Raw genomic sequence first — 115,343 nt, forward strand, 5'->3', positions numbered from 1 at the left:
GAATCACGGAACTGTTCCGCCAGGGTGAGGCCCGACAAAGCGATCCGCATACGTGCACCCGGAGGCTCGTTCATCTGGCCGTAAACCAGTGCGATTTTCGAGTCTTCCAGTTTATCGGGAACGATAACGCCGGATTCAATCATCTCGTGGTACAGGTCGTTACCTTCACGGGTCCGCTCGCCAACACCCGCGAACACGGACACACCCGAGTGCACTTTGGCGATGTTGTTGATCAGTTCCATGATCAGAACGGTTTTGCCGACGCCGGCACCGCCGAACAGGCCGATCTTACCGCCTTTGGCGTAAGGGGCCAGCAGGTCAACAACCTTAATGCCAGTGACCAGAACTTCGGATTCTGTTGCCTGATCCGCGAAATCCGGCGCATCCTGGTGGATGGAACGGGTTTCAGTGGTTTCCACGGGGCCTTTTTCGTCGATGGGCTCACCCACAACGTTCAGAATACGGCCCAAGGTCGCGTTTCCGACCGGAACCGCGATTGGTGCGCCGGTGTCGGTTACGGCTTCGCCGCGAACCAGACCTTCGGTCGCGTCCATCGCGATGGTGCGGACAGTGTTTTCGCCCAGGTGCTGTGCAACCTCCAAAACCAGCTTTTTGCCGTTGTTGGTGGTTTCCAGCGCGTTCAGAATTTCAGGCAGCTGATCTTCGAAGTGCACGTCGACGACGGCCCCGATGATCTGTGTGACTTTGCCTTTTGCATTCGCCATGTTTCGTCTCCGGTTTGTCTCTACAGCGCTTCGGCGCCGGAAATAATTTCAATCAGCTCGTTGGTGATCACGGCCTGACGCGAACGGTTGTACTGGATCGTCAGTTTGTCGATCATCTCACCCGCGTTTCGTGTCGCATTGTCCATCGCGGACATCCGTGCACCCTGTTCCGAGGCCCCGTTTTCGAGCAGAGCCGAGAAGATCGCAGTCGCAACCCCCTTGGGCAGCAGATCAGCCAGAATGGCCTCTTCGCTGGGCTCGTAATCGAAGACTGCACCGCTATCGTCACCCTCTGTGTCTTCAAACGAAGCAGGGATGACCTGCTGCGCCGTCGGAATTTGGGTCACAACATTCACGAACTTCGAGTAGAAGATCGTTGCAACGTCGAACTCACCCCCGTCGAAGCGGGACAGGACGTCCTTCGCGATGTCTTGCGCGTTGGTGTAACCCAGACGCTTGACCTCGCTCAGGTCGACATGTCCAACGAACAGATCGCCAAGATCACGCTTAAGTGCGTCGCGGCCCTTCTTGCCGACGGTCAGAACCTTAACCGTCTTGCCTTTCAGGCGCAGCTCTTCCGCTTTGACACGGGCCAGCTTGGCAATGCTCGAGTTGAAGCCGCCGCAGAGACCGCGTTCGGCCGTCAGTACAACCAGCAGATGGACATCATCACTGCCCGTACCACGGAGCAGCTTGGGGGCGCTGTCGCTGCCCCCGACCGATGCCGCCAGCCCAGCCATCACGGCATTGAACCGTTCAGCATAGGGACGCGAGGCTTCGGCAGATTCCTGGGCGCGGCGCAGTTTTGCAGCCGCGACCATCTGCATGGCCTTGGTGATCTTGCGGGTCGATTTGACCGACTCGATCCTGTTTTTTAGATCCTTAAGATTTGGCATGTGCCCGCCTCTCCCTTAAGCGAAGGTTGCGGCGTATTCGTCCAGCGCAGCCTTGATCTTGTCGGAAGCGTCGCCCTTGATCTTGGGATCTTCGTCGGTGATCCACTGAAGCAGGTCGGCGTGCTTGCCGCGCAGGTGCGCCAGCAGGCCAGCTTCGTAACGGCCAACATCGGAAACGTCGATCTTGTCGAGGTAACCGTTGGTGCCAGCGAAGATGACGCAGACGATTTCCGCGTTGGTCAGCGGCGAGTACTGCGGCTGCTTCATCAGCTCGGTCAGACGCGCACCACGGTTCAGCAACTGCTGGGTCGCGGCGTCAAGGTCGGAACCAAACTGCGCAAACGCAGCCATTTCGCGGTACTGAGCCAGTTCCAGCTTAACCGGACCGGCAACCGACTTCATCGAGTTGGTCTGAGCCGAAGAGCCCACACGCGAAACCGACAGACCGGTGTTCACAGCAGGACGGATGCCCTGATAGAACAGTTCGGTTTCCAGGAAGATCTGGCCGTCGGTGATCGAGATCACGTTGGTCGGAATAAACGCCGAAACGTCACCACCTTGCGTTTCGATAACCGGCAGAGCGGTCAGCGAGCCAGCACCGAAGTCTTCGTTCAGCTTCGCCGAACGCTCCAGCAGGCGGGAGTGGAGATAGAAAACGTCGCCAGGATAAGCTTCACGTCCGGGCGGACGACGCAGCAGCAGCGACATCTGACGATAAGACACAGCCTGTTTCGACAGGTCATCATAGATGATCAGTGCGTGGCGGCCATTGTCGCGGAAGAATTCGGCCATTGCGGTTGCGGCATAGGGTGCCAGGAACTGCATCGGCGCCGGGTCGGACGCGGTTGCGGCCACAACGATCGAGTAGTCAATCGCGCCGGACTCTTCCAGTTTCTTCACCAGCTGCGCAACGGTCGAACGCTTTTGGCCGATCGCGACGTAAACGCAGTACAGCTTCTTCGACTCGTCGTCGCCTGCTGCATCGTTGTAGGTTTTCTGGTTCAGGATGGCGTCCAGAGCAACAGCAGTTTTACCGGTCTGACGGTCACCAATGATCAGCTCACGCTGGCCACGACCAATCGGGATCATCGCGTCAACCGATTTCAGGCCGGTTGCCATCGGTTCATGAACCGATTTACGCGGGATGATGCCCGGTGCTTTGACGTCAGCAACGCCACGCTCGGTGGATTCGATGGGGCCTTTGCCGTCCAGCGGGTTGCCTAGACCGTCAACAACACGACCCAGCAGACCGTTACCAATCGGAACGTCCACGATCGAGTTGGTGCGCTTGACGATGTCACCTTCTTTGATGTCACGGTCGGAACCGAAGATAACAACACCAACGTTGTCGCTTTCCAGGTTCAGCGCCATGCCCATAATGCCACCGGGGAATTCGACCATCTCACCCGCTTGCACATTGTCCAGACCGTATACGCGGGCAATCCCGTCACCGACGCTCAGCACGCGACCGATTTCGGCCACTTCGGCTTCCTGACCAAAATTCTTGATCTGGTCCTTCAGGATTGCAGAAATCTCTGCAGCTTGGATTCCCATTTATCCGACCTCTTTCATTGCATTCTGTAGGGAGTTGAGCTTCGAACGGATCGAGCTATCGATCATCTTCGAGCCCACTTTAACGACAAGACCGCCAATGAGGCTTTCATCAACGGTCGCATTTATTGTCACGGTCTTGCCCACACGCTCGGACAGCGTCTTGGACAGTTTTTCCAGTTGTGTCTTGGTCAGCGCCTTGGTCGACGCAACATCAGCGGTCACTTCGCCACGTTCGTCCGCAAGCATGTCGCGCAGAACCTGCACCAACTCGGGAACGACGAACAGACGGCGCTTCTGAGCCATCAGAGCCAGCGTGTTACGCATGATGGCGTGCAGACCCATTTTGTCAGCGATTGCGGTAATGGCGCCTTCTTGTTCGGCACGCGAAACCAGAGGCGATGCGATCAGGTCGCGCAGTTCGGCGCTTTCGCCCAATGCTGCTGCCAGATCGTTGATTCCGGTTTCCAGACCTGCGAGGTCATTATTCTCTTTGGCGATCTCAAAGATCGCGGTGGCATAGCGCTTGGCAATGCCTGTGGAAATCGAAGCTGGTTCGGACACGTCCACCCTTCCGATATTTTGGGCCCCGAATTCGCGTTGCGGCAGCTACCCCGGGGGCGTGAAGAAACCCCGGCCAGACGGTCGGGGATCAAAATCACCGGGGATGTAGCAGAGCCGAACCCAGCTAGCAATATATTATCACGGCAACAGGTTTATCCACAAAATGTTCAATTTCAATTACTTAAGGAGGGTGCGACCCTTTTATCCGGCTGAAACAGACGAAAAATGTTACGAAAGTGTAGGTTTTTGCGATTCCTGTGTCCTTTTTCCCTCAATTTTTGCGAATTGAAGAGGGAAAATGGCTGGGCTGCTCAGGCTGGTTTCAGAAGGCCATCAAGCGCCTTTATCGGACGACGTTCGGCATCCTTTGCAACACTGCCGCTGGGCGGTCGGATGTGTTTTGTCACCTCAACCATAAGCACTCCACCTGCCATGACTGTCGGCAGCCTTTGGCCAGTCTTTTCGATCAGGCTCGCCGACTTCAGCCAGAAACGGCGGAATGACGGCGGCAGATACAGAGCCGAGCAATGGCTTTCCGGGATGAAGTGATGCGCCTTGAGCTGACTTTCCAGCTGCGAGGCTGTGTACGGTCGGCCAAAGCCAAACGGGGTCTTATCCGTCCGAGACCACAAACCAGCCCGATTGGGCACAACAAAGAATGCGCGCCCCCCTGGCCCCAACACGCGCCAGCACTCATTCAGCAATTGGCTGGGCCGCTGCGAGGTTTCAAGCCCGTGCATCACAATCAGCTTGTCGACATGACCTGTTTCAATCGGCCACAGGGTTTCTTCGGTCAGAACCGACACATTGGGCATTCCGGCGGGCCAGGGCATGACGCCTTGCGGGCCTGGCATCAAACCGATCACGCGGCGGGCGTCCGCAAGATAAGGACGCAGCAATGGAACCGCGAAGCCGAATCCTGCAACCGTTTGCCCCTTGGCCTCGGGCCATTGCTCGATCAGTCGCCCACGGATCGCCGCCTGCGCGGCACGACCCAGAGTGCTGCGATAGTAGAAGTTCCTCAAATCCTGCACATCAAGATGCATTGCAGACACCCGGTCAATCGGCTTAGCTGGGCGCAGTCTAGCAACGAAAGGGCAAAAGGCCATGCCTCTTGAGGTCGTTACCATCCCATGTCTCAGCGACAATTACGCATTTCTGGCGCATGACGCCGCAAGCGGCAATACCACACTGGTCGACGCGCCCGAAGCCGGACCCATTCTGGCCGAGTTGGACAGGCGCGGCTGGACATTGTCCCATGTTCTTCTAACCCATCACCATTGGGACCATGTGGATGGCCTGTCTGCCATTTTGGAAAGACATCCGGCCAAAGTTGTTGGCGCGGCCGCCGATGCGCACCGCCTGCCCCCACTGGATAAGCAGGTCAGCGACGGTGACACATTTGAATTCGGAAGCGAGCAGATTCGGGTGCTGGATGTGTCCGGACATACTGTTGGCCATGTCGCCTTTTACATGCCGAACAGCGCAGTTGTTTTCACCGCGGACAGCCTCATGGCATTGGGGTGTGGGCGCTTGTTCGAAGGCACGGCGCCACAGATGTGGGCCTCGCTCAGCAAGTTGGCCGCCCTTCCCGATGAGACAATCGTATGCTCCGGCCACGAATACACGCAATCAAACGCAAAATTCGCGTTAACCGTCGATCCAACCAATGCCGCACTGCAAAAACGCGCTGATGATATCAACCGCGCGCGCGCTGCCGGAGAACCCACGGTTCCTTCGACGATGGCGCTGGAAAAGGCCACAAACCCGTTCTTGCGGGCCGCTGAACCGGCGATTCAGGCGCATTTGGGAATGCAAAATTCGGACCCCGCAGAAGTTTTTGCTGAAATTCGGACTAGAAAAGACAGCTTCTAGTACCCAAATTGCCTTCCTCACGGCCACGGTCACGTGAAATGTGACTGTCAAGAGCAAGAAAACCCTTGAAGCCGGGCCACGATCAACCAAACTCTAATAGTATGAGGACATGGTTGGGATGGGGTTCCGGCCGAAGCCTGCCCCTTTCGACCCAAGACAGAGGAGCACCCGCGTGCCTTCATTCTCGAGCACATTAGAACAAGCCATCCACGCGGCCTTGGCGGCTGCGAATGAACGGCGTCACGAATTTGCCACGCTAGAGCATCTGCTTCTGGCGTTACTGGAAGAACCTGACGCCATCCGCGTCATGAAAGCCTGCAGCGTCGATCTGGAAGAACTGCGCAGCACTCTGGTCGAATTCATTGACGAAGACCTGTCCAATCTGGTCACGGATATCGACGGTTCCGAGGCCGTGCCAACCGCCGCTTTCCAGCGCGTCATACAACGCGCGGCGATCCACGTCCAAAGCTCGGGCCGGACCGAAGTGACAGGCGCAAACGTTCTGGTCGCCATCTTCGCCGAACGTGAAAGCAATGCGGCCTATTTCCTGCAAGAGCAGGACATGACGCGCTACGACGCGGTAAACTTCATTGCGCACGGCGTGGCCAAAGACCCTGCGTACGGCGAAAACCGCTCGGTTTCGGGTGCGGATCAGGTCGAGGAAGAGGCTCAGCCTGGCGTCACCGAAGGCGAACAGAAGGAAAGCGCGCTTGGGAAATACTGCATTGACCTGAACGCTAAATCGCGCGCAGGCGATGTCGACCCGCTGATCGGCCGTGCTGATGAGGTTGAGCGTTGTATTCAGGTCCTGTGCCGCCGCCGCAAGAACAACCCGCTGCTGGTGGGTGATCCGGGCGTGGGCAAGACTGCCATCGCCGAAGGCCTGGCACGCAAGATTGTTGGCGGCGAAGCGCCAGATGTGCTGTCGGAGACCACCATCTATTCTCTCGACATGGGCGCTCTGCTGGCTGGTACACGCTATCGCGGCGACTTCGAAGAACGCCTGAAGGCGGTTGTGACCGAGTTGGAGGACCACCCCGACGCGGTGCTGTTCATTGACGAGATCCACACCGTGATTGGTGCCGGTGCCACCTCGGGTGGCGCGATGGATGCGTCAAACCTGCTGAAACCTGCCCTGCAGGGCGGCAAGCTGCGCACCATGGGCTCGACCACATACAAGGAATTTCGTCAGCATTTTGAAAAAGACCGCGCGCTGAGCCGCCGGTTCCAGAAGATCGACGTGAGCGAGCCTTCGGTCGAAGACAGCGTGAAAATCCTGCGCGGTCTGAAGCCTTATTTCGAAGAGCATCATGAGATCAAATATACCGCCGATGCGATCAAGACCGCGGTGGAACTGTCGGCCCGCTACATCAACGACCGCAAACTGCCCGACAAGGCCATCGATGTAATCGATGAGGCCGGTGCGGCGCAGCATCTGGTGGCCGAAAGCAAACGGCGCAAGACCATCGGGGTCAAGGAAATCGAGGCGGTCGTCGCCAAGATCGCCCGCATTCCACCCAAGAACGTCACCAAAGACGATGCGGAGGTGCTGAAAGACCTCGAGGCCTCGTTGAAACGTGTTGTATTCGGCCAGGATCTCGCAATCGAGGCGCTGTCCAGTGCAATCAAACTGGCGCGTGCCGGTCTGCGTGAACCTGAAAAGCCCATCGGCAACTATCTGTTCGCCGGCCCGACCGGTGTGGGTAAGACCGAAGTTGCGAAACAGCTGGCGGATACGCTGGGTGTAGAACTGCTGCGCTTCGACATGTCTGAGTACATGGAGAAGCACGCCGTCAGCCGTCTGATCGGTGCGCCTCCGGGCTATGTTGGCTTTGATCAGGGCGGTCTGCTGACCGATGGCGTCGACCAGCATCCGCATTGCGTGCTGCTGCTGGATGAGATCGAAAAGGCCCATCCGGACGTGTTCAACATCCTGTTGCAGGTGATGGACCACGGTGAGCTGACCGATCACAACGGACGTACAGTGAACTTCCGCAACGTGGTGCTGATCATGACCTCTAACGCGGGTGCGCAGGAACAGGCCAAGGCTGCCATCGGCTTTGCACGTGATCGCCGCGAGGGCGAGGATACGGCCGCAATCGAACGTATGTTCACGCCCGAATTCCGCAACCGTCTTGATGCTGTGATCTCATTCGCGCCACTACCGAAAGAGGTCATCCTGCAGGTGGTCGAGAAGTTCGTTCTGCAGCTTGAGGCGCAATTGCTGGATCGCAATGTGACCATCGATCTGACCCCCAAAGCCGCCGCGTGGCTGGCGGAAAAAGGGTATGACGACAAGATGGGTGCACGTCCTCTGGGTCGTGTCATTCAGGAACACATCAAGAAACCACTGGCCGAGGAGTTGCTGTTCGGCAAACTGGCCAAGGGTGGATTGGTCCGCGTGTCTGTCAAGAAAGGCGATTTGAACCTCGATATCCTTGGCCCCGATCAGCCACGAATTCCGGGCGACAAACCTCCGCTTTTGACCGCGGATTAAGACGCCGCATTCGCCTAACAAGTCTAATCGCCCGGTTGCTCAGCAGCCGGGCGATTTCGTTTCGGCCACAAACTTTTTCGACGGAACAGCCAAACCTGCGCGTTTCATTATCACTGATGAATTGCAAAGGGGATTTTGATGACCAAAACCGCCGCCGTTTGGAGCGTAGCATTCGCCCTTTCCGCCGTTGCCGCAATTGCAACCGCCCAGCACAGATTTCGATATCACGACGAGACAAAAACGCAGCCACTGCGCCTGCAGGCCGCAACGGTTGATCCGGGCAACAGCCACTCTGAAATCTCTGAGACCCGCAAAAGTATACGCGTCTCGGCCAACGGGATCCCCGATCACCTTGTCGGGCGCTTTCCGAACCAAGGCAATCCGCACAGCATTTCCGAGCAGCGCGTCAACTTGAAAGTACCGACGAACCCGAAATCCAATCGATCCACCACCCCGCTTGAAATGGGATGGAACTTTGGTGTGTCTCTGAACGGTGTCGTGTTCGACCCGCTGGCGGCAGAGTTCTGGCAGGGCAATCCCCGCTCAGGCTGGTCCTACAATGCGCTTGGGGGCGCGGTTACTTTGGGGTTCGACGAAAACTATGCCCATGTGCAACCCAATGGAAAATATCATTACCACGGCATCCCCACGGGCTTTATTGAGCTGCTGAACTATACACCCAGCCGACATTCACCGCTGATCGGATACGCGGCAGACGGCTTCCCGATTTACGCAATGACCGGCGTTTTGGATGGGAAAGTGACGCAAATGAAGTCGTCGTACAGATTGAAAAGCGGCAACCGGCCCGGAGGAAGCGCGCCCGACGGAAAACATGATGGCACGTTCAATGAGGACTACGCTTATGTAGCAGGCGCAGGAAATCTGGATGAATGTAACGGAGCCTTTACGGTTTCGCCTGAATATCCATCTGGAACGTATGCCTATTTCCTGACTGAAAGTTACCCGGTCATCCCGCGCTGCTTTGCGGGTAAGCCAGATAACAGCTTTCGGTTTGGTCGTCGCTGACCCGTACCCTTAACGAGTGTCTCGGTTACCTTTCGGTGAGTTTCAGCTCGATCCGGCGGTTTTGCGCCCGGGCCTCCGGGGTGTCTGCCGGGTTTACGGGCTGGAACTCACCAAAACCGTTTGCGGCCAACCGGCTCGGCGGGATGCCCAGCGCATCGACCATGTAGCGCACCACGGACAAGGCGCGGCCCTGACTAAGTTCCCAATTGTCGCGATAGCGCCCGGAACCGGCCAGCGGCACGTTATCAGTGTGACCATCGACGCGGATCACCCAGTTCAGACCTTCGGGAATTTCAGCCGCCACACTGCGCAGGATATTGGCCACTTTGGCGATGTCCTGCTGCCCGGCTGGTGACAGAACGGCCGAACCCGTGTCAAACAGGACCTCGGACGAGAATACAAAACGGTCGCCTTCGATCCGAACGCCCTCCTCATCCCCAAGCACGTCGCGCAATCTTCCAAAGAACTCTGACCGATAGCGCTGCAGGTCTTCTGCCTGCGCCGCCAGTTCCTGATTCTGACCGGACAGCACTTCGGCCTCGGCTTCAAGCCGGACACGCTCAGCCTCTTCCAGCAGACGCCGGCGGCGTTCCTCCGAAGCCGCGCGGGCCAAAGCTGCGTTCAGGTCCTGACCCAGGGTCTGAATTCGAATGTCCGAAGCGACGTTGCGTTCTTCATAGTCGTCCAACAACGCCTGCAACCCGCCAAGTTGTTGGCGCAGCGCCGCCATCTGTTGATTCAACAACGCCGTCTCTCGCTGCGCTTTTGCGGAGATCGTTTTCTCAGCCGAGATCGCTTCACGGGCCACAGCCAATAGGTTTGCACGCTCTTCAGCCAATGAGCGTTGCGATTGTGCCTCAGCCTGCGCCGCGGTCTGCGCAGCCAAGGCGGCTTGTAATTGCGCCTGCAACTCGTCCGCATCCAGCGCACCAAACTGGCGCTCAAGCTCGGCCCTGGCGGCTTGTGCTGCGGCAAGCAGGGTCAGTGTATCCTCAGCTTCTTTGCGCTGCGCTTCCAATGCCAGTGTCATTGCCGTCAACTCGGCATCTGCATCCTGCAGACGGTTGCGCAGGTTCTCGGCAGCGGCAGCCTCGGCCAGCTTGGCGGCCTCTTCCGCGCTGATCTGTTCCTCCAATTCACTAATCTGGGTGGATTGCGCCGCGTCGCTTTGTTCGAGATCCGCAACCAACGCCTCCAGCGCCTCGCGTTGGGCGGCTGCCAACCGGGCGGCTTCGGCCTGTTCGTCGATCTCGGACCGGCTTTGCGCCAGCGCGAGGTTCAGCGCCTCTTGGTCCTCCAGCAACTTGGCGCGCTGGGATTCCAGTGTTGCAATGGCACCGCGCGCCCGCTCCTGATCCGTCAGAAGTGCGGCGACCTGCGCCTCAAAATCCGTGATACGCGCCTGCGACAAGGCCAGGTCCACTTCCGCCCGCGCCAGCGTATCTTCGGTTTGCGACAGGGTCGTGTTCAATGCCCCAAGACGGGCCTCCAGGCGGTTATTCTCACGCTCTTCCAAACCCAACGCCCCGACCAGCGCTGCAACTTCATCCGACAGGGCGGTCAGTTCGTCCTCTTGCCCGGAAATGGTTTCGCGCAACACGAACTGCACCACCATAAAGATGGTCAGAACGAAGGTCAGCACCATCAGCAACCCGGTGATCGCGTCAACAAAACCCGGCCAAACCGAGCCCTGAAAACGCTGACCTGTGCGACGGGACAGAGCCATGGATTACTGTCCTTCCGGAGTGGTGCGCACCGCGCCTCGGGGCAATGTCAGGGCTTTGACCAGCAATTCGATATCCTTGCGCAGTTCGCTCATGCTTTCCTGACGACCGGCCGAGATTTCTTCGAGGATGCGCAATAACTGGACGTCCATCGACCGCAGACGCATCCGGCTTTCGGCATCAATTCCATCCCCCATGCCCTGATCACGCATGTGATCCAGCAGGGCGTCCTGCCCAAGGGCCACACGTTCCAATGCGGCTGTCACCCCTTCGGATTCAGACTGTCGCACGTTCATCTCACCAATCGCATCAACCAATTGGCCCAATTTGACCGACACGGATGCACGATCAGCCTCTTGCCCCGAAAACAGGTCCTGCAGCGCATCCATCTGTTCGGACATAGCATCCAGAACTGGTGTCAGAACCGCAATCTCGGCCCCACCTTCCTCAGCGGCGGCAAAGCCAACACGAGTGATTGAGGACAACCATTCCTCAAGCTCGCGGTAGAACCGGTTCTGACCGTGACCCGTGAACAGTTCCAGCAGTCCGACGATCAAAGACCCAGCAAGGCCCAAAAGGGACGACCCGAATGCCACGCCCATTCCTTGTAGCTGGGCCTCAAGCCCCACCATCAGGCGATTGAACACGGCCAGCCCTTCTTCGCCCTCTTGCGGGTTCAGGCTGCGGATCGTGTCGACAATGGCTGGGACGGTGGTCGCCAGTCCAAAGAACGTGCCCAAAAGGCCCAGATAAATCAGAACATTGGTAATATAGCGTGTGATCTCACGCTCTTCCTCGACGCGTTCCGCGACCGAATCCAGGATCGACCGGGTCGAGCTGGAACTGATCTGTGACCGTGCACCGCGTTCGCGAAGCAATGAGGCCAAAGGTGCCAGCAATTGCGGCGTGCGCGCGTCCTCGCGGACAACGCCGCCAACAAAAGCCTCGATCCAGCGAACCGAGCCAATCAGCTGTGTCACCTGAAAGAAACAGGCGAAAACGCCGATTATGAAAACCAGAATGATAAATCCGTTCAGGTACGGGTTGGCCTGAAACACCGGCAGCACATAAGGCAGCGCCATGAAGACGCCCAACCCCGCCAGGCCAATTGCGACCAACATCATCACAATCTGACGGATGGGATGCGAGAAATGGGGTCTCGCGCCCTGATGTGCCTGCGCCATGCGCGTGTTTCCCGGTTTTTGCCTGCTCTGGCTTGAATCTAGCCAAAATCCGCCGGTGACGCCAAGGGTTTATGCTGTGATGCTGCGCACCCGTTGCGCTAACCACTCAAGATCGGGATCGCGCAGGTCAATCTCGGCCAGATGTTCCGCAGTATTATACAGATATTCCGTATTCGGTCCGCGCCCGCCAATCGCATGTGCAATGATCTGCGCCTGCTCCTCTAACGGCATGCCACCACAGTATTGGACATGTTCTGCGTCGATCACATAGGTCACGGCAGTGATAACCTCGCCAGTGTTCAGATGCACATCAAGGTTTTTCTCGACATAGGCCGATGAGATCAGCTCGCGTTCGCGCAGCTCTTGAAGGGTCCGTTCTTCATGGCCCGCTTCGACCGCAAGCGCCAAGCCCGTGCAATTGGCGTCGGTCTGTTCGTCCAACGCCAGCACAAGGCCGGGATGGTCCTCGGTTCCGCGGTGGTGGATCGAACTCATGCAAAAGGACCGCGCATACCCATGCAGCGTGGCGTGTTCGCTTCGGGCCACCGGAAAGCCCGGATTCCACAGCAGCGATCCATATCCGAAAACCCACATCGTCATAGCTCTGGTCCTTGCCCGTTTCGGCCTATAAACATCAAATTCAACGCGGGAAAAAGGGCCAACTGCCATGCGCGGTCTAATACGAGTAGTCATTTTCTTAACGGTTATCTGGAGCGCCTATTGGTTCGTCGCCGGATTCGGATTGCGCAATGCAATCACCGCCTGGTTCGACAAACAGCAGGAACAAGGTTGGCAGGCCGACTTTTCCGATGTTTCAACAGCGGGGTATCCGTTGCGCCACGTTACGCGCCTGAACAGTCCGGCGCTGGCTGATCCAGTCAACGGCACCGCATGGAGCGCCGATTGGATCGAGTTCCAAAGCCCTGCAATCTGGCCTGGGCGTCAGGTGCTGCGCTTTGCTGACACCCCTCAGCGCCTGTCCTATTATGATCAGACGGCGACCATCAAAGCCAGCGATCTGCAGGCCGAGCTGCAACTACAGCCCGGTGTCGCGCTGGTGCTGGAGAAAATGGCGCTGACTGCTGGTTCATGGCTGATCACCGACGATGCCGAAGCCCTGGCCGGGGGTGATACGCTGACGCTTGTCATGGAACAGACGTCTATTCCAGTGACCTATGCCATCGGTGCCCGTATTGACGGGTTCACCCCGGGTGACGGCCTGCGAGAATTGATGCGGTCGGCCAACACATTGCCGCAGGCGTTTGAGACGTTCGAACTGGACATGACCGCCACGTTCAACAAGCCGTGGGATCGCACGGCATTGGAACAGGGCAGACCGCAACCGGTAATGATTGACCTGAACCTCGCCGAGATGAAATGGGGCGCTTTGCGTCTGTTTGCGGCAGGCGAGCTTGATATCGATCACCAGGGCATCCCAACGGGCGAAATTGCGGTCAAAGCTGAAAACTGGCGCGACATGATTGCCATGGCCAACGCCGCAGGTGCCCTGCCCGATCAGGCGGTTGATCCGGTGACACGCGCGCTGAATTTCATGGCTGGGCTGGGCGGCAATCCAAATGCACTAGACCTGCAGCTTAACTTCCGCGACGGGTTCGTGGCGCTAGGACCTTTGCCGCTGGGGCCCGCCCCGCGCCTGATTTTGCGTTAACGGCAGTATGGCCCGCGACGGTGGCGGGCTGTATCCAGATGGAAATGATCCCGGTGATACCGGTCTGCGTTTGGCCCCAATACGGTGCCAAACGGCCCGCATGCATCGCGCCAGATCTTGACCAGTTGTTTTTGCGATGGGTTCTTGCGCCAGCCATTCAGGACCGTCACAACCTCTCCATCGGCCATCTTGAAAGCCGAGATATCAATTGCTCGGCCTTTGCCGTGCTCGGAAATACGAGCGCCTTTACGGTTGTTTCGCGTTCGACACGCATAATGAGCGGCGACCTGCAACTGGACCACCGGCCCGCGTCTCTTGAAGGTCGGCTTGACCGCTTTCTCAACCCATTTGTTCAGCGCAATTGCCGTTCCACAATCCATCGTGGAGGGACGGCTAAGCGTCACACCTGAGACCGAGGTGATCTGAACAGCGTCCTTGATCCCGCAAGCCTTGATCCTGCCCGATACCGTCCCGACAGGCTTACCCTGAATATCGATGTCGCCACACACCGATCCTTTGCGCAGTTTGCGCTTTTTGAACAGCGCCTCCTGCTCCAAGGCTTTGGGCCGCAGGTAAGGCATCAGCGACGTGTCCGGGCCAAGCAGAGGCAGCTCTGCAGGTCGTGCCGCGGCTGCTAAAACCTGCGGTGAATCCGGCCGCAATTCTGGTCGTATGGTGGCCGGAGGCAGCTGAGGCACTGCGCTGCTAAGGACCGCAAGTGTAGCCTGAGGTCGCGATATCGGTATTAACGAACGTTCCAGCGAACCAGCCTGAGTTGACATTGCGCAAAGCGCTGCAAATCCGGTCAGAATGGTTCTCAAGCCCTGCGTCATGGGTTCGTTTTTCCCCGTCCGAAATCAGGCGCATCCGTATCCTGGCCAGCATCAATGATGCCGCGGCGGATGGCGCGCGTACGGGTGAAATAGTCGAAAAGCTGCTCGCCGTCACCCGTTCTGATCGCGCGCTGCAGTGCAAACAGTTCTTCGGTGAACCGGCCAAGGATCTCCAGCGTCGCATCCTTGTTGGTCAGGAACACGTCCCGCCACATGGTCGGGTCAGAGGCCGCGATGCGGGTGAAGTCTCGGAATCCTGCGGCGGAATACTTGATGACCTCGGTATCGGTGACCCGGCGCAGATCATCCGCAACGCCCACCATCGTATAGGCGATTAGGTGCGGCGCGTGCGATGTGACGGCCAGAACCAGATCATGGTGATCCGCGTCCATCTCATCAACGTTTGACCCCATGCCTTCCCAAAGTGCCCGCAAACGGGCAATCGCATCCGGGTCCGAGCCTTCAACCGGGACCAAAAGACACCAGCGGTTGTCAAAGAGTTCTGCAAAACCCGATTCCGGGCCAGAATGCTCAGTTCCTGCCAGGGGGTGCGCGGGGATGAAATGCACACCATCCGGGATTACCGGCCCGACGGCCTGAATAACGTGACGCTTGACCGAGCCGACATCAGTCACCGTCGCCCCGGGTTTCAGGACAGGTGCAATATCTTTTGCCACAGCGCCCATCGCGCCAACAGGAACACAGAGAACGACCAGATCCGCGCCCTCGACCGCCTCTTGCGCAGTATCGCAGACGCGATCACACAAGCCGATGCGGCGGGCCGTGTCGCGGGTGGTCTCGGACCGGGCATAGCCAGTCACTTCGCCAGCAAGCCCGGCGCGTTTGATCGCCCAGAACATGGACGAGGCGATCAGGCCAAGCCCGATCAAGGCCACACGGTCGTAAACTTGGCTCATGCGACGCCCCCTTTGAACGCGGTGATGGCCGCAACAACGCGGCGACAGGCTTCTTCGTCGCCCACGGTGATCCGCAAAGCGTTTGGCAGGTTGTAGCCCGCCACACGGCGCACAATCAAACCTTGGGTCTTAAGATAGTCGTCACACGCCTCGGTCTCGGCCTGGTCGGCAAAGCGGGCGAGGATGAAATTGGTGCAGGACACATCCGAGGGCACGCCGATCTTGTCCAGTTCTTCCGACAACCACACCCGCAGGCGCGCATTTTCAGCCTGGCAGAAGGACAGGAATTCCGCGTCATTCACCGCTGCCTCTGCAGCAGCCAAAGCGGTCAGGGACAGGTTGAAGGGCTGGCGCACCCGGTTCAGTACGTCGGTAATCGATTGCGCGGCATAGCCCCAACCGACACGCATTCCGCCCAGACCGTACACCTTGGAAAAGGTCCGCGTCATGATCACGTTGTCAAACCGATCCACCAGCGATGCACCACCGTCGAACCCATCGACAAACTCGGCATAGGCCCCGTCGATCACCATCAGGCAGGTCTTGGGCAATGCCTCGGCCAGACGCAGCAATTCAGCCTCGGGGATCATGGTCGAGGTCGGGTTGCCCGGGTTGGTCACGAACACGATCCGGGTTTGGTCGTTCACGGCGGCCAGAATGCTGTCTACGTCCACATGGCGATTGCGCTCGGCCACCATCACCGGTGTCGCACCGGCCATGCGGGCGATGATCGGGTACATTGAAAACCCGTGCTCGGTATAGATGACCTCATCGCCCGGCCCGGTATAGGCCTGGGCAATGAATTGCAGCACTTCGTCACTGCCAACGCCGCAGATTAACCGCGCAGGGTCCAACCCGTGCCGTTCGCCAATCGCTGCGCGCAAGCTGGCGTGGTCGGTGCTGGGATAACGATGCAGCGTCACCGCACTATCGCGCACGGCCTCGATCGCCTTGGGGCTGGGACCAAACGGGTTTTCGTTGGAGCTGAGCTTGATCACGTGCTCCACCCCCGCCACATGCGACTGGCCGCCCTGATAGAGCGCGATGTCCATAATGCCGGGCTGCGGGGTGATCTTGTTCATAAGAGGCTCCGTTGTTGGAGCCTCTCATACCCGTCTCAACGCGTTGAGAAAAGCGGCAATTCCGTCACGCCGCTTTGAAGCGGGCGGTCGCCGGGTCGGCGTTGTAATAAGGGGCGAATTCCTCTGTCCTATGGGACAGATCATTAACGCTGTCGATGATGAACTGGACCGTCTCTTCGCTCATCAGATAAGAGAAGTTCAGCCGCACCCAACCGGGTTTCTTCATCTCTTCCCCCGCAGACAGGGCCGCATGCAATTCGGCGGACGTTTCGCGGTCGATATCCAACAGACGATGCGCATAAGGGCCGGCACAGGCGCACCCGCCGCGTGCCTGAATGCCGTAAATGTCGCTGAGCATCCGTGTAAACAGCTGCTGGTGCACCGGCTGGCCGGAGTTGTCCCGCACAAGGAAAGAGTAGATCGGCAGGCGATGTGGGTTGTCTGTGCCAAGCAGGGTCAGGTTTGGATTGTCGCCCCACCCTTTCATTGCCATTTCATTGTACCGGGCTTCACGCTTGGCGATCTCATCTGTACCGACAACGTCCTTGACGATGAAAGCCAACGCGGCGCGGATATCCCCAATCACATTGGGCGTGCCCGCTTCTTCCCGCGTGGCCAGATCATCGCTGTAGTCGTGCCGCCAAGGCGATACAAAGCTGACCGTGCCACCACCAGGCCAACTGGGACAGGTGCGGCGAACGGCGTTCTGGTTGACGATCAGCACGCCTGACGCGCCCGGTCCGCCCGGGAATTTATGAGGCGAGACGACGATGGCGTCCTTGCGCGCATCCTCTGGCCCCATGCCCATCGGTAGGTAGGGTCCGCCACCGGCATAGTCCCAGATCGACACGGCCCCATGTGCCTTAAGCAGCCGGGTGATCGGATCCGGGTCAGTGATGATGCCCGTCACGTTAGACGCCGCCGAGAAGGAACCGATGATCAGATCGGAGCCAGCATTATCCACCAATGCCTGCTCCAACGCACTCAGATCGACGCCGCCTTCGGGCGCTTCGGGAATTTCGATGACCTGCGCCTTGCTTTCCCGCCAAGGCAGGATGTTCGAATGATGCTCATACGGCCCGATCAAAACAACCGGCCGGTCAGCCCCTTCAACTCCCATCAAGCTGACCAGCCGGTTAAGACCCGCAGTGGCGCCAGACCCGGTGAAGATCACCGGGTCCTCTTCCCTTGCTCCAACAATACGGGCTATTTCCGCGCGCGCTTCGCGGCGCAGACGGGTCATGTAAGACCCGCAATAGGAGGCTTCGGTGTGGCTGTTGGCATAAAAAGGCAGCACCTCATGGGCGACAAAATCCTCTACCTGCTGCAGCGCACGACCCGAAGCGACGTAGTCCGCATAAACCAGCGGAACGTCCCCATTCAGACCGGGGATCAGAACATTCTCTCCGATCAGCCCATCGCGCAGGGTTGAATTGCGAGTGGTGGATTGGAGGTCTGCGCGAAATTTGGACAAGGTCATGATTGGTTCTCCGTATTGCACTATCAAATATGATTGAATGAGCATGCAGAAACTTCACCTTTCTTTTGGTAGATTTCTAAAATTTCGTGTCATATGCTTCGATATGGCGGAAAAACTAGATCAAATTGACAAGCGCATCCTTCGCGAACTTCAAACAGACGCAACACTGTCACAGCGTGAGTTGGCAGACCGAGTCGGATTGTCGCAAAATGCCTGTTGGCGGCGGCTGAAGGCGTTGAACGAAAATGGCGTCATTACCGGTTCGACCGCGCGGATCGCCCGCGAGAAATTGGGGCTGAGCCTTGTGGTCTTTGTTATGCTGCGCACTCGGCACCATTCGGCGGAATGGCTACAGGCCTTTCGAAGCCATGTCCTGACCATCCCCGAGGTGGTGGATTTTCACCGCATTGGTGGCGACTATGACTATCAGTTGAAAGTCGTCACACAAGATATGACGTCATATGACAAGGTGTATCAGCGATTGATCGACAAGGTCGAACTAGACAGTGTGACCTCGTACTTTGCGATGGAGGCCATCGCCGAAAGCAGGCCGCTGCCAATTTGACTCAGCGCCTTCGGCGGGCTTGATCAGTGATTTGGCTGCAAGGCTGTTCGTAGGTTGTTACGCGTTCAATTCGAAATGCAGCTTGTGCAAGCCGAGCGTGAATTCCAGCATTCCACCCAATGCGGGCGTTCTGCTGAGGAACTTCGGTTGATACTTTTTGAAAACCCGAGACGCAAATTTTGGACATGCCGTCAAACCCAATACGCGTCGTCACATGGCCAAACAAAAAAGGGCCGCGCAAACTGCGCGGCCCTGAAATTCTGGATGTCGGCGAAAATTAGTTCTTCGCGTAGAATTCGACGACCAGGTTCGGTTCCATGACGACCGGGTAAGGCACATCGCCCAGGCCTGGTGCGCGAACGAAGGTCGCGGTCATTTTCGAGTGGTCGGCGTCGATGTAGTCAGGCACGTCACGCTCGGCCAGAGCAGCGGCTTCCAGAACAACAGCCAGTTGCTTGGACTTGTCGCGTACTTCGATCACGTCGCCTTCTTTGACACGGTAGCTGGGGATGTTGACCCGCTGGCCGTTCACTTTGACGTGGCCGTGGTTCACGAACTGACGTGCAGCAAAGACGGTTGCAACGAACTTGGCGCGGTAGACAACAGCGTCCAGACGACGCTCCAGCAGACCGATCAGGTTTTCACCGGTGTCGCCGTTCACACGTACGGCTTCGGCGTAGATGCGGCGGAACTGCTTCTCGGTCAGGTCGCCATAGTAGCCTTTCAGCTTCTGCTTGGCGCGCAGCTGCAGACCGAAGTCCGACAGTTTGCCCTTGCGGCGCTGGCCGTGCTGGCCGGGGCCATATTCGCGACGGTTAACCGGGGATTTCGGGCGACCCCAGATGTTTTCACCCATCCGGCGGTCAATTTTGTACTTGGCAGACGTGCGTTTGGTCACGGCTGATCTCCTTCTTTAGGTCGAGGCCCGTACAGGCCACTATGAAGGGCGTTGTCCTCTTGAGGTTTCCCCCATGACAGGAATCCCCTTACGGGGCCCACCAACACCAATGAAGCCGCGCTTATATCCGCAGAACTGGCGGAGTCAACACGGCTGTGGATTTTTTGCTATTTACGAATGCCGTCGGCCTGCTTGGCTTATTAGTCTGCTACGCTTCGGACGTCCGCAACTGCGCTTTCCCAACCATTATCCATCGGCGACCGCGTCGGGAAAGCGACAACAGTTTGGTCCGTGAGGCTGGAATTGCTTTCGCTTTCAAACTCGGTATACGCACTGACCCAGAATTCCTGATCGCGCGCGGGATACCCGTTTTCGAAAACCAGCGTCGGGCGTGTGTCTCCGGCAACCGAAAACAATAGCGCCGTGTACTTTTGCGCGCCATTGGTCAGAACGATACGACCCAGTGCTCCGTCTGCCAGATTCGGCGATGGCGCTATGCTGCTTAGCACTTTTGATGCGAATGCTTCGGCCTGACCCGACAACACAAGGCCCTGCTCGGCCGGACTGGCCAATGAAAGAGCCTGCCCACGCCACGACCATGCGGCTCCTACTTTCAAAAAAGACTGAGGCGCCGCCTCAAGTCCGTTTAACTCTGTCTGCGTCCACGAAATGGATATGCGACCGCTGTCCCCGGCTGTCATTGTATCCGCCTGTACCTTTCAACAAATCACTGCTTACTACACCTACTTATCAGGACAGAATCTGGCGGAAAAGAGACCGAAGTGCAGCAATCACGTAAATGTTTCCGGTGTGTCAAGTCAAACTGATACTAAAAGTGAAAATAATTCAACCTTAGATTGTTTTTGTCAAATAGCGACGCACCAGTCTCAAGAAATCTCAAAGCGATTCTCTACTCAAACTTTTGTTTTTAAATTCAAATTAATCCTAGGGTATTCGCTCTTCATGTACCATCAATTCCAAGCGGTGTTTTGGAAACCATGATATTCCGGTTCATCCAATCCAGTCTGGGCATCCGATTTGAGCCGTCCGATCGTTGCATTACAGCAACTAAATTGGGCAGCGGTACCAATTTGGGCCTGCCCCTGCTTCAACTCATCAATGGATGCCATTCGACCGCTTCAGCTTTTCCAAGTACGCGCGTTTCGCGGCCGCTACCTCTTCATCGCTCAAATTCGACCGGTTCAGGTCCAGAAAATAGTCTGCGCCTCCAGCTGGCTGGACGTTCCGATTTTCACTTGTGATGAGCCTGTCAGATCTCACGTTCAGAATGGAAAGTGCCTTGATCAACGGGAAATCGTGATCGCCCAGACCAGAAACGTTGACAGATTCGACCTCGGCACGCGGTGAAACCGCTTCATTCACCCGGCGCACCACCGCCCCAAGATCTGCACCTTGCTGCAACGCCTTCCCGTATTGTGACAGATCCTCGCGGATTCTGTGGCTGCGAAGGTTTTGCCAATACGCACTTCTGATCCAATCGGCCGCGTTTCTGGTCGTAAACAGAAAGATAATGCGATCCCCGGCATCAGTCAGGCGCGAAACCTCATCCAACAGAGTTTTGGAAAGAACGTGCGTTTGCTCATATGTCCAAACCCCTTTGCGACCGGGGATCAAACCAGCGAATTCTTCATTGCTGATCAGCAGGGGTTTGCCACTTCGGTCTGCAAACGGCTTAAGCGCCTCGCGAACGGTTGCTCCGAAATTGCGAAGGGTGCGATCCTTGGGGGCGACCGCATACCGCCGCGCAGCCAGGCTGGCTTCTTGCAAGTCATCAGGCAATAGAACATTCACGCGATCTTTCAGGTATTCCCGATTTTTCGAGAGCGTCTTTTGCAGCGTCGTTGTGCCGGTTTTATGGAAACCTTGATGAATTACGACCTTCAATACACTACGTCCCGTTCGTCCATGGCCTGCGTGCTGTTGGGCTTTCAAAAATAATGCCAAACCTGCTCATCACAGGCTTGGCACTTATTTGGTCAGACCAATTTGAAACCGACGCTGGATTTCACGACATCAGCCACATTTTGAATGACCGCAGCTGCGGCAGGTCATGCAGCCCTCGATCATCACCATGTCGTACTGGCCGCAGGATGGGCAGGCTTTGCCGCGTGGCGCGTCCATGTTGACGACCTGCGCCTGGGGGTCGGATTTGAGCGCCATGCCCTCGCCCTCAAGAAAGCCGATATTGATCATGTGCTGTTCGATCACGCCACCAATTGCGGCCAAGATCGACGGGATATACTTGCCCTGAACCCAAGCACCACCGCGCGGGTCGAATACCGCTTTTAGTTCTTCCACCACAAAAGACACATCCCCACCCCGGCGGAATACGGCCGAGATCATGCGGGTCAGCGCCAGCGTCCAGGCGTAATGCTCCATGTTCTTCGAGTTGATGAACACTTCGAAGGGACGACGACGGCCACCAATGACAATATCATTGATCGTCAGATAGATCGCGTGCTCGCTGTCGGGCCACTTCAGTTTGTAGGTCGAACCTTCCAGAGACTGTGGGCGATCCAGCGGTTCGGACATGTAGATCACGTCGCCACCATCAATTTCATGCGGTGCGCTTGCACTTTCACCCGGCGCTTTGTCTTCGCTTTCTGACACCGTCAGGACGGATCCTGTTACGTCGTTCGGGCGATAAGTCGTGCATCCTTTACATCCCTGATCCCAGGCCTGCATGTAGACATCCTTGAAAGCATCAAAGCCGATGTCCTCGGGGCAGTTGATCGTCTTCGAGATCGAGCTGTCGATCCACTTCTGCGCCGCCGCTTGCATCTTGACGTGATCGGAGGGGGACAGCGTCTGCGCGTTGACGAAATAGTCTGGCAGCTCTTTGTCGCCAAACTTGTCGCGCCACATCTGCACGGCGTAGTCCACGACCTCTTCTTCAGTGCGCGAGCCATCCTTTTGTAGGACCTTCCGCGTATAGGCATAGGCAAAGACAGGCTCGATCCCGGACGACACATTCCCCGCATAGAGAGAAATCGTACCGGTCGGCGCAATCGACGTCAGCAAAGCGTTACGGATACCATGTTCGCGGATCGCATCGCGAACATCATCGTCCATCTGCTGCATCGTGCCGCTTTCCAGGTATTTCTCGGCATCAAACAAGGGGAACGCCCCTTTTTCCTTCGCCAAGTCCACCGACGCCAGATACGCGGCGCGCGCAATCGCTTTCAACCAGCGTTCGGTCTGACGCGCGCCCTCGTCCGAGCCATAGCGCAGACCCAGCATCAGCAGAGCATCGGCCAGTCCGGTCACACCCAGTCCGATACGGCGTTTGGCCTGCGCTTCGGCGGCCTGTTCGGGCAGCGGGAACTTCGACGCGTCCACAACATTGTCCATCATGCGAACGGCTGTCGCGACCAGCTCTTGCAGAGCAGCCTCATTCAAATGGGCCGCATCTTCGAACGGCTCTGCCACAAGACGGGCCAGATTGATCGAACCCAGCAGGCACGCGCCATAAGGCGGCAACGGCTGCTCGCCACACGGGTTCGTCGCCGCAATGGTTTCGGCGTAGCTGAGGTTGTTGGCCTTGTTGATCCGGTCGATGAAAATCACACCCGGTTCGGCATAGTCATAGGTGGCCTGCATGATCTTGTTCCACAGATCACGCGCTTGAACTGTGTGATAGACCTTGTCATCGAACACCAGCTCCCACGGGCCATCGGCTTTGACAGCTTCCATAAAGGGATCGGTGACAAGCACCGACATATTGAACATGCGCAGGCGTGCGGGATCAGATTTGGCGGTGATGAACTGTTCGATATCCGGGTGATCACAGCGCATGGTCGCCATCATCGCGCCACGGCGTGAACCTGCGGACATGATCGTCCGACACATGGCATCCCATACATCCATGAACGACAGTGGCCCCGACGCGTCCGCCGCTACACCATGCACATCCGCGCCACGTGGGCGGATGGTCGAGAAATCATAGCCGATCCCCCCACCCTGCTGCATGGTCAGCGCGGCCTCTTTCAGCATGTCAAAGATACCGCCCATGCTGTCCGGCACCGTGCCCATGACAAAGCAGTTAAACAGCGTCACACGTCGCGCAGTGCCTGCACCTGCGGTGATACGGCCAGCGGGCAGATATTTGAAATCTTCCAGCGCTTCGAAGAACTTCTGCTCCCAATGTGCGGGGTCTTTTTCGACCTGCGCAAGATCGCGAGCGATACGCCGCCAGCTGTCCTCGACCGTCTGGTCAATGGGCGTGCCATCAGCCTGTTTGAAACGATATTTCATGTCCCAGATCTGCTCGGCGATGGGGGCGGCAAAGCGGCTCATTGGTGATTCCCTATTCTGAAAGAGGTATCCAGACTATCACCCACTATACCTTGATGACAATCGCACATGGGCTACAATGGATAGATAGTCGATGGACGACTCTGTGGGAAAGCTGTGGATAAATTCGTAAACCTCATAAAACTTTCGGTCGGATCGGAAAGCGTCGACACGCTGATGGAGTGGCAGGACAGCCGCAAGCCGCTTTATGAAGACGGCTTGCCGCGCCACGTCACCCGCATGTGGCCCAAACGCGAGGCCGAGATTCTGAACGGCGGATCAATCTATTGGGTCATCAAGGGTGTGATCCAATGCCGTCAACGCATCGTTCGGATGGACGAAGTGCGCGGCGAGGACGGTATCCGCCGCTGCGCCATCGTGCTGGATCCTGAGGTGCACCGCACACAGAACGCTCTGAAACGCCCGTTCCAAGGGTGGCGATACCTTAAACCCGAAGATACGCCTGCCGATCTTCCCAAAGGACGGGCCGAGGATGATTCTCTGCCCGACGATCTGAATCGCGCGTTGGCGGATATTGGCGTGCTGTAATCAGTTCAGCCGGTCAAGCAATTCGGAAAGAACCTCTTTTTCACCCACACCATAGCTGGCAACCCGACTACGCCACAGCGTGGCCTGTGATTGCAGGATCAGGCCGTCCGACAGGATTTTTAGGTGGTTTGCGCGCAATGTCTCACCTGTTGAGGTGATATCGGCAATCGCCTCGGCGGTTTCGTTCATCACGGTGCCTTCGGTTGCGCCCTGGCTGTCGACCAGAGTGTAATCTGCAACCCCCGCGTCCGTCAGAAACTCGCGCACCAATCGGTGGTATTTGGTCGCAATCCGCAACCGGTGCCCGTGGGTTTTGCGGAACGCAGCAGCGACAGCATCGAGATCGTCCAGGGTTTCGACATCGACCCAACAGGCAGGGGTCGCAATGATCAGATCTGCTTTGCCGAAACCAAGCGGCGAGATCTCTTCAATCTGTTGCTCCCAGCGTGGTAGTTTCTCATGCACCAGATCGGTTCCGGTAACGCCCAGATGAATGCGCCCCGCTGCCAGTTCGCGGGGGATTTCCCCGGCGGACAGCAGGATCAGCGAGACCCCGTCGATCCCTTCAACCTTACCGGCATACTCCCGGTCTGATCCGCTGCGCGACAATGTGATACCGCGCTTTTCGAACCACGAAAAGGTCTTGTCCATCAATCGGCCCTTCGAGGGCACGCCCAGTTTCAGGGTCATTGCGCGGCCTCCTCGATTTCGAGCATCAGGTCGGGACGCAGTACGCCGCCCACAGCTGGAATTTCCGCCCCGTTGCCCAATTGTCGCGTCAGCGCATCGTAACGCCCGCCGGTGGCAATCGGAGGCAAATCGGGGCGACCTTCAGCATAAAACCCAAAGACAAACCCGTCGTAATACTCCATCGACGTACGCCCATAGGCTGCCTCGAAATCCAACCGGCTCACATCAACACCACGCGCCTGCAGAGCGGCAATTCTTGCCTCAAGCCTGTCCAGCGCCGGGGTGATCTGAGGTAGGTCGACGGCCACATCCCGCAACTGCTCCAAAGCGAAGGGCATGGTTTCCCGAACGGTCAGCAGAGATTCCAAGCCTGCAAGCTCGTTGTCAGAAATCGGTGGCGTGTCGCGATCTTCACGCAGCGCGTCGATGCGGGCCTCAATCTCGGCAGCGCGGCGTTTTCCGATCATAGGAACGTCAAACCCCATCGGGTCTGCGGCCTCCAAAAGCATTGTGCGGTGCTCCGGCTCGGGCTTTCGCCCGGCGAACCGGTCCAGCAGGACGCGGAACCGACGTGGACGCCACAGATGGCGCATCAGCGCGGCCTTGCGTCGATCCGTGGTGCGCAACCCCTGAACCGCTGCCGTCAGGATGCCGATGTCACCGGTCGCCGCGCGCAGGGGCAGCCCCCGCAATTGCAGGGCAAACAGCGAAAACACCTCGGCATCCGCCCCAGCGGGATCGTTGCGGTCAAAAACTTCATAACCGACCTGAATGTATTCGTTGGACCGATCCGGGTCATGCTCTTGCCGACGAAACACTTCACCTGAATAGGTATAGCGCGCGGGTTCAGCCCCTTCGGTCATGTGCATCTGCACCACCGGAAGGGTGAAATCCGGGCGCAGCATCTGTTCGCCACGCAACGCATCCGAAGTCACGTAAGCACGCGCGCGGATGTCTTCGCCATAAAGGTCCAGCAACGTTTCAGCCGGTTGCAGCAGGGGCGTATCCACAACCTGCGCCCCGGCGGCTTCGAACCGGACACGCATCATCGCGGCGCGGGCCTGTATCTGGGAACGATTGGGCATCGGTCAGTCCTGACTGTCCAGAATCTCGCGCACTTTGGCGACCAGATCACCACGTGACACTTCGAACTGGCTGGGGCGTTCTTTCCATTCCTCGAGCGTGGCGCTTTCGGCAATCTTCGCGCCCAGGATCAAATCCTTGATCTGCACGATCCCATTGGCTTTCTCGTCACCGCCCTCGATCACTGCAATCGGAGAGTTCCGTTTATCCGCATATTTCAGCTGATTGCCGAAGTTCTTGGGATTACCCAGATAGACCTCTGCCCGGATACCAGCGTTGCGCAGTTCTGCCACCATCGCCTGATAATCGGCCATCCGGTCGCGATCCATAACGGTCACGACTACAGGACCCGTAGCCTGCGCAGCGATCCTGCCTTTTTCACGCAGGGCAGCCAGCAGACGGTCGACACCGATGGAGACGCCGGTCGCCGGAACTTCCTGCCCGGTGAAGCGTTTGACCAGATCGTCATAGCGACCACCACCTGAAACCGATCCGAATTGTCGCTTGCGGCCTTTCTCATCAAAAATCTCAAAGGTCAGCTCGGCCTCATAAACCGGCCCGGTATAGTAACCCAGACCGCGCACGACCGAAGGGTCAATCTCGATCCGATCCGCGCCATACCCGCCCGCATCCAACAAGGTGCCGATTTGTTCCAACTCGGCGATCCCGTCCGCGCCGATCTTGCTGTCGCCAACAGCAGCACGCAGGTTGGCCAGCGTTCCGGCGGTTTCGGCGGCCTTGGAGGTCAGAAACGCGATCACTGGCTCAGCCTGATCATCGCTCAGGCCAACACCGTCGATAAACGCGCCCGAGGCATCCAGACGGCCTTTGGTCAGCAGCTCGCGCACACCGGCCTCGCCCACCTTATCGAACTTGTCGATCGTGCGCAGCACGTTGTCGCGGGCCGCGGCGTCTTCGCCAAGGCCCATCGCCTCAAGCACACCATTCAGAACCTTGCGGTTATTGACCCGCACCAGATAGTCGCCGCGCGGAATGCCGACGGTCTCAAGCGTGTCCGACAGCATCGCGCAAATCTCAGCATCAGCGGCCATCGAGGCCGTGCCCACCGTATCCGCATCGCATTGATAAAACTGGCGATAGCGCCCCGGCCCCGGCTTTTCGTTCCGCCAGACTGGTCCCATCGCATAACGACGATAAGGCGTCGGCAGATCGTTGCGGTGCTGCGCGTAAACCCGGGCCAAAGGCGCGGTCAGGTCATAGCGCAGGGCCATCCAGTCGCCCTTGTCATTCTCGTCGACTTCCTGCCACGCGAACACACCCTCGTTCGGGCGATCTACGTCAGGCAGGAATTTGCCCAGCGCCTCGACGGTTTCAACCGCGCTGCTTTCCAGGGCGTCAAACCCGTACCGATGATAGACGTCCGCAATAGCCCGCAGCATCTCGGTGCGCTGCGTGACTTCCTGGCCGAAATAGTCGCGGAACCCTTTTGGCGTTACGGCCTTGGGGCGGGGCTGTTTCTTGGGCTTGGCCATGTGGGACGTCCTTGGGAGTTGCCTTGTTCCGCGCGCGGTCTATCCCATGGCCTGCATCGGGGCAAGGCGCGCTTTCGCTGGCCATGCGCTGTCCGGGTCGCTATGACCGGCCTAAGACACAGGAGTCCCCCATGCAGCATCTGGAAGAGCAGATCGCCCATCTTGCCCGTACGGTCGAAGACCTCAACTCGGTCGTCACCCGCCAACAGGACGAGATTGATCGTTTGACACGCCGTGTCGAAATGCTGATGCGTCGCGAAGGCGAACGGTCGCAGGAAGGCTCGGGCGGGATCGTTCTGGGCGACGAACGCCCGCCGCATTATTGAGGTATAACTGATGGCGAAAGATGTGAACGGTGACCTCTGCGTCTGGATTTCCACAACAGTAAACAACATCAACGCAATACAAGCGGTTCTCCGAAAGGAGTTTGGCGATACTTGGTTGAGGGGGCGATCTCCGGAAGAACAGGAATGGTCCAGCAGAATGATTGATGAATCTGGTGGCTGGAAGCGTGGGGAAATCCTGACCAAAGAACAGGTTGGCGATATCTGGTACTACAATACACATCCAGAATATGAAGAACCGCCATTTATTTCCGGGGGTGGATATCCTCTGGTTTCTGAATCCGCCAAAGCTGTTCTTGAACAGTATGATTTTGGGGAGACCGTCTTTCACGCCTTAACTTTGATGGATTCAGCTGAAACGCGCCTTTCAACGCTCGAACCGTATTATTTGTTGAATGTGGGCAACATGCGGTCGATGGGTAACTACGAAGCGCTTGGGCCGGAGGATGGGGTAAACACACCTCTTGTCAGTATCGCGAATGGTGCTGTCTATCTGCCAAGCCACCACCACGAAGACGAACTCGTCGTTGTTCCGGGCGCCTTGGATGGCCCAGATATCTGGCTGGACCCCAAAGTCCCGTCTCTGTTGTTTCTATCCGACCGTCTTGTCACCGGCCTCAAGGAGGCTGGGATGGACAAGGGCTGGGGGCTTGTGCGCTGTGCTGTGGGCACGCTCTAACGTGCCTAAAACGAACGTGGGTCACAAACCCAGCGACGTTTTCACCGCGTTGTCGACCACGCCGCCCAAAAGGGCATCCTTGTCCGAGGCGCAACCTTCCGACAGCGCGGCTATGAAGGCTTCGCGCAGCTGGGCTTTCTCCTCATCCGTGGCGGCATGATCTTCGATATTGATCTGGCGATTGTGGAGAGATAGGGCCGTCATCTTTCCAACAACAGTCACAACAAAGGCTTCGTCGCCATCCGCTTCTTCTGCAATCGAGGCGCAAGTATAGTGCATGACAGGCAATGCATCCTGAACCATCTGCTCAGCCGCCTCATCAGCCGCAGCCACACACGGAGCCGCCAGGATTGCGGCACAAACTGACATTTTGAGTTTGAAAAAACGCATCACCATCACTTCCAGTTATGTCCAATAATAGCTCCGGCCACACCGCCGATCGCTGCGCCTTTTCCGTCACCGACAATCGCACCAACACCTGCGCCGATCAGCGCGCCCTCAAGGGTCTTCTTTTTCTTCTTGTCGTCCGCCGACGCGACCGAGGCTGCAACCAAGGCCAGCGATGCTGCAGCCCCGAACAAAACTCTTCTGAAATTGAGACCTGCAATTGTCATATCAACACCCTCCTGCGGCATGACCCAAAGACATCTCTGTTGGGTCAGCCTAGCGGGGTGCTAACTGTCTGGCAACAAAGAGAGGTCAGATCTCTTCGACGGACAAAATGCCTTCCAGCGATTTTATCGCGCCTTTGATCTGCGGGTTGATCGGAAACTCAACGCCCAGATCCATTTCGACATCACCCGGCAGACTTGGGTCGAGCAACAGCAATTGGATCGGACCGCGCGCTGCGCCTTTGGTGGCAGTTGCGGCATCCTCAAGAACTTTTGCTACGGTTGGCACCGCTTGCGCTTCGTCAACAAAAATACGCAGCCCCGTCGCCCCGGCTTCTGCCACCACGGAATCCGCAGGGCCGACCGAGCGCCCCAGCAGCTTGAGCTGATCCGCCTCCATCGTCGCTTCGGCGGTCAGCACCACCTGCGCTCCGGTTTCCAGATACTCGCGTGACTTTTCGAGCGTTTCTGAAAACAGCGTGACCTCGTACGCGCCCGTCGGATCCGACAATTGCGCAAAGGCGAACCGGTTTCCACGCGCGGATTTACGCTCTTGCCGTCCGGCAACAACACCAGCCATTTTGGCGATAAAGGGGCCAGAGCGTGCTTTTTCGGTCACCTCATCCAGCGTGAGAACCTGCTTGCGCTTCAGCGCCGGCATATAGTCGTCCAACGGATGGCCCGACAGGTAAAAACCGATGGCTTTGAATTCTTCGCTCAGTCGTTCAGCCGGCAGCCAATCAGGCGAAGGCGACAAGCGCGGTTCGGGCAGGTCATCGCCCGCCTCGCCAAACAGCGACACCTGGTTCGAGTTCTTCTGGTCATGGATGGCGGCCGAATACTGCACCAGCGGATCGAGGCTTTCGAAAACGCGACGGCGGTTCTTGTCGAGCTGATCGAAGGCCCCTGCCCGCGCCATCATCTCAAGCGGGCGCTTGCCGACCCTCTTCAGATCAACCTTGCGGGCAAAGTCGAACAGGTTCACGAACGGCTTGCCTTCGCGACCAGCGACCACAAGGTTCATCGCTTCGACACCCACATTCTTTAGCGCGCCCAGCGCATAGACCAGATGCCCGTCCACCACGTCGAATGTCGAAAGCGACCGGTTCACGCAAGGCGGTACATAAGGCAGTTCCAGCCCCTTACGGACCTCTTCGAAGTATACGGCCAGCTTGTCGGTCAGGTGGATATCGCAGTTCATGACACCCGCCATGAACTCGACCGGGTGGTTCGCCTTCAGCCAGCCTGTCTGATAGCTGACAACCGCATAGGCGGCCGCGTGGGATTTGTTGAACCCGTAGTTGGCGAATTTATCCAGCAGGTTCCAAACCTCGGTCGCCTTGGCCTCATCCACATCGTTCTCAGCAGCACCCTTGAGGAACTTGGGCCGCTCTGCGTCCATCGCCTCCTGGATTTTCTTACCCATCGCGCGGCGCAGCAAATCCGCACCGCCAAGGCTGTAGCCCGCCATTTCCTGGGCGATCTGCATCACCTGTTCCTGGTAGACGATGATGCCTTGCGTCTCGTCCAGGATATGATCGATGGACGGGTGCAGCGTGTCCCGTTCGCTCAGCTTGTTCTTGACCTCACAGAACTTGGGGATGTTCTCCATGGGGCCAGGTCGATAGAGCGCGACGAGGGCAATGATATCTTCGATACAGTCAGGCTTCATCCGCTTGAGCGCATCCATCATTCCCGAGGATTCCACCTGGAACACCGCCACTGTCTTGGCTGCCGAATAAAGTTTGTACGTCGCCTCATCATCCAGCGGGATGGCGTTGATCTGGTTCTCGGCCCCGTCTGCGGGTTCATAAAGCTCGGTTCCGTCGGCGGCGACGTGCAATGGACGGTTGGATTTGAAGATCAGATCCATCGCATTCTGGATCACAGTCAGCGTCTTCAGACCAAGAAAGTCGAACTTAACCAGCCCGGCCTGTTCCACCCATTTCATGTTGAACTGAGTGGCCGGCATGTCGGATCGCGGGTCCTGATACAGCGGCACCAGCGCATCCAGCGGGCGGTCTCCGATCACCACGCCTGCCGCGTGGGTCGACGCGTTTCGCAGCAACCCCTCGACCTGCTGGCCATAAGTCAGCAGGCGGTCCACAACCTCTTCGTTGCGCGCCTCTTCCCGTAGCCGGGGTTCGTCTTTCAACGCCTTTTCGATGGAAACGGGTTTGACGCCTTCGACCGGTATCATCTTGGACAGGCGATCCACCTGCCCGTATGGCATCTGCAGAACGCGACCAATGTCGCGCACCGCAGCTTTCGACAGCAATGCACCAAAGGTGATGATCTGCCCCACCTTGTCGCGGCCGTATTTCTGCTGCACGTAACGGATCACCTCTTCGCGGCGGTCCATGCAGAAGTCGATATCGAAGTCCGGCATCGAAACCCGTTCCGGGTTCAGGAACCGTTCGAAAAGCAGCGAATAGCGCAGCGGATCAAGGTCAGTAATCGTCAGCGCATAGGCCACCAGAGATCCCGCGCCCGAGCCACGCCCTGGCCCCACCGGGATGTCCTGATCCTTGGACCACTGAATAAAATCGGCAACAATCAGGAAGTAGCCGGGGAACCCCATGCCTTCGATGATGTCGAGCTCGAAATCCAGACGCTCTTGATATTCTTCGGGCGTCACTGCGTGCGGGATAACAGCCAGACGATTGTGCAAACCATCATTCGCAATACGGCGCAGTTCGGCAACCTCGTCATCAGCGAATTTCGGCAGGATCGGATCGCGACGATAGGCCATGAACGCGCAGCGCTTGGCAATCTCAACGGTATTCTCGATAGCCTCGGGCAAGTCGGCGAACAAGGTCGCCATCTCGTGCTGCGACTTGAAATAGTGCTGCGCGGTCAGGCGGCGGCGACCTTCTTGCTGATCGACATAGGCCCCTTCCGAGATACAAATCAGCGCATCGTGCGCTTCGTACATATCTGTGGTCGGGAAATAAACGTCATTGGTGGCCACAAGTGGCAGGTTTTTGGCATAGGCCATTTCCACATGGCCACGCTCGGTCAGACGTTCTGACTCTGGCTGGCCGCCCTCACCCGGATGACGCTGGAGTTCGATGTAGAGGCGGTCGGGGAACATCGCTGACAACCGATCCACCAAGGCCTCAGCCGCGGAGCGTTGACCCTGCTGCAACAACATCCCAACCGGTCCAACCGGTCCACCGGACAGGCAGATCAACCCGTCAGATCGGTCCGCAAGCTCTTCCAAAGTCACCTGCGGCAACTGCCCGCCCTTGTCCACATAAAGGCACGAGCTGAGCTTCATCAGGTTCTCATACCCGACCTCGGACTGGGCAAGCAAAACCACCGGCGCAGGTGTTTTGGGCTTTTCGCCCGGTTGCGCCTGCACATAGGTCAGATCAACCTGACAACCCATGATCGGCTGCACCCCGGCCCCGCTGGCGGTGACCGAAAACTCCAAGGCCGAGAACATGCTGTTAGTATCCGTCACAGCGACGGCGGGCATATCCATCTTCTCACACAGACCGGGCAGCTTTTTCAGCCGCACGGCGCCTTCCAGCAGGGAATATTCGGTGTGAACACGGAGGTGAATGAATCGAGGAATACTGCTCATGACCACCACGCTATCCCAGCCGCGCGCCCGGCAAAAGCAGGAACCTTGGCTTTGGATTGCCAAAAAGATGGGCTTTGATTATTCGGCTTTTCCAGAAGGTGCTTCGGAGACCGGCATTAGCCAAAGATAAAAAACGCTTTAGTTTCAATCAGGTGATCTCTAAACGAAGATAACAATCACGCAGCGTAAGTGCTCAATGGTGTATCACATAGGTAGTTTTTCTTGCCAGACAACCTGCGCTGTTTCTAACATCAGATGGCAAGCTATCCGCCCGCTACTCTTTCTACGTCGCATCGAAGGGGGGCACGCAAGGGCGCAACCGGGTAAGGCGACGGGTTTCTCGAATGAATATCACGTTTCTTCTGAACGGAGAGACAGTGGAACTGGCGGATGTCGATCCGACAGCGACCCTGCTGGATTGGCTGCGTGAGGATCGCGGCCTGATCGGCACCAAAGAAGGCTGCAACGAAGGCGATTGCGGGGCATGCACTGTCATGGTGACGGATGAAGGTGGCCACAAGGCGCTGAATTCCTGCATCCTGTTTCTGCCTCAACTGCATGGTAAGGCGGTTCGCACGGTCGAAGGCGCCAGTGGCCCCAACGGCGAGGCGCACCCAGCCCAGCAGGCGATGGTGGATCTGCACGGCTCGCAATGTGGCTTCTGTACCCCCGGTTTCGTTATGTCGATGGTGGCAAGTCATGCAAATGGCGCGACGGATCACGACACCCAGCTTGCTGGCAACCTGTGCCGATGCACCGGCTACGCGCCGATCATTCGCGCCGCCAAGGCTGCCGAAGAAGTTCCCGTGCCAGTTTGGGTGAAAGACAAGCCAGTCGCCACGAGGGTCACATCGCAGATGTTGCCGGAGTCTTCGGATGAATTGGCAGAAGTTTATACCAAATATCCGGACGCCACTCTGGTCGCGGGTGCCACGGATGTTGGGCTTTGGGTGACCAAGCAACTGCGTGACCTCGACCCAGTAATTTTTCTGAACCGCTGCGATGATCTGAAAGAGATCACGATCACGGATGACGAGGTTCGGTTCGGCGCGATGGTCGATATGAACCGGATGGGCGAAGCACTGGCGGACCTGCACCCGTCTTACGCCGAAATGATCCGGCGCTACGCCAGCGTTCAGGTGCGGCACGCGGCCACCGTGGGCGGAAATATCGCCAACGGCTCGCCCATCGGAGACAACCCGCCCGCACTGATCGCCCTGGGCGCAACGCTACATCTGCGCAAGGGCGACGAACGTCGCTCGGTCGCATTGGAGGACTTCTTTATCGACTACGGCAAACAAGACCGGACACCTGGCGAGTTTGTCGAATCCGTAAGTTTTCCGCGTCAGGCCGATCGTTTGAAGGCCTACAAACTCAGCAAACGGTTCGATCAGGATATCTCAGCCGTGTGTGGGTGTTTCAACATCACTGTATCGGACGGTATGGTTGCTGATGCCCGTATTGCCTTTGGTGGTATGGCCGGCACTCCAAAACGGGCTTCAAATGTCGAAGCCGCGCTGGTTGGCAAGCCATGGACGCATGAGACCGTTCAGTCCGCCATTCCGGCCTTCGACAGTGATTTCACGCCAATGACGGACATGCGCGCATCGGCCAACTATCGGCTGCAGACCGCCAAAGCGCTGCTCGAACGATATTTCCTTGAGGATCAAGGCGAAGTGACAAATGTATTGGAGGTGTCCGCATGAGCGTGACCAAACCCCTCCCCCATGACGCGGCGCCACTGCATGTCGCGGGAACCGCACGGTATGTGGATGACATTCCGACGCCCAAAGGGTCGTTGCATCTGGCCTTTGGCATTAGCCCGATTGCCAAGGGTAAGATCACCACGATGGACCTGTCGGCGGTGAAGGCAGCTGAAGGTGTCGTCATGGTTATGACAGCCGACGATCTGCCATTTGCCAATGACGTCTCACCGTCGATCCATGATGAACCTCTGCTGTCTGATGGCACGGTGCACTATATCGGGCAGCCCGTTTTCCTCGTCATTGCGACCAGCCACCTTGCCGCGCGGAAAGCGGCGCGTTTGGGCCAGATCGATTATGCCGAAGAGACCCCGATCCTGACGGTTGAAGAGGCGCTTGCCGCGGACAGCCGGTTCGAGGACGGCCCGCGCATTTATGCCAAGGGCGATGCGGATGCGGCCATTGCGGGTTCCGCGCATGTGATCGAAGGTGGATTCGAGCTTGGCGGTCAGGAGCATTTCTATCTGGAAGGTCAGGCTGCACTGGCCGTGCCCAATGAGGGCGCGGATATGTTGGTGCATTCTTCGACCCAACACCCGACCGAGATTCAGCACAAAGTAGCGGACGCTCTGGGTGTTCCGATGCACGCGGTTCGCGTTGAAACGCGCCGTATGGGCGGTGGTTTTGGCGGCAAGGAAAGTCAGGGCAACGCTTTGGCTGTTTCCTGCGCTATCGCGGCACGTGCAACCGGCAAAGCCTGCAAGATGCGCTATGACCGCGATGATGACATGATCATCACCGGCAAGCGCCACGCGTTCCGGATTGCATATAAGGCCGGGTTTGATGAGAATGGCCACATCCAAGGCGTTTCCTTCCTGCATCATGCGATTTGTGGTTGGGCACAGGACCTGTCCCTGCCTGTCGCGGACCGTGCGATGCTGCATTCGGACAATGCCTATTTGCTGCCGAATGCCCGGATCGAAAGCCACCGGCTGAAGACCAACACTCAATCCGCCACCGCCTATCGCGGGTTCGGCGGACCTCAGGGTATGGTCGGGATCGAACGCGTGATGGATCACGCCGCGTATGAACTGGGCATGGATCCGGTCGAGTTGCGTCGCCGGAACTATTATGAACCGGCGCATGTTGTTGCAGATCCCGTGGTCGCTGAAAAACCGCTGGGCCATCCTGACCCGCACGAAGACCTGACCAGCCGAGGCGCGGTTGAGATGGGCGACGCCCCGGTGCGCCCCCTGCCCGCTGGCGGCAATACCACGCCGTACGGGATGGAGGTCAGTGACTTCGAACTGCACGGCATGACTGCAAAGTTGCTACAATCCAGCGACTACACCGCACGCAAGGCCGCCATTGAGAAGTGGAACGCCGAAAACAACGTGATCAAGAAAGGCATCGGCTTTTCTCCGGTCAAGTTCGGCATTTCGTTTACGTTGACCCACCTGAACCAGGCGGGGGCGCTGGTGCATGTGTATCAGGACGGCTCGGTCCACCTGAACCACGGCGGTACCGAGATGGGGCAAGGTCTGTTCCAAAAGGTAGCTCAGGTGGCTGCCTCTCGCTTTGGCATTCCGTTAGAGATGGTGAAAATCACCGCAACAGACACAGCCAAAGTGCCCAACACTTCCGCCACGGCCGCGTCCTCGGGCAGTGATCTGAACGGCATGGCGGTCAAAGCAGCCTGCGACACGATCCGCGACCGAATGGCTGACTATCTGGCGCACAGACATCAGGCCGACCCTTCGACAGTGACGTTTTCGGATGGCTACGTCTCAGTTGGCGAAGAACGCTATACGTTCTCAGAAGCAGCTGCGCTGGTTTATCAGGGCCGTGTCAGTCTGTCTGCGACCGGGTTCTATAAGACACCCAAGATCGAATGGGACCGGATCAAAGGCCGGGGCCGCCCGTTCTTTTACTTTGCCTACGGCGCATCGATTACCGAAGTCGCGATCGATACACTGACAGGCGAGAACCGCATTTTGCGGACGGATATCCTGCATGATGCAGGCGCGTCGCTGAACCCGGCGCTAGATATTGGGCAGGTCGAAGGTGCATACGTACAGGGTGCCGGTTGGCTAACAACCGAAGAGCTGGTTTGGGATGGCAAAGGGAACCTGCGCACGCATGCGCCGTCGACCTACAAAATCCCAGCTTGCTCGGACCGGCCTGACGTTTTCAACGTCGCGCTCTGGAGCGGTGAAAACCGCGAGGACACGATCTATCGCTCAAAAGCGGTCGGAGAGCCGCCGTTCATGCTGGGTATTTCCGCGTGGCTTGCCCTGTCGAATGCGGTGGCGGCCTGCGGGGACAGCTATCCGGCACTGGATGCACCCGCCACGGCTGAAGAAGTCTGGAAGGGTGTCCAGCGGGTAAAGGGAGAAACCTGATGGGATTTGATCGAGAGGCTTTGAGGGAGGCGGTCAAAACCCACGGCAAGGTGACCCGGGTGGTTATCGCCGGGATCAAGGGGTCATCCCCCCGTGAAGTTGGCGCTGCAATGCTTGTTTGGGAGAACGGGCAGTCGGGCACCATCGGCGGTGGCACGTTGGAGTATCAGGCGGCTGAAGCAGCCCGATCCCAAGCAGCGCCCATGCGCCAAACACACCACGCGCTCGGCCCGGATATGGGCCAGTGTTGTGGCGGTGCTGTAACCCTGCTGAGTGAAATCTACGATCTTGCGGCCGTCGACCGGCTGGATGATGCAGTCATTGCGCGCTCGGCTTCGGGTGGTGAGATGCCGCTTTCGGTCAAGCGGCTGTTGTCGCAGGCCCGCGGTCAGGGTGTTGCGCCCGAACCGCAGCTGATTGACGGCTGGATAGTCGAGCCCGTTCACGAACCGGCGCGCAATCTGTGGATATGGGGTGCCGGTCACGTTGGCCGGGCTCTGGTTGACGTTCTATCCCCATTGCCTGATCTGTCGATCACCTGGGTCGATACCGGGCCTGAGCGTTTTCCCGAAGCGGTGCCCGCAGGCGTAACCGTCGTTCCGGCAGCGAAACCGGCTGAACTGGTGCGCCATGCGCCGCGCGATGCTGAGCATCTTGTGCTGACTTATTCACACAATCTGGACCTGGAACTGTGCAACAGGTTGCTTTTGCACGATTTCCGCTTTGCGGGCCTGATTGGCTCGGCTACGAAATGGGCGCGATTCCGATCCCGGCTGGCCGCTTTGGGACATGCGCCCGAGCGGATTGGCCGGATCACCTGCCCAATCGGAGATCCAGCCTTGGGCAAACACCCGCAGATGATCGCAGTTGGTGTCGCGGCGCAGATCCTGCGCCCTGCCCGGCAAAACGAAATAAAGAAGGACCTGAGCGCGTGACCACTCCACTTCTAAGCTTACAAGGGCTGACCAAAGCCTATCCCGGCGTCGTGGCCAATGATCAGGTGTCCTTTGACATCGGTGAGGGCGAGGTTCACGCCTTGCTGGGCGAAAATGGTGCCGGTAAATCAACGCTGGTCAAAATGATCTACGGTCTGGTGAAGCCCGACAGCGGCACCATGCTGCTGCGCGGACAAGCCTTCGCGCCACCCGAACCCCGCGCCGCACGGGCGGACGGGATCGCGATGGTGTTCCAACACTTCTCGCTGTTCGACGCACTGAACGTAGCCGAGAACATCGCGTTGGGGATGGAGAATCCACCAGCCATGGGCGATCTGGCGGCGCGAATTCGCGAAGTTTCGGAAACTTACGGTCTGCCACTGGATCCTTATCGCACTGTCGGTGATCTGTCCGCGGGTGAGCGCCAGCGGGTCGAAATCATCCGCTGCCTGTTACAGGATCCGAAGCTGCTGATCATGGATGAGCCGACATCGGTTCTGACCCCTCAGGAAGTCGACATTCTGTTTGAGACACTGAACAAATTGCGGTCCGAGGGCACCTCGATCCTGTATATCTCGCACAAGCTGGAAGAAATTCGCACGCTTTGCGACCACGCCACGATCCTGCGATTGGGGAAGAATGTCGGCGAATGTGTTCCCGCTGAGACCTCGGCACGGGATATGGCCGAGATGATGGTGGGTTCGACCCTGCAAACACCGGAGCGTTCGGGGCGTGAGTTCGGTGAGGTCGCCCTGGATGTCAGCGGTTTGTCAGTTCCATCACCATCCGAGTTCGGTACCGCATTGAAGAATGTCCACATGACCGTCCGTAAGGGCGAAGTTCTGGGCGTCGGCGGTGTCGCGGGCAACGGCCAGGACGAATTGTTGGGCGTTCTGTCGGGCGAGATCACCACAGCACCCGACGCGGTTAAGTTCAACGGCCAGCCGATCGGAAAACTGGGGCCGACCGCGCGCCGCAAGCTGGGCGTTCTGACCGCTCCGGAAGAGCGGTTGGGACATGCGGCCGCCCCTGACATGAGCCTGACCGAAAACGCTTTGCTGACTGGATCGGTCCGGGAAGGACTTGAGAACAACGGCTTCCTCAAATGGGCAGAAACCAAGAGTTTTGCCGAAAAGATCATCAGTGCCTTTGACGTCCGCACACCGGGGCCAGAAAACGCAGCACGATCTCTGTCAGGGGGCAACCTACAGAAATTCGTCATTGGGCGCGAAGTCCTGCAAAACCCGGACGTTCTGGTTGTGAACCAACCGACATGGGGCGTTGATGCGGCCGCCGCGGCCTCGATCCGTCAGGCCATTCTGGATTTGGCCGCCAAAGGCACCGCAGTCATCTGCATATCGCAAGATCTGGATGAGCTGATGGAGATATCGGACAGCTTTGCAGCGCTCAATGAAGGGCGGCTCAGCGCTCCGCGTACGACCACGGGTCTGACGGTCGACGAAATCGGCCTGATGATGGGCGGCGCGCATGGCATGGAGGTGGCCCATGTTTAATCCGTCGGACCGCCTTCGGCGGGAAAATTTACAAAAAGATGAAGAAACTGGGGGAATGAGCAGATGATTGTGTTGGAGAAACGGCCGCAGCCGTCCAAAGCGTGGTCTTACGCGACCCCTTTGGTGGCCGTGCTGGCAACCATGGTTTTCGGCGGCATCCTGTTCGCCATTCTGGGCAAGAACCCGATCCAAGCCATTGGCACCATTTTCTGGGAGCCGCTGTTTGGCGAGTTCGCTTTCTACTATCGTCCACAATTGCTGGTCAAAGGCGCGCCGCTGGTTCTGATCGCCATTGGCCTGTCCTTAGGTTTCCGTGCAGGTATCTGGAATATCGGCGCCGAAGGGCAATACATCATGGGCGCCATCTTTGGTGCCGGAGCAGGTCTGGCCTTTTACCCGCTGGATGCGTTCTACGTTTTCCCCATCATGGTGATCGCCGGCGCATTTGGCGGTTGGCTTTGGGCGGCGATACCGGCCTTCCTGAAGGTGCGTTTTGGCACCAACGAAATTCTCGTATCACTGATGCTGGTCTACGTGGCCGAGCAGATGCTGGCTTCGGTTTCCCTTGGTCTGTTGAAGAACCCCGAAGGGTTCGGCTTTCCAGGATCGCGCAACCTGCAATCCTATGAAAGCGCGCATAACGCTGAGTTGATCGCCGGATCGGGAATGCACTGGGGTGTGGTGACCGCGCTGATCGCAGTGATCTTTGCCTATGTCCTGCTGAACCGTCACATGCTGGGCTTCCACATTCGCCTGACGGGTGAAGCGCCTCGGGCGGCGAAGTTCGCGGGTGTAAACCCGGCACGTCTGATCCTGTTCTGTCTGGGCATGTCCGGTGCCCTGGCCGGGTTGGCAGGGATGTTCGAGGTCGCAGGCCCATCAGGTCAGGTCAGCATCGACTTTAATGTGGGCTACGGCTTTACCGCGATCATCGTGGCCTTCCTGGGCCGTTTGCATCCGGTGGGTATCCTGCTGGCAGGTGGCTTGATGGCGTTGACCTATATTGGCGGCGAAATCGCGCAATCCCAGTTGGGCCTGCCTGCTGCTGCCATTCAGGTCTTTCAGGGCATGCTCCTGTTCTTCCTGCTGGCTTTCGATCTTTTGACCAACTACCGCATCCGTGCGGCCCGTAATGAGGTGGCGTGACCCATGGACCTAGGTGAAATCAATCCCGTACTTCTGGTCGCCTCGCTTATGGTGGCCGCAACCCCCCTGCTGCTGGCGGCGATCGGAGAGCTTGTCGTCGAAAAAGCAGGTGTTCTGAACCTTGGCGTAGAGGGCATGATGATCGTCGGCGCAATCAGCGGATTTGCGATCTCTGTGGAAACAGGATCACCCTGGCTGGGGTTCATCGCTGCGGCCATTGGTGGCGCGGTACTGTCCCTGCTGTTTGTCCTGCTGACGCAGTTTGCGCTGGCGAACCAGGTGGCCAGTGGTCTTGCGCTTACCCTGTTCGGTCTCGGCTTCAGCGCGCTGATGGGTCAAAGCTATGTAGGTGTCAAACCGCCCAGCATGGGAGATATCCATATCCCGTTACTAAGCGATATTCCGGTGATCGGCCCCATCCTGTTCCAGCATGATCCGATCCTGTATCTGGGCATCGCGCTGGTTGCAGCCGTCTGGGCCACGCTGAAATACACCCGCGTCGGTCTGATCCTGCGCGCAGTGGGTGAAAACCACGACGCCGCACACGCCCTGGGCTACAAGGTCATCAAGATCCGCATCCTGGCGATCCTGTTTGGCGGCGCCTGCGCGGGTCTCGGTGGAGCCTATATCAGCCTGATCCGCGTTCCGCAGTGGACCGAGGGCATGACTGCCGGTGTTGGCTGGATTGCTCTTGCGCTGGTGGTCTTTGCCAGCTGGAAACCATGGCGTGCTTTGCTGGGTGCTTATTTGTTTGGCGGAATCACGGTGTTGCAGCTTAATCTGCAGGCCGCAGGCGTTGCCATCCCAGTCGAGTATCTGGCAATGTCGCCCTACATCATCACGATCCTTGTGCTTGTGATCCTTTCGGCCGACAAGAGCAGCGCACCTGCCTCACTGGGCCGGACCTTCCACGCCTCGCACTAGACGGGGCCAATTGAACCAACTTGGGGAGTAACCACATGAAATTCACATCACTTCTTGCCAGTGCCGCCATGGTGCTGGGTCTTGCGACCGGCGCGGTCGCACAGGACAAAACAAAAGTAGGCTTTGTCTATGTCGGCCCGGTGGGCGACGGCGGCTGGACCTATGAACACGACAAAGGCCGTCTGGCGGTTGAGAAAGAATTCGGTGACAAGGTCGAGACCGTGTTTGTTGAATCCGTTCCCGAAGGCCCGGATGCCGAGCGTGTGATGACCCAGATGGCGTTGGAAGGCGCTGACCTGATCTTTACCACCTCGTTCGGGTACATGGACCCGACCATCAACGTGGCCAAGAAATTCCCGAACGTGAAATTCGAGCACGCGACCGGTTATAAGACCGCCCCGAACGTGTCCGTCTATTCGGCCCGTTTCTACGAAGGCCGCGCCGTTCAGGGCCACATCGCGGGTAAAATGACCGAGTCGAACATCATCGGATACATTGGCTCCTACCCAATCCCCGAAGTGATCCGCGGCATCAACTCGGCCTACATCCACGCCAAAAAGGTGAACCCTGATGTCGAGTTCAAAATCATCTGGGCCTACACTTGGTTCGACCCGGCGAAAGAGGCTGATGCCGCAACCGTTCTGATCGAACAAGGTGCAGACGTGATCCTGCAGCACACCGACTCGACCGCGCCGCAGGCGGCTGCGCAAGAGGCGGGCAACGTGATCACTTTCGGTCAGGCCTCAGACATGAGCGAATATGCCCCCAAGCCGCGCGTATCCTCGATCATCGACAACTGGGCGCCCTACTACATCGCACGTACCCAAGCGGTCATGGATGGGTCGTGGGAAACCGTAAACACCTGGGATGGCATCAAGGAAGGCATGGTTGAGATCGGTGAGATTTCGGACGCCGTTCCGGCCGACATCAAAGAAGAAGCACTGGCGATGAAGGCCGCCATGGCCGCGGGTGAATACCACCCCTTCACCGGCCCGCTTAAAAAGCAGGACGGTAGCGACTGGCTCGCTGAAGGCGAAACCGCCGATGACGGCACGCTAGCGGGTATGAACTTCTACGTCGAAGGTCTGGAAGGCGAAATTCCTCAGTAAGAACTGATCCGGAAATCAACACCAAGGCCCGCATATTTTTGCGGGCCTTTTTTGTATTGCTTTGAGCCCAGAACGGTCATTACCGTGCCAATTGTGCGCTGCGGAGGTAGTTCGTAGCTCGCGGCCCAAAGCAGATATCTATAAACTGCAGAGGGCGGAAAGCAGACTTTCGCCGCGTAGTCGAATTTCAAAAACCACGACGGTCAAAGTGGCCACTCGCTTGTATCGTTTCCTTGGCAGCTGGGCATGTTCGAGAGACGACTGCTGCCAGGATCAGGCGTTTAGGATGTAGTGGTTTTTGCGATAACGAAGCGTTTTGCTCGTGGGCTTCGTTTTTCGATCTGGCGAAGGGTGTGTAACGGAAACCAAGCCCTTCTGATCAGGGGCGGCATGCCATTTGGGATAGAGGGTGCTGCGGGAAAACTAGAAACTGAAAATGTCTTCAAGTTGTTTCCATATTTGCTCTGCATGATCTGGCTGAGATTCTGCCAAGCGGACTACCCTGATTGCCAGAAGCTGTGTGGGCAGTACATCGTCAATGCACACAAGCGTGCCCTCTGAAAGGTGGGTCGCCACTAGAGAGTGGGGCAACCACGCGATGCCGATTTCATTCAAGGCGTATTGTAATATGGCCAACGTAAGTGCGGTTTCAGCTCTGGGCACTGCGGTTTTACCTTCAGGTAATCGCGGCGCAATCATCCTGGAATAGACCTGCCCGAGAAAGACTTCGGGCGGGTAGCTGATTGTAGGAATTACGGCTTCCGTCACTTGGGTGCGCACAGTAGGCGCACAGACCGGAATCAAAGTATCCATCCCGAGCGTTTTGGTTTCAAACGCGTTAGCGGGTTCTTGAATACTGTCATCGGGCACCGCATACATGATGGCAAAATCAACTTCTTTTGAAATCAGATGCATCAGGCACTCGTCTTGATTTCCTGAACGCACGCGAACCGAGATTTCGCCACCTTCAGTTAAAACACGAACAATTTCGGGCGAAATTGTCGTGGTGAGCGCGTGTTGGCAAACAAAAGACAGCGATTTTCCTGTCTGATCACTCGCTGTTTTTAAGGTGTGTCGAAGCCTATGCAGCCGGGTGCTGAGCTCACGTAATTCAAATTCCAGATCCCGCACACCAGGCATCAAAGAGACTGGCTTGCGGCGGCGATCAAACAGCGTTGCGCCGATGTTGTCTTCGATAAGCCGCACCCGCCGAGTAAAGGCGGATTGCGTCAGCAATCGCTTTTCAGCGGCGCGGGCGAGAGAGCCGCTATCTAGCACGGCCAATATATCATCGATCCACTCAAGACGCATGGCGGATCGATAGTGCAGTTCGTGACAACATGCAATTCCTGCAATTTATGTACCGAAATTCGAATTAGGAATGTGCTTCAGCGCGCAGTAAGTTGACAAAAGCAAATATTAGGAACCACGACATGCACCTTGCCCGTTTTCCCCGCCTGCATCTTGCACATCTTCCAACACCGCTTGAACCCATGACTCGATTGTCAAAGGAGCTTGGGGTCGAAATATGGATCAAACGCGATGATTGCACCGGTATGTCGACCGGTGGCAACAAGACCCGCAAGCTTGAATTCCTAATGGCTGAGGCCGAGGCGCAGGGCGCCGACATGGTGATGACCCAAGGGGCCACGCAAACCAACCACGGTCGGCAGACGGCTGCATTTGCCGCCAAGCTGGGGCTTGATTGTCACATCCTTTTGGAGGATCGCACCGGTTACCAAAATGGAAACTACAATACGAACGGCAACGTCCTGCTAGATCATTTGCATGGTGCAACCACCGAGAAGTTTCCCGGCGGCCACGACATGCCGGGTGAGATGGCAAAAGCAGCGGAAAAGAAGCGCGCGGAAGGGCACAATGTCTATGTCATTCCTGGCGGCGGATCGAACCCGACCGGCGCGCTTGGCTATGTTAACGCGGCCTTTGAACTGTTGGCACAAGCAAATAACAGTGGTTTGCAAATTGACAGATTGGTGCATGCAACCGGTTCTTCAGGAACGCAGGCCGGGTTGGTGACGGGCATGTGTGCCATGAATGCGCAGGTGCCCGTGCTGGGCATCGGCACAAGGGCGCCTCAGCCCAAGCAAGAACAGATGGTTTTTGACCTCGCCTGCAAAACCGCTGAAAAACTAGGCTGCGCAGGCGTGGTCAAGCGCGAAGACGTGAAGGCCAATACTGACTATGTCGGCGAGGGCTATGGCCTGCCAACGACAAGTGGCATAGAGGCGATCCAGATGTTTGCAGAGCTCGAAGGCATCCTTCTCGATCCGTGCTATTCAGCCAAGGGCGCAGCCGGTTTGATTGATCTTGCCCGCAAAGGTGAGTTCAACGGCCAACGGATTGTGTTCCTGCACACCGGGGGTGCCGCAGCCCTTGGGGGGTATGATTTTGCCTTTGATCATCAAAACCGTTGGGTGACTGTCTGAGCCATGACACTGCGCCCGGTTGGAATTCTTGGCGGTATGGGCCCCGAAGCGACTATCCTCCTCCAGCGCAAGCTGGTGGCGGCAATACCCGCAACTGATGACCAAGATCACATACCTTTGTTGATCGACATGAACCCGCAGGTGCCGTCGCGGGTTCGTCATCTGCTCGAGGGCGTCGGCGAGGATCCGGGGCCGACACTTGCCGCTATGGCGCGTCGGCTTGAAGATGGTGGAGCCTTGGCGCTGGCGATGCCGTGCAACACCGCCCATCACTATGCCAAGGCGATTACGGATTCCGTGGACATCCCCTTGCTGAACTTGATCGAACTGGCAGCTGAATATGCGGCTCGGACGCTTGGGTCAGGGGGATGTATCGGAATGCTTGCCTCGCCAGCCGTACAACGTACTTATCTATTCGAGACAAAGCTGCAAACGCGCGGGCTTTCGGTTGTTTGGCCGGCAGACGAGGAAAAAATGCTTGCGGCGATCCGAAAAATTAAGACTGACGGCCCGTGCAAGGAAGGGCGCGAAACACTAAGAGTTGCCTCGAAAGAACTTGTCGCCGCAGGGGCCGACCTGCAGCTTGTAGCTTGCTCAGAATTCTCGCTCATCGCTGATAGTGTTGCGGCCGAAGTCAATGCAATCGATACGATTGACCTGCTTGTTCAGGCGATTGTCGAATTTTCCTACGCAGGGCAAGTTTAGACGATTGAGTAAGTGCGCCACAGCGTTCGGAGGCAATCTGTAAGTCAACAGATACCATTGTTCATAATTGATCCCAAAGCTGTTGCGCTGTCTGATCAAAGGTCGCCGGATTGGCAAAAGCGGAAATCGTCAAGGTGGCACACCACGCGTCATCACCGATTGGCACCAGCAATCCTGCGTCCAACTCTGGCGAAATCGCGGTTTCGGGCATCCAGGCAAATCCGCTTCCGGTAATCAGGCGTCTCTTGATTGTCTCAACCAGACTATCAACATAAATCGTCTCGGCGTTCAGGGGTTTGCGGTCTATGGTATTTTCTACAACCATGCCCAAAAACGAAGATCGGTCATATGCCAGATAGGGGATGGGTGGGCCATCCTGCTCTGCGAGGCTCCAACCCATGGCACGCGCTGAATCGGCAGTAGCCACAGGCACCAGACGATCCTTTAACAGGTCTTTTCGCTCAAATGCGGTTTCATCAATCATCGGTGAAACCGAGTGGTGATTGTAACACAAGAGAATGTCCACTGCGCCCTCGACCAACAGGTCACAGCAGGTGCTTAGGGAATCGGAGAGTACACGAGTGCGCAGATCGGGAATTTGCATCTGCAACTCTTCGATGCGACTTGCCAAAAAATTAACCGCGATCGTGTGGAGGACCGAAAACCGGATAAAACGGCTATCCCCACGGTCGGCATCCCGCAGCGATTGACGCGATTCTGATAGTTGTGAGATCGCCGCCAGAGCAACCGGCAGGAATTGTTGACCTGCTTCTGTCAATTGAACAGGATAGGTGGCGCGATTGACCAGAGGCAACCCGACCCAACTCTCCAACGCTTTGATTCTACGACTGAATGCGGATTGTGTGATGTTACGTTCATCGGACGCTCGGGTGAAGTTCAGTGTCCGGGCGAGGCATTCAAAATCGCGCAGCCAGTTCAAATCCAAAGTGTGTACCTGTATTTCCAAGGAAGCATTGGTTGAGCATACCCAAAACTATGCATTGCAGGAATAGTTTGATGAAATGTTCGAATTGGCGCTCAGAAAACCTCATGCTCTAGACTTTAGGCTAGGGCCTGGCGGTTTGTCCCCCTTTTACCCTTCCGTCCGAAGTCGCAGCCCGAGACGACTTGGTACGACACCGCCGAGCGATAGGAAAGAAACAGACTAAAAAACACGACGCCAAAATACGGCGCAAATCAACAGAGGAGAATATTATGAGAAGGAAGCTGAAGGCATTTGGCATGGCAGCGGCGGTGGGTATCTATGCAATACCCGCTTTCGCTGCTGAAGAGGTAAAAATCGGTGTGCCGTCATGGACCGGGGCGCAGGCAATTGCTCATCTTCTGGGTGCAGTTGTCGAAACGCGCATCGGAGGGACGGTTGAATATGTGCCCGGAAACAATGCCACCATCTTTCAGGCCATGGATCAGGGCAAAGGCGACATAGACGTGCATCCTGATGTGTGGCTGCCCAATCAGGAAAGCTTTACCAAGAAGTATGTCGACGAGGCTGGTACGGTAACATTGTCCTCGAACCCCTATGAAGGCAATCAGGGCTTTTGCGTTAGCAAAGACTTTGGTGAGGCCAACAGTATCACCGACATAGCTGATCTGGGCCGCCCTGACGTCGCCGCCCTGATGGATAGCGACGGCAACGGTAAGGGTGAGATGTGGATTGGAGCCCCGGGCTGGGCCTCGGCCAATGTGAACGAGGTCAAAACGCGGGACTATGGGCTACTGGACTTCATTGAGCCCGTGCGAGCTGAAGAAAGTGTGAAGACCGCGCGTATCAAGGACAGCATCGCCAAAGGTGAAGGTTATGCCTTCTATTGTTACAAGCCGCATGCGGTCTGGTACATGTTCGACGTTCAAATGCTGAGCGAGCCGACTTTCGACCCGGCAAAATATGTGATGGTTCAGCCATCGGACGATCCGGATTGGTACAATAAATCCAGTGTTGCCACCAAAGACGCCCTGAAGAACGTCCAGATTGCATGGTCCAATACCTTGCCAGAACGTTCTCCTGCAATTGCAGATTTCTTCGCGAACTTCGCGCTGACAGCGGATGATGTCAGTGGCTTCGCCTATGAGATCAGCGGTAAAGGCCGTGATCCGGCAGACGTTGCCCGCGAATGGGTCGAAGCGAACCCGGATCGCGTGGACGCTTGGTTGGGCCTCTGATCCCACTTCCAGAAACAGGGTGGCGGCATCTGTTGGCGTCACCCAATTGCGGATCTCTGGAGGGCATATGAGCGACGACACCGTTATCGAAATTTCGAATGTTTGGAAGATTTTCGGAGGCAGGCCCGAAGTGGCGTTGCAAGCGATCCGGGATCGCGGGCTGACCAAGGCCCAGGTGCTGGCGGAATACAATTGTGTAGTCGGTGTTGCTGATGTCAGCCTATCGGTCAATCGGGGCGAGATTTTCTGCATTATGGGCCTGTCGGGCAGTGGTAAATCCACTCTGGTTCGTCATTTTAACAGGTTGCTTGAACCCACTGACGGCAAGATCGAGATTGAAGGCACCGATGTGATGGCGCTGGGGCCAAAAGAGCTTCAGCAGTTTCGCAACAACAAGATCGGTATGGTGTTTCAGAACTTCGCGCTCCTGCCGCACCGATCGGTGCTGGACAACGTCGCGATGCCGTTGGAAATCCGCCAGGTCAGCAAGAATGAGCGGATGCGTCAGGCCGCGGCTATACTGGATATAGTCGAACTTGGTGCCTGGGGGGCGAAATTCGCACACGAGCTGTCCGGTGGCATGCAACAACGTGTGGGCCTGGCCCGCGCCTTGGCCGCCAACCCCGACGTGCTTTTGATGGATGAACCGTTTTCGGCCCTTGATCCGCTGATCCGGCGGCAATTGCAGGATGAATTTATCCGGCTGAGCAAGATTCTGAAAAAGACCACGATCTTCATCACACACGACCTGGATGAGGCGGTCCGCATCGGAAATCGGATCGCGATCATGCGCGATGGAAAGGTGGTTCAGATCGGAACAGCCGAAGACATCGTCATGAACCCCGCTGATGACTATGTGGCTGATTTCGTTGCGGGTATTTCACGCCTCAAAGTGGTGCGCGCCCATGCGGTCATGCGGCCAATTCCAGAACATATTGCGGCCCATGGGCCGCTATCGGCGGATGCCCCGCGCGTGAATGAAGGCGAAAATCTGAGCACGCTGATAAATCTGGCAATCGACAACAGCAGCGCAATCCTTGTGGAGGACGGCGGCGTGGATGTTGGCGTCATAACCCGTGCCGATCTGTTGCGCACCGTGATCGAAGGGACCGAAGTGTCATGAGCATTTCTGAGTTGAACCCGCTGGAAGATACCGAAAGCGAAGCGGCTCTTGCCTATGCCGAAGAGCGGCGTGAAAACATTCGCACCTTTGTGCGCACCAGCCCTGACTACTACATCCGCAATTTCGACAAGATTGGTGCGTCGTCCCGCTTTACGCCAACTTTCAATCTGATGGCCGGATTGTTTGGTCCGGTCTGGTTCGGCGCGCGGGGTCTGTGGTCATGGGCGTTACCATTTCTGATCCTCGAAACAATAGCCCTTGTGCAGATAGCGCGAGGATTGTTTGGCGATCTGGCCGCCGAGGCAATGGAGCGCATCGCATCGATAGAAGGGACCCTTGAACTGCGCCGTCAGCAATTGGCGGCGGCTATCGAAAACAACTCGGACAAGATCGATGTCTATCAGCGAACGGTGGACTCGCTTGAGGAAAACATAGGGGGTATCCGCGCCGAAGCCGACGCGATGGCCGCTGAAGGTCCTTACATCGTTCTGACCGGTCTGGTCATCCTGATCATCGTCAAATTCATACAGTCACAGGTGGCGAACTGGGCGCTTGAGGCGCGTTTCTCGGAATGGTTATCAGACCGTTCGATACGCTCGGCCATGCCGGTGTCGCAGATCGTGTTCAGCGCAATCTTCATGGCGTTGATCGTCGCTGCGGCAATGTTGCATTACAGCTTCCCTGGGCGCTTTTCACTGCTTAGCCATTTTCCGACAGACCCAAACATCCGCCTGACCAGTATCACTTGGGTAGAAGATTTCATCGCCTGGTGCGTACGCAACAGCGAGGCGTTTTTTGATGGGTTGACATTCGGCATTCGCACTCTGTTGGATGCGCTAGAGGTCATACTGGTTCAGACGCCATGGATCGTGATTGCGAGCTTGATAATTCTGCTGACCTGGCTGACAGCGGGCATCAGCACGGCCATCTATTCGGGCGCATTTCTGGCCTATATGGGCCTCTTGGGGTTCTGGGAAGGTGCCATGACCACGCTGGCCTTGTTGGGGACAGCGGCGTGCCTGTCGATTGTTATCGGAATTCCGCTCGGCATGTTTGCTGCCCGTCGCCCACGGTTCTATGCGTTTATCCAGCCGATCATGGATTTCATGCAAACCATGCCAGCCTTCGTGTTCATGGTGCCTGTGATTGCGTTCTTCGGCGTTGGAAAGCCAGCGGCGGTTGTGGTCACGATGATATTTGGCGGCACACCGGTCGTACGATTGACCGTTCTTGGTCTGCGTGGTGTGCCAGAAAGCGTGCGCGAAGCAGCTATTAGTTTCGGTGCCAATAAGTGGTACTTGCTCACCAAGGTAGATCTTCCATTAGCAAGCCCATCGATCCGCGCGGGGATCAACCAGACGATTATGTTGTCGCTGGCGATGGTCGTCGTGGCCTCGCTGATTGGCGCCAAGGGGCTTGGTGAGGATGTGCTGGAAGCGTTGCAATATGCCAATGTGGGTCAGGGTATCCTCGCCGGGTTTGCAATCCTTTTCTGCGCCATGATCCTTGATCGCATTGTACAGGGTGGGCGCAAATGACACCTGTCGTATTCGTCCATGGATTTTTGGGCGGCAGTCGACAATGGTTAGGGCAAGTCGAAGCCCTGGTCGGTTTCAACGTCGTGGCCCTGGACTTACCGGGATTTGGAGAGAATGCGCATCTCAATGCCCCCACCAGTATTGCTGGCTTCGCCGAGTGGGCGCTGAGCGAATTAAGCGCGCGGGGAATTGAGCGGTTTATCCTGATCGGCCATTCAATGGGCGGGATGATTGTTCAGGAAATGGTTGCCCGTGCGCCCGGACGTATCGACCGGTTGGTGCTTTACGGCACCGGAACAATAGGCATTCTACCCGGCCGGTTTGAGACAATCGGCACTTCGAAGCACAGGGCGAATATAGAAGGACCAAGAGCTACGGCCAGACGCATTGCGGCAACCTGGTTTCTTGATCGGGGGAAAGCTGCGGCCTATGAGGACTGTGCTATGATTGCAGAACAATGCAGCCTGCAAACTATGCTAACTGGGCTCGACGCGATGGAGGGTTGGAGCGGCGCCAAACATTTGGCGGATATCATGACCCGTACGTTGGTGATTTGGGGTGACCGGGATCGGACCTATCCATGGAGCCAAACCGAACAATTGTGGCAATCAATTCCTGACGCCAACCTCGCCGTGATACCTGGATGTGCTCACGCGACGCATTTAGAGAAGCCGGGGCTCTTTAATTCGATTCTGCGAGATTTTTGTACCGCCTGACAGCTTGTCTGCAGCCAAAATGTTGGAACCGCCGCTGTCGTGACCAATACCGGTCTTTCCCGGATAAGGTATGTTTTGCTTAGAGTAAGTATGCACGGGCAGCAAACGCCGGTTTGCAACGCTGGATTCCAGTAACCCGCTCGGGTGTAGAATGTCTCTTATGGGCCGCAACCTATTAAACACCACGGATTGTAGTAGCCTTCTGCTACAGCATAATCGGGTTTGAATTAGACAATGGAAAAAGTGCTGGGATTTGGAGGGTTTTTCTTTAGGGCAGAAGATCCTGCCGCTTTAGCGGTATGGTATCGCGATAACTTGGGGATTGATCTTGTGCCCAATGACTATGAAACGCCGTGTTGGACGCAGGAAGCAGGTGAGACCGTATTCGCCCCGTTCGAAAAGGTGACAGAATATTTCGGGAATCAAGAAAAGGCATTCATGCTGAATTTTCGTGTTCGCGACATCGAGAAAATGATCGCACAGCTCGAGTCCAAGGGTGTTGAAGTCCGCCGAGATCCGGATTCTCCTTATCCGAATGGCAAGTTCGCGTAGCTCAACGATCCAGAAGGAAATCCAATAGAGCTTTGGGAACCTGCCTAGCCTGTGGTTGGAAGCTTGCTTGAATCGCCTCGACGTTTGAAATTTCGATTTTGCGGACTGGCCTTCACTGCCGTCACTCTGACAACAACTTGCCTGGCAATGTGATGAGCACGCGCTCGTACATTCTTAGGTGGATGGACTGACCTCAGAGCCACTATGGTCTGACGTCGGTTGTGCTTTCGTCCAACTCTTTCGGGTATTCCCTCAGAACAACCAAACTTTCAAAACCGGTCATCGGTGGATCAAACAGGTGTTGCTCGGTGAAAGCGGCATAATCTTCCATAGAGGCGCAGTTGACGATGAGCGCCAGATCGGCGTCGCCTGTGACATAAAACAGTCGTTCGACCTCTGTCAGGCGACGAAGCTTTTGCTTCAAGATATCGATGCGCTGGGGATTGTCGCGCGCTATGTGCAATAGAACGATTACGCGCGTAGACGCACCTTGGAACCGGGCGGAAACGACCGCCACCTCGCGCTCAATCGCACCAATTTTTCGCAGCCGCTGGGCGCGCCGCAGACAGGCCGCAGCCGACAACCCGACTTTCTCGGACAGCTCACGACCGGTTTGGCGGCTGTCTATTTGCAGTTGCTCCAGCAACCGACGATCAAATGAGTCGAGATCTTCCATCGTTCCCTCCCGGGATCAACATAATCTCATAGAATGCGAAATCTTCGCACAATTGCTGAAAGAATGCGAAACACGCGCAAATTGACCGCACTCTTTGCGAATAACTTGAAGGCGGGCAATTTACATTCTTGGGCATCGCCAACTGCGGAGTTCGCAATGCTCAACTCGATGCAAAACCCCCAAAGAAGCCGAATGTGGTGCCTGACGAATTGGTTAGCTATGAGCCGCCGACGGTACAAAGACGCCCGACATCTACGAGCGTTGCCTGATTATTTGTTGTCTGATGTCGGCCTGTCGCGCCCGGACATCGACCCGGCTCTTCGCGGGCATCTGGGATTGTACCCCCCGCGTCTGGAACCGCACCAGACTACCTATCCGCGAGTCTCAATCACGCATATTTAGAATACGGAGACACACAATGTTCAGATTGACTTCAACGACTGCGTTGCTTGCATTCTGTGTAAGCACGGCTGCCGCATCGGAGAAACCTGTTCGGATTGGGTTGCTGTTTGGTTTCACCGGGCCAATCGATTCCATGGCACCGGAAATCGCTGCATCCGCTGAACTGGCGTTGGAAAAAGCCAACAAGACAGGGCTGTTTCTGGACGGACGTCAAATTGAAACCATTCGCGCGGACAGCACCTGTGTGGATGCATCTCGCGCGGTTGCCGCAGCCGAGCGGCTGGTAACTGCAGACCGAATTGACGCTCTGATCGGCGCTGATTGTTCAGGGGTCGCGGCTGCTGTAGCCAGTGGCGTCATTGTTCCGAATGGCATCCTATCGATCTCGCCCACAGCCACGTCACCTAACCTCACAACGCTCAGAGATAATGGGTTATTTTTCCGCACAGCACCATCTGACACGCGTCAGGGGGAAGTACTTGCCGATGTTCTGATTGCCAAAGGGATTCGATCGATCGCGGTAACCTATACTGCGAACGACTATGGCAAGGGTCTGGCGGTTTCGTTTTTCAAGGCCTTTACCAAGAAAGGCGGCGAAGTACTGGTGGAGGTACCTCATGTTGATGGAACCGGAGACTATTCGGCCGAAGTTGCAACACTTGCTGCGAGCGGAGCCGAAGTTCTGCTTGTGGCGGGTTATGCGGATCAGGGCGGACAGGCAATCGTGCGCTCAGCACTTGATTTGGGTGCATTTAACCAATTCGTCTTTCCTGATGGAATGGTGGCGGCCTCACTGATAGACACCTTCGGCGATGCCTTGGTCGGCTCAATCGGGACTCTGCCCGGAGCTGAAGGCGAAGATGCCGTTGCATTTGATGCCATGCTTTTGGAAAACGGGATTCCAGGGCAAGCACCGTACCGCGCCGAGGCCTACGATGCGGCTGCCCTCTTGGCCTTTGCCTTTCAGGCGGCGCATCATTCCGAAGATACCTCTCTTTCAAGTGCTTTGATGCGCGTTGCAAATGCACCAGGTGTAGAAATCGGTCATAGCGAAATCGCGACGGGTTTGAAGATTTTGTCAGAAGGCGGCGAAATTAACTACGTCGGCGCGAGTTCCGTGGAGTTTACGCCAGATGGTGACGCAACCGGAACTTATCGAGAAGTTGTCTTTGCAGCAGATGGAATCAAAACCGTTGCAATACGCTAGTTCAGGTGACTTGCGAGTTGGTTTGGTTGTGCCCACAATACGCCCGGCGACCGAGGCAGATTTGCCAGCACTCGACAAACTCGCAACTTCCGCCACACACGATCTCTTGGGACCGTTTCTAAGCGCTGAGCAGCGAGCAAGTTGCTTCGCTTTTACGCCCTTCGACCCTTGGCTGATAACCGACGGTACATATTTTGTGGCTGAGCTGGACGGCGTTGTCCGAGCATCTGGTGGATGGAGCAGACGCATGGCTATGATTCATCAGCCGACTGACCAAACCACCTGCCCCGATCCATCGGGACCCGCGCGAATTCGCGCCATGTACATTGACCCTGAATACGCGCGGCTGGGCTTGGGCCGTACAATACTGGCTGTTTGCGAAGTTTCTGCCCGGCTCTCGGGTCATTTTGAACTCGAACTGCTCGCAACGCCGATTGGCAGGCTTCTCTATCTTTCCTGCGGGTTTGACACGCTTGAAAGCGTTGAAATTCAATCCGAAGACAATGTGCTCTTTGAAGTCTTTAGAATGCAAAAACGCTTTTCCGCGGTAATGGCCACATGATCCAGCGACATAGCGGCATGCACGACGATCATTCAGCAACTTGGCGACACCCATCAAACGGCTGTTACTCTGATAGAAGCTCAGTCGATTGTCCGGGAACGACTTTGAGATAGGCCGCAATTGCCAAACGGTCGTCATCTGTGAGCTGAGATGTATTCTCGATCACCTCAACCATCTCGCCGCCAGCGCTGTCATAATCCGGAGTGAAGCCAGATTTCAAATACTCTGCAATGTCAGCCTCGGACCAATCAAGCTGGTCAGATGTCAGGCCTGGTATGCGCCCTTTGCCATTGGGATTTGGCGCACCTGTCAGCCAAAGATCCCGTTTCAAACCACCCAAACCGTTTCGTGGCGTATGGCATTCAGCACAGTGCCCAAGCGCTTCCACCAAATATCGGCCTCGGATTTGTTGGTCGGTCAAATCGCCTTCTACCACCCAACCTGGCGCCATGAACAACAGCTTCCACCCTCCCAAACCCCGCCTAACGCTAAAGGGGAAACCAACCTCATGCGCTTTACTTTCGGTCGCGGCCGCAGGAAGCGTGCCGAGGAATGCATGGAGCGATACAATATCCTCTGCGGTCATGTTGGCGTAGGTCGTATATGGAAACGCCGGGTAATAGTGTTGCCCTTTGGGTCCGGTTCCATGGATCAGGGCATTGGCCAATTCCAACGTGGACCACGAACCAATACCGGCTGCCGGATCACTGGATATATTTGGGGCAATGAAGGTGCCAAAATCCGTCTCGAACCGACGACCGCCAGCGAGAATAAGCTTTTCCTCCCCAACGGCGTCCGGTGCAGAGTGGCAAGAGGCACATCCAGCTGCATAGAAAACGATCTCGCCTCTCGAAAGATCAGAAAAGACCCCATGCAGAATAGCCTGGTCGACGCTTTTTGGCCGGGTCAGAACCAACCCAGCCAATCCGACCAAAAATGCAGAGACAGCAGCGAAGAGGAAAAGCCGCCGCACAGCTATATACCAGTCAGTCTTTCGGTGCTCTGTAAGCTTTGTGACATGCCGAGCAAGCTCCACCCAGATTACCCATTGCCCCCTTCAGGGCATCAACATCTTGCCCTGCCGCAGCCTGCATCGCAACAGCGGCGTCAGCCATGGCCTGCCCCTTAGCAGCTACGTCCGGGAAGTTTTCCCAGATTGCGGGCAGAGCACGTGTGGAAGGGTCAGATACGTTATCTGATCCAGCCGGCCACATTGCAGATTGATCAATCTGCGTCAGAACGACCAGGTTATTCGCGGCCCGTGTTGCCGCCTCCGCATCGTATTCTGTCTCTCCTTTGGCCATGCCGCCAAGCGTACCAAGATTGAATGCATAGAGCTGCATGATTGAGGTCCGAGCTTTCACAGCCGGGTTTTCGCTTTCATGGGCGATGGCTGCGCCAATAGCGGCAACTGACAATAGACCTGCCGCGAAGATTGAGAACTTCTTCATCATGATGTGTCTCCCTGTTCAATAAGCCGAATGTTAGCTTGAACGAAATTTATTGTAATTGTTTGTTATTCGTCGTCACTTGTTAAATTATGAACAACGAGAATTGGGATAACATTCGCTACGCGCTTGCCGTTAGTAAACACGGTTCATTGAATGCAGCTGCCGCGGCATTGGGTGTCACGCATGCCACGGTCCTTCGCAGAGTTGCTGCATTCGAAGAGCAAAATGGCTGCATGGTTTTTCAGAAGGGCCCATCAGGATATTCCGTTCTCCCTGAAGCCGGTACTATCTTATCGGCTATGGAAAGTGTCGAAGACGCGGTACTTTCGGTGGAGCGGGCTATTGTGGGCGCAAATCGATCCCCTGTGGGCCACGTTCGCATTACTTCCACAGATAGTCTTTGTCAGATTGTTCTCCCAACAATACTAAACGAGATCTCACGGCTTTACCCCGGCCTGAAACTGACTTTGCTAAGCGGAAATAGTCACCATGATTTATCCCGGTTGAGCGCAGACATCGCAGTGCGCCCATCGGTAAAGCTGGGTGAAGGGTTAATTGGGCAGCATGCAGGAACACTGTCGTTCGGAGTCTTTGACGACGGCTCTCCCAATCGCAAATGGATGAGGCTTGATGGGTCGTTAGGCCGTTCACTTCCTGCCAAATGGCTGGAGGAGAATGTCGGTGCCGACGAAATGACCAACGGTGCAGATAGCTTTTTGGTGCTACAGCAGATGGCCGCTTCGGGAGTCGGCAAAACGATCTTGCCTTCATTTTTTGGCGACGCGGATCCTCGACTTCACAGGTCGCATGACGTGATCCCCGAATTCGAGGTTCCGCTCTGGGTCGCGACGTTGGACGAGATAGCAAACACGCCGAGGTTTGCAGTTGTACAACGAGCGTTGGTTGAACGCTTGGCCAATGTTCTGGCTGGATAATGTTTTTTAGTCGTGATCACCGAACAGCCAACCTACCTTTGGTGGGCTGACGAGCAGCACCCATACACCTAGAAGAAGTATATAATGCCAAAGTATGGGCCATGTTGGTCGACGTCATATGCGAATTCACCGGAACTTAGCGTGTCGCTGTAGTCGACACTGAAATAGCGGTATCCAAATGTGAGTGCCGTTTTCTCCCAGGGTTGGTAATCGAATCCGATATTCACACCGATCTAAAGGTCATTCCCACTGGCGCCGAAACCGCCAAGCTCCAAAGAAGCAATCCCGGTCCATTGCTCATTCTGACGCCACATACCGCGCGCGCCGATTACGGGCTCGATCCAATTCTGATCACCACCCAAAACGGGCGGATTTCCCGGACCCGGTGTGGTTACGTCGATTTCCTGACGAATGGAGTTGTATCTAACGCCACCTTGGAGATCGATCGTATAGCGCAGACCATCGGCAACGTATACAGAATCTACAATGCGGTAAGCTCCTAGAATACCAAACCATTTTTGACGCACATCGACATTGAGATCGGCCCCCATTGGGCCAGGCAGCGAGGTATCCTGTTCGATGCCAACATAGTTCGCGTCGACGATTATTCCCAAATCCCCATTCCATGCCTCATACCGACCGGCCGCTGCAAAATCGAGCACGTCCAGCACGTCACCGAGATTCAGGTCCAGGTCAGCGGATTGTCCAGCCACAGTCGATGTCCCTGTGGTTCTTAAGGGTGTGAACAGATAGAACACGGCACCACGACGCCAGCCAGTTTCGTCCTGATCCAGCACAGGCAGAGATTGAGCACAGGCAAGTGTCGGTAGAGTTAGAAGGCCTGTCGCAAGCGTCATTGCGCCGAGTGGTGAGAGGTGAGACATAGGTTTGTCCTTGGGGTTCATGAAACTTAGTAGTTGAATCTGAGACCAATTCCGGCGCCCTGGTCGTAAGGGCGATCAGCGCCGATCCCGATCAGCACATCTGCATAAAGGGCAATTCCGGGGCCAAGATTTTTGCCAATCTGAAGCTCAGCGGTCGCGGGCCAGGTGTCGTTTTCCCAATCATAGGGCGCTTTGATATCTGCTTTGGCCCAATACCCATCGCCAAACGGTTGAAGCGCAATCAGGCGCATTGCAGTTTGGCTGACATCGGTCGGTCCCTTGTACGACGCGAAATGCTGGACCAGAGGGATCAGCGTCAATCCGGTGTTATTGTTTGCAAAGGCGAAACCGCCAAACGGGGCGATCTGATCAGATCCAGTGCCGATACCTTCATCGGGGTCGCCAAAATCAAGGATCCACTCCAGCCCAAGTGCGGATTTGACGGCCCAGGTGTCATTCAGCGGTTTCTGTGAAGGGAAGTAGATCAGCTTGAAACTGGTCTTTTCAAACCCGTTGAACCTGTCCCCGGTCGCATTCGTAGAGTTGTAGTGCAGCTCGTATTTCAGCTTCAGGTCGGGGCGCAGCATATATGCGCCGTCGATGAACGCATCCTGACGGTCTGCCCCGCCTTCCAGATCAAAATATTGATAGCGAATGTCCGTGTTATTGACTGCAGCCAATGGGTTTGACGCGTTTTCCTCTGCTCCGGCAGCGCTACCCGCCATCAGCAACGCGGACGTCAGGATAGAATGAATGAAAAAATGGCTGGCCATCATGTGCCTTAAGAGTTCTCGTGCGATTGATGAGACGGTGGCTTTGCCACCACCGCCCCAAGTTCGTTATTGCCAGCTGGAAAAGACTTCCCTGGTTAGTTCACTTTCAGGGCGAAGGTTCTCGATTCCTTCATAGGGAACGCCCTTTCCAAGCGGCAGATGCGGGTGTTTGGCAATGGTTTTCTGATGGCGCTTGACCATGTCCTGAAAAGACGCCCCAGACCATAGAGAGTACCCGATAAGGGGATGTTCCTCGCGTGGATCCCGGTAGACATTGAACACAGGAGCTGCTGCGCCCGGCTGGCCGGGAGCAGGCAGATGCATCTTGAATTCCTGTTTGACCACCGAGCGCAAGACCGGTCCTTCGTACACATACACGTAGTCGCGGCGCGAGTTGCCTTCGCCTTCAAGCAGCAGCGCGGTCTGGTCGATCCCGTCAATTACACGGTCGCGCGGAATGCGGTCGGTTGCCCCTGCGATCCGGGCAAAAGTGGTGAACAGGTCTGAGACATGCACGATGTCACCCGCCGCGCTGCCGGGTTCGATTGCGCCAGGCCACCGGATGAAGGCATCGGTACGCACGCCGCCTTCCAGGTGCTGGGTTTTGCCGCCGCGATAAATCAGCTGGTTCAGGCCAGATGTCCCCTCGTAGTGATACATCAAGCCATTGTCAGCCATGATCATGACGATGGTATTGTCTGCCTTGCCGGTTTCATCGAGCTTGGCCAGCACCTCGCCGATCCAACCGTCCAGGATCTGCAACTTGTCGGCATGGAAGCCGCCATTGCGGGAAACGGCCTCATCAGGGTAGGCAAAGTTCAGCGGGTAGAGCGGCCAGTACTGCATGAAAAACGGGTCGTCCTGAGACGCCAGCTTCTCCAGCTGCTCCAATGCCTGACGCTGATAGCGCAGGTTCATTTCCTCGTATTTCGCCTGCGTCCATTCCTCGCCCGGTGCCATATCGACTTCGCGGGCAAGACCACCAGCTTCACCTTCAACGCCAGTTACCAGACCGTAGGGTTTGAACCGCTGGTCCAATTGAAACTGGTTGGACTGCCCCGACGCATGGTAGCCAAGCATGTTGTTGGCGACCATTGCGTCCCGTATCATCAAACTCAGTTGAACTTGCTGGTGCAAGGGAAAGGCCGCCCAGTCAAATCCCTGATTGTGCGGGTAGGATTGTTCAATATCGCCCTGATGCCATTTCCCGACATGGGCGGTGTTGTACCCTTCTTCCTTCAGGATTTCGGCAATCGTGACTTCTTCAGCCGCAAGACCTTCACCGACCAGTGCAACCTTGACCTCTTCCACACCCGCGCGCGCCGGGTGACGACCGGTTAACATCGCTGTTCGTGTTGGTGTGCAGGATGGCTCGGTATACATCCTCATCAAGGACATGCCTTCGGTGGCAAAATCGTTGATGTTGGGCGTATCGAAACCGGTGACATAGTTCATCGTCCGATTGCCCATCTGACCAAAACTGACATCGTCGATCAGAATGTAGAGAATATTGGGTGGCTTGCCGCCATTGGCGCCACGGATCTCGGAAAGCTTTGCGTCGATTTCCGTATCCTGGGCGTCCCATTGTTCGCCAAATTGTGCGCGGAGAAACTGGAACTCTCCGTCATGAATGATGGGCGCATCCTGAGCAAAGCTCGCGCCAGCCATCAGCACCATGGCCGAGGCATGTTTCCATATTGATCTCATCAGTATCCCTTCCCCATTTTCGAATTACATCTTTCCTGCGCGCCGCAGCGACTGGGCGATTTCGTCCCTAAGGCCATCCAGGGTCTCGCGGATGTCGCATTCAATCTGGTGCGATTGGCTTCCCGGCTCAGCATTCATGGAGAGATACTCGTCGCTGAGAAGCTGGTAGTCCCGGCAGATCTCATCGAACACCGTGTCCGCGCGCCGTAAGTCCGCAATTGCGGCCTGGTGGTCGGGAAACAGGGTATCAAGTTCGAGGCCTTTCAATTTCGATGTCTCGTTCGATGGATCAGAAGATATACCGGAGCGTTGGACGAATTCACTTTTAACAATAGGTATATCGGGGCATAATACGGTGTAATCATGGATGTAACTCGCTGAAAATATGGAAGTATTCAGAGATAAGTCACCTCCTCTGAATGAGGGTGCTGCGCCTGAAACTGAGGATGTGAGGGCCGCACTCCAGCGGCTTGTCAGATCCTCGACTTTCGCGGGTTCACAGCGATTGCAGGACTTTCTTGTGTATGTGGTCGAAGAATCGCTCGACGGCCGGGCCGATGAAATTCGCGCCAAGACCATCGCCATGGATGTCTATGGTGGGACAGTGGCCGAGATGGCGCGTCGCGAAAACGTGGTGCGGGTGGACGCTGGTCGCCTGCGTCGCAAGCTGGCCGAATATTATGCCGAAGATGGCCGTGACGAGGGCACCGTTTTCGATTTGCCGAAGGGCGGGTATGCACCGCAGATATCGATCAGGCCGCTCGAGAGGTCTCAGACCGAGTTACGTGAACGCCAAAAAAAGTCGCGTACTTGGCCTCGCCTTTTCATCGGGATTGCGGGGATTTTCGTACTTGTCTGCTTTGCGACCGTATTCGCCTTGGTGTCGACGAAGGAAAAGGTTCCGGCCAGTTTGCCAATCGACGGCCTGAGCCGCGATGAGCGCGGTGCCATTTTCGATGCTTCGCCGATGCGGCTCCAGGCTGTAAATCTGGCCAATTCGGGTCGCGATCTGATCTTTCCGGCGCTGGAACTCGCGAGGCTGAATGCGGCCCTGACCATATTCAAAGCAGCAATCGAAAGCGACAACAGCTATTTTGGAGGTCATGCAGGGGCCGCCCAGGTTGCATCAACTATTTCCTTGTTAACTTCAGATACCGATCTGTCCCGTGACATGTTGAGTTATGCTGACACGCAGGCCAGCAGAGCGATTGAACTGGCACCTGAATCGGGGTGGAGCCAATCCGCAAAGGCCTGGGTTGAGTTTACCAAAGGAAACTGGCCAGAAGCTGTGGAGTTTTCCCACAGAGCACGGCGGTTGGCACCAAACGACGTACATGTGTTAGAATTCGTGTCGTTGATCCTGCTCTATTCGGGTTCGTTCGAACAAGTTGTAGAAATCAGTGAAGAGACGCTGTCGCAAGTCGTTCTGGACCGGGGTTATGTGTTTCAAAACGCCATGGGGTCTGCAAAATTCCATCTGAAGGATTTCGAAGGCGCAGTTTCTGCCTTTGAACAGGTGACTGAAAAAGGCGGACCTGTCGGCCCGGTTTCTGTTGCTTACCTGATGGCGGCACATCAGATGTTGGGGAACGAAAGCAAAGCTAAATCCCTTTCGGAAAAACTCTCACGTGAGTGGCCCGACAGTCGCGTGGATCTATTGTTTCAAAGATTGTTCGAAAATCCAAAATACGGTGAAGAACTTGGCGACGCTATGAAACGAGCCGGTTGGAAGCCAAACGGATGAAGATAAGATTTTTCTTAGGCTTTCGGGGCCGTTCTAGATCGGGCAGAGATCTACGGCTGCGGTCAGGATAATTTGATTTTCGCGAGTTGGGCATTCCTGTTCCGAACATGTTGCACAAGGCAAGAACGGCAGGATGGGGCCGGGAACAACGGCATGATACCTAAAAATAGAGAGCTATCGCTGCACCACCGATTGGCAGCAACGAGCCCAGTGCTGCCAATTCTAAACCCGCAGATCTGTCACCTCATATCAATGATTTCGGGACATAGTTTACGTTTTGATAGCGCTTCACTCATTCACCCAACCTTGTGGTAAGTTCTTTATCAGACGTTTGTGAAAATCCTTACGAACGGCGAGCATCTCAGGGCTTATTGTCCAAATCTCACCGAAAACATGGGTACCAATGTCCACGGTTCGTCTTCCATTTTTGATCCGCGTTATGGTTGACCAAAGCGGGCCATTTTCCAAATCGCTGAGAAATTCGAAACGAAAAAAAGGAGAGTTTCCAACGGTGCCAGTTTCAGTGGAAAGTAGTCTAACGTGGTCAGTTGGAACTTTGTATCCTGAAGACAATTCCCCGGCAAACCTTCTTGCAATTTCAATATGGTTGCCCGAGCTTGCTCCCCAAGTTCGTCCGGCAAAGACACCCGCATCTGCAAATGCATGTCCTCTTAGGTCAACGTCTATTGGCGCAAGTTTTTCTACTTCCGAGAAGTTCGTTGCTTGCTCAATGCAAACGTAAAGGTGTGGCATGTCTCCGCATTCAATTTCACCCTCATCAACGACGCCTCAGCGACCATCGAATAGAAGAGAGATACTCACTCCCTCTTTTTCGAAAGACCCTACCACTGATTGCGTCGAAGATGATGAAGCGCAAACCATCATTACGAACACAAACACTAACCTGTGCATTACGGCTTCCCTCAATCTCGCAGCCTGTCTCAAACTGCTTTGAGTTTGTACAAATCTTTCCGCCAGAATTGTGTCAACCATTGACCGCTTCGGCCGTAAATCGTGAATTCGCTGACGCCGCGATTTTGTACCAGATGCGAATGTCCAAAAAGCGGGTTGCGCCCTCTGCGCTTCGGTTGGCTGCCGGATGTCAGCGTGGGGCCGGGTCTGCAATATTTTGCGTTTACTCGACAGGTGCTATGTTGCGGTCCTGTCGCGGCGATTTGCCGAATTTGCGAGAGTATTCCCGGGAAAACTGCGCCGAACTTTCATACCCAACCCGCAATGCAATCTCTGATACTTTCGCCTTTGTCGTCCGAAGCGCATCCCGCGCCCGAAGCAAACGCAAGTCTTTCTGGTATTGCAAAGGTGACGTCCCGGTTATTGCCTTGAACTGTTCGAAAAAAGCTGAGCTACTCATGCCGATACGCTGTGCCAGATCGCCGACTACAATTGTCTCCGACAAGTTGCTTTGAATTTCACGGGTCGCCTCGTTAATACGACTGGCTGCGCTGTCGTGCCAAAGAAGCCTTAGAAGGACATCAGCGTGACGTCCGATTAATAGTCGGGCATGGATCTCGCGGGCCGTGATCGGGGCCAACAAATGACGCGTGTTCTTTGCTTTGCACTGCACAAAGTATCGCAACAGCGCATCTTCCAAGCCTTCATCCATGTCGCGTCGGAAAATGGAAAACGGGTCTGATGCAGCTTTATCAAAGGTTGGCATCACGGCGGGTGCCAAAGACCGCAGCAGATCAAGGTCTAGCGGGAAGACCAGCGCGATATAAGGCCGATCAGGCGATGCCTCCGTAATCCGGGAAACAACCGGCAAGGCATGGCTCACGATCAGGGACTGACCGGCGCGCACTTTAAGCAATTTAGCACTGGTTCCAACTTCCTTCGCGCCTTGCAGGATCAGGCAAAAAAGCGGGCGATAGACTGTTGCATCCAGATTGGTTGTCACTTCATGCCGCAACAAGTGTGTGTTGGTGTGCTCATCGTGAATTGCGCCCCGCTTCACGCCAGCAGCGTCCAGGATTGAGCCCACATGTGACAATAACGTCTGACTGGTCATGTTCGTTGCCTGTGCCATGTGGCGACGGATACCACAGTCGGATATTCAGTTATATCTAAAAACCAAAAATTCTGGAGGATCGTGCAAGAAATATGGACAATTCAGAAAGATTAACGCGTTCTTTTTAAGTATTGTGTTTCGATCAGGTCGAAAAGGGCTATGACATGAATACAATTCTGATCACCGGTGCCTCGTCTGGCATCGGGGCGGCAACAGCCAGGCAATTTCAGGCAAACGGTTGGAATGTTGTCGCCACAATGCGCGATCCTTCTGGCAGCGCCGAACTTGGCAAGCTCGACAATGTTCACCTGACACGCCTCGACGTGACAGATGCGGGGTCAATTGCTGCATCTGTTGCAGAAAGCATTGACCGTTTCGGTAAGATCGATGTCCTTCTCAACAACGCGGGCTACGGTGCCTACGGCCCGCTTGAGGCGTTCCCGATGGATCGCATCCGGCGGCAGTTCGACACCAATGTAATCGGCCTTTTGGAAGTCACAAAAGCCGTTTTGCCTCATATGCGCGCAATCCGCGCAGGCACTATTATCAATATCTCATCCATCGGGGGGCAGATCGCGTTCCCGCTTGGCACACTTTATCATGGCACAAAGTTCGCCGTCGAAGGCTTGTCCGAAGCGCTTCACTACGAGCTTGAGCCGCTCGGCATCTGTGTTCGTATTGTCGAACCGGGCATGATCAATACAAACTTCGGAGGCAGTTCGTTTGATTTTGCTATGGACGACAGCCTTAAGGACTATACGCCGACGGCCGAAGCCATGGATCGCCTGTTTGGTAAACTGGCGTCAAAGCCGTCCGCACCCGAAGCCGTGGCCGACGTGATTTGGAAAGCAGCCAATGAAACGGGAAATCGCCTGCGTTTCCGAGCTGGCCCGGATGCTGAAATGCTTCTCGATAGACGAAAGGCCCAGGACGATACGATGTTCATAGACGGCATTAAGGACTTGATGGCACCGTAACCGCGCCAAGCACAACAGGAGGCTCAGATGATGTATAGAAGAGCAATTGAACAAGGTGGTTTGGCCGTTGTTACCGGTGCCGCAAGCGGTGTCGGAAAGGCAGCAGCACAGAAGTTTATGGAAGATGGTTTGGGCGTTGTGCTCGTTGATCTACCCGGCGAGGCGCTGGAAACCGCTGCTGCGGACCTGAATGCGATATCACGTGCATCTGTCAGCGTGACGGCGATACCAACTGATGTTAGCGACGCCACCGCCGTGCGCGATTTGGCAGATCAGGTATTTGCGCTTGGTGAGGTTGCGGTCCTGATGAACAATGCCGGGATCGCAATTCCCACCGGCAGTTGGGAAAATTCGGAAAACTGGCGCAAACTGCTGGAGGTGAACCTTTTTGGCGTCATGAACGGCACCCATGCCTTCCTGCCGCGGATGATAGCGGCAAACCACCCTGCTGTCGTCATCAACACCGGCTCAAAGCAGGGGATCACCACACCACCCGGTAACCCGGCATACAATGTCAGCAAAGCTGCGGTTAAGGTGATGACAGAGATGCTGACCCATGACCTGCGTGAAGCAGATGCACCCATCTCTGCGCATCTCTTCGTGCCGGGATTCACCTATACCGGTATGATACAACGGTTCATGCCCGAGAAGCCTGATAGCGCCTGGACCAGCGAACAGGCGGTCGAATATCTTGTGCAGCGCATGTCTGCCGGAGATTTTTACATCCTTTGTCCGGATAACGATGTCTCTGCGGAGCGCGACATCAAACGCATAGAGTGGGCCTTGGGAGACATCACAAACAATCGCCCGGCCCTGTCCCGCTGGCATCCTGAATTTTCGGATGCATTTGCCCAGCACGAAGCCTCAGGCTAAATGTCCCAACGGCGGTGCTAACCAGAATATCAAGTGATCGCTTGTATCACTGTTTTGGAGTTCAGATTCCATGAAGGACACAGTCTCTGCAGACTTTTAGATTGCCGGGCATCCGATTTTATGATTGCAGCGAAAGCCCGGCCTGAAGGACCGCACCGCCGAGTCGAAGTTGGTCGTTGGATGGCGGGTTTGGACCGTCCTTTGAACTTTTCAAAGTACGGGTTCTGCGCATTGCTGCAAACGCCGCGAACGACGGTTCTGAGGCATTCTTTCCCGGCACCTCGAAAGCCTGCGTTCGCGGGCAATCAAGCCTACGGGCGTTTCGATCCCCTTTTGCCCCAGCGTCAACTCAAAAGGCGATCGACCCCCCGAAGCGGCAACAAATTCATTGTGTCAAATTCAATGTCCGGTCAGCACCAGCGTATTCACCGGCATCAGGATCAGACGCAGGCGCAAGCCCGCCGCGTGGACAACACCGATCGTGTCAATCACATGCAAGGCAGCGGCGTGCCAGAATCCCAGGTCTTCATGTTCCAGCCGTTCGTGGTTGTCGGTGTAGACATTCGCCAGGCAATTGCTGCCCGGAGGAATATCGTCCGCCATACCTTTGTACAATGGTTCCATATAGACCAAAATTGAGCCGGGCACCTTGTTGGCCTGTACATCGCGCAGCTCATCTGATGGACGTATCTGGCCGGACGGGATGACATCCTGCACCTCAACCACAACCATCGGGATCACGGTGAACGGCTTGGTCATGCAGCCCAGCTCTCCAATCATGCCCGGTTTGATAACCTGAGCGGCCATCTGGTTGAAGGCGGCCTGGAACCGGTTATGGCCTGAACTTGACGGAACCAGAATGCCCGCTGGACGCAGCAAGGGGCTGACATAGTCGCCCACCTGAAGACCGAATTGTTCAACCCGACCGGTCACACCTGCGCTTACCACTGTTTTGTCCAGCTCGGTCAGCGCGGCGTCCAACTGGGCGTTGGCGCTGGCCAGTTGGGCGGGGATCAGTTCCTCGATCTGCTGCACCACGGCGGCACGGCGGGATTGCGATGCGGTCAGCTGCGCCTCACGCTCGGCAACAAGGTTTTCCAACCGGTCGATCTCGGCCAATCGCACAGCGCTGGAGCCTTCGTCCCGCAATGTCGTGTTACGCTCAAGATCTTCAAGTGACTGATCCAATGCAGCACGTGCGCCTGCTATGCCTGCGTCGGCCTCGGCGAGATCGGTTTCTGCCACTTTCAGTGATGCCTGAACCTGCGCGATCTGCGCATGCGCGGCCTCAACCTGTGCGGTTTGAGTGAAATCTTCGATCCGGAAAATCGGCTGACCGGCAGTGACCTGCTGGTTATTAGTGACATAGACCTCGGACACGCGACCGCCGAGCTGTGGAAGGATCGTAACCGTGCGGAAATAGGACGCCGCTGTTTTACTTGCGGGGTGGAAATAGAACAGCGTGGTTATCACCGTCAGCGCAAGAATGGCACAGGTGGTCAGGCCCCAGCGCAGTTCATACCACATGGTGAACAATGTGATTTCATGGCCTATGCGTTTGCCCTGTACGTAACGACGAAACAGGTAATCAGGCAACACGGTGACCAGCGCGCACATCAGTGTTTCAAGCATCTCTTACTGCTCCTGCTGCGCGGTAGGTTGCGATGGGGCCGCGGGGGCGGGAACGTCGTTACCTTGATTGCCCAAGGATCGGATCGCGTCAGCAATGGCGCGCAAGGGGGCGGCGACATCCGGGAACTGGAACCCGGCCACCAGAATGGCGGCCACCCAGAACAAACCATTGTGGGTAAACAGTGCCAACAGCGCCAGTATCCCTACAAGCTGAAACTGCGGGTGGTTGGATTCATGCGCGATTTTTTCCGGGATGGAGTGCAGTGTAAAGTAGCCAACCCCGATCAGAACGATCACCAAAACGGTAAAAACAAACATGAAGGTCAGCAAAAAGTCACTGCCGTCTGCCTGCGTGACGTATGAGGGGATATGCCCCGTGGCCATTGAATGTATCTCTGCCGGTGTCACGTCTATCTCCGATTCCGATGTTGACCGCACTAAAAACAGGCCAGTCTCTTTGGTTCAAGTTTACATTGCGGAAATTACGCCTCTTTTCCAATAGTGTTACGCATGCGAAGCTTTGCGCATGAACAAAAGTAAATCTCAAATCCACCCGTTTTGGGGTGATCCCAGGGCGGAGTTTCTGACATGATCGATTTCCTGGTCATCGGTGGCGGCATCGCCGGATTAAGCGCGGGCGCGCGTCTGTCCGAACGGGGGCATGTCGTCGTGCTCGAAGGCGAAGACGCGCTGGGATATCACACCTCTGGCCGGTCGGCGGCGTTGTTCGAAAAGGGCTATGGACCGCCTTCCGTGAAGACACTGAATGCAGCGAGCGAAGCCTATCTGAGATCGAACGACTATCTGTCGCCACGCGGGTTGATGCTGATCGCCGGGCATGATCAACGAGATGAGTTTATTCAGGATCAGGCTGACCTTCGTCTGTCAGAAATCTCGGTTGAGGAGGCCATTTCGCGGGTTCCGATACTTAACCCTCAGACTGTTGGATTTGCCGCCGCCAGCAGCGTTGCCTTTGACATTGATACCGACCGGATGATGCAAGATTTCGCACGTGTGATCCGGGCCAACGGTGGCTTGGTTCTGACCCGCCAAAAGGTCAAAAGCATCACCAAATCCGGGCACTGGTTTGTTGAGGCGGCAGAAACTTTCGAGGCCAGAGCCCTTGTAAATGCCGCAGGCGCGTGGGTGGATGAGATCGCCATGATGGCCGGCGTTGCACCGATCGGCATAGAACCGCGCCGAAGATCAGTGGCCCGTATTCCCGCCCCCGCCGGTCATGACGTGACGGGTTGGCCTTTGATGTTGGGCGCTGGCGAAGGCTGGTATGCAAAACCGGATGCCGGAAAGCTGATTGTCTCACCTTGCGAGGCTGATCCGACCTTTCCCCATGATGCCTATGCGGACGATATGGTGTTGGCCGAAGGGCTGGCGCGGTACGAAGAGAAGGTGACCGAGCCCGTCATCCGGGTCGAGGCAAACTGGGCCGGGCTGCGCAGCTTTGCGCCGGATGGTACGCTGGTCTTAGGCCCCGACCCTGCTGAGCCTACGTTTATTTGGTCGGCCGCCCAAGGCGGGTATGGCTTTCAAACGGCACCGGCCGCATCGCAACTGGTGGCAGATTTGGCGACTGGATCCCATTCAGAATTGGAGGCGGCCAGCATTTCCGCCCTAAAGCCGGAAAGGTTACGTGGATGACGAAACGCAAACTCCCTGCAAATGCCAGCGTCGCGACGGTATCCGAAGGGCAAAAGATGATCGCTCCGGCTGCCAGCAGGAATGCCAACGCGCTGTGTGATCTGCTGGCGCGGTTCGCCCCCATGTCCGGTCGCGCACTGGAACTAGCCAGTGGTACAGGGCAGCACGTTGTGGCTTTTGCAAATCGACTGCCCAGTCTGAATTGGCAACCCAGCGAGATTGACACAGAACGGCGCGCATCAATCAACGCTTATGCAGAGGGCGTCCAAAACATAGCCCCGGCGATCAAACTGAATGCAATCCAATCTGGTTGGCATGCTCATCACGACACTCAGGACCTGATCGTCCTGATCAACCTGCTGCATCTGATAAGCTGGTCTGAGGTTGAAGTTCTGGTGGCGGAATCTGCTTTGGCACTGAACCCCGGCGGCTGCCTTGTCCTTTACGGTCCCTTCATGCGTGCGGGCGAGTTGACCAGTACCGGAGATCAGAACTTTCACACAGCGCTGAACCAGCAAGACCCTGAGATCGGATACAAAGATGATGCTGATATCCTGGATCTTTTGCGCCGAGATCAACTGCGCTTGGTTGAAGTCGTTGAGATGCCAGCAAACAACCTTGCGTTCATTGCGGAAAAACCTGTGACCTGATCGAGATCAAGGCCCATCAGAGGCTCGCCTCATATTCATAATTGAATATGTTTAAAGGACCCTGACAGATGAACTGGCAAAACAAACTCTCGGATACGCGGAACAACCTGCGCAACCTTAACTCCGCGATTCCAAACACGGCCCGAGCCTTCGGCGCACTGGGTAAATCCGTCAAGGAAGGCGGCGCGCTGGATTACAAGACAAAGGAATTCATCGCGTTGGGGATGTCCATCGCGGCCCGATGCGAGCCTTGCATAACGCTTCACACCGAAGCACTGATCAATGCCGGAGCAAGCCGCGAAGAAGTGTCAGACGTTCTGGCCATGGCTATTCAAATGGGCGGAGGACCGTCGATGATGTATGCCGCCAAGGCGTTGGAGTGCTTTGACGAGCTATCTGTATGAAGAAAGGCCCCGGAAATCTCCGGGGCCTTTGCTTGATCAACCGTCCTTGCGGATGGTTTCGTTTTTCGGATCATAGGGGCTGTCGCAGGTGACGACCGCATCCCACAATTTGTCCTGAAGCTTGACCTTCAGCTTGGTGCCTTCCACCGCCAGATCGGGCTTCACATAGCCCATGCCGATGGACTTCTCGAACGCCACCGAATAACCGCCCGAGGTCAGACGACCGACGCGTTCACCTTCCGGCGTATACAGCACTTCACGGCCCCAAGGATCGGCATCCTCCGGTCCGTCAATCAGCAGGGTGCAGCATTTCACGCGCACGCCAGTCTCTTCCAGCTTGGCCTTGCCATAGAAGTCCTTGGACAGATCGACAAAGCGCGGCAAGTCGGCTTCCAGCGGAGTCGCGTCGCGGCCCAGTTCGGTGCCGAAGGCGCGATAGGACTTCTCCTGACGCAGCCAGTTCTGGGCGCGTGCGCCGACCAGCTTCATGCCATGCTTCTCACCGGCTTTTTCCAGCAGGTCGAACAGGTAGTTCTGCATCTCAATCGGGTGGTGAAGTTCCCAACCCAGCTCACCGGTATAGGCTACGCGGATCGCGTTGACCGGGCACATGCCCAGTTCGATCTGACGGGCCGACAGCCATGGGAAGCGCTTGTTGGACAGTGCGGTTTCCGGATCGGCGTCTTTGATGACCTCTTTCAGAACGTCCCGCGACTTGGGTCCGGCGATGGCAAAAACGCCCCACTGAGTGGTCACATCCTGGATCTCGATGTAACCGAACTCCTCCATCTTGTCCTCGGCCGCCTTGCGCAGGTAATCGGCGTCGTACTCAGTCCATGCCCCGGCAGAGACGATATAGTAGTTGTTCTCGCCGTTACGGACGATGGTGTATTCGGTGCGGGTGGTACCGTGCGAGGTCAGCGCGTAGGTCAGGTTGATACGACCGACCTTGGGCAGCTTGTTGCAGGTGAACCAATCCAGGAACTGGGTCGCACCGGGGCCTTTGACGACATGCTTTGTGAAGGCCGATGCGTCGATCAGGCCAACGCCTTCGCGGATCGCCTTTGCTTCGTCAACGGCATGCTGCCACCAGCCACCGCGGCGGAACGAGCGGGCATCATGGTCGAAGTTTTCGGGTGCATCCAGCGGACCAAAGTAGTTCGGGCGCTCCCAGCCGTTAACCCAGCCAAACTGTGCGCCACGCGCTTTCTGACGGTCATAGGCCGGAACAGTCCGCAGCGGGCGGCAGGCAGCACGTTCTTCATCGGGGTGGTGCAGGATATAGACGTGCTCATAGCACTCTTCATTCTTGCGTGCCGCAAACTCGGTGGTCATCCAGTTCGACGAGTAACGTTTGGGGTCCAGCGAAGCCATGTCGATCTCGGCTTCGCCGTCGACCATCATCTGCGCCAGATAATAGCCGGTGCCGCCTGCGGCGGTGATACCGAACGAGAACCCCTCGGCCAGCCACATGTTGCGCAAGCCCGGAGCGGGCCCAACCAGCGGATTGCCGTCGGGTGTGTAGCAGATCGGGCCGTTGAAGTCGTCCTTCAGGCCGGATTCGGCACACGAAGGAACGCGCTCGGCCATCGCCATGTACTGATCCGCAATCCGGTCCAGATCCAGCGGGAACAGATCGGCACGGAAGCTGTCCGGCACGCCGTGTTCAAACTGTGCAGGTGCGCCGTGTTCGTAGATGCCCAGAATCCAGCCGCCGCGTTCCTCACGTGCGTAGGATTCGTTGTCGGCATCCCGGACAACGGGGTGTTCCGGATTGCCCGCTTCACGCCATTTGACCAGCTCGGGGTCTTTGTCCATGACGATGAAGGTATGCTCAACCGGGATCGCGGGCATTTTGATGCCCAGCATCTTGGCGGTACGTTGCGCATGGTTGCCCGATGCGGTCACGACGTGCTCGGCGGTGATAACAACCTGCTCATCTGACGGGATGAGGTTGCCGCCCTTCTCGACCATCTTGGTGCAGGTGACTTCCCAGTGGGTGCCATTCCAGTGGAAGGCGTCAGCCTGCATCTTGCGCACAATATCGACACCGCGTTGACGGGCACCTTTGGCCATCGCCTGTGTCACGTCGGCGGGGTTAATATAGCCATCCTCGGTGTGATAGATCGCGCCCTTCAGGTCCGAGGTTTCGATCAGCGGCCAGCGTTCCTTGATCTGGTCCGGGGAAAGCCATTCGTAAGCCACATCGCAGGTTTCTGCAGTGGACGCATAAAGCATGTATTCGTCCATACGCTCTTGCGTCTGCGCCATACGCAGGTTGCCAACGACAGCAAAACCCGCGTTCAGACCGGTCTCTTCTTCAAGTTGCTTGTAGAAGTCGACCGAGTACTTGTGGATGTGTGTCGTCGCATAGGACATGTTGAACAGCGGCAACAGCCCTGCTGCGTGCCATGTGGACCCTGACGTCAGCTCATCCCGTTCGACTAGCATCACATCGTCCCAGCCGGCCTTGGCCAGGTGATATGCAATCGAAGTGCCGACGGCACCGCCGCCAACAACCAGTGCTTTGACTTGGGTTTTCATTACCGGGCGTCTCCCCTTGAATTCAGTTGACACCATATGGCGCATTTGAATGCCCCGGCGCGACATTCATCCGACCAGTGATATAAAGAAAACGACCCGTGCATGGCGCAGAGCGTCGATTTTTCATGTGAAAGGTTTCAGTTGCCCCCGACAGAGCACCGTTTGCTACTGCCCAACGTTGCACAGGATGACTTACCCAAACCGCCCTTCCTGACCTTGACCTCACCCGATGGGACAACCTGAGGTTCGCGTTCATCCGCGTTGGCGTTGGCGTGGGACACTTTGCTCATCAATCCCTGAATGAAGCCGCCGATACCGCCTGTGCTGGCCACTTCGGTTTCCGCCTCGCTCAACGCGGAGGCAAGCAGCATGTTCTGTGTGCGAATGTACGATAGCTGCGACAGCTCCTGGTTTTCGAAGACTTCGCCGTTGGTGATGTCCATGACGCCTTCGGAATTAAAGCCCGAACTGCTTAACGTGTTCGCCACCAAAGCCGCCGCATCCAGATTTTCCAGTTTTTCCTGACCCAGTTTGAGCTGAGCCAGCTGCATCGTTTCGTATAGTTCGTGCATTTCATCTGCTATTTCGGGCTGCCGGATCAGGGGAACTTCGATTTCGTTGCCGACAACCAGGGCCGGATGCGGCAGCAATGCGTTCAGGCCTGCGTAATCGACGAGGCCAAGAAACTCTCGGATCGTCGCATCACTGGCATCTGCATGAAGGCGGATAACCACCTCTTGATCAAAGCCGATACGACCTGTGAACGCACGATGGGCGGTCTTTTTGGTATCATCCAGCAGATTTCCGGTTGTTTCGATGAAAGCGACGCCGTCAATCACCGCATACCCTTGCTCGGCTTTCATCCCATCCAGAAACGCATCCTGCGCGCTCAGCGCCAATCCGGCCAAAGTGTTTCGTGCCGCTTGTGGTTTGAGCGTGATATCAAGCCAGACCAGTTCACCTTCTTTTGCGTAAACAGTGCCTGTCTCATCCAGCTTTCGAAGCGCGCCGTCTTTACCGGCAGCGTTGAGCTGTAGCAATTCGGCTGGCCCGCTGATCGAACTGACAAGGGGCACTGGCCGCAACTCTGAAAGAACTCTGGAAACTGCCTTGGTGTCAGGCTCGGTCAGGGCATATTGCGTCCAACCCTCTGGGGGGTTCGGAAGAAAGGACTTTGCACCGGCATCCCATAGCTTTTGGCGTTCTCGCGCCGTTTGTTTCACTTCCCGCTCTTTTTGGCTTTGATCGAACCGAGCCGAGATGGTTTCAACATATCCACTAAGCGAAAGCGTACCGTCAGATTTTTTGTCCTGTTGAAAATAATCTAAGCCCGCAACGACCAGACCTACTATCAACGCAAACCCAATGAACCTTAGCGCGCCCATTATGACCTCAAATTCAATTGCTGCTCATTTTCGCAATTGATAGCCGCAGAATTGGGCACCCTTGTGGCTTTGAGGCGGAATTCCCAAGGTTGCGCCGTTTCTATGTGTTCGACAGGATCTTTCCGGGGTTCATGATGTTATCGGGGTCCAGTGCCTTTTTGATGGCAGTCATATACGTGACGGCTGGTCCAAGCTCTTTGACCAGATAGGGCTGTTTGCCCTGCCCGATCCCATGTTCGCCCGTGCACGTGCCTTCCATCGAAATAGCCAAATCATTCAGCCAACCGACGAATTGGTCAGCTTTGCTGACTTCGTCCGCGTTTTCCATGTCGATCAGCAGCAAGGAATGAAAGTTGCCATCCCCGACATGCCCAACCACTGGGGCCATAAGTCCTAGCTCACGCGCTTTGTCCTGAGTCGCTGTGACGCACTCTGCCAAACGCGAGATCGGGACGCAGACATCCGTGGAAATTCCCCGCGCGCCCGGACGCAGTTGCAAGGAAGCCCAGTACATATCATGCCGGGCCTGCCAGAGTTTATTGCGTTCCTCAGTCGTTGAGGTCGCCGCAAAATCGGTGCCACCGAACTCTTCCGCGATCTGGTTGAAGGTTTCGGACTGTTCGACCGCACCGTTCTCCGATCCGTGGAACTCGAGCAGGAGCAATGGCGTTTCCGGCAGGCTAAGACTGGAATAGGCGTTGGCGGCCTGGACCGACATCTCATCCAGCAGCTCAATCCGCGCCACTGGAACACCATATTGGATCGTCATCATGACGGCCTGACAGGCCGCATCCACCGACGGAAATGAACAACGGGCAGAAGTGATCGCCTCGGGGATGCCCTGCAGGCGCAACGTAAGCTCGGTGATGATGCCCAACGTCCCTTCGGCCCCGATCAGCAGTCGGGTCAGGTCATAACCGGCCGAGGATTTCTTGGCCCGGTGCCCGGTTCGGATGATTTGCCCATCCGGCATGACCGCCTCAAGACTAAGGACATTGTCCTTCATCGTGCCATAGCGAACCGCATTGGTCCCAGACGCCCGCGTCGCCGCCATTCCGCCCAACGACGCATTCGCGCCGGGGTCAATCGGAAAGAACAAGCCCTGATCCCGCAAAAGGGTGTTCAGGTCTTCGCGCGTCACACCCGGCTGTACGACGCAATCCAGATCACCCGGGTTCACAGCCAGCACCTTATTCATCTGGGTCAGGTCAACCGAGATACCACCAGCAGGGGCGTTCACGTGACCCTCCAACGATGTACCCGTACCAAATGCAATCACCGGTACCTTGTGCGTGGCGCAGGTTTTGACGATCTCGGAGACCTCTTCCGTGGAATGCGGAAAAACCACAGCATCCGGGGATTGGTTTTCGATCCAGGTGGTCGTGTGACCATGTTGTTCGCGGATTGCCTGACCGGTTTGCAACCGGTCACCAAACTTTTGTTTCAGGATGCCGACAGCTGCCTCGATCCCCACTTCATTTCGCGGCAAAGCAACTGCCTGCACCATGGTCTTCCCCTTTGAAACGCCGGGCTATTCGCCCAGCGCAATACCTTCACGACGTGGATCGGCACCGCCGACCAGCACATCCCCGATTTCAATCGCATGTAGGCCCGATGTCAGGTCGCGCGGGTTCACTTCAAAACCCAGCTCAATCAACGCGTCCGAGAACCCTTCGGCCGCGGTTCCTTCTTCCACGTCATAGGTGCCAAAACGGTTGACGAGGTGCGGTAGCGACAAGGCCTGCTGCACATCCATGTCCCAATCCGCCCAGGCGATGATCGACTTGGCAACATAGCCGATGATACGGCTGCCGCCCGGCGATCCGATGGCCAGAACAGGCGCGCCGTCCTGCATAACAATTGTCGGGCTCATCGACGAACGTGGCCGTTTGCCCGGCTCCAACCGGTTGGCAATTGGAACACCGTCACTGTGCGTTTTGAACGAGAAGTCCGTCAATTCGTTGTTTAGCAGAAACCCGTTTGTCATCAGTCGTGAACCGAACCCGTTCTCAATCGTCGTCGTCATCGACAGGACGTTTCCGTACTGATCAACGATCGAGATATGCGAGGTTGAGGGTAACTCGATCGAGACATCGTTGGCCCAATTCGACGCATGATCGAACTCGGGGTTACCCGGTGCGACCTCTGTCAGGGCGGCTTCTCCGCCTAACAGAGCGCCACGGTCGGACAGATAAGATGGATCAACCAAGCCCTGTGTGGGCATGGGAACAAAATCATGATCGGCCATATAGCGACCGCGATCTGCGAAAGCCAGACGAGAGGCATCACCGATCAGGCGCCATGCATTGGTGTCTTCGGGGCCCATTTCAGCCAGATCATAACCGTCCAGCATGCCCAGAATCTGACCGACGGTCAGCGCGCCTGACGATGGCGGGCCCATGCCGCAGACCTCATAGGCGCGATAGGTTGCGCACACTGGTTCACGCTCGATCACCTGATACAGCGCCAGATCAATTCCCGACAGAACGCCCGGGTTGCCTTCGGCGTTGCGTACGGTGCTGACGATGCCAGCGGCAATCTCACCACCGTAGAAATCGGCCGAGCCTTCCTCGGCCAAGATCCGCAGAGTTTCAGCATATGCCGGGTTGGTCAGGCGTTGCCCCTGCTCAAGTGGCTTACCGTCGGGCAGGAAATATTCTGCGGTTGCTGGAAAGCGCGACAGGCGTTCGGCATCCTTTTCGACCAGGCCAGCAAGGCGCGGAGATACCAGAAAACCGTCGTCCGCCAACGCGATGCCATCGGTAAACAGGCTTGGCCACGGACTGCGGCCCCAGCGCCGGTGTGCCTCTTCAAGCAAAGCCGGTGTCCCGGGTGTGCCCACCGACAATCCCCCGACAACTGCATCAAAGAACTTCAGCGGTTCGCCGTTTTCGTCATGGAACAGCCTGTGGTTCGCCTCAAGCGGGGCCGTTTCACGCCCATCCAATGTCGTCAGCTTGCCCGATGCAGCGTCATACCAAACCAAAAATGCACCGCCACCAAGGCCCGACGATTGCGGTTCGACCAACCCCAGCACAACCTGAACGGCGACCATTGCATCAGCCGCCGACCCGCCAGCGCGCAAAACCTTTGCGCCTGCTTCAACCGCCAATGGATTCGCAGCAGCGACCATCCAGTTTTCAGATGTGACCGGCTGCCCTGCCATCTTGGCCTCAAGCGCAGCGATCACCTCTTCGGTCAGGCCTTGCACCTGCCCCTCGGACGCGCCTTCGGGCGCAACGGCATCCGCCGTCTCCTGAGCAGTCAATGGTCCTGCCAGCACCACCGCCGACAGCAACACTCCCGAAATCAGACTTCGTTTCATCGTATCCTCCTGAAAATATGCGTGTGTAAATTGGCACCGCCCGCATCAAAACGCGGGAAACACCTGATCAAAGCATTGCGGGGACCACCTGATCCGGCGGGCGGTGACCGTCTTCGAAAGTCTTGATATTTATAATAACTTTCTCGCCCATTTCGATCCGGCCCTCTAACGTGGCCGACCCCATGTGGGGCAGCAGAACAACGTTTGGTAACTGTCGCAATCTTGGGTTCACATCCGTCCCATGCTCATAGACATCCAGGCCCGCGCCGGCGATTTCGCCCGAGCGTATCCGGCGTGTCAGAGCGTTTTCGTCGATCACCTCACCCCTTGAGGTATTCACGATAACGGCTGTCGGCTTCATCAATTTCAGCCGCCGTGCATTCATCAAATGGAAGGTAGACGGTGTCGACGGGCAATGGACCGAAATCACATCCATTCGCGCCACCATCTGATCCAGGCTTTCCCAGTAGGTCGCTTCCATCTCTTGTTCGATCTCCGGGCGAAGCCTGCGACGGTTGTGGTAATGTACTTGCATTCCAAATGCGCTGGCACGGCGGGCCACGGCCTGGCCGATACGCCCCATGCCGAGAACGCCCAAACGCCGCCCGCCGATACGCCCGCCCAACAAGGCATTCGGCGCCCACCCCGTCCAATCGCCTTTTTGCATGACAGACAAACCCTCGGGAATTCGGCGGGTCACAGCGAGAATCAGCGCCATGGTCATATCAGCGGTATCGTCGGTCAGAACCCCCGGGGTGTTCGACACCAGAATGCCCCTCTGACGCGCGGTCGAGACATCGATATTGTCGACCCCTGCCCCGTAATTCGCGATCAAGCGCAGGTTTTCACCCGCCTGCCCCAATAGGCCACCGTCGATCGTATCCGTCACGGTTGGCACCAGAACATCGGCGGTTTTCACGGCCTCCACCAGTTCTTCGCGGGTCATCGGGTTGTCATCGTCGCGCAACTGCACATCGAACAATTCGCTTAACCGGGTTTCAACCGCCTCGGGCAACCGTCGCGTAACGACAACACTCAGACGTTCTCTTGACACCTCTGCACTCCCACTGCTTTGCAAACCTTCGCGCGCCATGTCATCGTGGCGCAGGATAAGGCGGGGCACAAGAACCCCATAGGCATTCAGTCGACCTTTTTTCGAAGCAAGATCAACAAGCACATGAGCAGACAGTAAGTGAGTGGTTTTCTACCCGTAAAACGCCTTGTTTCGGCGGCATTCGCTGTTTTCCTAACCGTGCTTGGCACCCTGCCCGCTAGCGCGCAGGACAAGCGTGGCCAAGTCACCAATCTGCCCCTTCCACGGTTTGTCTCGATGAAAGCCGCCGAGGGCAATGTGCGCCGAGGCCCATCCCTGACTCACCGAATCGATTGGGTTTTCAAACGGCGCGGCATGCCACTGCAGATAACGGCAGAATACGGAAACTGGCGCAGGGTACAGGACCGAGACGGAGCCGGAGGATGGGTGCACTATGCCCTGTTGTCCGGTGTTCGAACGGTGTTAGTCGATGCCGAATTACTGCCCGTTTACACCAGTCCGGACCCAAAGGCCCCGGTCAGCGCCCAATTTGAAACGGGCGTCGTGGCGCGCCTTGGCAGCTGTTCGCTGGACTGGTGTCAGATTTCTGCAGGCGGGTATCGCGGTTGGGCACAGAAAACGAACCTTTGGGGCGTCGACCCAGCCGAAATCCGAGAATAACCAAGTCGGATCAGGATGTGCGCGCGACGAAATCGCAGGTCAGCTTGACCAGTTCCGGACCAACGTCTTCTTGCAAGAAATGCCCCGCATTCGGCAAGATGACGTGGGGCTGCCCTACGGCCCCCGGGCACAGTTTCTGGAACACCGCATCAATCCCCGCCATGACCTGATCATCGGCCCCGAAAGCAGTGAGGATAGGTGTCTGAAGCCCTCGGATCACGTCCCACGCCTGCCGGTTCGGACCCGAGGACGGATCATCAGGCGTCGCTGGCACCAGCATGGGAAACTGCCGCGCCCCGGCCTTGTAACTTTCATCTGGAAAAGGCGCGTCATAGGCCGCGATAACGTCTTCTGACAGGGGTGCTACAGTTCCGCCTTTCAGAATTCCCCCAGCCGGAAATACCGGAACCTCCTGGCTGAACCTGCGCCAGTTCTCGAACGCTTCGCCCATTGGCTGATCGCCAGTCGGCAGCGCAGTGTTGGCAATGACGATACGCGCGAACCTGTCGGGCATCTCTGCCCATAACCGCAACCCGATCAGCCCGCCCCAGTCCTGGCAAACCAGAGTGATGTTGCGCAGGTCCACCTTGCGCAGCCACTCACCCATCCAAGCCACGTGGCGTTCATAAGTGTAGTCGCTTCGTTCGGTTGGTTTGTCGGATCGTCCGAATCCAATCAGGTCGGGCGCAACCGCGCGATGTCCCTGCGCGACGAATCCCGCAATCATGTGGCGGTAAAGGTAGGACCAGCTTGGCTCGCCGTGCATCATCAATACGGGATCAGCCTCGGCTGGCCCTTCATCCACATAATGCATCCGCAACTGGCCGCCTTTGGTGTCATCCACCTGCGCGTAATTCGGTGCAAACGGATAATCTGAGAGCCCCACAAACCGGGTATCTGGCGTACGAAGAAACTTCATCCTCTTCCCTTTCAGAGTTTCCGGCCTGAACGCTCTGCCGGAAATGTGCTTATCCAACCCTTCACGAAACATTAGATTTAAAAAAACGCGGCACGGGATCAGGCTCTATGGGCTACCTACTCCGCCTAAACTCAGCGGCCCTGTCAAACGACCAGATCACAGGAGGATTGAACACCTTTCCCAGGAAAACAAGCCACTCTCAGATCTTCAATTAGCACCTTCAGATTTTTTTTAATCCGCACTCATTTTTTTGCCTGAAAGGTCTTGAACCCACCGATCAACAATCGTAGACAGCGCCTCATCGTTGGGGTGTAGCCAAGTGGTAAGGCAACTGTTTTTGGTACAGTGTACCGTAGGTTCGAATCCTACCACCCCAGCCACAAATTTCCTTTTACCGTCTGATGTAAATCGCAGCTTGTCCGGCTAGAAATCCATCTCTTGTCAGGTGGGATCACGATTTCGTTCGTCGCAGGCCGTTTTGTGCGGCCAGTCACGGCGGAAAACCCTGACCTCGGGTGGCAGATGGTTGGACAGCCGAGCACGGATAAAAAGGATGCCGCGTTTTAAGGCGGCAAAGCTCCGCCGTATTAGGCCTGCTCCGTACAACCAATTAACTAACATCGTCAGGTTAAGCTACCGTGGGTTGTGCTGAGGCGAGTCGCATATCGACCCGCCATCCATTCACCAGATCAAAAAGCGAGGCTCACATGGTTACTACATTGGCTGCGGGTGATATTGCGTTTACCGGGTTCAATTCCGACAATCCCGACGAGTTCACATTTGTTGCTTTGACCGACATCGAGGCAGGAACCGAGATCAAATTCACTGACAACGGTTGGTTCGCAGCCGGCGGTTTCCGCAGCAGTGAGGGGATATTCGTCTGGACGGCACCCGCAAACATTGCTGCGGGTACGGTGATCAATCCCGAATTTACCGGCCCAAACTTCTCGGCCAGCGGCGATCAGATCCACGCGTATCAGGGTGACGACGACACGCCCAGTTTTGTCGCATCGGTTCATTTCAATGGCGACGGATATGAACCTGACGCAACATCGTCAAATACGTCTGCACTGCCCTCGGGGCTGACAGTCGGCACCAGCGCAATCGCCCTCACCGAAACCGACAACGGTGTTTATAATGGCCCTCTCACCGGTACAAAGGCCGAATTGCAGGCCGCCATTAACGATCCCGCCAACTGGACGACCAGCAATACCAGGATTGAAGATGTCGAGCCTGCAGGTTTTACAGTCACGGATGCCGCGCCCTCACCAACGGTCATCGTTAATGATTTGGATCTTGCTGCCGATGAAGGGAGCATGGCGGATACATATGAAGTCACGTTGTCTGTCGCGCCCGAGCAACCCGTCACGATCACCATAGCCGCAGGAGCTGATCTTGACGTTGCACCAACCGAATTGGTGTTTGACGCGACCAATTTTGATCAGCCACAACAAGTCGCCGTCACCGCCGTTGACGACGATCTGCCCGAAGGGGCCGAGGTCGTGGACATTCAGCACACTGTCACCTCGGACGATCCCGCCTTCGACGGTATTCTGGCCCCTGTTGTCGAGGTGTCCATCTCGGCCAGCGACATTGAAATCGTGTCAATCTATGAAATCCAGGGCGCAGGTCATGTGTCGGAATTTGTTTTGGCAGATGGGCAAACGGTTGCCGAATTCTTCGAGGACTTGCCTGCCGGCCCATCAAACGTTCTCGGCGATATGGTTTCAACCAGCGGCATCGTCACTGCGGTAGATTCCAACGGGTTCTATTTGCAAGACCCGGATGGCGACGGCAACGATGCAACTTCGGATGCGATTTTCGTCTTCACCGGTTCAAGCCCAACCGTTGCCGTGGGTGATGCCATTTCTGTGGGTGGGACCGTTGCCGAGTTCTTTCCGGGCGGCACAGGCAGTGGTAACCTGCCGACCACCCAACTGACCAATGTTTTTAACCTTGAGGTGCAGTCATCGGGCAATGCGCTGCCCGAAGCGGTTCTGATTGGCAATGATCCGGGTGAGCGGGCGGTGCCCAACCAAAGCATCGACGATGATGCGTTTGCCTCATTCGATCCAACCCAGGATGGCATCGACTTCTTCGAAAGCCTGGAAGGGATGCGCGTGACCGCCACGGATCTGCAAGCTGTCAGCGGAACCAGCCGGTTTGGCGAAATCTTTGCGGTTGCCGATCAGGGCAGTGGCGCAACCGGCCTTTCAGAGCGCGGAACGCTCAATATCTCACCAGACGACTTCAATCCTGAGAAAATCCAGATCGACGAAGATAGCGGGATTTTCGATTTCGAATTTCCCACGGTGAATGTCGGCGATCACCTTGGCGACGTCACGGGTGTGGTGGGCTATAGTTTCGGAAATTACGAAATCCTGCCGACCGAGGATTTCACACCGAATATCCAGTCAGCCGGGTTGGAGCAGGAAACGACCACACTTGCCAGTTCAGGCAACGAGCTGACGATTGCGACATACAATGTTCTTAACCTCGACCCCAATGATGGCGACGGCGACCAAGACGTTGCCGACGGTCGGTTTGCAGCCATAGCCGAGCAGATCACCAAAAACCTCAACAGCCCGGATATCATTGGTCTGCAAGAGGTGCAGGACAATTCGGGCTCGGACGATGACGGGACCGTTTCGGCGTCGGAAACCCTGGCGGAACTTGCCGCGGCTATCCTGGCGGCGGGTGGTCCGGCTTATGAGGTGATCGACAACACCTTTATCGGGGACGGAACATCCGGGGGTCAGCCCGGCGGCAACATCCGCACCGCCTTTCTCTACAATCCTGATCGTGTCTCGTTAGTGGAAGGATCCGTGCAGACCATCAGTGGGCAAGGTGAAGGCGAGGCCTTTGAGGGCGCACGTTTGCCGTTGGTCGCAGATTTTGTTTTCAACGGTGAAACCGTCACGGTGGTCAACAATCACTTTTCATCCAAAGGTGGTTCTGCGCCTATTCTGGGAACCGAACAGGACTTTGCCGCTCGCCAAGAAGACGTTGATGTGAACGGCAGTCTGGATGAGCGCCAGGCCCAGAGCCAGGCCGTTCAGGATTTTGTCAACGGGCTGGGTGATGGCGCCAATGCGGTAGTGTTGGGTGACTTCAACGAATTTGAATTTGTCTCACCCGTAGCTGACCTTGAGGCCAATACCGACCTCGTCAACCTGACAAACGATATCCCGGAAGACGAACGCTATAGCTTTGAGTTTCAGGGCAATAGCCAGTCGTTGGACCATATTCTGGTGTCCGAGGATCTGCATTCCGGGGCACTGGTTGACATCGTTCACGTCAATTCGGAGTTCGCCGCAACCAGCGGGCGGGCCTCGGATCACGATCCCATGGTGGCAAGCCTGTTCATTCCAGAAACCCAGAGTTTGGCGGTTGAGTTCGAAGCGGGCCGCTGGTTCAAAACCAAGGCCTTTGAAAGCATTGACGGCGAAGTTGTGGATGTGGACAGGCTTGGTCCGGTTCGGAACAGCCTGACGTTTTCGGATGTGGGTATAAAAGTGGATGCGGTCGATCCGACCGATTTTGAACTGGTCGCGATCAAGCATGGGGCGATTGGCGTGTTCTCATTCGACGACTCGTTGTTTAGCCGCGATGCTGCATCGGTTGACGGTGACGAAAGCCTCAGAATTGCGTTGGAGGACACGGACCTGGAAGCGGTGGAGTTCATCTTTAGCTTTGGCGACAGTCACGGCAGCGGTGAAGTCGAGGTTGCCTTCTACGATGACGGTGTTCTTGTCGGCACCATGGTGGCGGATGCTGACGACGGTGATTTCTCGGGCTCACTCGGGCGCACAACCTTTGATGCGGTAGAGCTGTCAGCGATCGACGACACCATGTTTACAGTCGACGAATTCTCGTTCGAGGTGATCGACCAAAACCTGATTGCGTAAGACAATGCCACACGGGGTCACCCCAGTACCACCGTGTGGCATACCACTGACGGATCTAACCGCATCGCGAACACCAAAGAACTCGAACAGAGAATTTTAGCCTAAATGATTTAGTGAATGTGGTGGGTTGCAAAAAAAGCCTGGCTGCTGAACCGTGCAGGTTTGATTCCATCTGACGACCTGTAAGAACTCCATCCGCAGCTTTGTTATGGCTACCGGCCATTCATGCCCTGCACAGCATTGATCAAAATGGGCTCAAAACGGCCCCATGCTGTGTTGATCAATGTTCCCGTGGCGGCGAAACGAACCGTCGTCAACTTGATGACTTTTCTCAAAACCTTGACGTGCAATCGCAATAAACCTGAGCCGTAAATTGCCAAATTGAATGCACACAAAGCGTTTCAAGCACGCTCAACCGAAAGGGACCAAGAAATGAAAAAAGTAGTAATTGCATCCGCTACCGTGTTCGCGCTGATCGTAAGTGCTGGAATGTCCTCGGCGCACCCGTTGGGTGGCCTCAACCAACAAACCGTAAATCTGCCTGGCCCCGACTACCAAGTGACACCAGAGCTATCGAATTCCGATCCTTGTGACTCATGCAGTGATGCCTACTCATAAAGGCGCTGACACATAAAAAGTGGATGCCTGAGGCTGCGTTTCAGCAGATCAGCATCCGCTTTTTTGCCCGAGATCACTGTACCAACCGAGTTGCATGCCCTGAGATCAACCTAAACTGTTCGAACACTACCCGGAGATTGGCCCGTCCAGGTCTTGTAGGCATTGGTAAACGCAGCTTGATCAGAATAACCCAGTGCAAAAGCAATCTCTGAAAGACTTAGCTTGGGGTCATCAAGATACTGTTCTGCCAACCTTGCGCGAATGTCTTTGAGCAGTTGCTTGTAGGTTGTGCCTTCTTTGGCAAGTTTGCGTCCAAGTGTACTGATACTCATCCCCAGCGTCTTCGCGATTTCATCTTGTGTAGGAGCGTTAAAAGACAGTCGCGACGTAATCTCGCTTTGCACCAAAGAACTTGTTTCGCCGATTGCAGGCGGCAAATCCTTCATCAAAGTTTGCACGTGTTTTTCAAGATGCAGAAGCAATGCGGGGTCTGTATCTTTGATCGGAATATCCATCACTGTCTGGTCAAACAGGATACCCGGAACCCTTTGACTCTGTTTGACATTGACCGATAGAGCACCGGAGATTTCGGATTGCCTTTCTTCGGTCAATTCATGCGGAAAACGTATCTCAAGGACTGGCAAGGGCGCTTCAGCTGCGATCTGAATACTGGTCAAGAAAGCGGATATTCGAAACTCATTATGAGCTCCGTCAGAACGCATTAGTTCAGCGATGGAATCTATCTCCAAGAACATGCCACGCTCTTCTTCATAAAATGACAGTTTGGCGAAACCCCGCGCCAGGCGCGCGTAGATCACTGCCTTCTCAATTGCGTCGCCAGCGGTCGGAGAGTTCAAAACGACATAGCTGAGAAGTGTCGTTTTTCTGGGGTTGAATGTTTTTCCCGCTGAGATAGCAAACAAGGGATCACCGGTCTCTTCAATGGCAAGCTCCAGGAGGCGAAGCTCATTCCGGACATCAACAAAATCCGGTGGTGCTTCGTGGAGATCAACGGGTAGGTTGGCCGATCTCAGAAGCGCAACAATGTCCGAATCGCGATTTTGCAGAAGCTTGGCAATGTGATGCACGCCAAAACCTGGAACATTCCAAGTTTCGCTATCAGAATTCACTTTATTCTCATTCATGTTGCCATACCGCCCGAGACTGAAACGCCCCGTTTAACTAAGGCGCTTTGTGTTTTGGCGATAATAGACAGGCTGCAAAAGCTATGCCAAGCAATCGTTTGGTTGCCGCTAGAAGGGCAGGCAAACGAAAATCTGCTGCCGCATAATCTTGCAACCCTGCGTCACCGGGGTCACCTTCGCTCCATTGGCACCCGCCGACGTGACAATCTTAAGATTGTACACGCCATGCAAGATGGCCGATTTGACCGACACACCTTTTGACGATGTGCAGAGATAGACACCAACTGTGCATCTTTGAGCCTAACGGTACGAGTTTTCCACACACACATGTTTGCGGAAAGGAGTAAGCTCATGCTTGATACATACAACATTCGCACCGCAGATATGCCGGGCGAGATGCAGATCTTGCTCGAACAATATCCACGCGACAACTGGGAAGCACACCCCGGCTTCACCGAGAAAACCCGTCACTGGCTGGCTGCCCATCTGATGTTTCGGCGCCTTGCCCGGCTGGTTCGCTCCGATGCAGAAAGCTATCTTGAAAAGGACCTGTCCCCTGAAGAGTATGCCGCGCGCCTGTCCTACTACGGAAACGCGCTTGTTGGAAACTTGCACGGCCATCACGGGTGGGAAGATCATAGCTACTTCCCCGAGCTTTCTGCCGCGGATGCCCGCTTTGACGCCGGACTTAAGGTTTTGGAAAAGGACCATGCCGATCTCGATCTGGTCCTTGACCAATACACAAGGACGGCCAATCGTGTGATCAAGCTCATTCAATTGGATGAGGCTCAGGCCCGATCCGAGGTCGGATCTCTGCGCGACACATCAGAGGCCATCGAGGCCTTTCTGAAACGTCACCTGAGCGATGAGGAAGACCTTGCGGTTCCAATCATCCTGCACCACCGCCTAAGAGGGTAAGGCCACACATGACCGACCATTCCAAACAGGAAGATCAGGCCCATGCCTCAGAACGCCGCGCACGAGGAGAGTTCGTGCGCGGCGTCAGTGGTTTTCGACATGCTATCGGCGATCCAGAGTTCCCGGCTGAACCGGGGCGCTATCACCTGTTTGTTGCGCTGAATTGCCCGTGGTGTCATCGGGTGACGCTGGCGCGCAATGTGTTGGGTTTGCAGGACAGCATTTCAATGGATGTGGCCTTCCCCAATCGCACTGGCGAGGACGACCCCGAGTGTCCGAACAACTGGCAATTTTCCCCCGAGCTTGTTGCTTCGGCAACTGGGACGACGTTGCCTGAATGCACCTTGGAAACCGCAACGGGGCAAGGTTTCAGGTTGGTTCGCGAAATTTACCGGGTTGAAGGCTCAGAAGAACGTTCAGTCCCAATCCTGTATGACAAAATAGCCGGCCGTATCGTCAACAATGAAAGCGCCGAGATCATTCGAATGCTGAATGGCAATGCGGCGCTGCTGGGCAGCTCCTGCAATGAAGCCAACCGGCCCAACCTCTACCCGGATGATCCTGCGCTCCGGGCTGAAATTGACGAACTGAACGAGCAAATCTACGTCGCAATCAACAACGGGGCATACAAGGCCGGGTTCTCGTCTGATCAAAACGTCTATGCCGCCAGTTTCGGGACTTACTTTAAAACATTGGCGCAGTTGGAAGATCGCTTGGCCAGCGATAGCAGACCTTTTCTGACCGGGGACCGATTTACAGAAGCCGATCTGCGCCTTTTCCCGACGCTCTACCGCCACGACCCGGTTTACTACGTGCGTATGAAGCTGAATGGCGCCAAGATTCTTGATTACCCGCACCTCTGGCGTTGGCTTTGTCGCGTCCATGACTTGCCCGGTGTGGCAAACAGCAGTTCGCTGGATCACTGTCGGCAAGGGTACTTTGGTCGAAGCTGGAATGGTGTCATTCCCGCAGGCCCAGTCGTGCCGATGACGTACCCAAAAGCTTATGGGCATCCTGAACTGGCGGTTCAGCACGGGACTTCGTCGGTCACCCCCAAGACAAATGTTTAAAGCGCCGAAGCAGCGAAATTGGTATAAACTGGCACGGATTTTGCCAACCAAAAGAGGGATACCGCCATGGGAATTCGGCAGACTGAGGGACGCAAACGGCTTTATGACAGTGTTCTCGACACCGTAGGTGACACGCCTTGCATACGCATCAACAAGATCGCGCCGTCACATGTCACGGTCTACGTGAAATTCGAGGCTTTCAATCCTGCCGCTTCGGTCAAAGATCGTTTGGCGTTGAACATTATCGAGGCGGCGGAACGCGACGGGCGGCTGAAACCCGGCCAGACCGTGGTCGAGGCAACATCAGGCAACACTGGGATCGGCCTTGCGATGGTGTGTGCTGCCAAAGGGTATCCCCTGGTCCTGACCATGGCCGACAGCTTCTCGGTCGAGCGTCGCAAACTGATGCGCTTTCTGGGGGCAAAGGTCGTGCTGACGCCGCGCGCGCAAAAGGGCTTTGGCATGTATGTCAAAGCCAAGGAACTGGCCGAACAGAATGGATGGTTTCTGGCCAGCCAGTTCGAGACGTCGGCAAATGCCGACATCCACGAGAACACCACTGCCCGAGAAATCATGGCAGATTTCGAAGGTGAGCGGCTGGATTACTGGGTCACCGGCTATGGCACCGGCGGGACCGTTTCCGGTGTCGCACGCGTTCTTCGGGCAGAGCGCCCCGGCACGAAAATCATCCTGACAGAACCCGCCAACGCGGCGATTGTGTCATCGGGTTATACAAACACCCGCAACGAGGGTCACCAACCCACGGAAAGCCATCCGAATTTTGAACCTCACCCCATTCAGGGCTGGACCCCAGACTTTATCCCATGGGTTCTGCAAGAGGCGATCGACAAGGATTACTATGATGAATTGATCCCTGTCCCCGGTGCCGAAGGGATTGAATGGTCCAGACGGCTGGCGTCGGAAGAAGGGATTTTTACGGGAATATCTGGTGGCTCGACGCTTGCTGTTGCTATGAAAGTGGCCGAGCAAGCGCCACAGGGATCCGTTCTGCTGGTGATGTTGCCAGACACGGGCGAGCGCTATCTTTCCACACCACTTTTCGACGGGATCGAAGAAGACATGACCGAAGACGAGCGCGTGATTTCGATGTCGACACCTTCGGCACAGATGGCCGCTGAATAGGCAAAGCACACTTCATCTGGACGCTTTTATGACTATGGCATTCGGGACGGTCTGCGCCCCGAATGCGCTTTTCGCAGCGCGCTCGCAACCTTCGGAACACGCAGGTCAGTCTGTAGTCGAACTCGCGCAAGACGCCGTCACCCGAACGAATTCTCATCGTTAAATCAATTGTATATGTCGGGGCGTTTCGCCGATTTTAGGGTTTGAAGCTTGACTCGGCGACCCTCCCTTCGTGCATGATGGAAGAATAAGCATCGTATTTTAGCTGCTTTTTCGAACGGTCTGATTTGTCAGGAGGCGGACGATGGAAGCAATTGTTAACGGCATTAACTCTATTCTTTGGAACTACGTCCTGATCTACGGGTTGCTCGGCGTCGGCGTATTTTTCACCATTCGTCTGGGCGCGCTGCAGTTTCTACATTTCGGCGAGATGATCCGAGTTCTGACCTCGTCCAAATCCACTGACAAACGCGGAATTACGCCGTTTCAGGCACTGACCGTTAGTCTGGCGTCACGCGTTGGCACCGGGAACCTGGCCGGTGTCGCTGTGGCTTTGACCCTGGGTGGCCCCGGCGCAATCTTCTGGATGTGGATCGTGGCCCTGGTCGGGATGGCCACGGCCTATTCCGAAAGCACTCTGGCGCAGCTTTACAAGGTCACGTCTTCAAACGGGCGGTACCGCGGCGGTCCTGCTTTCTACATGGCCAATGCGCTGAACGCGCCCTGGGCCGGTGTGATATTTTCGATCTGCCTGATCGTCAGTTTCGGCCTTGTTTTTGTCGCCGTCCAATCCAACTCAATCGCCGAGGCGTTCGAAGGCGCGTTCGGGTTGAACAAATTGATTGCTGGTCTGGCGCTGGCGGCGGCTGCTGCTGTGGTCATCTTTGGCGGCATCCGAACCATTGCGCGATTTGCCGAAATCGTCGTGCCGCTCATGGCCGGGCTTTACCTGTTGCTGGCCTGTGTCGTCGTTGTTCTGAACCTGCCACAGGTGCCTGCAATGCTGTGGTCTATCGTTGCAGGGGCCTTTGGCCTTCAGGAAGCCGCAGGCGGCGTCACGGGTGGCGTGATGGCAGCAGCTCTCAATGGAATAAAGCGCGGGTTGTTTTCAAACGAAGCCGGTATGGGTTCGGCCCCCAATATCGCAGCTGTTGCCACGCCGGCTCCGCATCATCCTTCGAGCCAGGGTTTGGTTCAGGCGTTTGGATGTTTCGTGGATACGATACTGGTCGCCACCGCGACCGCATTGCTGATCCTGCTGTCTGGCGCCATCGAACCGGACGGGGCCACCGGAATGCGTCTAACTCAGGATGCTGCAGCGGTCCATCTGGGTGAAATCGGCCGCCATTTTATCGCAATCGCAATCGTGTTTTTTGGCTTTACGTCGATATTGGGCAATTACTCATACGCAGAAAACGCCATGACGTTTCTGAAGCTGGAAGGCAAAGTGCCTATCTACATCTTGCGCCTGGGTTGTCTTGCCATGGTCGTCTGGGGCGCGGTGCAAGCGGTCAGCACAGTGTTCAATTTTGCAGATGCAGCCATGGGCGTAATGGCAACCATCAACCTGGTCGCCATCGTGCTGCTGTCGGGCACGGTGTACAAACTGACCGTGGACTATTTCACACAGCGCAGACAGAATCTTGAGCCCCGCTTTGTGGCAAGCAAATTCCCTGAATTTGACAAAGGCGTGGATCACTCAGTCTGGACGGAGGAGGCATATGCCGAGCCCCAGCGTGATTGAAACCGGTGAGTTGCAGGTCATTTTGGATGACATCGCCGATCGCGTTGCCGGCATGTCGGAACGCGGGAAGGTCGCCCAATATATTCCCGAACTTGCCAGCGTTGACCTGAACCAGTTCGGCATCGCTGTCGCACCCATTGACGGCGCGCCTGTTTCGGCCGGAAATGCGGACACGCTGTTTTCCATTCAAAGCATTTCCAAGATTTTTTCGCTGACAGAGGCCCTGCAACATGTGGGCGCGACCCTTTGGCAACGTGTGGGGCGCGAACCTTCGGGCGATCCGTTTAATTCAATCGTCCAGCTCGAACATGAACGTGGAATTCCCAGAAACCCGTTTATTAACCCCGGCGCCATCGTCGTGGCCGACGTTCTGCTAGAAGACCGAAGCTCTGATGAGGCGGTCAACGATGTACTGAACCTTTGCCGGACGCTCGCAGAGGATGCGTCCATTCAAGTGGATAAAGCCGTTGCAGACTCCGAGATGCGGACAGGGTCCAGAAACAGGGCACTTGCGCATTTCATGAAAGCCGAGGGAAACCTAAAAGCGCCAGTCGAAGATGTTCTGTCGCTGTATTTCCGCCAATGCAGCATCGCCATGTCGTGCCGTCAATTGGCGGTTGCGGGCCGATATCTGGCCGCCGCGGGGCAGAACCCGGCAGATGCTTCAACCGTTCTGTCCGCGCAACGCGCCCGCAGAGTGACTGCGCTGATGATGATGTGCGGATCTTATGACGCCTCGGGCGAGTTTGCATTCCGCGTTGGACTTCCTGCCAAAAGCGGTGTCGGCGGTGGCATCCTGTGTATCGTACCAGGCATCGCAGCGGTCACAGCATGGAGCCCGGGACTGGACGCAAAAGGCAACTCTCATTTGGCTAGCATTGCATTTCAGGAACTGGTCCGCGCAACCGGATGGTCGGTGTTCGGGCCAAGTGTTTGACGAACAGAAACACGCCGTTCACTCACGCCGCTGCGCTCGTACATTTCGGGTCGTTTGCGCAACATTCCGGGGTTCCTCCCGTCAACCGCAAAGACACGTGGCATACGGCCGGCGTGTGACGGACTTTCCCATGAAATCGAGACGCAGCCTCCACCCGGCTTTTGCAGCGTAGCGTTTCAACAGCAAATATAATAATGTTTCAATATGACAAACAGCCTGCGCTGTAGAGTCGACATTCTGAAGGGGAGATTGGAATGAAATTGCAGTGTGTTTTTGTGTTGTCGATGGGCTTTGCCGCCTTATCAGCTGAAGCGCAGGAAAATCCAATTCAACACGATGCGGAATTCTATATCCTTCAAGCACAGCTTGGATCGCAATGGGCCCAGGATGACGCGGCCGTTAACGAAGCGTTGGCTGCGTTTCGCGAAAGTAACGGTGGAAACCCTCCAAATATCGTCAGTGTACTGATCGATGACTTGGGCTTTGGGGATATGGGCATCCCAGAGCTGAATGCAGTACGCGGGTATGAAACACCGAACATTAATGACTTCTCGGATCAGGCCATGCGGATGGTTCGGATGTACACCGAACCTTCGTGCACACCAACGCGCGTGGCACAAATGACCGGACGCCTGCCTGTCCGTATGGGTATGGGGAACACACAAGTTGATATTGCCGGAGAAGGCCTGCCGGGTGGCGAAATTACACTCGCTGAAGTGCTTAAGCAGGCCGGCTACTCCACGAGTCATGTTGGCAAATGGCATATGGGTGACATTTCAGAAAGCTGGGCAATGAATCAGGGGTTTGACTATGCCCAGCATGCGATTCATCAGCAGGGGCAGTTAACCATATTCCACGATGACGCGATTAAGGAGCAGGTTTCCGTAGCCATCAACGATTATGACGACAAGTATACTGTCGACAAGTGGTTCCGCCCCGACGCCTCGGCCATGATGACCGTGATTGAAGGCGAGGCCGGGGGTCCCATCCGCGAAATTAGGATGAAACCCGGCGAACGTTGGAACGCGGCCAAGTATGACGAGATGAACCAAGCCTTCCAAGACAAGACCATGGAAGAACTAGAGCGCTTGGCTGGTGGCGAGGATCAGTTCTTCCTGCAATACTGGCCGATGATCCCACTGGACAACACACGGACCGGCCGGACCGGACCAAAAAGCGCAAATGGCGGCCTTTATGTCGACAAAATGCAGCTACTTGACCAATGGCTTGGAGATCTCTTTGCCAAGATTGACGAGCTTGGATTGGCTGAGAACACCATCGTTATTGTAATGGGCGACAACGGCCATTTTACCAAATATTCACCGCAATCTGGGTTCACACCGATGATCTTCCGTGGCGGCAAGGCCGACACCACTGAAGGTGGCGTGCGAGTTGACGCCTTTATCCGATGGCCCGGCATGATCGAAGCGGACGGGCTGCTCAACAGTATCATCCACGTCTCGGACCTTTATACCACCTTGTCGCGCTTTGCCGGTGCTGATGAGTTCATACCGCGCGACCGCCTGATTGACGGAGTGGATCAATCCGCTGCGCTACTTTTCGACGATGAATCCAAATCGCGTCGCGATCACGTGATCATCTATTCGGACAAAAAACCCGAGGCGATCGTCAAGGATCAGCTCAAACTCATTTTGCCGCCTCCGGGCAAGAACCCGATCGCGGCCAAGTTCTTTGACCTCTACCGAGATACTCGTGAAGAATTTTCAGTCTCGACCGAGGTTGGCGCATGGGGCGGCCAGGAGTTTGTGCGCATCTTGGGTCGTCACATGGCACGAAAGGAAAAATTCCCGGATGTGCCTCCAGCTTATGGCGCGCCCTATGAGGGGATCGAAAACACCCGCCCCGAAACCCAGCTAGCCGTAGATGCGTTTCTCATAAAACGCGCGGCACCACAGCAATAATCCCTGACCGCCCGCAGTTTTCCCGCAGGCGGCCTATTGGAAACCGAAAATAGGATAACCATATGGCAGGAAACATCATTTTCGCTCTGGGTTTAGTCGTTTCACTGGGTATCGGGTTCGTCTATTTCCGCGATCTTGGCGACATTTCGCAAATGGTGCTCAAGGTTAAACGCAAAAACATGATCCGGTTTATCCGGCACGAGTACCGCCTGATTGCTGTAGGTTTGGGCGGATTTGCCGTCGCTACGCTTGCGCATTTCATTCTGGGCGGCGGCCCGTTCTGGCTGTGGCTGGTCGCGACGCTATTGGTTCTTGTTCTGTATGGATTTCCCTATGTGTGGGTCCATCTGGGGCTGAGGAACCAACTCAACAATGCGGCCTTCTTTCCTATTGCCGAGGCGCAAAAATTCATCGGCCCAACCGCGCCGGTCATCGTTATTGAAAACAATGGTCACGCCCGCGCGCATCCCGATGCGCAAATCATGCGACCCCATTTGGCCGGCAATGCTGACGGGCTGGGTGGCGAAGATATCGTCATGACCTTTTGCGCGATGGCCAACCTTGGGCAGGGCTATGCCCCCCGTATCGAAGGCAACCGGCTGGATCTTGAAGTGCTGGCCCAACATGGCAACAACCTGATCCTGCGGGACAACGAAACCGGGGAACCCATCCAGCAGATCTATGGGTTTCGCGAGACGGATCGCGATACTGGCGCGGATGGGCCCGCCTGCCCTGTGCGCCCCGAAGCAAAGATGCAGCCCTGGCCCACGTATCGGATGACGTTCCGCGGATTTCAAAAAGCGTTTCCCGATGGCGAGGTGTATCTGAACACGCCCTCGCCCAACCCATTCTTGCGGCTGCTGGACATGGTGACCGAGATAACCTTTGGCTGGGGGATCGCGCGCCAGCATCAGGAAGATGCACCCGTCATGGACAATATGGACAGTTCGGACGACCGGCTTCCGAATAAGTCTTATGTCTGGGGGATCACGATCGGCAACGACGCTGCCTGCTGGACCGATGATTTCGTGGTCGAGAATGACTGGATCGTAAACGCAAATGTCGGTGGGCGAGACGTGGTTGTCAGCCTGGACCCAAAGTACGAGAGCCTTGGTGTTTGGTACAATGACAAAGGCCAGCCCATCACCCGCTGCGATTTCTGGGGAATGTCGGATCAAGGAAAACTGCAACGTGTCGAGACCTTGCGTGCCGGTGTTTTCTGGCATGTCTGGTCCGAGTTCTTTCCGGAAACCGATATCAATCGTGTCGGACCGCGCGTTCAACAGTCCGATGAAGCCGCTGAATGAATGAGCAATCAGATCAGATTGCCAAATTGGAACAAACGGAGGATCAAAATGGTCTTTAAGAGGGCAATAACAACCGCTGCGTGGGCCGTGGCGACCTGGATTCCAATGACAACTGCCGCTGTGGCGCAGCAGTCCGATTGGTCCTATGAGGCAACAATTTACCTGTTCATGCCTGAAACGGAGGTTACGCAGGAAACAGCCCGCGGCACCGTTGATGGAACGCTGAGTTTCTCTGACGCGCTAAAAAATCTCGATCTAGCCTTCATGGGCGTCTTTGGTGCATCAAACGGGCGCTGGTCACTATTGGCCGACTACAACTACGTAGACGTCTCTTTCAGTAACGATACGCCTGGCGCGATAAGTTCTGGTCTTGAAACCTCGCTCACAACTCAGTTTTTCAGCGGCTATGTAGGCTACCGGGCTTATACTACAGATACGTCCTACGTGGACTTGGTCGGCGGTTTCCGCTGGTTTCGCACACAGACGGATTTCACCGTCCTTCCCGGAGCAGCCCCGGGCCGGTCTGTCAGTGTCGATGAAAGCTGGACAGACCCGGTCATCGGCGTCCGAGCCCGGGTCGCGTTCAACGACAGGTGGTCCGGCACTGGCTTTTTTGACTACGGCGGCTTCAGCAGCGACAGCGAAACATGGCAGGTCTTGCTGACTGCGGATTATGAAATCAACGACAGATGGGTGATCCGCGGCGGTTATCGCTATATCTCTTTCGATCACGAGATTGATGGCAACGATTTCACGTTTGACCAGTCCGGCCCGTTGATCGGCGCGACCTATCGGTTCTAAGGGGCTTGCACGATCCGAATTCACCGAAACATCGGGGTCATCATGGTTGCGTAATTGTCGGCCAGCATGGCGGAGTCTTCGCGGTTGAACTTGACCGATGAGAGCTTTTGCAGGTCAATTTGCGAAGGCCCGTCAAGAAGCTTCGCAACATCTACGTTCACGTGCAGGTCAACATTGCCATCAGAACCGAAATCCGGTGGCAACTGAATATCGACCTCGCGCGCGTTTTCCGAAAACCCAACGTGGTAGACCAGCGGAGCGACCTTTTCCCCGATCCGCAACGTTCCTTCCATCACGACGAATTTATAGCCGACCTCCCAGTTCCAGGCCATTTGGCTGTTCGGGTCCAGGTCCCCGCGCGCTTGGATCGAGCCATTGGCTTCTGGGTCTACGCCGATCATGAAACGGACCTGCTCAATGCTGCTCAGGGGAATGTCGTTCAGTCTGAGCGAATGGGTTGTTTCCGGGTTGTCGAACCGGAGCAGATGATAGCTGTCAGGCTCAGCAAAAAGTACACCATCTTGCGAGAGGGTCAGGTTGCTGAGGTAGAGCCGAAAGTCACGAACCCTGAACGTGCCGGGCCCGCCGGGGTTTTCGTACAAGAACTCATCAAATACCAACGGATCGTCACCCATCTTCGCGTGAAAGGTCAAAGTGATCGACGTGGTGCGCTGCGGACCAAGAGCAAAGAACAGCGCTCCGCCAACGACCAACAGCATCGCAAGCCCCGTCATCCAAATACGCATCAGCCGTCTCCTTCGAACGGATTGGAAAATTGGGGGTTTGTCAGAAAACCCTCATCCGTCAGCGTGTGCAGGAACGCGATGATGGACTGCACTTCGTCGGGCGTCATACGCAGGCCCACAGTGCCCTGCCCGGCCTCTGGTGCATTGTCGGCCTCAAGGATCAAAGGGCTGAGCGTATCGCTGACGACAATCCCGTCATTGTAGTGATCCATGACCTCTTCCAATGTCTCGAACCGACCATCATGCATGTAGGGCGCGGTTACTGCGATGTTGCGCAGTGTCGGCACTTTGAAGAAGCCCTTGTGCGCCGGATTGCCCGTTACAGCCATCAGGCCATCCGGCAGGTCGTCATCGGAATCCAGACCGTTGTTTGAAAACCCATCCAATGCGTCCCGAAACCCCGAAGTCAAAAACTGGCTGTGGCAGTCGATGCAGTTCCCACCACGCAGCGAAACCTTGGTGTCCGGATGCGCCATGAATAGTTTGCGGCCATGTTCTTCCTGCGCGGTCAAACGCACTTCGCCACGCAGAAACCTGTCGTATTTTGAATCCGACGAAATCAGCATTCGCATGAAGGTCGACAACGCCCGGGCCACGTTTTCGGCGCTGACTTCCCCGTATGCCTTGCGGAACATCCGTCGATAGTCGCGGGATGCCTGCAGTTCCGTGATCAGAGCATCCAAGTCCTGGTTCATCTCGTCCGGGTGTTGAATCGGCATCAAAGCCTGCGCTTCCAACGACGTTGCGCGACCGTCCCAGAAGAACCGCTCTTGGCCCCAAAGAAGGTTGATCAAACTCATGGAGCTGAACTCCAGCTCTCCGCCAGACAATGCGGGCGACTTTGCCAGACCATCAGTGAAGGCAAGAGCCTGCATATGGCATGTCGCGCAGGACACCTGATTGTTGCCGGACAGGATCGGGTCGTAGAACAGGTGGCGCCCAAGGGCAAAGGCCTCTTCCGTCAGCGGATTGTCCGGCGGCACAGCAAAGCGTCCGAAAACAAAAGGCGCCGAGAAGCCAGCAATCGGCGTCGCCGTCGGCCCGCGTGCGCGGTCCCAGAAAACCCACGCCGTCGCCGCGATCACCACGGCGACGGCCGCTGTCAAAAACACCCGAAGCATAACGCCCCCAGAGCATTAATGGTGGTGCACAAAACCCGAACCAAACAGCCCTTCAACGTTGTCCACGCCTTTGTTGTAGCGCTCCTTGAAATTGACCTCGGCGATACGTTCGCCCGTCTCAAGATCATGGATCGTGATCGTGTGTGCGTTCAGGTCGGCAATAAAATCCACGTCCGTTGGGTCGTCATCAGCCGCGTTGCCCAGATTGAGCAGGTTATTTTGAACGGCGATCAGGTCTCGGCCCGAAACGGACGTGAAAAAGATCATGTGATGTGCACCCGGATCGGCAACGATATCCGGCCCGCTGGACACAAGCTCGGGTAGTGCAGCCAGTTCATAGCGCTTCACGACACCCGGTAATCCATGAGAGATGAACAGCTCATCTTCAGTGCCATAGAACTCCAGCGGAACGGCGGTTTCATTGGCCACGCCACTATATATGACTTCGGCTTCACCAAAGGTTTTGGAACCGGCGTCATAGGGGATTTTCCAGGTCTCGAATCCGAACATCGTATTGGCCAGAATGGCCGGTTCAATGTCAGCATGCATGTCAGGTCGTGCGAACAGCACCTCGACCGGTGAAGACGGAAAATCCAACGGCTTTTCGTTTTCCACCACGATGTTTTGGATGGGTTCAAGCGTGTTGAGGTCTATGATCGTCAACACATTTCCCACCCCAGTCGTCATATCGGGATGTATCGTCGAGGTGACCACCATGCGGTCGTCGAACGCAGATATCCCGTGTGGGTACATGATATATGGCTTACCCTCGCCGACTTGGCTTTTGCGTGCTTCGATAATTTTGACCACCTCGTTGGTCTGTGTGTCGAAAACACCGACCGAACCGCCATCATCGCCCCCAGTGCCACCCATGAAGGTCACGAACATATACTCCTGCCCGTTCGACGTGGCCCACATGATGTCCTCGCCAACGATCTGCCCTTGGGTATCCAGGCAGGTAAAGCCCTCAATCACCGGCGTTCCGCTGGAATCGCGGGACAGTCCAATTTCAGCCAGACTACAGGACGGGTCCAACCCGGTCGAATAGAGACGCCCGTTCGGGCTGTAGTAGAGGTGATGCAATGGATGCTGAATATCGGGCTGCTCAACTTCACTCAGTAGCTCTCCGAATTGGTCAGATTCCGGATCCAACTCAACAATCGCGATGCTGTGATTTGTATCCAACGTCGGCAAACCGCGCAGCAGAACCATGCCCTGACTTTCCTCGCGGGTCTGAGACTGCACCGGTGTTAAGCCAACCATCAACAGCCCAGCACTGATAAGCACGCTTTGCGCAAGCATTTTGATTTTCATAATTCCCCCCTTGCGATGAAACTTCTAAAAGTGATTTTGAAATTCACCTTACGTAGCGTCATATCACATTCAGGAAACTGCATCAAATTGGGGTGCAATCGACCAAAGAAACGCCGCCCCGAACGGGACGGCGTAAGCTGAATACCTGCAGGTCGACTTCTTTAGGACGCTTGGACGGCCTTCATAAAGCGGTCGCGGATCACAACTGGGTCCATCGTGATTACTGGCATCTTGGCATTGCCGCTTTCGCACTTGCTGACGATGATTGTCATTTGGCCGCTGTCGAGCGCTGCCTGCAATGCGGCACCAGTGTCCTCGGCCTCGCACTCGACCACCTTCTCGCAACCACAGGCCTGCGCCACAGCCGCCAGCGATGTCTTTTTGCCCGCGTAAGTCGGCTGATCCCCGGTCGACCCATAAGATCCGTTATCGACAATCAGCAAGATGTAATTGTCAGCCACGTTGTTGGCGATGGTCGGCAAGGTGCCGAGATTGGTCAGGATGGATCCGTCACCGTCGATTGTGATGACCGGCTTTGGCTGAGACAAGGCAAGACCCAGGCCGATGCTTGAGGCCAACCCCATAGTGCCCAGCATGTAGAAATTGGTGGGCTGGTCGTCGATGGCGTGCAGCTCTTGACTGGGGATGCCGATGTTGCAGACAACCAATTGATCCCGCAGGATCGGCGCGATTTCTTTCAGGATTTCAGAACGGATCATTGGTCGCCATAGCCTCCCCAGAAATTGGCGTCGGTCAGAATGGCGACCGGCTTGTTGCACATGAAGGTGTATTTCAGGATCGCATCCAGCTCCTCGACATCTGCCTGATGATGGAAGTGGTAGGTCGGGATGTTCATCTGTGCCAGAAGCGCCTTGGTATGCACCGCCATCTCGACCTGGCAGGCGACGGGTTCGCGCAGCTCTCCACGATATGAGATCAGCATGGGCAATGGCATGCGGTAGTACTGGATCAACGTTGCCAACGTGTTGATGGTTACGCCGATGGCAGTGTTCTGCATGATTATCGCGGGCCGTTTGCCGCCCATCCAGGCACCGGCGCAAAGGCCCATGCCCTCATCCTCTTTGTTCGACGGAATGTGAAAGATGTCTTCACGCGCGTCGATTTCGTCGATGACGCCGGCCAATTGCTTGCACGGAACCGTGGTGACAAATGAGATGTCGTTGGCCACCAGATCGTCGGTGATCTTTTTGTCTATGTTCATGTCCGATATGTAAGTCCTGTATGGGCGCTATAGGCGCGATTGACGGGTTAAAGCCTGCGGTGCACATGCACGGCGCAAGGCGCATGACGGACGACACGCGAGGCGGTCGATCCCAGAAAATAGTCGCTGACGCCCGGTTCGTGCGAACCGATGACGATGCAGTCAAATTTGTTTTGTGTCGCAAAGTCGATCACCGTGCGAGCCGTGTGACCTTTGACAATCTCGGCCTGAACACCTTCAAGCCCCGAAACTTTTTCCCGCAACAAGGTGCGTGCCGCGCGAAAGCCTTCGGCGACGACATCCTTGTCGAGATAGGCACTGACAGAGCCCTGAGGCATCTCGTAGACATGCAGGGCCACAATCTCGGCCCCTTCTGCCGACAAGGCTTTGGCGATTTCCAAAGTGTGCGGCGAAATCCCATGATCCAGCGCCATTGGGACGAGAATTTTTTTATACATGAATACCTCCGTTTCTGCCTGGACTAGACCCAGGGTGCGAGGATGATCTTAGGTGCGGCCACAGCACCTTTCCGCAAATCGCGAAAGGCGTCGGCAGCTTCAGACAAGGCCCGTTCCTGTATCCAGTTCAACGGGCCCAAACGGCCATCGAAAATCGCCTGCGCGGTTTTTCTGAAATCCTCGGCAGTATAAGTATAGGTGCCGATAAACGTGATCTCCTGCAAGGTCATACGACGTATATCCAAACCGCCAGCATCCTCACCCAACCCAACATGCACGATAACGCCGCCCGGCTGAACGTGATGGGATGCGGCAGCACGGGTTGCCGAATACCCCACCGCGTCAACAACCAGTGAGAACGTATCATCCGTGGCTTCAACCACATTGAAAGAGCCCAAACTCTGTAAATAGGCGCGCCGCATATCATTCGGTTCGATGATGACAATATCGTCAATGCCGACCGCTGCCAGTGCCAAAGCTGCCGCCACACCAATCGCGCCGCCGCCAATCACCAACGCATCACGCGCCATTCCCTGATGCAGCGCCTCTAACCCCAAACGAACCGCGTGCCAGCTCACCGCCAATGGCTCAGCCAAAGCGGCCTGCTGAAATGATACGTGGTCTGGAACCTCAACCAGATTTGCATCCGGCATAGCGACATATTGGGCAAAGGCCCCTTCACGCGGTGGCATCGAGATGATCTGCCGGCTGGGACACAGGTTTTCCCGGCCTGCCTCACACGCTGGGCAGACACCGCAGTTGACCAAAGGATTGATCGTTACGCGCGTACCGTCGCGTGGACCTCCAACAATCGTCCCTGCGGCCTCGTGACCCAGAATAAGCGGTGCAGGTCGGCGCGCGTCGTGACCCAAATAGGCGTGCATATCCGAGCCGCAAATCCCGACGGCCTCGACCCGGATCAATTGCTCACCTATGTCGGGCGCAGCATCTGGCACGTCCTCATAGACCAAATGCTCAACACCCTGATAAACAAGCGCTTTCATTTCGCTGTAAACCCTCCGTCGACCATCAAAACTTGCCCTGTGACGTAGTCGGACGCCCGTGAGCACAGGAACAGGATCGGCCCATCGATATCCTTCATCTGCCCGTTCCGGTTCATGCAGGTTTGCGCCGCGTTACGGGTTGCCCGGTCGGGATCACCGAACACGGCCTGCGTTAGCTCGGTCGGGAAAAACCCCGGCCCGATGGCGTTTGCAGTGATGCCGTCAGCGGACCAAGCCTCGGCCATGGCCCGCGTCAGTTGCCCTACCCCAGCCTTGCTGGCTCCGTATGCAATACCGCCCGGGAAAGCACGCGTGGTCTGGAGCGAGGCGAAATTCACAATCCGCCCCCACCCCCGAGATTTCATCGCAGGAACCAATGCCTGGCTTAGGAAGAACGGGGCGCTCAGGTTCAGTTCAAGCGTCTTGTCCCAGCCTTCGGCGGTCACGTCATCTGCCACTTCGCGCGTGTTGATGCCCGCCGCATGTACAATGATGTCCGGCGCGCCAAAACTGGCTGCGACTTCCTCGGCGAGCGATGCCACGCGCGACCGATCGGCCACGTCGGCAACAATTGTGTCCACGTTGTCGCCCCCTTCAGCTTGCAATTCTGCCAATGCTTCCGGTCGGCGGGCTACACCGACGACGCACGCACCCGCTGAGGCCAACACAAGCGCTGCACGACGCCCAAGGCCCGAGCTTGCGCCGGTCACGCAAGCGACACGCCCGGTCAGATCGAACAACGCGCGCGGATCATTCATCGGCGGTCAGGTTGAACTGTTCGTCAGGGAAGTATTTGGCAAGGCGCACGTCTGCAGCCCGCGCATGCCCTTCCATGCCTTCCAGCCGGGAAATACGAGCGGTCGCCTCGGCAATGGATTTCGAGCCTTCGCGTGTAGCGCGCTGCCATGTGACGATCTTCATGTACTTGTGAACGCTCAAGCCGCCGGTATAGCTGGCCGCGCCGGATGTCGGCAGAACGTGGTTCGTGCCAGTCGCCTTGTCACCGTAGGACACTGTTGTTTCTTCACCCAGAAACAGCGATCCATAGCAGGTCAACCGACCCAGCCACCAATCCAGGTCCTCGGCCTGAACGGTCAGGTGTTCGGGCGCATAGTCGTCCGAACAGGCCGCCATTTCTTCACGATCTGAACAGACGATAACTTCGGCATAATCGCGCCACGCAGCAAAGGCGTTTTCCCGGTTGAGTTCAGGCAGATCCTCGATCAGTGCTGGCACCAACTCCATGACTTTTTGCGCTAGGTCCCGGTCATCCGTCACCAACCAAACCGGAGAATTGTACCCGTGTTCCGCCTGGCTCACCAAATCGGTGGCAACTACATGCGCATCTGCGGAACCGTCCGCAAGGATCAGGCTGTCCGTCGGCCCGGCAATCATGTCGATGCCAACTTTGCCATAGAGAATACGTTTAGCCTCGGCCACAAACTGATTGCCTGGGCCCACAAGAATATTTGCGCTCGGCAGGCCGAACAAACCATAGGTCATGGCGGCCACGCCCTGAACGCCGCCCATGGCCAGAATGCTGTCTGCACCGCAGATATGCGCTGCATACACAATCGCAGGCGCAACGCCTTCGCCTGGACGAGGAGGCGAGCAGGCCGTGATGTGGCGGCACCCGGCAACCTTGGCCGTAGTGACCGTCATGATCGCGCTGGCAATATGGCTATAGCGCCCGCCGGGCACATAGCAGCCAGCCGCATCCACAGGGATGGCCTTTTGGCCGGCGATAAAGCCCGGGACAATTTCCATCTCAACGTCAGACACTGTGGATTTCTGCGTTTCAGCAAACCGGCGAACGTTGTCGTGAGCAAACCGAATATCCGCCTTGAGCCTTTCGGGAACAAGCGCGCAGGCGGCCTCGATCTCATCGGCGGTCATCAACACGTTGCCGTCAAACTTGTCGAACTTGACTGCGTATTCCAGCGCTTTGGCATCCCCGCCAGCCTCAATGTCGGCAAGGATTGTCTTCACTTTATCATGCACTTCCGTGGCATGAGATTGAGCCGTCAGGGTCGCCTTTTTCAGATAGTCGCGAGGCATATTCAGTAGGTCCTATTGGTAGATTTCAGGAAGCAAAGTGGTCGAAACCGCCGGAACGTAAGCAATCAGAAGAACTACGATCAGCATTGTTAATACGAATGGAATAGCACGAGCCGCAATCTTCAGAATGGACTCACCCGTAATGCCAGATACGACGAACAGGTTCAGGCCAAGGGGCGGCGTGATAAACCCGACGCCCAGCGCGGTGATCATCATAATGCAGAACTGGATTTCGTTCATCCCGATGTTATCGGCCAATGGTTTAAGGATCGGGGCGAGTATCACGATATTGGGGGTCGTTTCCATAACGCAGCCCGCAGCAATCAGGATACCGATCATCAGCAGGATCAGCAGGTACGGATCGTCGGTCAGCGAAGTGATCGAGGCGACGAACCCCTGAGGCACGCCCATGATCGCCAGCGCCTCGGCCAAGGGGGCCGAAAAGGCAATGATCGGCAGGATCACCCCGTTCACCTTGGCTGAGCTGACCAACATCGACGGAAAGTCGGCCAGTGTCAGGGTGCGCATGATGAAACCCATGATGATGGTGACAACCACGGCAGTAGCGCCCGCCTCGGTTGGGGTCAGGCGACCCGAGAAGATGCCGTAGAAGATAATCCCGGGCACGATAAACGCGTACCAGCCGGATTTCAGGGCCTTGCCCAAATTGGCCAGCCACTCACCCATGGTCATCATGCCGCCACCCTCATAAGCGTAGAGACGGTTCATGATGATGTTGGTGACCAAGATCGACACCAGAATGGCCAGACCGGGGATCAGGGCGGCCAGAAACAGGGTCGACGCAGAAATCCCCAGCACCAGACCGATGATTATGTAGGCAATCGACGGAGGGATCAGGATGCCTGTACAGGCCCCGGCCGCGACCAGCGCGCAGGCGTAGGGGCGCGGATACCCGCTTTCGACCAACCGGTTGATGGTCATGCGACCGACAGCGGCCGCGCCAGCGGCATCTGAACCCGAAATGGCGGCGAACATGCCGCAAACCAGAACGGTGGCCGAGCCAAACCCGCCTTTGGCGAAGCAAGTCAGCGCCTCAGCCACATCCAGAAATTTACGTGACAAACCGGTACGGACCAGCACGTCACCTGTCAGGATAAACAGCGGCACGGCGGTCAGGGCAAAGGCGTCGATCCCGGTAAACAGGCTCTCGCCCACCAGGCTAAGCGGTAGATCGCCCGACATGACCAACATTACGATGGCAGCAGAACCAATCGCTGCCCACACCGGAACAGCCATGGCGATCAGCACAACGAACAGAATGACGGGCAGGTAGAAATCCCAGCCCAGTTCTACGGTTTGATTGAGCGTATTCCAGAGCATCTCAGATCCCCTCAGTCAAACAGCTTGTCACCTTCGAAGACGGGCGTGCCGTCGCGAAGGGATTTGATGTCACGCATAAACGATTGGATCAGGCGCCAGATCATCAGCGCAAAACCGGTCGGCACCGCCATCAGGAACCAGACTTTGGACACCCGGAGGCCGTCAGTCACTGACCCGAACTTGGCCGAGACGTGAACCGCCTCATATGACCAGTAAAGCGCGATCACAGCGACGGCAAACATCACAAGATCGCCAAAGATGTAAAGCAACGCCTTGGGGCGCGGCCCGAGGTAGTGCATGACGACATCAATCCGGATATGCGCCCGCTCTTTGACCGCCGCCGCAGCACCGATCCAGGCCAGATAGATGAAGGAATACCGGACGATTTCTTCTCCCCAAATCGAGGAATAAGCGAAGATTTCGCGCCGCAGAACCTCGATGGCCATGGTGATGACCAGCATCACGTAGAACACCAGCAGCAGCCAGCGCTCGGCGTTGCGATCAATATTTCGGAGTAAGGTCATCGTGTTCCCTCGGCGACAGAACAGTCAGGCGCGGCCTTCTGTTTCGGGCCCTTTCAGGCCTGACTGCTGTTGAGTGATTGCGGGCGCCAAAAAGACGCCCGCCGGATTAGCTCATGCGTCGTGGACGTAGTACTTGCCCTGCGTCCCGGCCGCCTCGACCAGCTTCTCGAAAGCGTCCATCGACCCGGCCAACTCTGTCTTGAACGGATCCCAATCGGCGTTTTGATAGCCGCCAACGCTTTCCCATTCAGCCAGTTGATCCGCGTTAAGCGAATGGAACTCCACTCCGGCCTTGTTCAGTTCGGCCATGGCAAAGGCACGGGCGGAGGGAACTTTGGAAAGGTTCTGATGGCTGGTCATTTCCGAACCCCACATGATGCCTTCCTGAACGTCCGGCGGCATCGAATTGAACCATTCGAGGTTACACGAATAAACCTGACTGTCCGGAACGGCCTGCGTAAAGGTCACGTGGCTGAGAATGTCCTTGAAGCCAAACACATACAGCGCTCCGACCGACGGATCGAGCGCATCCGCAACACCCTGCTTGATCGCCGATGGGGTCTCACCCCAAGCAACAGGCGTCGGGTTTGCACCGACCATGCGGTAGTACTGCTGCAGCATTTTCGAGCCGGGTACGCGGAACTTCACGCCGCTCATGTCACCCGGCGTGATGATTGCATTACCGCCCTGACGCACGGCAACGACGCGCGGGTCGATTACCACATAGAACAGGGCCTTGAAGCCAGCGGCCTCGACTTTGGGGTGAACTTCGCTCTGCCACGTGTCCGAATGCACAAGGTTGGTGAACCGCTGGTTCGAACCGCAAAGATACGGCATATTGATAAGGTCAACGGTCGACGCGAACGGGGCGAAATTGGACAGCGAATGCTGCGCCGCCTGAATGGTTCCGCCCTGCACCTTCTGCACCAAAGCACCACCGGCACCCAGCTGACCGCCAGGCGCAAGCTTGACGTACACCTTGCCGTTCGTCGCGTTCTGGATGTTTTCTTTCAGATCAAGCTGCATGATCGGATAGCTGCGTGACGCGCCCAGTACATATGCGGTCGCGACCGTCATGACATGGTCCGCTGCCTTTTCACGCTCATTTTCTTCTTTGGCTGTCTGCGCAACAGCCTCGGACGACCAAAGGACGCCGCCTGCACCTGCGACCAGCGCTGCAGTGAATGACCCACTGGCGCTCAGCTTCAGGAAATTACGGCGTTCGACGGACGCCAGTTCATTTCTGTCGTTTTTCATTTAGTGCCCTCCCAAGCAAAAAATTCAGCCACCCTTTTTTGCGTCGCGGACAGCTTCCCTTTTTAGAATTGCGACAACGAAAAGGATCGACGCCGCGAACAGAACCAACATCTCTCCGACGTCACCAAGAAAGGCGCTGTTTGCAAAAGCCCCCAGCGCCACGTTCGCAAAATAGATGGCAAACACGAGTGCGGACGCAGCAAGAAACATCTCTTGGACTCCCTTTTCAGATTCGGCCCAACGCCATTTGTAAGCGCTTACATTCAAAATGCAAGCGCTTACATATCCACTTCCCTCTGGCGGCAGTTGAGTTTAGAGTTATTGGCAAAAGCAAATTGTGAGTTTGGAAATGGAGAAACCTCGGTCGGCGCCGACACTGGATGATGTGGCAAAAATGGCCGACGTTTCGACGGCTACTGTGTCGCGTTGCCTCAACAGCCCGGACCGAGTGGTCGAAGCGACCCGTAAACGCGTCCTTTCCGCAGTTGATGCGCTGGGGTACACGCCAAACTTTGCGGCGCGCGTCATGGCCGCCAAGCGGTCGTTCACCATTGGGGCGATCATACCGACCATGGAAAACGCGATCTTCGCGCGTGGCCTTCAATCCTTTCAGGAAGAGTTGCACCAGCGCGGTTATACGTTGCTGGTCTCAAGTTCAGCTTACAAACCTGAAATCGAAGAAGAGCAAATCAGGACCCTGATCGCACGTGGGGCCGACGGGCTGCTGCTGATTGGGCATGACCGCGATCCCAAAATCTACGACTTTCTGAGCCAGCGGAAAATTCCGGCCTTGGTCGCATGGTCCTATTTGCCGGACTCCAAGTTGCCTTCCGTCGGATTTGACAATCGCGCGGCCATGTTCGACCTCGCCCGCCATGTTATTGAACTGGGGCATACGCAGATCGGCGTCATCTCGGGTCTCGTCGACGGGAATGATCGCGCCCGGCTCAGGGTTCAGGGCATCCGGGATGCGATATCTGATAGCGGGCTTGAAGCCAGAAATCTGACTCTTGTCGAAACATCCTATGAGATCGAAAACGGTGCCAAAGCCTTCCGCGACCTAAGGAACACTGACCCGTCGCCGACCGCAATCCTGTGTGGGAACGATGTGTTGGCCGCCGGTGCCGTGCGACAGGCACAAGAGATGGGGTTGGACGTGCCTGGCGATGTATCTATCACGGGTTTTGACGATATCGAACTGGCCAGAATTGTTTCACCGGCCCTGACGACCGTGCATGTGCCACATCGAGAAATGGGGCGCAAAGCGGCCCTGCAACTGGTTGAGATGGTCGAGAACCAAACCACCGGGACTGGCGAACAACTGGCGACGAGAATTGTAAATCGACCGTCGCTTGGCAAGCCAGCGACGGGCTAAGCCGCCTCCCCCTCCATCGTGCGGAAGTCGTTTTTTAGCCAAGGATGTTTGGCGCACATTGGGCGCGTAAAATGTTGCCGGATCAGTTTCACCATAACTTTCTGGATCAGTTCCGAGGTCGTCACGGGATATACTTCGGTCGTGAACAGCGACACGGTTCGCACGAAGTTTCTACCGGGAAACGGCATAGCTTTGACACTGTTATGGAACCGCTGGGTCCGATGAAAACAGGCGGCCGTCGTGATCGCCCAACCGCTGCCTTGGGCCACCAATCCGATGATGGACTGGTTGCATTCCAGTTCGAACCTGTTCGGCAAGCTGAACTTGCTACGCGCCAGCTGGATCTCGATTTGCTTCCCGATCACGTAGTCCCGAGAATATCGCAATAGGGGTAGATCCGCGTCCGGGTGAAACAACTCTTCCGGCGACCCTTCAAAACTGTTGGGCAGCACGACCAGAAACGGATCCCGCATCAACGGGTATTCGATCAATCCTTCTGTTCGTCCCGGTGGTCGGGTAGCAACACCCACATCCAGTTTGTGTTCCTGCAGCTTGGTGAGGATTTCGTGACTGGGGCGCGTAAAGTGGCGAAAATTGCAGCGCGGCAAAGCCTGCGCCAGAAACCGGACCATATCCGGTGCAATTTGGTTATCGAAATCGTCAATAAGCGCCAATCGCAAGTCGGTCGCATGTTGCCAATTGCCCGTTCGGATTTCGGCCTCGCCCCGCTTTAGAACAGTCAAACCGTCGCGGACATACCGCGCAAAGACCTCGCCCGCGGGTGTCAGGCCCATGGGTCTGCGCCCATGATCGACCAGTTCGATACCAAGCGTGTTTTCCAAGCTGCGCAGGTGGTTCGAGACCGTGCTGATCGACAGACCCGTTTCGGACGCGACCTGTTGGATCGATCCGGATTTGGCGATCAATTGGAAGATTTCCAACCATCTCAGGCTCAGCGATTTGGACATGGGTGCCAATCATTGTTTCGATTTGCTCGAAACTAGCCAAGCAAAGATTTGACCGCACGGCAATGCTGAATTTGACTTTGGGTTCAGGCTTACGCCTTCATCCGGTCAAAGTCCGGGTCATATGGGCATGGTGGAATGACCGTTGCGTGCACACGCTGACCGCAACTGTCCAGGTTCAATTCTCTGCCAATATCCGCAAAAGCGGGATCGACAAATGCATGCGCCAGGTTCAGCCCGGTGCGGTGCCCCCATTCGCCTGACGTGACGGTGCCGACCACCTGATCTCCCTGCATCAAGGACGCTCCGGGATGTGCAGGACCCAGGGTCGAGGAGACCTGAAGTGCGGCAAGCTTTTTGCAGGGACCCTCCGATTGCCGTTTCATCAACGCGTCGCGCCCGACGAAATCACCCTTATTCAATCGGACGAACCTGTCCAATCCGGTTTCAAACAGATCGAACTCGGTGATCAGGTCTGCTTTCCAATGAAGAAAGCTCTTCTCCATCCGCATCGATTCAACAGCCCGCGCTCCGAACAGTTTCAACCCGTGCGCCTCGCCTGCCTGCCGTAACGCCAGATAGGCCGCGTAGAGCGAGGCGTTGGGTACGTGGATTTCATAGGCCAATTCACCCGAAAAGCTGAGGTTCATGACCGTAGCCGGAGCGATGCCAACGAAGCACTCGTGCACATTGAGCCATGGGAAAACCTCGGCCGACCATTCACCGCGTGCGCAGGCCGACAAGACGTCTCGCGCCTTCGGGCCAGCGAGGACTAATATGGTCTGGTCATTTGTTAGGCTGCGCAGTTGAACGTCTTCATCGCCGTGCATGTGCTGACGCAGCCAATCCATGTCATGAAATTCGCTTGCGGCGGCAGAGCCATACCAAACGCGCGCCTCCCCCCTGTCGCTGGCCGGTAGATTGGCGATCGTAGCCTCGGCTTTGATCATACCATGATGGTTCAGCAGGTACCCTAGCCCAACACGCCCCTCGCGCCGGGTCACAAGCCCGCAGAACATCCGGTCCAGAAAAGCATGCCGGTCGTTTCCAGTGATTTCGATCCGATTGAACCCGTTCACCTCGGCCAGTCCAACACCCGATTGCACATTCCGAACCTCAGCGGCGACCACATCAAATGTTTCGTCAAAACCGAAACTATGCGTCGGCGTGAACTCCGGCGAGGGTTTGATATAATCCACCCTCTCCCACCCGTTGACCACGGTGAACTCGGCCCCTTCCGCTGCCAGCACCGGCGTCAGAGGTGTGGTCTTGGCGGGACGCCCTGCAGGGCGATGTTCATGCGGAAAGTGGAACCGGAATTCGTTTTGATAATCTTCGATGGCCTTGAGCGCGGTCAATTCGACATTTGCATGACCAGTGAACCGCCGGGGGTCGAGGCACCACGTATCGTAACAAGCCTCACCATGCACGATCTGCTGGGCCAGCAACCACCCATGCCCACCCCCTTCGCCCAGCCCCGCGCGCAGACCGATAATACAAAAGGCGTTACGTTTGCCAGGGATTGGTCCCACCAGCGGAGCCCCGTCGATCGTATAAGTAATCGGCCCATTGACCACGGTGTGAATACCAACCTCCATCAGCGCTGGCATCCGCGCGAATGCGCCCTCCAGCACGTCCGTCACGCGATCCAGATCGTCGGGGCAAAGGGCGTTCACAAAGTTCGGATCGATCCCGTCCATACCCCAGGTCTTGCAGTCCTGTTCGTAAAACCCGAGCAACAGGCCGTTTTTTTCCTGCCGGCAATAATAATCGCTGATCGGACAACGCAGCAGCGGCATCCGGTGACCCGCGTCGCGTATCGCTTGTATCTCTTCGGTCAGGAAGTACTGGTGCTCCATCGACGAAACAGGATGATGAACGCCCATCATGGCGCCGACTTCGTTGACGCGATATCCGCAGGCGTTGACCACGATGTCGCAATCGATGTCACCATGCTCGGTCTGCACAGTCCAGGTGTCGTCGGCGTGCTGCACCAGACCCGTCACTGGTGTATTCCGATAAACCTCTGCCCCTGCCTTGCGCGCCCGGCGCGCCAAAGCCTGACACAACTGAGCGGGGTCAATATCGCCGTCCAGCGGGTCCCACAGTCCGCCGATCAGGTTGTCGGTTGAAATCAGAGGGTGGCGGCGGGCGCATTCGTCCGCGTCAATCACCTCGAAGTGCACATCCATACCCCGCGCCATGGATGCAAAGTGGCGATAGCCCTGCATCTGGCCTTCGGTGTTGGCGAGGCGTATCCCCCCATCCCCGTGGTGGTAGTTGATCGGATAATCCGGATCGTCGGCTAGTTCCTTGTACAAATGGATTGAGTGCGTTTTCAGGCCCACCATCGTCTGGTTCATGCCAAAGTTCGTCACCTGCGCGGCCGAATGCCACGTCGTGCCCGAGGTCAATTCGTTCCGTTCGACCAGCACCACGTCGGTCCACCCCTCTTGCGTCAAATGATAGAGGGTCGAACATCCGGCGATGCCGCCACCTATCACAACGACTTTGGTACGCGACTTCATTGGCTTTGCTCCGTAAGATTTCGTCCAAGTTTTGCGGAAGAAAAGGCTTAGGCGACAACTGCGCAAATGCGGGTGCAGGAAAATCGAAACTGCGATTTCGGATTCTGAAAACGGCAATTCGCCTTTGATGCCGGGATGTTCCGCCCCTTACGGTGCAGGAAAGTGATAAAAAGGAATTGGACCGGATGTCATCAGAGGGTTCTAAACGCAGCGGCCGAAAAGCGCGGCATGCCCAGCGAGCAGCCAAACCGGTCGTAGACCCCTGCCCACCCGGCCAGAAGGGCGGCGCTTATAAACCTCTGAGCCAACGCGAGATCGAACAGATATACGATACGGCACTGCAGCTGTTGGAGCGTTTGGGCATGGGAAACGTGCCAGGCAGATTAGCGGCGGACCTCAAAGCCGCAGGTGCGCAGGTGGGTCAGCAAGACCGGTTGCTGTTCCCGCGTGAAATGGTTCAGCGCGCAATCGATACAGCCCCCAAAAGTTTCGTGTTCCATGGCCGGGACGAAAACCGCTCGATCAAGGTTGGCGGCGACCGCGTGTTTTTCGGCACGGGTGGCGCCGCCGTTCAAACGCTGGACATCGATAGCGGCCTTTATCGCCCCTCTACCTTGGCGGATTTGCACGACTTCACCCGATTGCAGGACACGCTGGCCAATGTCAGCTGGTTCACCCGATGTTGCGTGGCAACGGACGTTCCTGATGTATTCGATCTGGACGTCAACACCGCCTATGCGCTGGTGCGCAATACGACCAAACCAGTGGCAACATCATTTACCCTGGCCGAACATGTCGGCCCCATTGTCGAGATGCTGGACATCGTCGCCGGAGGGCCGGGTGAATTCGCCAAACGCCCCTTTCTGAAGGCTCATATCAGCCCGGTGATTTCGCCACTGCGGTATGGGGAGGATGCGGTTGATGTCGTCTATGAATGCGTCGCCCACAACATTCCCATGTCCTGCATCACGGCGGCGCAGGCCGGCGCCACGGCCCCGGCAACTTTGGCCGGGTTTTTGGCACAATCGCTGGCCGAGACATTGGCCAGTCTTGTCATGGTCCACGCGATCAAACCCGGATTTCCGATGGTATTTTCCAATTGGCCTTTCATCGTAGACCTCAGGACCGGGTCTTTTGCCGGCGGCAGCGGAGAGACGGCTGTTTTGAACGCGGCCTCGGCGCAGCTCACGAACTGGTTAGGTTTGCCCTCGGGCGTAGCCGCCTCCATGACCGACGCAAAGGCTGTCGACGCGCAGTACGGCGTTGAAAAAGGCATGACATCGCTTGCCGCAGCACTGGCTGGAGGGAACCTGATCTATGAAAGCTCGGGAATGACCGCATCCTTGTTAGGCGCTAGTTTCGAGGGATTTGTACTGGACAACGAAATGCACTCACACACTTACCGCGCGCTGCGCGGGATTGAGGTGACCGAGGAAAACCTGGGTTTTGACGCCATCTGCCATTCGGTCTTGGGTGACGGGCATTTTCTGGGCAGCGAACAGACCTATGCCGCCATGGAGCGAGATTACTTTTACCCCGAACTCGCCGACCGGCAGGAGCCCCGCACGTGGCAAAACGACGGCGCCAAGGACGCATGGTCGTCTGCCCGGCATCACGCCAAAGAAGTTTTGGCCAGTCACCACCCGCAATACCTGAGCGCCGAACAGGATGCTGAAATTCGCAAACGATTCCGCATTCTGGACTGAAGTCTACTGAGCATTCCCAGTACTGCATTGACCCGCTAGGGTCAGCCGGGAAATTACCAAAGGATACCGGTCATGACCGATTCATTTTTTCAGCCGATATCGGCGATGGAGCTAGCCCGATTTGCCGGCATCCCTTCGTTCATGCGTCTGCCCAGTTTGGGCCTAGAACACGAACGCATATCCGAAGTTGAATTGGGTCTGGTCGGCATCCCGTGGGATGGCGGAACCACCAATCGCCCCGGCGCGCGGCATGGTCCGCGACAATTGCGGGACTATTCCACGATGATCCGCGCGATGAACCCGGTCACAGGCGTCGCGCCGTTCTCAATGGTCAATTGCGTCGATCTTGGCGACGTTGCGCCCAATCCGGTTGATATCGAAGATACTCTGAACCGCGTTACGGATTTCTACTCGACCCTACAGGCAAAAGGCATTGTTCCGCTTACAGCTGGCGGGGACCACCTGACCACCCTGCCCGTTTTGCGCGCGCTTGCAACCGCAGGCCCCGTTGGCCTGATCCAGTTCGACAGTCACACGGACCTGTTCGACAGCTATTTTGGCGGCCATAAGTTCACCCACGGCACTCCGTTTCGCCGCGCGGTAGAAGAAGGACTGGTCGACCCCAAACGCTTTGTTCAGGTTGGCATCCGGGGCACCGCCTACAACACCGAAGACATCGAGTGGGGCGAGGCACAGGGTATTCGCATCATCCGTATCGAAGAACTGTTTGATCGGGGCATCGACGACGTGATGGCCGAGGTGCGCGGTATCGTTGGGCAAGCTCCAACTTATTGCACCTATGACATTGATTTTGTTGACCCAGCCTACGCCCCAGGCACCGGAACGCCCGAGATCGGCGGACCGAACAGTTTTCAGGCGCAGCAGGTCATCCGCCGGATGTCTGGTGTGAACCTGATTGGCGCTGATCTGGTCGAAGTATCGCCCCCATTCGATCCGAACGGAGGCACCGCGTGGCTGGGCATTTCGCTGATGTTCGAACTGCTCTGCGTTTTGGCGCAGGCTGTGGACGCACGGCGCTAGCTGGCGTTTTCGGCGATCATCGAAATCATTTCGAACATCACCGCAGCTGCCGTTAGCGCGGTGATGTTGTTCGGGCTGTCCTTGGTTGGCATCATGCAAACGACATCCCCGCCCACGATGTTCAACCCGCGCGCGGCGCGCAGAATGCCGACAGCCTCGTCAACATCGAACCCCTTTTCGCCCGGCTCCAAGTTGGACACGGCAGGCGCGACCGTTGGGTCAAGGCAATCCAGATCGAACGTGATATAGACCGGACGATCCCCCAGCACTTCTTTGGTCTGAGCCACGACGTCTTCCAGCCCGCGCTGGCGAAATTCACGCATGGTGACGATGTTGTAGCCATAGTCGTAGGACGGCTGCAGCCAGTCCAAGCTTCGCGGATGGCCCCTAAGTCCGATTTGCATGGATCGCGTGGGGTCGACCTGCCCCTGATCCGCCAGATACGCGCCCCAATGGGCCGCTGATTTCTTGGCCCCCAGGAAATGATCGACCTTGGTGAAGACGTCCGTATGCGCGTCCAGATGCAGAAAGCTGACAGGCTCTCCACCCGCCAGTTTACCGCGACCCAGCGCTTGCACGATCCCGCCAGTGATGGAGTGATCGCCGCCAATCGACACCGGGCGCGCACCGGCTGCATCGATGTCTTTGTAAAAGGCCGTAATCCGTTCGATGCAGTCTTCGTTATCGTTTGCCCGCGGAAATGGAACGTCGCCCACATCAGCAATCTTCGCGCTATTCCACGGATCAATCTCAAACACCGAATGTACCCGCCGCTGTACGGCCGAGACATGCCGCAAAGCACGAGGGCCCAGATGCTGATCCCGCTCGGTGGTGCCGTTGCCTGCCGAATGCGGCACCCCTACCAAAGCGATGTCCTGCCCTTCGGGACCC

Annotated in this window: 103 protein-coding genes and 1 tRNA gene (2 of these 104 only partly in view); 46 read left to right on the forward strand and 58 right to left on the reverse strand. The window is 56.4% G+C overall.

Translation table 11 applies throughout. From position 1 onward, the window contains the following. From atpD to AC2FIS_RS05875, 5 genes are all read right to left on the reverse strand, one after another. Window positions 1–725 carry the 5' portion of a F0F1 ATP synthase subunit beta gene (gene atpD, locus AC2FIS_RS05855; protein WP_496772326.1) on the reverse strand. Its footprint begins 700 nt before the window's first position, so 725 of the gene's 1,425 nt are visible here — the first part of the coding sequence; the start codon lies at window positions 723–725; its stop codon lies off the left edge, out of view. A gap of 20 nt (window positions 726–745) precedes the next feature. Continuing rightward, on the reverse strand, window positions 746–1,621 hold the full coding sequence (locus tag AC2FIS_RS05860) for a F0F1 ATP synthase subunit gamma (RefSeq protein WP_496772327.1): 876 nt from the start codon (window positions 1,619–1,621) through the stop codon (window positions 746–748). A gap of 15 nt (window positions 1,622–1,636) precedes the next feature. Continuing rightward, entirely contained in the window at window positions 1,637–3,175 is a 1,539-nt protein-coding gene (gene atpA, locus AC2FIS_RS05865; RefSeq protein ID WP_058275507.1) for a F0F1 ATP synthase subunit alpha, read from the reverse strand. Next, entirely contained in the window at window positions 3,176–3,736 is a 561-nt protein-coding gene (locus AC2FIS_RS05870; RefSeq protein ID WP_496772328.1) for a F0F1 ATP synthase subunit delta, read from the reverse strand. A gap of 311 nt (window positions 3,737–4,047) precedes the next feature. Then, entirely contained in the window at window positions 4,048–4,782 is a 735-nt protein-coding gene (locus AC2FIS_RS05875) for a class I SAM-dependent methyltransferase (RefSeq protein WP_109313357.1), read from the reverse strand. Window positions 4,783–4,843: 61 nt separating this feature from the next. On the opposite strand from AC2FIS_RS05875, the gene gloB reads away from it, so the two are divergent. The 3 genes from gloB to AC2FIS_RS05890 all read left to right on the forward strand — a co-directional run bounded on the left by gloB (window position 4,844) and on the right by AC2FIS_RS05890 (window position 9,134). Beyond that, window positions 4,844–5,611, forward strand: coding sequence for a hydroxyacylglutathione hydrolase (gene gloB, locus AC2FIS_RS05880; protein ID WP_496772329.1), 768 nt, complete (start codon window positions 4,844–4,846; stop codon window positions 5,609–5,611). A gap of 172 nt (window positions 5,612–5,783) precedes the next feature. After that, a complete protein-coding gene (gene clpA / locus AC2FIS_RS05885) occupies window positions 5,784–8,108 on the forward strand; it encodes an ATP-dependent Clp protease ATP-binding subunit ClpA (protein ID WP_282151795.1) in 2,325 nt (774 codons plus the stop codon). 138 nt (window positions 8,109–8,246) lie between these two features. Then, on the forward strand, window positions 8,247–9,134 hold the full coding sequence (locus tag AC2FIS_RS05890) for a YHYH protein (RefSeq protein ID WP_496772330.1): 888 nt from the start codon (window positions 8,247–8,249) through the stop codon (window positions 9,132–9,134). A gap of 25 nt (window positions 9,135–9,159) precedes the next feature. Here the strand turns inward: AC2FIS_RS05890 and AC2FIS_RS05895 are convergent, their stop codons facing one another. From AC2FIS_RS05895 to AC2FIS_RS05905, 3 genes are all read right to left on the reverse strand, one after another. After that, on the reverse strand, window positions 9,160–10,860 hold the full coding sequence (locus tag AC2FIS_RS05895) for a peptidoglycan -binding protein (protein WP_496772332.1): 1,701 nt from the start codon (window positions 10,858–10,860) through the stop codon (window positions 9,160–9,162). 3 nt (window positions 10,861–10,863) lie between these two features. After that, entirely contained in the window at window positions 10,864–12,042 is a 1,179-nt protein-coding gene (locus tag AC2FIS_RS05900; RefSeq protein WP_496772333.1) for a biopolymer transporter ExbB, read from the reverse strand. A 69-nt stretch (window positions 12,043–12,111) separates the two neighbouring features. Next, complete coding sequence (locus AC2FIS_RS05905; RefSeq protein ID WP_496772334.1) at window positions 12,112–12,642, reverse strand: gamma-glutamylcyclotransferase; 531 nt, start codon at window positions 12,640–12,642, stop codon at window positions 12,112–12,114. Between the two features lie 67 nt (window positions 12,643–12,709). Here AC2FIS_RS05905 and AC2FIS_RS05910 point away from each other — a divergent pair, with 67 nt between their 5' ends. Continuing rightward, entirely contained in the window at window positions 12,710–13,711 is a 1,002-nt protein-coding gene (locus AC2FIS_RS05910) for a DUF2125 domain-containing protein (protein WP_496772336.1), read from the forward strand. On the opposite strand, the gene AC2FIS_RS05915 is transcribed toward AC2FIS_RS05910, so the two are convergent. The 4 genes from AC2FIS_RS05915 to AC2FIS_RS05930 form a co-directional block, all read right to left on the reverse strand. After that, complete coding sequence (locus AC2FIS_RS05915; protein ID WP_496772338.1) at window positions 13,708–14,493, reverse strand: extensin-like domain-containing protein; 786 nt, start codon at window positions 14,491–14,493, stop codon at window positions 13,708–13,710. The two genes, AC2FIS_RS05910 and AC2FIS_RS05915, sit on opposite strands and share 4 nt — an antisense overlap. A gap of 47 nt (window positions 14,494–14,540) precedes the next feature. After that, window positions 14,541–15,461, reverse strand: coding sequence for a prephenate/arogenate dehydrogenase family protein (locus tag AC2FIS_RS05920; protein ID WP_496696203.1), 921 nt, complete (start codon window positions 15,459–15,461; stop codon window positions 14,541–14,543). Further along, window positions 15,458–16,543, reverse strand: coding sequence for a histidinol-phosphate transaminase (gene hisC / locus AC2FIS_RS05925; RefSeq protein WP_496772339.1), 1,086 nt, complete (start codon window positions 16,541–16,543; stop codon window positions 15,458–15,460). The genes AC2FIS_RS05920 and hisC overlap by 4 nt, the downstream gene beginning before the upstream one ends. A gap of 64 nt (window positions 16,544–16,607) precedes the next feature. Further along, window positions 16,608–18,023 carry an aminotransferase class V-fold PLP-dependent enzyme gene (locus AC2FIS_RS05930; protein ID WP_496772340.1) on the reverse strand — a complete coding sequence of 472 codons (1,416 nt, stop codon included), beginning with the start codon at window positions 18,021–18,023 and terminating at the stop codon, window positions 16,608–16,610. Between the two features lie 103 nt (window positions 18,024–18,126). On the opposite strand from AC2FIS_RS05930, the gene AC2FIS_RS05935 reads away from it, so the two are divergent. Then, window positions 18,127–18,588, forward strand: a complete 462-nt coding sequence (locus tag AC2FIS_RS05935) for an Lrp/AsnC family transcriptional regulator (RefSeq protein WP_108859492.1) — start codon at window positions 18,127–18,129, stop codon at window positions 18,586–18,588. Between the two features lie 277 nt (window positions 18,589–18,865). On the opposite strand, the gene rpsD is transcribed toward AC2FIS_RS05935, so the two are convergent. The 4 genes from rpsD to AC2FIS_RS05955 form a co-directional block, all read right to left on the reverse strand. Next, entirely contained in the window at window positions 18,866–19,486 is a 621-nt protein-coding gene (rpsD, locus tag AC2FIS_RS05940) for a 30S ribosomal protein S4 (protein WP_282151804.1), read from the reverse strand. A gap of 200 nt (window positions 19,487–19,686) precedes the next feature. Continuing rightward, window positions 19,687–20,187 (reverse strand): hypothetical protein, encoded by a 501-nt coding sequence (locus AC2FIS_RS05945; RefSeq protein ID WP_496772341.1) that lies wholly within the window; start codon window positions 20,185–20,187, stop codon window positions 19,687–19,689. Between the two features lie 415 nt (window positions 20,188–20,602). Then, window positions 20,603–21,391, reverse strand: coding sequence for a hypothetical protein (locus AC2FIS_RS05950; RefSeq protein ID WP_496772343.1), 789 nt, complete (start codon window positions 21,389–21,391; stop codon window positions 20,603–20,605). Window positions 21,392–21,520: 129 nt separating this feature from the next. Next, a complete protein-coding gene (locus AC2FIS_RS05955) occupies window positions 21,521–23,803 on the reverse strand; it encodes an adenosylcobalamin-dependent ribonucleoside-diphosphate reductase (protein ID WP_496720922.1) in 2,283 nt (760 codons plus the stop codon). A gap of 114 nt (window positions 23,804–23,917) precedes the next feature. Between AC2FIS_RS05955 and AC2FIS_RS05960 the strand changes: the two genes are divergently transcribed. Beyond that, window positions 23,918–24,349: a DUF1489 family protein gene (locus AC2FIS_RS05960; protein ID WP_496772344.1), complete on the forward strand. Its 432-nt coding sequence runs from the start codon at window positions 23,918–23,920 to the stop codon at window positions 24,347–24,349. On the opposite strand, the gene hisG is transcribed toward AC2FIS_RS05960, so the two are convergent. Genes hisG through hisS form a run of 3 tightly spaced genes read right to left on the reverse strand, consistent with a single transcriptional unit; the run spans window position 24,350 to window position 27,615 of the window. Further along, window positions 24,350–25,039: an ATP phosphoribosyltransferase gene (hisG, locus tag AC2FIS_RS05965; protein WP_496772346.1), complete on the reverse strand. Its 690-nt coding sequence runs from the start codon at window positions 25,037–25,039 to the stop codon at window positions 24,350–24,352. It abuts the gene before it with no gap. Continuing rightward, window positions 25,036–26,124, reverse strand: coding sequence for an ATP phosphoribosyltransferase regulatory subunit (locus tag AC2FIS_RS05970; RefSeq protein WP_282118949.1), 1,089 nt, complete (start codon window positions 26,122–26,124; stop codon window positions 25,036–25,038). The genes hisG and AC2FIS_RS05970 overlap by 4 nt, the downstream gene beginning before the upstream one ends. A gap of 3 nt (window positions 26,125–26,127) precedes the next feature. Next, on the reverse strand, window positions 26,128–27,615 hold the full coding sequence (gene hisS, locus AC2FIS_RS05975) for a histidine--tRNA ligase (protein WP_496772347.1): 1,488 nt from the start codon (window positions 27,613–27,615) through the stop codon (window positions 26,128–26,130). A gap of 131 nt (window positions 27,616–27,746) precedes the next feature. Between hisS and AC2FIS_RS05980 the strand changes: the two genes are divergently transcribed. Then, the gene (locus AC2FIS_RS05980) at window positions 27,747–27,941 is read left to right on the forward strand and encodes a SlyX family protein (protein ID WP_108859244.1); all 195 of its coding nucleotides are present in this window, start codon (window positions 27,747–27,749) and stop codon (window positions 27,939–27,941) included. Between the two features lie 157 nt (window positions 27,942–28,098). Beyond that, window positions 28,099–28,638 carry a hypothetical protein gene (locus tag AC2FIS_RS05985; protein WP_496772348.1) on the forward strand — a complete coding sequence of 180 codons (540 nt, stop codon included), beginning with the start codon at window positions 28,099–28,101 and terminating at the stop codon, window positions 28,636–28,638. A gap of 21 nt (window positions 28,639–28,659) precedes the next feature. Here AC2FIS_RS05985 and AC2FIS_RS05990 read toward each other — a convergent pair whose 3' ends face one another. The 3 genes from AC2FIS_RS05990 to dnaE all read right to left on the reverse strand — a co-directional run bounded on the left by AC2FIS_RS05990 (window position 28,660) and on the right by dnaE (window position 32,838). Next, complete coding sequence (locus AC2FIS_RS05990; RefSeq protein ID WP_496772349.1) at window positions 28,660–29,028, reverse strand: hypothetical protein; 369 nt, start codon at window positions 29,026–29,028, stop codon at window positions 28,660–28,662. 5 nt (window positions 29,029–29,033) lie between these two features. After that, window positions 29,034–29,252: a YMGG-like glycine zipper-containing protein gene (locus AC2FIS_RS05995; RefSeq protein ID WP_058275719.1), complete on the reverse strand. Its 219-nt coding sequence runs from the start codon at window positions 29,250–29,252 to the stop codon at window positions 29,034–29,036. A gap of 85 nt (window positions 29,253–29,337) precedes the next feature. Continuing rightward, window positions 29,338–32,838: a DNA polymerase III subunit alpha gene (gene dnaE, locus AC2FIS_RS06000; RefSeq protein WP_496772350.1), complete on the reverse strand. Its 3,501-nt coding sequence runs from the start codon at window positions 32,836–32,838 to the stop codon at window positions 29,338–29,340. Between dnaE and AC2FIS_RS06005 the strand changes: the two genes are divergently transcribed. The 8 genes from AC2FIS_RS06005 to AC2FIS_RS06040 all read left to right on the forward strand — a co-directional run bounded on the left by AC2FIS_RS06005 (window position 32,837) and on the right by AC2FIS_RS06040 (window position 42,571). Next, window positions 32,837–32,968 carry a hypothetical protein gene (locus AC2FIS_RS06005; RefSeq protein WP_496772351.1) on the forward strand — a complete coding sequence of 44 codons (132 nt, stop codon included), beginning with the start codon at window positions 32,837–32,839 and terminating at the stop codon, window positions 32,966–32,968. The two genes, dnaE and AC2FIS_RS06005, sit on opposite strands and share 2 nt — an antisense overlap. Window positions 32,969–33,182: 214 nt before the next feature. Beyond that, the gene (gene xdhA, locus AC2FIS_RS06010; protein WP_496772352.1) at window positions 33,183–34,544 is read left to right on the forward strand and encodes a xanthine dehydrogenase small subunit; all 1,362 of its coding nucleotides are present in this window, start codon (window positions 33,183–33,185) and stop codon (window positions 34,542–34,544) included. Further along, window positions 34,541–36,943, forward strand: a complete 2,403-nt coding sequence (gene xdhB, locus AC2FIS_RS06015) for a xanthine dehydrogenase molybdopterin binding subunit (RefSeq protein WP_496772353.1) — start codon at window positions 34,541–34,543, stop codon at window positions 36,941–36,943. The genes xdhA and xdhB overlap by 4 nt, the downstream gene beginning before the upstream one ends. Continuing rightward, window positions 36,943–37,878 carry a xanthine dehydrogenase accessory protein XdhC gene (gene xdhC / locus AC2FIS_RS06020; protein WP_496772354.1) on the forward strand — a complete coding sequence of 312 codons (936 nt, stop codon included), beginning with the start codon at window positions 36,943–36,945 and terminating at the stop codon, window positions 37,876–37,878. Before xdhB ends, xdhC begins: the two co-directional genes overlap by 1 nt. After that, a complete protein-coding gene (locus AC2FIS_RS06025; protein WP_496772355.1) occupies window positions 37,875–39,392 on the forward strand; it encodes an ABC transporter ATP-binding protein in 1,518 nt (505 codons plus the stop codon). Before xdhC ends, AC2FIS_RS06025 begins: the two co-directional genes overlap by 4 nt. A 63-nt stretch (window positions 39,393–39,455) precedes the next feature. Further along, window positions 39,456–40,538, forward strand: a complete 1,083-nt coding sequence (locus AC2FIS_RS06030; RefSeq protein ID WP_058276029.1) for an ABC transporter permease — start codon at window positions 39,456–39,458, stop codon at window positions 40,536–40,538. A gap of 3 nt (window positions 40,539–40,541) precedes the next feature. Next, the gene (locus AC2FIS_RS06035; RefSeq protein WP_108859238.1) at window positions 40,542–41,462 is read left to right on the forward strand and encodes an ABC transporter permease; all 921 of its coding nucleotides are present in this window, start codon (window positions 40,542–40,544) and stop codon (window positions 41,460–41,462) included. A 35-nt stretch (window positions 41,463–41,497) separates the two neighbouring features. Beyond that, a complete protein-coding gene (locus AC2FIS_RS06040) occupies window positions 41,498–42,571 on the forward strand; it encodes a BMP family ABC transporter substrate-binding protein (protein WP_113789796.1) in 1,074 nt (357 codons plus the stop codon). Window positions 42,572–42,994: 423 nt separating this feature from the next. On the opposite strand, the gene AC2FIS_RS06045 is transcribed toward AC2FIS_RS06040, so the two are convergent. Beyond that, entirely contained in the window at window positions 42,995–43,882 is an 888-nt protein-coding gene (locus AC2FIS_RS06045) for a LysR family transcriptional regulator (RefSeq protein ID WP_496772356.1), read from the reverse strand. A gap of 122 nt (window positions 43,883–44,004) precedes the next feature. Between AC2FIS_RS06045 and cuyA the strand changes: the two genes are divergently transcribed. Next, window positions 44,005–45,018, forward strand: a complete 1,014-nt coding sequence (cuyA, locus tag AC2FIS_RS06050) for a D-cysteate sulfo-lyase (RefSeq protein ID WP_496772358.1) — start codon at window positions 44,005–44,007, stop codon at window positions 45,016–45,018. 3 nt (window positions 45,019–45,021) lie between these two features. Then, entirely contained in the window at window positions 45,022–45,723 is a 702-nt protein-coding gene (cuyB, locus tag AC2FIS_RS06055; protein ID WP_496772359.1) for a cysteate racemase, read from the forward strand. Between the two features lie 61 nt (window positions 45,724–45,784). Here the strand turns inward: cuyB and AC2FIS_RS06060 are convergent, their stop codons facing one another. Next, the gene (locus AC2FIS_RS06060) at window positions 45,785–46,690 is read right to left on the reverse strand and encodes a LysR family transcriptional regulator (protein WP_496772361.1); all 906 of its coding nucleotides are present in this window, start codon (window positions 46,688–46,690) and stop codon (window positions 45,785–45,787) included. Between the two features lie 248 nt (window positions 46,691–46,938). On the opposite strand from AC2FIS_RS06060, the gene AC2FIS_RS06065 reads away from it, so the two are divergent. The 5 genes from AC2FIS_RS06065 to AC2FIS_RS06085 all read left to right on the forward strand — a co-directional run bounded on the left by AC2FIS_RS06065 (window position 46,939) and on the right by AC2FIS_RS06085 (window position 51,833). Beyond that, window positions 46,939–47,904 carry an ABC transporter substrate-binding protein gene (locus AC2FIS_RS06065; protein ID WP_496725358.1) on the forward strand — a complete coding sequence of 322 codons (966 nt, stop codon included), beginning with the start codon at window positions 46,939–46,941 and terminating at the stop codon, window positions 47,902–47,904. 67 nt (window positions 47,905–47,971) lie between these two features. Further along, a complete protein-coding gene (locus AC2FIS_RS06070) occupies window positions 47,972–49,027 on the forward strand; it encodes a quaternary amine ABC transporter ATP-binding protein (RefSeq protein ID WP_496772362.1) in 1,056 nt (351 codons plus the stop codon). Then, window positions 49,024–50,565: an ABC transporter permease subunit gene (locus tag AC2FIS_RS06075; RefSeq protein WP_496772364.1), complete on the forward strand. Its 1,542-nt coding sequence runs from the start codon at window positions 49,024–49,026 to the stop codon at window positions 50,563–50,565. Before AC2FIS_RS06070 ends, AC2FIS_RS06075 begins: the two co-directional genes overlap by 4 nt. Next, window positions 50,562–51,281: an alpha/beta fold hydrolase gene (locus AC2FIS_RS06080; RefSeq protein ID WP_496772366.1), complete on the forward strand. Its 720-nt coding sequence runs from the start codon at window positions 50,562–50,564 to the stop codon at window positions 51,279–51,281. Before AC2FIS_RS06075 ends, AC2FIS_RS06080 begins: the two co-directional genes overlap by 4 nt. Window positions 51,282–51,515: 234 nt before the next feature. Continuing rightward, window positions 51,516–51,833 carry a VOC family protein gene (locus AC2FIS_RS06085; RefSeq protein ID WP_496772367.1) on the forward strand — a complete coding sequence of 106 codons (318 nt, stop codon included), beginning with the start codon at window positions 51,516–51,518 and terminating at the stop codon, window positions 51,831–51,833. 202 nt (window positions 51,834–52,035) lie between these two features. Here the strand turns inward: AC2FIS_RS06085 and AC2FIS_RS06090 are convergent, their stop codons facing one another. Beyond that, a complete protein-coding gene (locus AC2FIS_RS06090; RefSeq protein ID WP_496772369.1) occupies window positions 52,036–52,509 on the reverse strand; it encodes an Lrp/AsnC family transcriptional regulator in 474 nt (157 codons plus the stop codon). Between the two features lie 418 nt (window positions 52,510–52,927). On the opposite strand from AC2FIS_RS06090, the gene AC2FIS_RS06095 reads away from it, so the two are divergent. Then, window positions 52,928–54,118 (forward strand): ABC transporter substrate-binding protein, encoded by a 1,191-nt coding sequence (locus tag AC2FIS_RS06095; RefSeq protein ID WP_496772370.1) that lies wholly within the window; start codon window positions 52,928–52,930, stop codon window positions 54,116–54,118. Further along, window positions 54,045–54,680 (forward strand): GNAT family N-acetyltransferase, encoded by a 636-nt coding sequence (locus AC2FIS_RS06100; protein ID WP_496772371.1) that lies wholly within the window; start codon window positions 54,045–54,047, stop codon window positions 54,678–54,680. Before AC2FIS_RS06095 ends, AC2FIS_RS06100 begins: the two co-directional genes overlap by 74 nt. A gap of 64 nt (window positions 54,681–54,744) precedes the next feature. Here the strand turns inward: AC2FIS_RS06100 and AC2FIS_RS06105 are convergent, their stop codons facing one another. Together AC2FIS_RS06105 and AC2FIS_RS06110 are read right to left on the reverse strand one after the other, a co-directional pair. Next, window positions 54,745–55,653, reverse strand: coding sequence for a c-type cytochrome (locus AC2FIS_RS06105; protein WP_496772373.1), 909 nt, complete (start codon window positions 55,651–55,653; stop codon window positions 54,745–54,747). A gap of 13 nt (window positions 55,654–55,666) precedes the next feature. Next, the gene (locus AC2FIS_RS06110; RefSeq protein ID WP_496772374.1) at window positions 55,667–56,134 is read right to left on the reverse strand and encodes a c-type cytochrome; all 468 of its coding nucleotides are present in this window, start codon (window positions 56,132–56,134) and stop codon (window positions 55,667–55,669) included. 86 nt (window positions 56,135–56,220) lie between these two features. On the opposite strand from AC2FIS_RS06110, the gene AC2FIS_RS06115 reads away from it, so the two are divergent. Next, a complete protein-coding gene (locus AC2FIS_RS06115) occupies window positions 56,221–57,066 on the forward strand; it encodes a LysR family transcriptional regulator (protein WP_496772375.1) in 846 nt (281 codons plus the stop codon). Between the two features lie 233 nt (window positions 57,067–57,299). Here the strand turns inward: AC2FIS_RS06115 and AC2FIS_RS06120 are convergent, their stop codons facing one another. The 4 genes from AC2FIS_RS06120 to AC2FIS_RS06135 all read right to left on the reverse strand — a co-directional run bounded on the left by AC2FIS_RS06120 (window position 57,300) and on the right by AC2FIS_RS06135 (window position 60,697). Next, window positions 57,300–57,950, reverse strand: a complete 651-nt coding sequence (locus AC2FIS_RS06120; RefSeq protein ID WP_496772376.1) for a hypothetical protein — start codon at window positions 57,948–57,950, stop codon at window positions 57,300–57,302. Window positions 57,951–57,976: 26 nt separating this feature from the next. Further along, a complete protein-coding gene (locus tag AC2FIS_RS06125; protein ID WP_496772377.1) occupies window positions 57,977–58,675 on the reverse strand; it encodes a hypothetical protein in 699 nt (232 codons plus the stop codon). Window positions 58,676–58,789: 114 nt separating this feature from the next. Beyond that, window positions 58,790–60,430: a sulfatase-like hydrolase/transferase gene (locus tag AC2FIS_RS06130; RefSeq protein ID WP_496725413.1), complete on the reverse strand. Its 1,641-nt coding sequence runs from the start codon at window positions 60,428–60,430 to the stop codon at window positions 58,790–58,792. 24 nt (window positions 60,431–60,454) lie between these two features. Continuing rightward, complete coding sequence (locus tag AC2FIS_RS06135; RefSeq protein ID WP_496725411.1) at window positions 60,455–60,697, reverse strand: hypothetical protein; 243 nt, start codon at window positions 60,695–60,697, stop codon at window positions 60,455–60,457. Window positions 60,698–60,935: 238 nt separating this feature from the next. Between AC2FIS_RS06135 and AC2FIS_RS06140 the strand changes: the two genes are divergently transcribed. Further along, window positions 60,936–62,174 (forward strand): tetratricopeptide repeat protein, encoded by a 1,239-nt coding sequence (locus AC2FIS_RS06140; protein ID WP_496772378.1) that lies wholly within the window; start codon window positions 60,936–60,938, stop codon window positions 62,172–62,174. 288 nt (window positions 62,175–62,462) lie between these two features. On the opposite strand, the gene AC2FIS_RS06145 is transcribed toward AC2FIS_RS06140, so the two are convergent. Then, the gene (locus AC2FIS_RS06145; RefSeq protein WP_496772379.1) at window positions 62,463–62,927 is read right to left on the reverse strand and encodes a hypothetical protein; all 465 of its coding nucleotides are present in this window, start codon (window positions 62,925–62,927) and stop codon (window positions 62,463–62,465) included. 382 nt (window positions 62,928–63,309) lie between these two features. Continuing rightward, the gene (locus AC2FIS_RS06150; protein WP_496772380.1) at window positions 63,310–64,200 is read right to left on the reverse strand and encodes an AraC family transcriptional regulator; all 891 of its coding nucleotides are present in this window, start codon (window positions 64,198–64,200) and stop codon (window positions 63,310–63,312) included. A 164-nt stretch (window positions 64,201–64,364) separates the two neighbouring features. On the opposite strand from AC2FIS_RS06150, the gene AC2FIS_RS06155 reads away from it, so the two are divergent. After that, window positions 64,365–65,177: an SDR family oxidoreductase gene (locus tag AC2FIS_RS06155; protein WP_496772381.1), complete on the forward strand. Its 813-nt coding sequence runs from the start codon at window positions 64,365–64,367 to the stop codon at window positions 65,175–65,177. A gap of 27 nt (window positions 65,178–65,204) precedes the next feature. Then, window positions 65,205–66,050, forward strand: coding sequence for an SDR family NAD(P)-dependent oxidoreductase (locus tag AC2FIS_RS06160; RefSeq protein ID WP_496772382.1), 846 nt, complete (start codon window positions 65,205–65,207; stop codon window positions 66,048–66,050). Between the two features lie 399 nt (window positions 66,051–66,449). On the opposite strand, the gene AC2FIS_RS06165 is transcribed toward AC2FIS_RS06160, so the two are convergent. Together AC2FIS_RS06165 and AC2FIS_RS06170 are read right to left on the reverse strand one after the other, a co-directional pair. After that, a complete protein-coding gene (locus AC2FIS_RS06165; protein ID WP_496772383.1) occupies window positions 66,450–67,682 on the reverse strand; it encodes an HlyD family secretion protein in 1,233 nt (410 codons plus the stop codon). Window positions 67,683–67,685: 3 nt separating this feature from the next. After that, entirely contained in the window at window positions 67,686–68,090 is a 405-nt protein-coding gene (locus tag AC2FIS_RS06170; protein ID WP_496772384.1) for a hypothetical protein, read from the reverse strand. A gap of 180 nt (window positions 68,091–68,270) precedes the next feature. On the opposite strand from AC2FIS_RS06170, the gene AC2FIS_RS06175 reads away from it, so the two are divergent. From AC2FIS_RS06175 to AC2FIS_RS06185, 3 genes are all read left to right on the forward strand, one after another. Further along, on the forward strand, window positions 68,271–69,338 hold the full coding sequence (locus AC2FIS_RS06175) for an NAD(P)/FAD-dependent oxidoreductase (RefSeq protein WP_496772385.1): 1,068 nt from the start codon (window positions 68,271–68,273) through the stop codon (window positions 69,336–69,338). Beyond that, complete coding sequence (locus AC2FIS_RS06180) at window positions 69,335–69,988, forward strand: DUF938 domain-containing protein (protein WP_496772386.1); 654 nt, start codon at window positions 69,335–69,337, stop codon at window positions 69,986–69,988. Before AC2FIS_RS06175 ends, AC2FIS_RS06180 begins: the two co-directional genes overlap by 4 nt. Before the next feature lie 68 nt (window positions 69,989–70,056). Beyond that, a complete protein-coding gene (locus AC2FIS_RS06185) occupies window positions 70,057–70,392 on the forward strand; it encodes a carboxymuconolactone decarboxylase family protein (protein ID WP_496772387.1) in 336 nt (111 codons plus the stop codon). Window positions 70,393–70,428: 36 nt separating this feature from the next. On the opposite strand, the gene AC2FIS_RS06190 is transcribed toward AC2FIS_RS06185, so the two are convergent. The 5 genes from AC2FIS_RS06190 to AC2FIS_RS06210 all read right to left on the reverse strand — a co-directional run bounded on the left by AC2FIS_RS06190 (window position 70,429) and on the right by AC2FIS_RS06210 (window position 78,700). Beyond that, a complete protein-coding gene (locus tag AC2FIS_RS06190; protein ID WP_496772388.1) occupies window positions 70,429–72,936 on the reverse strand; it encodes a GcvT family protein in 2,508 nt (835 codons plus the stop codon). Window positions 72,937–73,073: 137 nt separating this feature from the next. Beyond that, window positions 73,074–74,321 carry a hypothetical protein gene (locus tag AC2FIS_RS06195; protein ID WP_496772390.1) on the reverse strand — a complete coding sequence of 416 codons (1,248 nt, stop codon included), beginning with the start codon at window positions 74,319–74,321 and terminating at the stop codon, window positions 73,074–73,076. 100 nt (window positions 74,322–74,421) lie between these two features. Next, window positions 74,422–75,828, reverse strand: a complete 1,407-nt coding sequence (locus tag AC2FIS_RS06200; protein WP_496772391.1) for an FAD-binding oxidoreductase — start codon at window positions 75,826–75,828, stop codon at window positions 74,422–74,424. A gap of 24 nt (window positions 75,829–75,852) precedes the next feature. Further along, a complete protein-coding gene (gene ggt / locus AC2FIS_RS06205) occupies window positions 75,853–77,646 on the reverse strand; it encodes a gamma-glutamyltransferase (protein ID WP_496772392.1) in 1,794 nt (597 codons plus the stop codon). A 67-nt stretch (window positions 77,647–77,713) separates the two neighbouring features. Further along, window positions 77,714–78,700: a 2-hydroxyacid dehydrogenase gene (locus AC2FIS_RS06210; protein ID WP_496734208.1), complete on the reverse strand. Its 987-nt coding sequence runs from the start codon at window positions 78,698–78,700 to the stop codon at window positions 77,714–77,716. 198 nt (window positions 78,701–78,898) lie between these two features. On the opposite strand from AC2FIS_RS06210, the gene AC2FIS_RS06215 reads away from it, so the two are divergent. Continuing rightward, the gene (locus tag AC2FIS_RS06215) at window positions 78,899–79,360 is read left to right on the forward strand and encodes an SH3 domain-containing protein (protein ID WP_234416571.1); all 462 of its coding nucleotides are present in this window, start codon (window positions 78,899–78,901) and stop codon (window positions 79,358–79,360) included. A 10-nt stretch (window positions 79,361–79,370) separates the two neighbouring features. Here the strand turns inward: AC2FIS_RS06215 and AC2FIS_RS06220 are convergent, their stop codons facing one another. Next, window positions 79,371–80,279 carry a haloalkane dehalogenase gene (locus AC2FIS_RS06220; RefSeq protein ID WP_496772393.1) on the reverse strand — a complete coding sequence of 303 codons (909 nt, stop codon included), beginning with the start codon at window positions 80,277–80,279 and terminating at the stop codon, window positions 79,371–79,373. Between the two features lie 305 nt (window positions 80,280–80,584). Between AC2FIS_RS06220 and AC2FIS_RS06225 the strand changes: the two genes are divergently transcribed. Then, window positions 80,585–80,659: transfer RNA gene (locus tag AC2FIS_RS06225), tRNA-Gln, on the forward strand. 327 nt (window positions 80,660–80,986) lie between these two features. Then, window positions 80,987–84,187 carry a DUF8508 domain-containing protein gene (locus tag AC2FIS_RS06230; RefSeq protein ID WP_496772394.1) on the forward strand — a complete coding sequence of 1,067 codons (3,201 nt, stop codon included), beginning with the start codon at window positions 80,987–80,989 and terminating at the stop codon, window positions 84,185–84,187. A gap of 728 nt (window positions 84,188–84,915) precedes the next feature. On the opposite strand, the gene AC2FIS_RS06235 is transcribed toward AC2FIS_RS06230, so the two are convergent. Then, the gene (locus tag AC2FIS_RS06235; protein WP_496772395.1) at window positions 84,916–85,950 is read right to left on the reverse strand and encodes a helix-turn-helix domain-containing protein; all 1,035 of its coding nucleotides are present in this window, start codon (window positions 85,948–85,950) and stop codon (window positions 84,916–84,918) included. 351 nt (window positions 85,951–86,301) lie between these two features. Here AC2FIS_RS06235 and AC2FIS_RS06240 point away from each other — a divergent pair, with 351 nt between their 5' ends. From AC2FIS_RS06240 to AC2FIS_RS06275, 8 genes are all read left to right on the forward strand, one after another. Further along, entirely contained in the window at window positions 86,302–86,868 is a 567-nt protein-coding gene (locus tag AC2FIS_RS06240; RefSeq protein ID WP_496772396.1) for a hemerythrin domain-containing protein, read from the forward strand. An 8-nt stretch (window positions 86,869–86,876) separates the two neighbouring features. Continuing rightward, window positions 86,877–87,938: a glutathione S-transferase C-terminal domain-containing protein gene (locus AC2FIS_RS06245; RefSeq protein ID WP_496772398.1), complete on the forward strand. Its 1,062-nt coding sequence runs from the start codon at window positions 86,877–86,879 to the stop codon at window positions 87,936–87,938. 66 nt (window positions 87,939–88,004) lie between these two features. Then, a complete protein-coding gene (locus AC2FIS_RS06250; protein ID WP_496772399.1) occupies window positions 88,005–89,081 on the forward strand; it encodes a PLP-dependent cysteine synthase family protein in 1,077 nt (358 codons plus the stop codon). Between the two features lie 304 nt (window positions 89,082–89,385). Further along, complete coding sequence (locus tag AC2FIS_RS06255) at window positions 89,386–90,825, forward strand: alanine/glycine:cation symporter family protein (RefSeq protein ID WP_496772400.1); 1,440 nt, start codon at window positions 89,386–89,388, stop codon at window positions 90,823–90,825. Continuing rightward, entirely contained in the window at window positions 90,803–91,762 is a 960-nt protein-coding gene (locus AC2FIS_RS06260; RefSeq protein ID WP_496772401.1) for a glutaminase, read from the forward strand. The genes AC2FIS_RS06255 and AC2FIS_RS06260 overlap by 23 nt, the downstream gene beginning before the upstream one ends. 254 nt (window positions 91,763–92,016) lie before the next feature. After that, entirely contained in the window at window positions 92,017–93,684 is a 1,668-nt protein-coding gene (locus AC2FIS_RS06265; RefSeq protein ID WP_496772402.1) for a sulfatase-like hydrolase/transferase, read from the forward strand. Between the two features lie 62 nt (window positions 93,685–93,746). Next, window positions 93,747–94,991, forward strand: coding sequence for a DUF3179 domain-containing (seleno)protein (locus AC2FIS_RS06270; RefSeq protein ID WP_496772403.1), 1,245 nt, complete (start codon window positions 93,747–93,749; stop codon window positions 94,989–94,991). A gap of 48 nt (window positions 94,992–95,039) precedes the next feature. Then, a complete protein-coding gene (locus tag AC2FIS_RS06275; protein ID WP_496772404.1) occupies window positions 95,040–95,792 on the forward strand; it encodes an outer membrane protein in 753 nt (250 codons plus the stop codon). Between the two features lie 20 nt (window positions 95,793–95,812). Here the strand turns inward: AC2FIS_RS06275 and AC2FIS_RS06280 are convergent, their stop codons facing one another. The 13 genes from AC2FIS_RS06280 to AC2FIS_RS06340 form a co-directional block, all read right to left on the reverse strand. Next, entirely contained in the window at window positions 95,813–96,538 is a 726-nt protein-coding gene (locus AC2FIS_RS06280; protein WP_496772405.1) for an MbnP family protein, read from the reverse strand. Continuing rightward, window positions 96,538–97,659 (reverse strand): cytochrome-c peroxidase, encoded by a 1,122-nt coding sequence (locus AC2FIS_RS06285; protein ID WP_496772407.1) that lies wholly within the window; start codon window positions 97,657–97,659, stop codon window positions 96,538–96,540. The genes AC2FIS_RS06280 and AC2FIS_RS06285 overlap by 1 nt, the downstream gene beginning before the upstream one ends. Before the next feature lie 15 nt (window positions 97,660–97,674). Then, window positions 97,675–98,973, reverse strand: a complete 1,299-nt coding sequence (locus tag AC2FIS_RS06290; RefSeq protein ID WP_496772408.1) for a hypothetical protein — start codon at window positions 98,971–98,973, stop codon at window positions 97,675–97,677. 161 nt (window positions 98,974–99,134) lie between these two features. Beyond that, the gene (comE, locus tag AC2FIS_RS06295; RefSeq protein WP_496772409.1) at window positions 99,135–99,692 is read right to left on the reverse strand and encodes a sulfopyruvate decarboxylase subunit beta; all 558 of its coding nucleotides are present in this window, start codon (window positions 99,690–99,692) and stop codon (window positions 99,135–99,137) included. Beyond that, complete coding sequence (comD, locus tag AC2FIS_RS06300) at window positions 99,689–100,195, reverse strand: sulfopyruvate decarboxylase subunit alpha (RefSeq protein WP_058275426.1); 507 nt, start codon at window positions 100,193–100,195, stop codon at window positions 99,689–99,691. Before comD ends, comE begins: the two co-directional genes overlap by 4 nt. A 47-nt stretch (window positions 100,196–100,242) precedes the next feature. Continuing rightward, on the reverse strand, window positions 100,243–100,653 hold the full coding sequence (locus tag AC2FIS_RS06305) for a universal stress protein (protein WP_108860897.1): 411 nt from the start codon (window positions 100,651–100,653) through the stop codon (window positions 100,243–100,245). A 23-nt stretch (window positions 100,654–100,676) separates the two neighbouring features. Then, window positions 100,677–101,657, reverse strand: a complete 981-nt coding sequence (locus tag AC2FIS_RS06310) for a zinc-dependent alcohol dehydrogenase (RefSeq protein WP_496772410.1) — start codon at window positions 101,655–101,657, stop codon at window positions 100,677–100,679. Then, window positions 101,654–102,415, reverse strand: coding sequence for an SDR family NAD(P)-dependent oxidoreductase (locus tag AC2FIS_RS06315; protein WP_496772411.1), 762 nt, complete (start codon window positions 102,413–102,415; stop codon window positions 101,654–101,656). Before AC2FIS_RS06315 ends, AC2FIS_RS06310 begins: the two co-directional genes overlap by 4 nt. Further along, complete coding sequence (gene hisD / locus AC2FIS_RS06320) at window positions 102,408–103,715, reverse strand: histidinol dehydrogenase (RefSeq protein ID WP_496772413.1); 1,308 nt, start codon at window positions 103,713–103,715, stop codon at window positions 102,408–102,410. Before hisD ends, AC2FIS_RS06315 begins: the two co-directional genes overlap by 8 nt. Before the next feature lie 12 nt (window positions 103,716–103,727). Then, the gene (locus AC2FIS_RS06325; RefSeq protein WP_496772414.1) at window positions 103,728–105,056 is read right to left on the reverse strand and encodes a TRAP transporter large permease; all 1,329 of its coding nucleotides are present in this window, start codon (window positions 105,054–105,056) and stop codon (window positions 103,728–103,730) included. An 11-nt stretch (window positions 105,057–105,067) separates the two neighbouring features. Beyond that, complete coding sequence (locus AC2FIS_RS06330; protein ID WP_058275420.1) at window positions 105,068–105,580, reverse strand: TRAP transporter small permease; 513 nt, start codon at window positions 105,578–105,580, stop codon at window positions 105,068–105,070. A 111-nt stretch (window positions 105,581–105,691) separates the two neighbouring features. Further along, entirely contained in the window at window positions 105,692–106,837 is a 1,146-nt protein-coding gene (locus tag AC2FIS_RS06335) for a TRAP transporter substrate-binding protein (protein WP_496772415.1), read from the reverse strand. A gap of 24 nt (window positions 106,838–106,861) precedes the next feature. Further along, a complete protein-coding gene (locus AC2FIS_RS06340; RefSeq protein ID WP_113789729.1) occupies window positions 106,862–107,047 on the reverse strand; it encodes a hypothetical protein in 186 nt (61 codons plus the stop codon). Window positions 107,048–107,186: 139 nt separating this feature from the next. Between AC2FIS_RS06340 and AC2FIS_RS06345 the strand changes: the two genes are divergently transcribed. After that, window positions 107,187–108,212 (forward strand): LacI family DNA-binding transcriptional regulator, encoded by a 1,026-nt coding sequence (locus tag AC2FIS_RS06345; RefSeq protein WP_496772417.1) that lies wholly within the window; start codon window positions 107,187–107,189, stop codon window positions 108,210–108,212. Here the strand turns inward: AC2FIS_RS06345 and AC2FIS_RS06350 are convergent. Beyond that, entirely contained in the window at window positions 108,209–109,180 is a 972-nt protein-coding gene (locus tag AC2FIS_RS06350) for a LysR family transcriptional regulator (RefSeq protein WP_496772418.1), read from the reverse strand. The genes AC2FIS_RS06345 and AC2FIS_RS06350 overlap by 4 nt on opposite strands. 89 nt (window positions 109,181–109,269) lie before the next feature. Continuing rightward, window positions 109,270–111,705, reverse strand: coding sequence for a GcvT family protein (locus tag AC2FIS_RS06355; RefSeq protein ID WP_496772419.1), 2,436 nt, complete (start codon window positions 111,703–111,705; stop codon window positions 109,270–109,272). Between the two features lie 185 nt (window positions 111,706–111,890). Here AC2FIS_RS06355 and AC2FIS_RS06360 point away from each other — a divergent pair, with 185 nt between their 5' ends. Both AC2FIS_RS06360 and AC2FIS_RS06365 read left to right on the forward strand, forming a co-directional pair. Continuing rightward, the gene (locus AC2FIS_RS06360) at window positions 111,891–113,411 is read left to right on the forward strand and encodes a trimethylamine methyltransferase family protein (protein ID WP_496772531.1); all 1,521 of its coding nucleotides are present in this window, start codon (window positions 111,891–111,893) and stop codon (window positions 113,409–113,411) included. A gap of 72 nt (window positions 113,412–113,483) precedes the next feature. Then, complete coding sequence (locus tag AC2FIS_RS06365; RefSeq protein WP_496772421.1) at window positions 113,484–114,452, forward strand: agmatinase; 969 nt, start codon at window positions 113,484–113,486, stop codon at window positions 114,450–114,452. On the opposite strand, the gene AC2FIS_RS06370 is transcribed toward AC2FIS_RS06365, so the two are convergent. Further along, window positions 114,449–115,343 carry the 3' portion of an arginase family protein gene (locus AC2FIS_RS06370; protein ID WP_496772422.1) on the reverse strand. Its footprint extends 80 nt past the window's final position, so only the last 895 of its 975 coding nucleotides appear in the window; its start codon lies beyond the right edge, outside the window — the gene reads right to left on this strand; it ends in the stop codon at window positions 114,449–114,451. The genes AC2FIS_RS06365 and AC2FIS_RS06370 overlap by 4 nt on opposite strands.

The sequence above is a fragment of the Ruegeria sp. CDSB113 genome (assembly GCF_059611045.1).

What these genes read in the sequence shown, in the direction of transcription:
- AC2FIS_RS06125 (WP_496772377.1), bottom strand. Translation starts at nt 58,675, where the DNA reads ATGGCGGGTAGCGCTGCCGGAGCAGAGGAAAACGCGTCAAACCCATTG.
- AC2FIS_RS06280 (WP_496772405.1), bottom strand. Translation starts at nt 96,538, where the DNA reads ATGCGTATTTGGATGACGGGGCTTGCGATGCTGTTGGTCGTTGGCGGA.
- AC2FIS_RS06040 (WP_113789796.1), top strand. Translation starts at nt 41,498, where the DNA reads ATGAAATTCACATCACTTCTTGCCAGTGCCGCCATGGTGCTGGGTCTT.
- AC2FIS_RS06335 (WP_496772415.1), bottom strand. Translation starts at nt 106,837, where the DNA reads ATGAAAAACGACAGAAATGAACTGGCGTCCGTCGAACGCCGTAATTTC.
- AC2FIS_RS06305 (WP_108860897.1), bottom strand. Translation starts at nt 100,653, where the DNA reads ATGTATAAAAAAATTCTCGTCCCAATGGCGCTGGATCATGGGATTTCG.
- comE (WP_496772409.1), bottom strand. Translation starts at nt 99,692, where the DNA reads ATGATCCGTTCTGAAATCCTGAAAGAAATCGCGCCGATCCTGCGGGAT.
- AC2FIS_RS05860 (WP_496772327.1), bottom strand. Translation starts at nt 1,621, where the DNA reads ATGCCAAATCTTAAGGATCTAAAAAACAGGATCGAGTCGGTCAAATCG.
- AC2FIS_RS06195 (WP_496772390.1), bottom strand. Translation starts at nt 74,321, where the DNA reads ATGGGCGCGCTAAGGTTCATTGGGTTTGCGTTGATAGTAGGTCTGGTC.
- AC2FIS_RS05935 (WP_108859492.1), top strand. Translation starts at nt 18,127, where the DNA reads ATGGCGGAAAAACTAGATCAAATTGACAAGCGCATCCTTCGCGAACTT.
- AC2FIS_RS06345 (WP_496772417.1), top strand. Translation starts at nt 107,187, where the DNA reads ATGGAGAAACCTCGGTCGGCGCCGACACTGGATGATGTGGCAAAAATG.
- AC2FIS_RS06340 (WP_113789729.1), bottom strand. Translation starts at nt 107,047, where the DNA reads ATGTTTCTTGCTGCGTCCGCACTCGTGTTTGCCATCTATTTTGCGAAC.
- AC2FIS_RS06245 (WP_496772398.1), top strand. Translation starts at nt 86,877, where the DNA reads ATGACCGACCATTCCAAACAGGAAGATCAGGCCCATGCCTCAGAACGC.
- AC2FIS_RS06315 (WP_496772411.1), bottom strand. Translation starts at nt 102,415, where the DNA reads ATGAATGATCCGCGCGCGTTGTTCGATCTGACCGGGCGTGTCGCTTGC.
- AC2FIS_RS06160 (WP_496772382.1), top strand. Translation starts at nt 65,205, where the DNA reads ATGATGTATAGAAGAGCAATTGAACAAGGTGGTTTGGCCGTTGTTACC.
- AC2FIS_RS06330 (WP_058275420.1), bottom strand. Translation starts at nt 105,580, where the DNA reads ATGACCTTACTCCGAAATATTGATCGCAACGCCGAGCGCTGGCTGCTG.
- AC2FIS_RS06035 (WP_108859238.1), top strand. Translation starts at nt 40,542, where the DNA reads ATGGACCTAGGTGAAATCAATCCCGTACTTCTGGTCGCCTCGCTTATG.
- hisD (WP_496772413.1), bottom strand. Translation starts at nt 103,715, where the DNA reads ATGCCTCGCGACTATCTGAAAAAGGCGACCCTGACGGCTCAATCTCAT.
- AC2FIS_RS06100 (WP_496772371.1), top strand. Translation starts at nt 54,045, where the DNA reads ATGGTGACGCAACCGGAACTTATCGAGAAGTTGTCTTTGCAGCAGATG.
- AC2FIS_RS06110 (WP_496772374.1), bottom strand. Translation starts at nt 56,134, where the DNA reads ATGATGAAGAAGTTCTCAATCTTCGCGGCAGGTCTATTGTCAGTTGCC.
- AC2FIS_RS05895 (WP_496772332.1), bottom strand. Translation starts at nt 10,860, where the DNA reads ATGGCTCTGTCCCGTCGCACAGGTCAGCGTTTTCAGGGCTCGGTTTGG.
- AC2FIS_RS06260 (WP_496772401.1), top strand. Translation starts at nt 90,803, where the DNA reads ATGCCGAGCCCCAGCGTGATTGAAACCGGTGAGTTGCAGGTCATTTTG.
- AC2FIS_RS06200 (WP_496772391.1), bottom strand. Translation starts at nt 75,828, where the DNA reads ATGGTGCAGGCAGTTGCTTTGCCGCGAAATGAAGTGGGGATCGAGGCA.
- AC2FIS_RS06120 (WP_496772376.1), bottom strand. Translation starts at nt 57,950, where the DNA reads ATGTCTCACCTCTCACCACTCGGCGCAATGACGCTTGCGACAGGCCTT.
- hisC (WP_496772339.1), bottom strand. Translation starts at nt 16,543, where the DNA reads ATGAACAAGATCACCCCGCAGCCCGGCATTATGGACATCGCGCTCTAT.
- AC2FIS_RS05985 (WP_496772348.1), top strand. Translation starts at nt 28,099, where the DNA reads ATGATTGATGAATCTGGTGGCTGGAAGCGTGGGGAAATCCTGACCAAA.
- AC2FIS_RS05930 (WP_496772340.1), bottom strand. Translation starts at nt 18,023, where the DNA reads ATGACCTTGTCCAAATTTCGCGCAGACCTCCAATCCACCACTCGCAAT.
- dnaE (WP_496772350.1), bottom strand. Translation starts at nt 32,838, where the DNA reads ATGAGCAGTATTCCTCGATTCATTCACCTCCGTGTTCACACCGAATAT.
- AC2FIS_RS05890 (WP_496772330.1), top strand. Translation starts at nt 8,247, where the DNA reads ATGACCAAAACCGCCGCCGTTTGGAGCGTAGCATTCGCCCTTTCCGCC.
- AC2FIS_RS06255 (WP_496772400.1), top strand. Translation starts at nt 89,386, where the DNA reads ATGGAAGCAATTGTTAACGGCATTAACTCTATTCTTTGGAACTACGTC.
- AC2FIS_RS05970 (WP_282118949.1), bottom strand. Translation starts at nt 26,124, where the DNA reads ATGCCCAATCGTTCCCAGATACAGGCCCGCGCCGCGATGATGCGTGTC.
- AC2FIS_RS06355 (WP_496772419.1), bottom strand. Translation starts at nt 111,705, where the DNA reads ATGAAGTCGCGTACCAAAGTCGTTGTGATAGGTGGCGGCATCGCCGGA.
- AC2FIS_RS06325 (WP_496772414.1), bottom strand. Translation starts at nt 105,056, where the DNA reads ATGCTCTGGAATACGCTCAATCAAACCGTAGAACTGGGCTGGGATTTC.
- AC2FIS_RS06095 (WP_496772370.1), top strand. Translation starts at nt 52,928, where the DNA reads ATGTTCAGATTGACTTCAACGACTGCGTTGCTTGCATTCTGTGTAAGC.
- AC2FIS_RS06090 (WP_496772369.1), bottom strand. Translation starts at nt 52,509, where the DNA reads ATGGAAGATCTCGACTCATTTGATCGTCGGTTGCTGGAGCAACTGCAA.
- AC2FIS_RS06065 (WP_496725358.1), top strand. Translation starts at nt 46,939, where the DNA reads ATGAGAAGGAAGCTGAAGGCATTTGGCATGGCAGCGGCGGTGGGTATC.
- AC2FIS_RS06045 (WP_496772356.1), bottom strand. Translation starts at nt 43,882, where the DNA reads ATGCGTCTTGAGTGGATCGATGATATATTGGCCGTGCTAGATAGCGGC.
- AC2FIS_RS06145 (WP_496772379.1), bottom strand. Translation starts at nt 62,927, where the DNA reads ATGCCACACCTTTACGTTTGCATTGAGCAAGCAACGAACTTCTCGGAA.
- AC2FIS_RS06230 (WP_496772394.1), top strand. Translation starts at nt 80,987, where the DNA reads ATGGTTACTACATTGGCTGCGGGTGATATTGCGTTTACCGGGTTCAAT.
- atpA (WP_058275507.1), bottom strand. Translation starts at nt 3,175, where the DNA reads ATGGGAATCCAAGCTGCAGAGATTTCTGCAATCCTGAAGGACCAGATC.
- AC2FIS_RS05900 (WP_496772333.1), bottom strand. Translation starts at nt 12,042, where the DNA reads ATGGCGCAGGCACATCAGGGCGCGAGACCCCATTTCTCGCATCCCATC.
- AC2FIS_RS05945 (WP_496772341.1), bottom strand. Translation starts at nt 20,187, where the DNA reads ATGACAGCCGGGGACAGCGGTCGCATATCCATTTCGTGGACGCAGACA.
- gloB (WP_496772329.1), top strand. Translation starts at nt 4,844, where the DNA reads ATGCCTCTTGAGGTCGTTACCATCCCATGTCTCAGCGACAATTACGCA.
- AC2FIS_RS06175 (WP_496772385.1), top strand. Translation starts at nt 68,271, where the DNA reads ATGATCGATTTCCTGGTCATCGGTGGCGGCATCGCCGGATTAAGCGCG.
- AC2FIS_RS06165 (WP_496772383.1), bottom strand. Translation starts at nt 67,682, where the DNA reads ATGCTTGAAACACTGATGTGCGCGCTGGTCACCGTGTTGCCTGATTAC.
- AC2FIS_RS06350 (WP_496772418.1), bottom strand. Translation starts at nt 109,180, where the DNA reads ATGTCCAAATCGCTGAGCCTGAGATGGTTGGAAATCTTCCAATTGATC.
- cuyA (WP_496772358.1), top strand. Translation starts at nt 44,005, where the DNA reads ATGCACCTTGCCCGTTTTCCCCGCCTGCATCTTGCACATCTTCCAACA.
- AC2FIS_RS06075 (WP_496772364.1), top strand. Translation starts at nt 49,024, where the DNA reads ATGAGCATTTCTGAGTTGAACCCGCTGGAAGATACCGAAAGCGAAGCG.
- AC2FIS_RS05915 (WP_496772338.1), bottom strand. Translation starts at nt 14,493, where the DNA reads ATGTCAACTCAGGCTGGTTCGCTGGAACGTTCGTTAATACCGATATCG.
- AC2FIS_RS06080 (WP_496772366.1), top strand. Translation starts at nt 50,562, where the DNA reads ATGACACCTGTCGTATTCGTCCATGGATTTTTGGGCGGCAGTCGACAA.
- cuyB (WP_496772359.1), top strand. Translation starts at nt 45,022, where the DNA reads ATGACACTGCGCCCGGTTGGAATTCTTGGCGGTATGGGCCCCGAAGCG.
- AC2FIS_RS06030 (WP_058276029.1), top strand. Translation starts at nt 39,456, where the DNA reads ATGATTGTGTTGGAGAAACGGCCGCAGCCGTCCAAAGCGTGGTCTTAC.
- AC2FIS_RS06155 (WP_496772381.1), top strand. Translation starts at nt 64,365, where the DNA reads ATGAATACAATTCTGATCACCGGTGCCTCGTCTGGCATCGGGGCGGCA.
- AC2FIS_RS06365 (WP_496772421.1), top strand. Translation starts at nt 113,484, where the DNA reads ATGACCGATTCATTTTTTCAGCCGATATCGGCGATGGAGCTAGCCCGA.
- AC2FIS_RS06085 (WP_496772367.1), top strand. Translation starts at nt 51,516, where the DNA reads ATGGAAAAAGTGCTGGGATTTGGAGGGTTTTTCTTTAGGGCAGAAGAT.
- AC2FIS_RS06240 (WP_496772396.1), top strand. Translation starts at nt 86,302, where the DNA reads ATGCTTGATACATACAACATTCGCACCGCAGATATGCCGGGCGAGATG.
- AC2FIS_RS05955 (WP_496720922.1), bottom strand. Translation starts at nt 23,803, where the DNA reads ATGAGCCGCTTTGCCGCCCCCATCGCCGAGCAGATCTGGGACATGAAA.
- xdhB (WP_496772353.1), top strand. Translation starts at nt 34,541, where the DNA reads ATGAGCGTGACCAAACCCCTCCCCCATGACGCGGCGCCACTGCATGTC.
- AC2FIS_RS06360 (WP_496772531.1), top strand. Translation starts at nt 111,891, where the DNA reads ATGTCATCAGAGGGTTCTAAACGCAGCGGCCGAAAAGCGCGGCATGCC.
- AC2FIS_RS06250 (WP_496772399.1), top strand. Translation starts at nt 88,005, where the DNA reads ATGGGAATTCGGCAGACTGAGGGACGCAAACGGCTTTATGACAGTGTT.
- AC2FIS_RS06115 (WP_496772375.1), top strand. Translation starts at nt 56,221, where the DNA reads ATGAACAACGAGAATTGGGATAACATTCGCTACGCGCTTGCCGTTAGT.
- AC2FIS_RS05910 (WP_496772336.1), top strand. Translation starts at nt 12,710, where the DNA reads ATGCGCGGTCTAATACGAGTAGTCATTTTCTTAACGGTTATCTGGAGC.
- hisG (WP_496772346.1), bottom strand. Translation starts at nt 25,039, where the DNA reads ATGACCCTGAAACTGGGCGTGCCCTCGAAGGGCCGATTGATGGACAAG.
- AC2FIS_RS06310 (WP_496772410.1), bottom strand. Translation starts at nt 101,657, where the DNA reads ATGAAAGCGCTTGTTTATCAGGGTGTTGAGCATTTGGTCTATGAGGAC.
- AC2FIS_RS06150 (WP_496772380.1), bottom strand. Translation starts at nt 64,200, where the DNA reads ATGACCAGTCAGACGTTATTGTCACATGTGGGCTCAATCCTGGACGCT.
- xdhA (WP_496772352.1), top strand. Translation starts at nt 33,183, where the DNA reads ATGAATATCACGTTTCTTCTGAACGGAGAGACAGTGGAACTGGCGGAT.
- AC2FIS_RS06265 (WP_496772402.1), top strand. Translation starts at nt 92,017, where the DNA reads ATGAAATTGCAGTGTGTTTTTGTGTTGTCGATGGGCTTTGCCGCCTTA.
- AC2FIS_RS06285 (WP_496772407.1), bottom strand. Translation starts at nt 97,659, where the DNA reads ATGCTTCGGGTGTTTTTGACAGCGGCCGTCGCCGTGGTGATCGCGGCG.
- AC2FIS_RS05905 (WP_496772334.1), bottom strand. Translation starts at nt 12,642, where the DNA reads ATGACGATGTGGGTTTTCGGATATGGATCGCTGCTGTGGAATCCGGGC.
- AC2FIS_RS06130 (WP_496725413.1), bottom strand. Translation starts at nt 60,430, where the DNA reads ATGAGATCAATATGGAAACATGCCTCGGCCATGGTGCTGATGGCTGGC.
- AC2FIS_RS05990 (WP_496772349.1), bottom strand. Translation starts at nt 29,028, where the DNA reads ATGCGTTTTTTCAAACTCAAAATGTCAGTTTGTGCCGCAATCCTGGCG.
- AC2FIS_RS06190 (WP_496772388.1), bottom strand. Translation starts at nt 72,936, where the DNA reads ATGAAAACCCAAGTCAAAGCACTGGTTGTTGGCGGCGGTGCCGTCGGC.
- ggt (WP_496772392.1), bottom strand. Translation starts at nt 77,646, where the DNA reads ATGAAACGAAGTCTGATTTCGGGAGTGTTGCTGTCGGCGGTGGTGCTG.
- AC2FIS_RS06290 (WP_496772408.1), bottom strand. Translation starts at nt 98,973, where the DNA reads ATGAAAATCAAAATGCTTGCGCAAAGCGTGCTTATCAGTGCTGGGCTG.
- AC2FIS_RS06275 (WP_496772404.1), top strand. Translation starts at nt 95,040, where the DNA reads ATGGTCTTTAAGAGGGCAATAACAACCGCTGCGTGGGCCGTGGCGACC.
- AC2FIS_RS06185 (WP_496772387.1), top strand. Translation starts at nt 70,057, where the DNA reads ATGAACTGGCAAAACAAACTCTCGGATACGCGGAACAACCTGCGCAAC.
- hisS (WP_496772347.1), bottom strand. Translation starts at nt 27,615, where the DNA reads ATGGCCAAGCCCAAGAAACAGCCCCGCCCCAAGGCCGTAACGCCAAAA.
- AC2FIS_RS06220 (WP_496772393.1), bottom strand. Translation starts at nt 80,279, where the DNA reads ATGAAGTTTCTTCGTACGCCAGATACCCGGTTTGTGGGGCTCTCAGAT.
- AC2FIS_RS05875 (WP_109313357.1), bottom strand. Translation starts at nt 4,782, where the DNA reads ATGCATCTTGATGTGCAGGATTTGAGGAACTTCTACTATCGCAGCACT.
- AC2FIS_RS06235 (WP_496772395.1), bottom strand. Translation starts at nt 85,950, where the DNA reads ATGAATGAGAATAAAGTGAATTCTGATAGCGAAACTTGGAATGTTCCA.
- comD (WP_058275426.1), bottom strand. Translation starts at nt 100,195, where the DNA reads ATGAACATAGACAAAAAGATCACCGACGATCTGGTGGCCAACGACATC.
- AC2FIS_RS05980 (WP_108859244.1), top strand. Translation starts at nt 27,747, where the DNA reads ATGCAGCATCTGGAAGAGCAGATCGCCCATCTTGCCCGTACGGTCGAA.
- AC2FIS_RS06180 (WP_496772386.1), top strand. Translation starts at nt 69,335, where the DNA reads ATGACGAAACGCAAACTCCCTGCAAATGCCAGCGTCGCGACGGTATCC.
- AC2FIS_RS06005 (WP_496772351.1), top strand. Translation starts at nt 32,837, where the DNA reads ATGACCACCACGCTATCCCAGCCGCGCGCCCGGCAAAAGCAGGAACCT.
- xdhC (WP_496772354.1), top strand. Translation starts at nt 36,943, where the DNA reads ATGGGATTTGATCGAGAGGCTTTGAGGGAGGCGGTCAAAACCCACGGC.
- AC2FIS_RS06070 (WP_496772362.1), top strand. Translation starts at nt 47,972, where the DNA reads ATGAGCGACGACACCGTTATCGAAATTTCGAATGTTTGGAAGATTTTC.
- AC2FIS_RS06270 (WP_496772403.1), top strand. Translation starts at nt 93,747, where the DNA reads ATGGCAGGAAACATCATTTTCGCTCTGGGTTTAGTCGTTTCACTGGGT.
- AC2FIS_RS05995 (WP_058275719.1), bottom strand. Translation starts at nt 29,252, where the DNA reads ATGACAATTGCAGGTCTCAATTTCAGAAGAGTTTTGTTCGGGGCTGCA.
- AC2FIS_RS05920 (WP_496696203.1), bottom strand. Translation starts at nt 15,461, where the DNA reads ATGAGCCAAGTTTACGACCGTGTGGCCTTGATCGGGCTTGGCCTGATC.